Raw genomic sequence first — 96,646 nt, forward strand, 5'->3', positions numbered from 1 at the left:
TCCCGCGTGCAGTGGAGCAGGGGGCGCGTCAGCGTGTTGCTGTAGGAGGTGCCGTCGGGCCAGGCGATCTCGAAGCTGATGCTCAGCGTCGAGTCGGCGGGCGGGTAGTCGATCGTGTAGTTGAAGACGGCGTTTGCCCTGGCGGGGTCGTACTGGCCGAAGAGGGTGCCGTATTTGCCGGTGCCGGGGATGGTGTAGACGACGGTGATCTTGGACCCGGCGGGGTCGTGGTCGATGGATTCGAAATTCAGGCTGAGCCGGTCCACGGGCACGGCGACGGCCGTCTTACCGCTCCCGACGGTGTCTATGCCGCAGTGCTGGTCGATCCAGGGATCCCGCCCATCGATGCCGGCGAAGGCGGGCGACGTTCCGGCGGCGGTCAGGCCGATGAGTACGGCCAGACTCGCGATCAGCGCTCTCCAGGTTCTCCAGTCTCTCCAGGTCATCGCGGATGCTCCCTCAGATGGTCGGTGCCGACGGTGCCGTCCACTTGCGGCGGCAGAGACGCCGCCACGGGACACCCGGTTCCGGCTCCCGCCGCCAGCCGATCGCGGGTGCGGGCCAGGAACAGGCCGAGTGGGGTGCTCGGTGCGTCGGATGCTGAGGTGCCGGTGCCCAGCGCAACGGTGACCCGTCTCCAGCGGGCTGAACCGGCGGCGCCAGCGGCTGCGTGACGCCCTGCACACCGCGCTTCGCGCAGCTCAGTGCTGGCAGCAGCTCACCGAAGAGCCGACCCCGGGTTCGCTGCCGGCATCCTGGCCCTCCTCGCGCACGGCGTGAACCTGCGCTTGCGCGCCGGCGCGGACGCCCAGCAACTCCAGGCGACCGTCACGGCGGCGGTCACCGCCGTGACCCGCAGGCAGTGACCTGCCCGGCCCGCCGCGCCTTCGCCCCCTGAGTCATGCTGCCCGGACAGCAGGCGGGGCCGCCCCGGTCGCTCCGGCCGTGACCGATGGCTGAATGTGACAGAACCCGGTCGTTGCGGCCACGACCCTGGCGGCGGAAGGATCTGGGCATGCCCGAACCGCGCACCGTCGTCATCGCCGCGTTCCCCGGAGTCGAGTTGCTGGAGGTGACCGCCCCGGCGGAGGTCTTCTCCGTCGCCTCCCGCCTGGTGAAAGGCGACGCGCCCGCCTACCGGGTCGAGATCGCCGCCGCACAGGCCGGCCCGCTGCCGACCGCCGCCGGGATCAGCCTGGTCGCCGAGCGGTCGCTGGCCGAGGTGAGCCCGGGCGTCGACACCCTCCTCGTGGCCGGCGCCATGGACCACGCCGACGGCCGCTACCAGGCCGTCGTCGACCGGGACGTCGTCGGATGGCTGGCCACGGCGGCTCCGGCCGCACGGCGCGTGGGCGGAGTGTGCGCGGGCGTCCACCTGCTCGCCGAGGCTGGGCTCCTCACCGGCCTGCCGGCCACCACCCACTGGCTCACCGCCGGCCAACTGGCCGCACAACACCCGGACATCGCCGTCGACCCGGAGCCGATCTTCATCCGGGCCGGGCGGATCTGGACGTGCGCGGGCGTGACCGCCGCCATGGACCTCGCCCTCGCGATGGTGGCCGAGGACCACGGACCGGCGATCGCCCTCGACGCCGCCCGCGCCATGGTGATGTACGTCAAACGTCCCGGCGGACAGAGCCAGTTCAGCGTGCCGCTCTCCCTCCAGGCGAGCGCCGACGACCGCATCGACGAACTCCGCCGCTGGATCGACGGCCACCTCGCCGAGCGGATCCCGGTCGAGACCATGGCCGCCCGCATGAACCTGAGTGTGCGCCACTTCGCCCGGGTCTTCCGCGACTGCACCGGCCGCACCCCGGCCGGCTACCTGGAGGCGGTCCGGGTGGAGGCGGCCCGCCGCCTCCTCGAGGAGACCGCCCGCAGCCTGCCCGACATCGCCGCCGCCAGCGGACTCGGGTCGGTCGAGACCCTGCACCGGGCCTTCCGCCGCCGACTGGGCGCCACCCCGGCCGAATACCGGCGCCGGTTCCGCCCCCACGCCACCGCCCGCTGAACCTCATCACTCGCAGTCTTTCCCCTGAGGAGCACCCTGTTGTCCCGCACCAAGGTCGTCCCCATACCGGTCCTGGGCCGGCACGCCGTCAACGCCTACCTGCTGCTCGGCCGCCACCCCGTCCTCGTCGACGCCGGAACGCCCGGCAGCGGCCGGCGCATCGCCGAGCAGGTCGCCGCCCACGGCGTCGACCCGCAGGACGTCCGCCTCGTCGTCGTCACCCACGGCCACATCGACCACTTCGGCTCCGCCGCCGAACTGCGCCGCCTCACCGGCGCGCCGATCGCCGCCCACGCCGCCGACCTCGGCCCCTACCGCACCGGCCGGGTCCGCGAACCGTACCTGCCCACCGGGCCGATGGGACGGCTGATGGCACGCAACCCCAAGCTCCACGAACAGGCCGAACCCTTCGACCCCGACGTCCTCGTCCACGGTGAGACCGGCCTGGCGGACTTCGGCGTCGACGGCCGGATCATCCCCACCCCCGGCCACACCGCCGGCTCTGTCTCCGTCCTCACCGACGACGGCGACCTGGTGGCCGGCGACCTCATCGCCAACTCCTTCATGGGCCTGATACCCGGCCGCCCCGCCAACCCGCCCTTCCACGACGACCCGCTCGCCAACCTCGCCAGCCTCCGCGCGATGCTCGACCTCAAACCCACCCGGCTCCACGTCGGCCACGGCACACCGCTCGACCCCACCCGCGCCGGCCGCTGGGCGACGACGGAACAGCGCAGGCTCGAACGCCGATCCGCCCGCGGAAAGCTACGGGTCAGGCCCCAGGAACCCGACGGGGAACCGGCCCGGGCCGCCGAGCGAGCCTAGCCCCGAGCCCGCGGGCCGGCAGATCGTGCCCGCCTCCGAGACGCAGCGCCGGTGCGTACCGACGCCGGTCCGCGGCAAAGGGGGCCGGTGCAGCACGGGCGCGGCTGCACCCGTACTGCTTCACACCGCTGCTGCACGCCGATGGACGAAGCGCTGTCGCTTCCCGCCGGCTGCGGCGCGACACCGAGGCGTGCCGCACCACCGGCACTGCTGCGTCTGCTGCCCGCGTCACCGGCCCGTCGCTGCAAGCTGTGCCGCCTCTGCCCGATGCACGAAGAGCCTGCCCGGTCGCTACCAGCGGACAGCGGCATGAACGGGTTCAGGCAGTCTGGCGGCGCGCTCGGCCTCATCCCTTGGCACCGCTGCCGAACGCGCTGCCGCGCACCCCGGCGGCAGGGGCACGCTCGCGCCGCTCGCCCCGCAGACGTGGCAGGACCACAGGCCCTCCTCCCGCACGCCGCGCCCTGCTCCTGGCCGCCGGCTTGACCGGACACCTGCCCGTGCTCGGGGCCGCCGTGCGACTGCGCAGCGCGCAACACCGGCGACGGACGCGTCCGGACACCGGCCGGCGTCCCGCCCCGGGGAGACGGCGTCCACCGGTCCGCGCCGCGTTCGCCCTGCTTGTCGCCTCGGCTCCCGGCATCGAGGTCGTCGGCGAGGCCGGCACGGGCCGTAAGGCCATGGAACTGGTCCACGCCCGCCGGGCCGACCCCGTCGTCATGAACGTCCGCATGCCCGACCAGGACGGTGGCCGAGCCGCTCGGCGGCTCCCAGCGATAGCGAAGTGCTGCGTGCAGCACCCGATCCGCCGGCCCCGCGCTGACCTCGCCGAGCGCCTGGCCGACGTCATCCGTGCCTGCCGGCAGCCCGGCAACCGCGAACAGGCCGGGCGGCAGGCAGCCATCAGCACTGCGGAGCAGGGGCGCTGCGCCGGCCGGCTCGGGCGTAGTAGTGCCGGGGCGCCCGGGGGGCGGGCGTCGGGCGCGTGCCGAGCTCCGGTGCTTTGTGTTCGTCACATCCGGGCGTTTGGTCCAGTACGTAGCGGTCTGGGGGGTGTGGTCCCGGCAGAGTGGCGGTCGCGATGAGGTCCCGGTCGTCGGGGCATCACCGGACGTGAAGGAGCATGATGCGAGGCTTGAAGACTCTGGGGGCGGGCGCGTTGGTGGTGGCCCTGGCGTCGGGTGTCGGGTGGGCGGCGCAGGCGTCGGACAGCCAGGCGCCGGCCAAGCCGGAGGCGGCCCGGGCGGCGGCCGCGGTGGTCGACGGGTACCAGGTGGTGAAGCTGCCGAACGCGAATGTGCCGAACTTCCAGCGGCGGACGGTGTACTGCCCGGCCGGGAAGGTCGCCGTCGGCGGGGGCGCGGAGGCGCAGGGCGAGGACGCGATCCTCGTCGGCTCGTTCCCGACGGATGACGGACGCGGCTGGATCGGCCTCGGTCGGCAGACCCGGTACGGCGACGTCGGGATCTCGCTGTACGCGATCTGCGCCAACCGCTGATCGGCCCCTCCACTGCGCCCCGCCCTCCCCTCGAGGGCGGGGCGCAGTGCCGTCCGGGGGGCCGCTCTTCCCGGCCAGGAACACGACAGCGCCCCGCTCCGTGGTCCGAGAGGGCTGGTGCTCCGCCCGACTGTTCGGCGTCTCCCGCGGCGTCCGCCCCGGTAGCGTCGCCGCCGTGACTCCAGCAGATCTCGCGGCCGTCATCTCCGACGGCGTGCACACGGCCGTCCAGTCCGGACGCATCTCAGCAGAGGTGCCCAAGGAGATCCGCGAGGAGCGCCCCGCCACCGCAGCCACGGCGACTACTCGACCAACGTCGCCATGCAACTCGCCAAGTCCGCGAGTATCCCCACCTCATCGTCGACCGCCAGGGCCTGCCCCTGTCGATCGGCATCTCGGGTGGGATGCCGCGGACCAGCGGGATGAGGGCCTGGCTGTCGTGGAGGTTGGCGGCGGGATTTTCGATCCCTTCTTGCCGCGATCAGTCGGATTCGGTCCTGTCAGCTGCCCCCTTTGAGGGCCCGGACGCTGACCGAGTCGATCGCGCACCGCGACCAGTCCAGCTCACCTCGGGCACCGAGTTCATCCAGGACCAGGCGGTGAAGTTTGGCCCACACCCTGGCCTCGGTCCACTCGGTGAACCGGCGGAAGACCGTCACACCCGAGTCCAAAGCCTGGTGGCAGTTGATTCCAGGTGCAGCCTGAGGTGGCCACGAAGATGATGGCGGCCAGCACCTCGCGGTCCCCTTGCCGCCGGTGTCCTCCACCCTGAGGGCGGACCGGCGCCGACGGTACCACCCGCTGGAACAACACGGCGACGGCACGGGCGTACCCAGCGCCGCGCCTACGACAGTGGGGGACAGCGACAGTGTTCGCCGTCATGGCCGTGATCTTTTGGATCGTCTTCCTGGTGCTGCTGCTGGTGTGACGTCTCCCGGACGCCGCGGACCAACGCCCCACGTCACCTCCCGTGCCCGAGGCGCCGTCCCAGAGGAGGATTCGGGCCCGGTACGGCGCGGTGAAGGTGCACCTCAGCCCCCCTCCTCGACCACACCGATGACCTTTTGGAAGCCAGCGGCGAATGCCTTGCCCCCCGGATCGCTCTCCTCGCGAGCGACTTGCCGGAAGAGGCGGACGAGTTCCTGCCGGTCCTCGTCCGGCACCGGCTCCAACCGTCTACGCAACGTCCCCGTCCACGCCTCGGTGATCCGGGCAGCGTGCTCATCGTCGATGAGGTCCGCTTCGGCCAGCTCGATGCTGCCGAGCAGTGCCACGTACGCGGCCGCGAGTAGTTCGCGACGAGTCGCCGGTGTGCCGGTCACGATCAGCGGTGCCCGGGTGGCCAGGCAGAGCTCATCGGGGAGGTCGAGCAGCGACCGGTCCGCCTCCCAGGGGCCGCGGCACGCCATGTCCTGGCCGTACATCGCTTCGGCGAGCCTGCGCAGGACACGGGCGAGTTCCTGCCGGTCGTCGTCGGGCAGAAGGTACTGACCTTCCTGCACGATCCGGACGCCTCGCCCGGTGAGCCGGTCCCTGCCTTCCGCGCTGTCGCCAGCCGCCGGATCGGAATCGGTGCTGCTGGAGCGGATTGCCGCGATCAGGCCGAGCACGCCTTCCGCGAGGACGTGCTCGATGTACCACTGCCTCGGCAGCCGACCCGCGACATGCGTCCCCGGGGCGAGGTCGTTCAGCTCGACGGCGTCCTGAGTGCGGAAACCGACGAACGCGAGCACTCCTCTGATCGTCTCGTCCATGAGCGAAACGATCTGCGCACCGTGCGCGATCACTGGATCCGGGAGATCGAGCCCGTCCGGCTGCATGCGTGCGAAGACGGCCTCGGTCAGGGTCTCACCGGCGTTCCATTCGACATGGACGCCACCCGCCGGGCCATCGATGGTGTCGACGTGGACGCGAGCGCCGGCCTGCTGGCTGGCAGGGGCGCCGAGGGGTGACATGTGAGCTGGGAGCCCCGCACGCCGCAGCTCCAGGCATACCGACTCCGCCAGCGCAACCCACTCGGCGATGACCTCCTCCGCGGCGTGCGGCATGCCGTTCTGCTCGGCGTTGGCGCGTTTCTGAGGATCGATGTATGTCAAGGATTCTCCCGGGGAAACCGTCCCGCAGCGAATGGGCTTTGGATTGTCGATTCTGTCAGGGCGCGGGCAAAATCATCTGCCGCCCCAACGGACGGCAAAGGGCCTTCGAGGGAAGACCCCGTCGGGATGGGTGGTCTCGACGGGGCCCGACAACGGCTCGATCATCGGCCCAGGTCAGTTGGTTTCCTGCGCCTCCGAGTCCGGTGCGTTCAGCCGGGATCGCTTCAACCCCGTTCCGTTGGCCTGCTCGACGTAGCGCGCGAGAAGAGCCTTCGAGTATGACGCGATCTCGTCGGTGTAGGGAACGGAGTAGGTGATCGGGGTGCCCTCCTTGAGGGCCTCCTCGAGGGCGGTGGAACAGCCACCGCACGGCTGCCGTTCGGTGTACAGTGCTTCGATCTTCTTGGGATCGATATTTTTCGCCTTCAGCTTGTCAAGGATTTCCGTCTCGGAGTGACCGCTGAACTTGCTGTTGGCGATCAAGTAGTCACCTGTTTTGGGGTCGTTCCAACCAGGTACCTTCGCCACGGCCACGTTGTGATCTGCACCGTAGAACCCGTTCTCCACACGGTACCTGTATGCGAGGTGGCTCATCTCGTCGCTGTTGTAGAGGACCATCCGCAGCGGACATGCGCTGCCAAACACGGACTTGCGCGCGGAGAGCGGCGCACGCTGACTGCTGGTGCACGTCTTGACGAACTTGTCGAGAGCCTTGGAACCTATGCCGACCTTGGCCGCCTCGGACAGGCCGTCGAGGGCGCGGAGTGCCTTGAAGGCGTCCTCGAAACCGATGCCGGTCCTGGCGGCGGCATCGAGTGCCTTGACGGCGCGTGCGATCGGGGCGAGCAGGTTCTCGACCGGGGCGTAGGTGGCGATGCTCCAGGCGCAGGCGGTCTTGTCGCCGTGCCAGCAGTCCATGAGGTCTTCGGCGAAGAAGGCGAACAGGATCGATCCGGCCACGTCGCCGAAGAGGCTCTGCCATCCGGCGCGCATGATGTCCTTGCCGGAGAACTTGTGCTTCCAGCCGTCGATCTCGACGTCCTTCAGCGTCTCCCGCTGCAGGAACTGCCATGCCGACTTGGGGCAGTCATCGGCCGTGACCTCGGCCTGGCCGTTGATGCACAGGTAGAAGTCGGCTTCGTAGGTGACGACGAGGTCGTACTGCGCGTCGCAGCCCTGGAAGGCCGCTTCGGGCATGCCGGGGCAGGTGCCGATCTGCTTGCTGCTGACGATCTTGACGGTGGACTCGTCCGGGACGGCGAACACACCAGGGATGCCCGTACCGGCCCCCTGGGAGCGCTGCTTGTCCGCCGTCGCCTTCTCGGCACGGTCGGCGGCTTCCTGCGCCTCCTGCGCGTATTTCGCGGCGTCCTTGGCGGCCTGTTCGGCTTCGGTCGCGGCGGCGTCGGCGCGGGTGGCGGCGGCGCGGGCGTCCTTGGCGTCCTGTTCGGCCTGGCTGGCCGCGGAGCGGGCGGCTTGGGCGTCGAGTTCGGCGGCGTCGGCGGAGTCGCGGGCGTCCTTGGCGTAGCCCTCGGCCTTGCCGGCGGCCTTGTCGGCGGCGGCGGCGTCGTCGGCGGCCTGCTGGTCGTAGGTGATGGTGCGGGCCAGTGACGCCTGCGCGGCCGCGGCGGCCTTGGCGGCGTCGGCCGCGTAGCCCAGGGCCTCCTTGGAGTAGGTGCGGGCGTCGGCGGCGTACTTGGCGGCGTTGGCCGCGTGCTGGTAGGCCTCCTTGGCGTCGCCCTTGGCCTGGTCGGCGATGTTCTTCGCGGCGTCGGCCTCGGCGGCGGCGTTCTTGGCGTGCGCGTCGGCGACGGCCTGCTGCTGCTCCGCGATCGTCTTCGACGACTGGCCGGCCAGCACCACCAGGCCGGCGGTGGAGTCGGTGTCGACATACGGGGAGCCCAGCTCCACAGCATCATGGGCGGGCGCGGCGACCTGCTTGGCCGCCTCACCGGCGTCGACGGCCGCCTGGGCGGTGACGTGCGCGAACCCGGCCGCCTTCGCCGCGGCGGCGAGCGCGACACCCGCCTCCTTGTTCGCCGCGTCGGCCTGGGACTTGGCGTCCTTGGCGTGCTGCTCCGCCTCGTCAGCCAGCTTCACTGCCAGCTTCGCCTCGGACGCGGCGTGCTGCGAGGCCGTGATGGCGTCGGCGGCGGCGCTGGTGGCCGTCTTGACGGCCGCGTCGGCCTTCAGCTTGGCCGCCTGGGCGGCGTCCGCGTCGGAGCGGGCGCGCTTGGCGGCGGCTTCCGCGCGGGTGGCCGCGGCGTCGGCGTCGGCCGCGGCCTGGGTGGCGGCGTCGGCCTCGGAGCGGGCCCTGCCCGCCGCGGCCTCGGCGTTGTCGGCCGCCGTGTCCGCCTCGTTCGCCGCCGCCCGGGCCGCGGTGGCCGCATCACCGGAGTCAAGGGAGTCGGCGTAGGCCCTCTTCGCGTCCGCCTTGGCGCGCGCCGCGTCCGCCTTCTGTTCGGCGTCCCAGGCGTCGTCGCGCATCTCCTTGGCGTGGTCCTTGGCCTTGACCGCGTCGTCCCGCCGGTCCCCGGCGGTCTTCTCGGCGGCCTCGGCCTTGTCCTTGGCGTCCTTCGCCTTCGTCGCCTCGGACTCGGCGTTCTTGCGGTGCTCGGCGGCCTCGGCCCGGCTGGCGGCGGCGTTCTCCTTCTCCGCCTTGGCCGTCTTCTCCTCGGCCTCGGCCGCGAGCCGCTTGGCGTGCGCGTCGGCGGCGGCCGCCTTCGCATCCGCCTCGGCCTTCACCGCGACGGCCAGCTTGGCCTCCGCGGTCTCCTTGTCCTTCTTGGCGTTGTCCCGGTGCACCTTCGCCGCGTCCGCCGCGGCCTTGGCCTGCCACTCGGCCGCCTCGGCGGCCTTCTTGCGGAACTCCGCCTTCGACTGCGCCGCCTGCGCCAGCGCCCGCTGCGCGATCGTCGCGCTGTCACCGGCCGCGGCACGCGTCGCTGCCTCCGCCGTCTCACCGGCCTTCTCCAGCGCCGCCAACGCGGCAGCCGCACCCTTGGTCACCTGGTCCTTCTGCAGACCCACCAGGAGGCCACGGCCCCGCGGGGCGCCCGCCGCGTCCGCGATGCCGTACGCCGCCTGCAGCGCCGTGTCCGAGGTGGCCGCAGCCCTCTGCGCGGTCGTCAGCTGCGCCTTGACTACAGCGAGTTGCTTCTTCGCCTCCGCCTGCGCAGCAGTGATGCCGGCCTTTGCCTTGGCCACGTCGGCCGCCGCGGGGGCGCTGCCGGTGTGGGTCTTGGCCACGATCCTGAACTTCTGCGCCGTCGAGCCGTTGCACGTCGACGACACCGCGTCCTTGCCGATGTCGAACGTCGCCAGGTGCACGCATTTGCCGGTTGCCGCGTTCACCAGCGGGCCCGTGCTGCGCACGTCGAACTTCCACTGCTGCGCCTTGGCGCTGCCGCAGTCCTGGATCTGAACCTTCGTGCCGTTGGTGCTGGCGCCGTTGAGGATCTCCAGGCACTTGTTCGCATTGGTGTTGCGCAGCTGGTAGCCGTTGTCGTAGTACAGCTCCCACTTCTGGGCAACGCCGCCGTTGCAGGTGTTGACCTGGACCGGGGTGCCGTTGGCCTTGCTCGCACCCTGGACTTCGAGGCACTTGCCGGCAGCGCCCGGCACCTGGATCTCCAGTCGGCCGTCACGGATCCAGCCGAGGCCGCCCTCGGTGTAGTAGTCCAGCCACCGGGTGGAGTAGTCGGCGATCCACGACTGCCCCAGCAACTTGCCCAAGGCGAAGGTGCCGTCCTGCAGTGCCTTGTTGGCTGTGCTGCTGGCGGAGAGGATCTGGTTGCGCTGCGTGGCCTGGGCGGTGATCTCCTGCTGCCACTCGGCGGATGCCTGCGCTACCTCCTTGCCGAGCACCCGGTCGGGGTCGATCGGGTCGTGCCACGAGCACGAGGCGAACCGAGTCTTCAGGTCCTCGACCGCAATGCGGTACTCCGGGGTGTCCGGTGCCGGCGCGGTCCTGGGGAAGCCCCCGGAGGCCAGGAAGATGCGGGCGTCGTCGTCGAAGACCCGCGGGACGAAGAGCTGGTTGGGGACGATGGGGCCGGAGTTCTTCTTCCAGAGTTTCCAGGCCTCCTGCTCCTGGCTGGTGCCGCCGCTGGTGTACAGCGGGTCACCGATCGCCAGGGCCGCCTTCTTCGTCGCGTCGTCCGCCTGCGGTGACGGGTCGTAGAACGGCGACAGCAGTTCGGCCGGCTTCCAGAACGACTGATAGATCCAGGGAAGCAGACCCGTCTTGTCGAAGAAGTCCTCTTCCTCGGCGGAGCCGGGGTAATCGTCCAGACTCGTGACGGCGTTGCCCCACGACTGGCGCGTCGCCTCAGTCCTCTTCAACCAGGCGTCGGCGTCATCGCTGTCCTTCTGCCACGCCTGGGCGAACGCGCCGGTGTCATAGGTGCGGTCCGCCTTCTGATGGAGCTGTTCCGCCGGCAGCGGCAAGCTGGTAGTGGCCAGGCCGAACACATTCGGCCCACCTCTGCGCAGGCCGTCGGCCATCAGGCACTGGTCGAAGCGCAGTTGCTCGGCGGCCTTGGCGTCGAACCCATCGTAGGAGTCGGCGACCGGCCCGCTGCGCGGACCACCGGTCACGGCCGAAGCCGGCTGCACCGCTACGGTGGCGAGGAGAGCCAGCGAGACAAGCGGGACAACCGGCGCTGCTACGGCCCTCATCCATCTCCGACGTCTACCCTGATGGCGTACAGCTCTAGGTAACACGCGTATCCCTCCGCGTAAGGGGTGGCTGGTGTAGGCGCAGCCCAAGGAGGGAAACGTCGGCCCCATGCATGGGTTCCGTGTGGTGATGGCGCCCCCCGCGGACTCGCCGGACACTCCCGGACAAACAGACTGGTCAGGTCCACCCAGGAGCGAACGACACCATAGGCACGCCAGCGATTTCCGCGGCAAGAACGTTGCGTTCGCCGCAGCTACGTTGCGTAATCAATATGCATGCGATGGAGTCGCGCCGATCGTGTGTACGACTAGTGAAGGGCGCCTTGCCTACCCTTTACTGAAATCACGCTGGCGATCACCCTCTGTAATCATGAGATCAACATCACAGTCAATGTAGCGTCAAGGGAGCGGAAGGCCGGCAAGCGCTGCTTCGCTGCCGGACAGTCCCGCTGACCCTGCTTCCGCCGCAATCGGAATATCACCTTCCGCCACTACCGCCTGGACGTCCGCTCCACCGTCCGCGTCCACACCGGTGTCGGCCGCGACACCCGCACGGACTTGGCCTCCATTCACCCCCCCGTTAAGTGCTCCCCGCGCCCGCGGGGATGGTCCCGAGCACGTCGCCCGGGCACCGGGTGCGCAGCGGTGCTCCCCGCGTCCGTGGGGCTGGTCCCGTCTGATTCTGTCGGTGAGAAGCGGCCACGTGTGACGCTGAGTTCTGGGAACGCTTGGGGGCTCGCCCGCCGACACGTCGATGAGTTTTAGCAACACCTGGCGGGCTCCCGAGCCGTTCCGGACGGTCATTTTCGGATGCGGCATGCCCATGCTCCGTGGTGAGATGCGCGGCATGAGCGACTCGCTGTGTGCCCGTATCGAGCAGTACTACGCCGCCGTGCCACTGCTGTTCGCTGACGCCGAAGAGTTCGGCCCGTTGCGGCTGTTCGTGCGAAAGGAACCAGGAACCCCTTACTACGGTGGCCCGAGCCACGCTCAACCCATCGCAGAGAGCTCCGGGATCACCACCGCAGCTGACATCGCCCGGGTGCGTGCCCGGCAGCGCGAACTCGGTGTGCCGGAAGCATTCGAGTGGCTCGCCGAGGCAGCGCCAGCGCTTCGTGCCCGTGTCGAGGCCGCTGGCCTGCCGGTGGAAGAACGCCCGCTGATGGTCCTCGACCCGCACCATCCGGTTCCCCCGCAACCCCTGCCGGACGGTGTCACGCTCCGCGTGCTGACGGCCGACGACCCGGCCCTTCCCAAGGCACTCGCTCTGCCTCGCTTGGCTTTCGCCGAGCCGAGCGCCGCTGTTGGCCCGGCGGGCCCCGCGGAACTGTCGGCGGCTGCTGAGGAGCTGGCCGCGGACGACACGGTCGAGGTGGTCCGGCCCACGATCCGTGCCGGGCACAAAGCACTCATCGCTGCCCTTGCCCCAGACGGCACCCCCCTCGCTGCCGGCCACTACCACCCGGCAGGCGGCACCACGGAGATCGGCGGCGTCGGCACCCTCCCCACCGCTCGCCGTCAGGGCCTGGCCGCGGCCGTCACAGCGGCCCTGGCCATTCATGCCCGCAACCACGGGGTGCGGACCGTCTTCCTCGCCTATGCGGAGGACACCGTCGCCCGCATCTATGCGCGTTTGGGATTTCGGCCTGCGGACGTCACCCTTCTGATCGCCAACCAACCCGCACGGTCATAAGGTGCAGGTCACCGCTGGGCAGCGCGCCCCAGGTGGTGGAGGACCCGGCCGACCGGTGCGTGCAGGAACTCGGAGAGGTACCCGGCCTGCTCCCGGCTGATGGCGGCAGCGGGCAGACCGGTGGGCAGAGCGTCAGGGGTGGCGTCGGCGGGGAACTCCGGCAGTCCGGTGGCGAAGTAGCCGACGCTCGCACGCTCGAGGCCCCTCACGCGGCTGATGAGCAGCTCGGGCGCAGCTCCGTCCCATGCCCCGACGGTGTGCATCGACGACAGCGCACGGTACTGCCCCGCACCCGCAAAACCTCGTAGAAATCCGGCACGAAACCGCGTAGGCGCGCATGCCTTGGTGGGCGGCAACGGCGCGCACGTTGCTGCACGATGAACTGCGCGCTAGCAACCGCCAGGCGCTTCCCGTGCTCGTGCTCTGCGCAAAAACAGTCCCGGATCCCAAACGGATACGTCCTCGAAATCCGTACGGAAACTAGCTACCACCTGCGAATACGTCGGTGGCGCCTTCGGCTGGGCGGTGTCAGGGTGCCTGCCGGGCGCAACTCGGCGCCCCTCAAGCAAGGGGGACCCATGGACGTCATCATCGCGGCCACCATCAGCGCCGTCGGCGGCATCATTGCCACGATCATTGCCACCCGGCGCCGCGGTTCAGGAGACGATGCTCAGTGAGGTGACGTGACGCGAATCCGCAGCTCTGGGCGCGTCACGTCACCTCGTGGAGAGGCGACCAAACAGGCTGCGCCCGGCGGGCCGCAGGTGCCGGTTGGCTTCGGCGTCGAGGTACGTCCGGCGGGGGCGAAGGAACGGCATCGACATCATGGGGGCGGGTTCGGGAGCACCGGCGGGTGCGTCGACGTCCAGGCCGTCGACGAGGCGCCTGCAGTCCTCGAGGAGCTGCCGGGCAGCGTCCAGCACCGCGGTACTGCCCTCCAGTGCGATCCGCCCCAGGTGCCCCTCGAGGAGATGCAGGCGGGCGCGGGCCATCTTCTGTTCCCCGTGGCGGGCGGGCGCGGAGAGAGCGGGCCACAGAGCGGCCGTGGCGGCGATCTCGTCCGCGGCCGTGGCGAACTCGGTGTACGTCTCGGCGCGCCGCTCGTGCGTACGCCTTCACGCCGGGCCGTCGACACGGAGCCGGGGGATGACTGCGGTCGCACCGGAACGGGCCGCGAAGAAGGAGACCGAGACCAACTCGCTCACCCCGCCCGCCGCGTCCGCCGTACTTCGAGGAGCCCGTCCAGCTCCTGGAACTCTTCCTGCACCGCGAAGGCCGCCTCCCCGCCGCCCGCAAGGCCATCCGCGTCGACGGCGCCACCGTCAAGCTGGGCGCCTGGCAAGGCCCGCACCAAGCACCGCGCCGGCCAGTTCCCCGACCATCACGCACGCCTGGTGGCCGCCCTGTTCGAGGGGGGGGCTGGACGGCTGAGGACGCCATGCCGGCCGTCCTGGTGTAGGCCCGGCCCCGGCCCGGTGCTGCCACAGGGAAAGCCCATCGGGCCCGGCCCTCCACCGGAGGACCGGGCCCGTGACGGGAATGGTGGCCTGCGGCCAGTTCCTGTCAGAGGCGCGTGATGACGGTGTCGTTGGCGGTGACCTCGCCGGTCTTGATGTAGCGGGTGAGGTTGGCGACGTGGCCATCACCGGCGAGCTGCCGCTCCCTCCTGGACGAAAGTGCTTTTCTTCCCCTGCTGACCTGGGAGATCAGCTCTTTATGCTTTCGTTTGTGACGAAAGGAGTCTGGGCCCGGACACCCGGGATGCCTGTGTGCAGGACACGGCAGCGCAAGCGGAGGTCCACGAGACGGCACGGGTACGCGAGCAGCTGCTGGAGCACACCTGTGAGTGGTGTGGCGAGCCGGTCGCCCAGAGCGGCCGGGGCCGGCCGCCTCGCTATTGCTCGCCGGTGCACCGGCGCCGAGCGTGGGAACTGCGCACCGCCGAGTCCCGTGCTGACCGACCCGTGAGTCAGGGCGGCCGGACCCGCGAGCCGGTACGGGAAGTGGTGCAGCGCACCGAAACGGTGGTGCGCACCCTTCCGTATCCCGACGCCGCCGCGGCGCCTGAGCGGCGAGCCTGACACGCTTCCTGAGGACGCCATCGAGTAGATCGAGGCCCTCGCGTCATAAAAGGTCGCTGAGTGTGCTCCCCGCGCCCGCGGGGATGGTCCCAGCATGTCGAGGTCGCCTTTGTCGGCGACGGCTGAAAAGTGGACCGGTAGCGACGCTTGAAAGTTGACCCCCTCCAGGGGGTCTGGCTCGTTGAGTCAGGCCGGGAGGAGTGGTGATCAGCGTGGAGGACTGGGCGGAGATCCGCCGGCTTCACCCGGCCGAGCAGAGGGGCGATGTCGTGGTGCTGGTGCCAACGGCGGGACCACCCAGCCTGGCCGCGCCTTTGCCCGGCAGTAGCGGCTGCATCTTGACCGTCACGTATTGGCGTCGTGGGCCGCTGGTTCGAAGCCATTGTGGGAACTGCTGCCCGCCCTGCCCTCGCCTCGCAGACCGTCACAGCTCTCCTGAGTCCACTCGTGAGGGCTGCCGAGAACACCGTGGGACCGGCGGGTGCGCCGACCGCGCAAGGGACGGCGTCGCCATCGCCGACGAGGACGGCTGGGCCGGCCGCTTCCCCCCGGTTCTACTGGCTCGTCCCGCCCGAGCCCTCCGCCCGGTGGGAGCCGCACGCCCACGCCATATGCCTGGGTCGCCCCCTACGATCCTGTTCTTTCCCTGACCGGAGAGCGCCCCTATGGGGCGGTGGGGTGCAGGTGCGCTTACCACCGGCTTCTCCCTCGGGGCTGGGCTGCCTGCTCGAGGATGCGTCGGCGCGTCCACCGCCGGCGACCGCCCTTTTCCGTGAGTGCGTCGGGGGTTTCCAGCAAGGGCAGGTTGCTCTGAGACAGGCTGCTGGAGAAGGAGGACGGCGGGCAGTGCGGAGACGGCACGTGTTGCGCCGGTGTGCTTGCCGCGGCCGGGCCGGGTGGCCATCCAGTCCAGGAGGGTCTGCACGCGCCACAACTGCCGGCGGTAGGGGTTGTCGGCGGTTCCCCTCTCTTCGACGACGTCGGGCTCGGGGAAGTACCCGGGGTGATCACGGACGAAGGTGGTGACCTGCTTGGGGTTCTTGTAGCCGAGGAACCTCGACGCCTCGACGCCTCGGCGGCGTTCAGCAAGTCCTGCGCGTCACGGGCGGGCGGTGTGTGCCCGCGGAGTCGTGCCGACGGACGGTGGCGAACCATTCGGTGACCTGTGCGTGATCCCATAGGCGGGCGCGGCCGCGCATGCCGGCGATTTCAGGGAAGCCGTTTGCGGTGCGGTCGTTGTAGAGGCCGCTGATCCGGGCGGGCGTGAGGCCCTGCTCAGCCGCGATCTCGGCAGCGTCGGCCAGGCGAGGCTCACGACGCGAGGTCGTGGCAGAACCGTCCGTCCTGTGGGAGGTGAGCCGACCTGCCCGACTCACAACTCACATAATGGCGGGAGTTTTGGATGAGGTCCAGTTCACCCCTCCAGGGGCCCGTCTTCGAAGTGGATACCGGGCCGCACACACCGCCACCCCCCGTCCCTGGCGCTAACGGCTCGACGGAGCCGCGTCAGTGCGGATGTCGATAGGGTCCGGGCATGTCAGACGCGATAGCGACCGCGATCACTGCGGCGGCGGGCCTCGGCGGAGCGCTTCTCGGCTCGGTTCTCCCGCAACGCTTCAACGCCCGCGAACGCGCCGCCGAGGCCGAAATCGCCGACCGGAGAAGGTCCTTCGAGGAGCGGAGAGAGGCATACACGGCCATGAACCGTGCCTCCGAGCAATTCCACACGCTCCTCAAGGACGCCCTACACCGCGTCCATGACGGCGTCTATGGCGAGGAGGACCGCACCCGTCTTGAGGATTCCCGCAGGGAGTACCGCGACCGCTACGCGGCAGCCCAAATGATCGTCCCCTTGCGGATCATGGAGGCCTCGCGAGAACTCAACAAGGTGCTCGCTGAGGTCGACGCGGCGGCCAAGCGCATTGACCGCGGCCTCGCGCGTGACGGCGAGAGTGCAGAGCACCTGCTCGTCGAGATAAAGCAGGCGGAGCCCCGGCTGGTAGCGATGCGGACCCTGATGAGGGAAGACCTGGGGATCCGGGACTAGAGATCGCCTTCATAGTTCAGATCCAGAGCAGGATTGAGGCGATGGTGACGGCGGCCTCGAAGGACCCGCAGGCCTTGTCGTAGCGGGTGGCCAGGCCGCGCCATTGTTTGCGGCGGTTGAAGCAGCGTTCGACGATGTTGCGGAGGCGGTAGACGGCCCTGTCGAAGCCGGGCGGTCGGCCGCCGGCGGGTCCACGTCGTCGGCGGCCGGCGGCTTGGTCCCTGCGTTCGGGGATCGTGTGGCGGATGCCGCGTCTGCGCAGGTAGGTGCGGATCTCGCGAGAGCTGTACCCCTTGTCGGCGATCACGTGGTCCGGTGTGGTGCGGGGACGGCCGGGACCGGTGCGAGGGACGTGGATCTCGGTCATGACCTGCTCGAACCGAGTGCAGTCGTTGGTGTTGCCGCCAGTGAGAACGAATCCGAGTGGGCGGCCGCGTCCGTCGCAGGCGAGGTGGATTGTGGAGCTCAGAGTCCACCACGGGATCGGCCGAGGGCATGATTACCCGCTACGCCCCGATCGCCAGTCCCCTTTTGCCGCCCGCGGCGTGTTGGTGTGCCCGCACGATTGTGGAGTCGACCGACACCAGCCAGTCGATGTCGCCGACCGCGTCCTTCTCCGCCTGGATCGCCCGCAGCATGCGACCGGCCGTCCCGTACAGGGCCCACGTGTGGAAGCGCGTGTACAGCGTCTGCCCCGAGCCGTGGCGCTCCGGCACGCCCCGCCAGGCCGACCCGGTCCGCAGCTTCCACACGATCTCGTTCAACACCACCCGGTCATCCATCCGGGGCCGCCCAAGACCAGCAGGCGGGAGGAGTCGGGACAGCACTTCCCACTGCGCATCCGAAAGCTCATGCCGACGCACCACACACGACGTGATCTCTCATCAGATGATCCACTTTGAAGACGGACCCTGGGCGCTCCCAGCGGGTGCAGTTCGGGGTAGCTGGGGTGTTCGGACATCAGGAGGGCCCTGCGTCCTTTTCCGGACCAAGAGATCGCCCTTGGCTGTACATGCCGCAGGGCCGGGGCGGCTTCGCGGTCTCTCTCCCCCCGCGCCGTTGCCGATTGCGGGCTGAAATGTCTTCATTTGTGGTCGTGCAGGAAAGTAGGGATCTCGTCGCGGGTCGGGTAGTTCGGCAGAGGTGCTGGCTTGCCCTGAAGGAACGCAGTGATGACGGCGACGGCCCGGTCGTTGTTGTCGTCCAGGCCGTTCCACATGTGGTGTCCGACTCCGGGCATGTACTGCGTGCGCTGAATGGCGAGGTCATTGGCAAGGACGGTGGTCTCCCATTGACGAAGCTGGGAGGAGCACTCAGCGATCATCAGCATCGCGGGAGTCCGGGAGCGCCTCAGCTTCGAGGCGATGGAGGGGGAGTCCTTGACCGTCTGCTGGATGCGGAGGCTGGCGGCGGGGCTGAAGGAGAAGTTCTGTGCAGTGTCCTCGGCGGGGATGCGGTGCGCGTCGCGAGCGCAGTAGGCGGACGCGGTGTCGCTGCCGAGGTCTGCGGCGGTGAAGGCATTGTCGCCTTCGGCCTGTCCGATCAGTCCGGTGTCGGGGGTGAGGAGTCCGAGTCGCATAAGGCCGAACGCCACGGCGTACCGGGGGACGTGCGTCGATCGCGGTCCGGTCATGGCCGGCGCGAGGCCCCGTGCGGATTTTCGGCCCTTGTGCCCGGAGGTGCGTGCGGTGGGGCCGTCCATGGGGCCGGGCTCAGCGATGATCGCCCGGTGCAAGCGTGCGGCGATGCTCGGGTCGGCCAGGGCTCGGGTGAGCACGGCCCCGCCTGACGAGAATCCGAGGATGTCGACCTTGCCCTTGTTCAGGCGGTCGACGAAGGCTGCGAGGTCGCGGACCGGCCTGGAGATCGTGTACTGGCTCATAGGGAGCAGGTCGCTTCGTCCGCCACCGGCCTGTTCGTAGGCGTAGACGTCGTAGCCCTGGCGTGCCAGGAGTTGCAGGAACCGGTGGTCGAGCACCGAGATGCCGCGGACCGGTCCGCCGTTGAGGTACACGAGCGGGATCGGATGCCGGGTGCCGGGGTTCGCGGGCGGGTAGTGGTACACCGCTACCCGGCTGCCTGTGGCCAGGCTCCAATGCTGCGTGGTCACGAACGGCAGGGCGGGCGGGTATCGCCGGGCCGTCGGCACGGTCGGGATACAGACCGACGCCGTCAATGCTGCTGCGACAACCACCGGCAGGAACGGCACGAGGCGCGCCGGCCAAGTGCGGCGCCGCCCCAGCCACATCGCCAGGACAGCTCCGACTCCAAGGGTCGTCAACCATGCGGCGAGCCCCGAGCCTGCTCCATCTGTGAGGGCGATCAGTGCGAGAAAGACGACGACCAGCGTCGTGACGGCGGCCAGGGCCAGCAGTAAGCGTCCGGTGAAGCGGACGAGACGTATGACGGACGTGGGCACGGCGGACCTCCGACAGTTTCAGAACGCTGTTTCAAAACGACGTTATCAGAGGGGGTAGGCTGCTGGCCGTGGGTAGGCCGAGAACAAACGACGAGGCCGTCAAAGAGCGGCTTGTGGAGTGCGCGACCGAGATGCTCGCCACCCGTCCGCGGGAGTCGCTCACGGTCCGCGCTGTGGCGGCTGCCGCCGAGGCGTCGACGACGGCGGTGTACTCCCTGTTCGGCGGGAAGGATGGGCTGATCGGTGCGGTGCGCGACAGAGCCGTCGCCGGCCTGTTCCAGGACGTGTCGGCGGTGCAGAGCTCCGCGGACCCGCTCGCCGACCTCTACGCGCTGGCCGTCGCCTACCGTCGCTGGGGGCGAGGACACAGCCACCTGTACACGGTGCTGTTCGGTGGCGTGCAGTCCTTCGACCCGTCGGGGGAGGTCGGTGCCAGTGACCCGATCCGTCCGCTCCTCGCGGCGATCGATCGCGCCGTGACAGCGTCCGTCCTCGTCGGCGAGGCAACGTCGATCGCACTGTCGATCTGGGCCACCCTCCACGGGCTGGTGACTCTTGAACTGGCTGGGGCCTTCGACGCCGCGACGGCCGAGGCCGCATTCCGCTCGGCGATTCACGCCACGTTGCGCGGATGGACGACCCCGGCTGTGTTCGGCAGCCTTCGCCAAGCAGAACTCGCTCATTGACAGGATCAAGAGCCGGTTATGGGGGCCCTCCGGTCCCACTGACCCCCCTGCCGACTCCCTGCCATGTCTGAAATGGGGTAAAATGTCAGGTTGAGTGTTGAGGGGAGGTGGGGTGGGTGGTGTCGGAGGTGGAGTTGTTCGCGGCGGTGGATGCGCTGCTTGAGGAGGGGGAGCCGGTGTTGCCGCCTTTGGGGGAGCGTGCGCGTTTGCGTGAGGCGGCCGGGGTCAGTCAGGCGGGTCTGGCGCGGGTGATGAGGTCGACGACGCAGACGGTGAAGAACTGGGAGAACGGCCGGTCGGAGCCTCGGGGGCCGCGGTTGTCGGCGTACCGGCGGCTGTTGCAGGGCTGGGCGGTGAAGTACCCCGCTCCCGCCGGACGCGGGTCTGCCGTTGCTGCGGCCGTGCCGGGCATGCAGACGCTCACGGGCCCCGCCGGCTCGGTGAACGAACAGGCACCCCAACGCAAGACCGGCCCCATGTCTACGTCCGCGCGTCCGCCCGCGACACCCGTCGTGACGGATCCGCGGTTCGAGAACGGTCCGCTTGTCGTGCTGGACGGTGACGGTGCCGCCTATGGCAGTGGTGGCGTCGTGCTCGGCTGCCCGGCGACCACGATCCAGGCATTGTTGGAGTGGGCGGTGGCCGAGTCCGGGCTCGGTGCACCGCGTCTTCACCGCTACGGCCGCGACACCGATCCACTGATGGTGCTCACCGCGTCCGCGGCCGTGAACCTCGGGCTGCCCGAGCACCTGGAGCGTCACGGCAAACACCCAAGGCGCCTGCCCGGGGACCATCCGGTGGTTCAAGAGCTGGCTAAGTCGGGCTGGCACCTCACACGCCGCGGCTTCGGCCCATGGACGAAGGTCTACCGCACGGCCGCAAGCGGACGGCAGGGCGTCCGTATCGCGGTCCTGCCGTGGAACGCCTTCGACGAGCGCTCCTGGCCGGGCGTCCCCGGGATGGACCCGGCCGGTATGGCCCGCACTCTCGGCGTCTACGTCCAGCGGGTGATCACCCCGCGGGGTTCGCCGGCCCTGGCGGGCCTTGACCTGATGACCGCGTTGCGCCCACCCATCCGCCCGGTACGAGACGAGAGCACCGGGAACTGGGTGCCCGCCCCTCACCCGGGATCGCTCGGCACGGAGCCGATGGACCCACCGCCCCCGGAAGCCGGCCCCGAGCACCCCGTGGTCGTCGCCTCCGGCTGGACGGCCGGGTTCCTGGAGGAGGAGCCGCTCCAGTGGGTCCGCGACACAGGCCTCGTGACCGACGAGGAACGCCGCTGTCCCTACGCGGTGGGATTGACGGTGAACATGGCCTTCTGCGCGGCCGCCGACCGCCTCATCGTGGGCCTCTCGGAGCCCGTGCACGTCACGAAGCCGCCCTTCGACCCCAAGATGCCAGGCTCGTGGCTGGTCGACCTTTCCCACGTGGAGGTGGATCCCCGTCTGCCCAGCCCGTTCACCCCGACCGGCCGGCGCCCCCGAGCCCCGGCCTGGTATGAGACGCACACCGTCGCCTACGCCCAGGAACTCGGCTACGACGTCCAGCCCGTCCAGGCGTTTGTGCGTGAGGAGAGGGGGCCGTATCTGCAGCCGTGGCACGACCGCCTCCAGACCGCCTACCTCGACACTCTGGCCGACCTCGGGGTCACCCGGGACCTTTCCGACGCCGAGTTCCTCGCGGCGATGGACCGGGCGCAGGTGCCCTCCGACCCGGCGCTGGCCGCCGTTCTCACGGCCATCGAGGCCACCGTCGAAGGAGGCATCGGCAAGCTGCGCGAACGCCCCCACCTCAAGCGCTATCAGGAGGGCGAGCGGTGGCCGGCCCTCGAGCGTCCCACGTGGCGGCCGGACATCCGCGCCGCGGTCGTCTCCAGAGCCCGCATCACCATGCACCGCAGACTGATGGCCATGGCGGCGATGACCGGCAGGTGTCCGCTGGCGGTGTGGTCCGACTGCGTCGTCTACCCCAGCCCCGGCCCCTCATTGATGGAGATCCTGCCCTACAGCGCCTCCGGCAAGCCCCAGCCCGCCGGCTTCCGCCTGGGACCCGCACCCGGCATGGCCAGGCCGAAGGGAGCCCAGCCGATGCCGTGGGCGCTCGATCTCATGGAGCAGGGACACAACCCCGCCCGCCGCATCGAGGACGGCGCCCCCCTGCACGACTAGGGCCCACCTTTGCCCCCGCATTACCCCTGCCATGCAAGCCTTCGGGAATGCGGTTGCAGCGGTGAGGGGGACAGTTCGTGCGCGCTGCTTTCGGCGGAGCGGGCAGGAGGTGAGGGGACGGTCGGTGGCGTCCGGGTCTTCCTCGGGGCGCCGGGTCTACTCGGCCGCTGCCTCCAGGGTGGCGTGCCAGAGCGGGCTGTCGACGTAGTGGTTGTCGTACAGCTCGGAGGAGTCCTTGATCTCCTGGGGGCTCGCCTCGCCGCGCATGACGCGGCCGAGCAGGCGCAGGTAGTCGAAGCGCGGCATGCCGGGCGTGAAGGTGAACAGCACGTCGGCCGTGGAGCCGGGGGCCGCGGCGAAGGCGTGCGGGGTGTGCGGCGGGACAAGCAGGAAGTCGCCCTCGTTCAGCGTCTTCACCTCGTCGTCCACCAAGACCTGGAGCGCGCCGCCGATCACGTAGAAGAGCTCCGAGGCCCGCGTGTGGAAGTGCGCCGGGGCCCCGACCGCGCCCTTCGCGAACGCCGAACGGTAACTGGTGATCGGGCTGCCGTCGGTGCCGCAGTCGGCCAGCAGCGTCATCGTGCTGCTCGGGTCACTGGTCGTCTCCGCCTCGGCGGCACGGGTCAGGACGGGCTTCAGCATGTTGGTGCTCATGGTGGTATCTCCCCTGTTCAGCGGCCGTTCCGGTGTTCCCTCCCGGCCGTGCGTCCACAACTCTACGATTGGAAAAGGCCCATGAAATGGTTCATTCCTGATGGTTGATCATGGGTCAATCAGCCGACGCCGGAGGGGCCCTGGCCGTCGGAACCGGCTCCCTCACGTGGCCGCGGCCTGTTCCTGGTTCGCAACCAGGGGGCGGACCTTGGTCAGCATGAGGCGCAGGAACTGCTCGGGGTGGCGGAAGGAGGCGAAGTGGCTCGCGTCCTCGATCAGCGCGAACTCCTTGTGCGGGGCCTGCACGTCGTCGAAGAACCGCTTGGCCCGCTCGGTGGGGGTGAGGACGTCCCGGTCGCCCTGGAAGATGAAGAACGGCATGTCGAAGGCAGTGCCGTCGGCCCAGTCATCGAAGCCGGCAGTGGCGGGCAGGACCTGCTCGGAGAGTCTCATGCCCTTGCCGAGGGCGCCGAGCTCGGCGAGCGAGTGCAGCGGGGAGAACCAGAGCGACTTCATGACCACGGACTTCATGGTGGAGAAGGTCAGCGGGTCGCTGGTGGCCGCGATCTTGGCGTAGGCGCCGAACTGCTCGGCGGTCCAGGTCCGCGTGTCGGCGCCCGTCTCCTGGAGGGCGGCGAGTTCCTTGCGCTTGCCGGCGGTGTGCAGCCGGCCGAGCAGCGCGCGGTGGGCGGTGTCGTCGCGGCCGGCGTCGTGGATGTTCTGGTCGGTGCCGACGTAGGCGGAGTACAGGTCGGGGTATTGGCGGGCCAGGCGCAGTCCGAAGGTGCTGCCGAAGGAGTTGGCCACCAGGACGACCCGGTCGACGCCCAGTCTGGCGCGCACGTGGTGGGTGACGTCCACGGCGTCCTCGTACATCCGGGCGAAGCTCAGCTCGCCCTGGCGGTCGGCGCCGGAGCGGCGAAGGGTCTTTCCGGTGCCGCGCATGTCCCAGCGGACGATGGTGAAGTGCTTCTCCCAGGCTCGGGTCCGCGGTCCGTAGATGGCGTTGGAGGCGCCGGGTCCGCCGTGGATCTCCAGCACGACCGGGTTGTCGCGGTCGTCGCCGCGGACCGAGATCCACTGCTCGACGCCGCCGATGCGCACGAACCCCTGCTCGTCGATGCCGCTGGGCGTGTCGATCCGCATCAGCCGTGCGCCCGCGGCCTGCTTGAGCCGGCGGTGGCCGAGGGCTCCGGCGACGGGCGCGGCGAGAGCGGCGGCGGATGCGATGAGAACGGCACTGATCACGGTTACCCCCCAGAACTGTGTATCGGATACGCAATTGAGTGTATGTTATACACAGTTATGACGGAGCGTCAATCACCAGCCGGAACACACCAAGGAGGGCATGGCTGTGAGCAAGGCGAGCAGGGAGAAGAAGCGCGACCCGAAGGCGAGCCTGACGCTGCTGTGGGGAGAGCAGGAGCAGCCGCGGCGCGGCCCGAAGCCCTCACTGACCGCCGAACGCATCGTCGCCGGTGCCGTCGCGATCGCCGACGCGGAAGGCCTGGACGCGGTCTCCATGCAGCGCGTCGCCGCCGACCTGGGCGTCACCACCATGGCGCTGTACCGGTACTTCCCCGGTAAGGCCGAACTGACCGACCTGATGGTGGACTCCGCCCTCGGCGTCCCCTCCGAAGCCGTCGCCGAAGCGCACGGCTGGCGCGCAGGGCTCACCGAGTGGGCCCGTCAGTGCTGGGCGCTCTACCGCCGCCACCCCTGGATCCTGACCGCCACCGCCATGCGCCGACAGCTCATGGGCCCCAACCAGCTCGCCTGGCTCGACGCTGCGCTGAACGCCCTCGCCCCGGCCGGGCTCACGGCCGCGCAGCAGCACGACACCGTCCTGCTGATCATCGGCCACATCCGCAGCCTCGCCCAGCAGCTCGTCCATGCGGACGAGGAAGGCAACGAGGAGTGGAACCGGCTTGCCGGCGAAGTACTGGAGCGCCACGGACACCGCTTCCCCGCGCTCGCCGCGGCCATCGCCGCCGGCGCCTTCGACCCCCACGGCGGCGACCCACTCGACTTCGGCCTCGACCGCATCCTCGACGGCATCGCCCACCTGATCGACCACCCCTGAATGGCCGGGCCGACGCCTGCCGCACCCCCCCACAGACCACCACGCCCACCAGGCGGCACCCGCAACCGCCCCTGCCCGTCCCCGTTGTGGCCGTGCCCGACCAGCGCGGCCGGCCGGCCCCCGCAGTCCACGAAGGCAACGCCCACGCCAGATGCGCCGCAGGCGTCCGGCACCAGCCGGCCAGCTGCTGCTGCGCCGCCTCCTCCAGCAGCACCTCGCCGTCGGGGCGCGCACGCTTTCGGCGGTGCAGCGGGCTGCCCACCGCCACGCTCCCGCCAGGTCGGTGGCGTGCAGCCGGTAGGCGGCCGCCACCCGGTGCAGGAAGGAGTGTCCGGCTGCCTCCGGATCGGGGACAGTAGCGTCGTGTCCCCAACAGCGCTCCGCAGGCAACGCGGAAGCTGCGCGGGCCGCTCCTCATCTGGGCCGCAGACGCGCTGCTCAGGCGAGCGAGACGAAATCAGTTCCTCCGGGGTGGCGTGCCGGCCCCGGAGGTCTCTGACTATCCACCGACACGTCCGACGCCATGGTCGGTGGACACAACCGAATACCTTGCGTGCCAGAGTGGCGCCGGGAGCGGTCGGCGAGAAGTGCGTCGGGCCGGTGCCGCCGGCCGGCACAGCCTATGCGTGGCGGAGCTCCGGCACCGTGGTCATCCGGTAGCGAGCCAGCTCACCACCGTCCTCAGCGGGCACGGTCTCGAACCTGTCGAAGCCGGCCTTTTCCAGGACGCGGACGGAGGCCGGGTTCGACAGTGCGACGCCGGCGACCACGGCGTGGACCCCGGGCGCGCCGAGGGCGAACGCGGCGAGTGCCGTGGCGGCCTCGGTGGCGTAGCCGCGGCCCTGATGGGAGGCGACGACGCCGTAGCCGAGCTCGAGAACGCCGTCGGAGGGCGGCCAGAACAGGCCGATCGAACCGACGACGAGGCCGGTGCGCCGTTCGGTGATCAGCCGGTGGCCGTATACGCCGAGCCAGTCAGGGTTCGTTTCGAGAAGCCCTGCGATGACGCGGTCGCCGTCGGCGGGAAAGTCCGCGGCCCAGTGGGCCGGCCGGCGGTCGACTCCGGCGAGGACGGCACCGACGGCCTCGGCCGTCCACGTGGTCAGCACCAGCCGCTCGGTGGTGAGTTCAGTGAGGTCGTTCGAGAGTGCGAAACGCACGCTTGTCTCCAGATCGTTCGGAACGACCGGGCCGCGTCGCGTCAGCGCGCGGACCGGAAAAGGGCATGACGAGGAAGGCCGGTGACGGCCATATTCATCAACCTCCCTGATCCGGAACCGTGTTCGCGCGCGTTGGGCACGCCGTCGCGACCGTAGCAGAAGTCGTCGACCGCACCCCCACCGAGGCAGGCTGTGCGGATGGCAACCGCTCTCTCCGAGTGCCGGGTCACTTCCTGCGAGCCGTCACCAGGGCGAAGGAGAGGTATTCGCCTGCGTCCTCGGTGATCATGTCGATCACGGCCTGCTGTGCCGCCGCGCCGTCGGGGCGCTGCTCCGCGCAGGCCCGGCTCCACAGCAGCCAGTCGCGCCAGGCATCCCCTTGGAGGCGTGCGGACGTGACATCGACGAGCCCGGTGATCTCCCACTGAAAGCGCCACCACTCGGCGGTGTGCCAGGCGATGGCCTCCCAGCCGACCACACGCTCGACGTGGGCGGGGATCGCGCCGAGTTCGCGGACCTCCTGCGTCATGGCGGGCGTGGCGATGCCCAGTTGGCCCCCCGGGCGCAGGAAGCGCGTCAGGTAGGGCAGGTAACCGTCCGCCGTGCCGAAGTACTCGAAGGCGTCGATGCTCACGATCGCGTCGAAGCTCTCCGGTTCGAACGGCAGGACGTGCGCCTCCGCCCGTACCGCCTCGACCCGGTCGGCGACTCCGGCCTCGGCGAAGACGGCGGCCGCGTCCTCGGCAGGAATCCACCAGTCGGCGGCCACGACGTGGACCCCGTACTCGCGGGCGAGGAACACTGACGTGGCGCCCTTGCCGGAGCCCAGATCGAGGACCCTCATGCCAGGGCGCAGGTCGAAGTTCTGGGACAGGTCCTCCAAGAGCCACAACGGGTTGGGGCCCATGTCGAGGCCGACCAGCCAAGCGGGGTCGTAGCGGGAGGAACGGGGGTAGCGGTCCGGCCGTACAAGATCATTCAACGCGGTCACGGTCACGCACTCAAGCCGACTTCAAGGGCGTACACAAGCCCTTTGTGACGGGTGGGGCCCGTCTGGATGTGACCGGGGTCCGCCCGCGGGGCGGCCAGGTCAGTGCGGCCGCGCCGTGATTCCGGCCCGCGCGGGTGGGTCGGGTCCACCGTGCTCCAACCCTCCCCGCACCGCGCGTCGCCAAGCGCGCCGACGAAGTAGCGACACGAGCAGGCGAGTTGGGAGGGGTGCCCGCTGTGGCACCTTCGGCGTCGCCGTGCACGACCACGCATTCGAGGAGGTGAGTTCGATCAACACTGTGACAGTCCGGGACTCCCTCCCCCCTCCTTCGCATGGCCTAGCTGAGGAGCCCGCACCAGGTCCCGAAAGGCTCCAAACGCCCATGCACTTCATTTCCACGTCGTCGTCCGACGGCGTCACCGAGCAGCACTTCACCCTCGGCGAGGTCCCCGGCATCCTGTGGATGCCCGACGGCGGCTTCGGCACTCTGCCGCTGATCCTGCTCGGCCACGGCGGCGGGCAGCACAAGGCCGCCCCCGGGGTGGTAGCCCGCGCCCGCCACTACGCCTCCGAGGGGTTCGCGGTCGTCGCGATCGACGCTCCGCACCACGGTGAACGGCCGCGGGACGAGGAGTTCGACCGGGTCCTGGCCGGGCTTCGAGCCGACATGGAGTCCTCGCCGTACAAGTACCGTCGGAAAGACGCCAAACCGGTCCGGCTCCCTTGGGCGGCTTGGAGATCGCCGGTATGGTCCGGTTCCTGTTAGCAACAGGTAGGACCGTGGACACGGTCGCTCCGGCCGGCCTCCGCCCGAACGGCGTAGCGAGGAGCGGGGGATGGTGGCCGCCGAGGGGGCGCTGTGGTGGTCGAGCAAGGGTGGCCGTGCTCGTTGCGGTGGCGGTGCAAGGTCGACGCCTTACCGACGGTGGTGTTCATTGCAAGCGTTCGGTGAGGCTCTGCTGAAGTTCCGCCGTGCGGCGCACCTGACGCAGGAGGAGCTGGCCGAGGCGGCCGGGCTGACCGCACGGTCCATCAGGGACCTGGAGCGGGGCCGTCGCGACCGGCCCCAACGGCGCACCGTGCAGATGCTGGTCGCTGCGTTGGGGCTGGAGGGCGCCGACGCCGCCGCCCTGCTCACGGCCGGGCGCTCCGGCCCGCCTGCTCCTTCGGCTACCAGCGGTGAGGAGACGAGGGCTGCTCTTGCCGAGCGGACCGATCAGTTGGCGGTGCTGGCGCGCGCGGCGCGGGCGGCGCGTGCCGGTCAGGGCACAGTGGTGCTGGTGCGGGCGGACGCGGGTATGGGGAAGACCTCCCTGCTGAACGCCTGGGCGGCCGATGAGCAAGAGCAAGGCCTACGGGTGGTGCGGGCCAGTGGCGCAGAGCTGGAGCAGGACTTCGCCTTCTCGGTCGTCCGGCAGCTGGCCGAGCCGTTGTTGGCGCGCACCGATGACGCGGGGCGGGAACGGTTGCTCTCGGGACCCGCCGAACCGGCGTCGCACGCCTTGCGCGTGGAGGGCACCGGTGGGGGAGAGGAAGGGCTGTCAGCGGAGTCGACGCTGAGTGTCCTGCACAGTTTGTACTGGCTCATGGTGCATGTCACCGACGACGGGCCGCTCGCGTTGGTGATCGACGACGTTCACTGGGCGGACGGGCCTTCGGTGCGCTGGCTGGAGTATGTGGTGCGGCGGCTGCGCAGCCTGCCGTTGATGGTGGTGCTGGCGGCACGTGCGGGCACCGGGTCAGAGGCCCAGCCGTTGCTGCAACGCATCGCCGCACAGCCGCACTGCAGGAAGATCGGGCTGCCTGCGCTCACTGCCGACAGCGTCGCGTCAATGGTGCGGACGGCTCTGGGGCACGACGCCGATCCGCAGTTCGTCTCCGCCTGCACGGCGGCGACGCAGGGAAACCCGCTGCTGCTACGCGAGTTGCTGCGTACCCTGGCCGACCACGCGGTCACCCCCAGCGCCGAACACGCTGCCCGGGTCGCCGAGTTCCAGGGTCAGATCCTGGCCGTAACCGTGGTGGAGCGGCTCAGCAGCCAGCCGGAGGCGGTCCGGCAACTGGCCCGGTCTCTCGTGGTGCTCGAAGACGGGGTCGCCTGGCACATCGCGGCCGAACTCGCGGGACTGGCCGAGGCGGAGGCCAAGGAGCAGGGTCACCGCTTGCAGAGGATCGGCGTCCTGGCACCGGGTGACGTGCCGCGGTTCGACCATCCCCTGATCCGCCGGGCGATCACCGACGCCGTGATGGGACCCGTCGAGCTGGCCACCGGACACGCGAGGGCAGCAGAGTTGCTCAAGCGCGAGGGGGCGGCGGGGGACAGGGTGGCCACCCATCTCCTGCTGGCTGAACCCAGCGGTGAGCAGTGGAGGGTGGACACACTACGGGAGGCGGCCCGCCTCACACGCAGCCGGGGAGCCCCGGCGGCCACCGCCACTTACCTCCGCCGGGCACTGCGGGAACCCATGACCGTCGCACAACAAGGTCCTCTGCTGCTGGAACTGGGCGCCGCTGAAGCACTGGTCGACGATACGGCGGCCATGCACCACCTGACGCAGGCTCTCTCGACGCTGACGGATCCCTACGCGCGGGCACAGGCCGCCCACGTGCTCGCCGGTGTCCTGTTCGTCGGCGGGCACGAGCACGCACGTGCCGTCGACGTGCTCGCGCGAGCCGTCGAAGAGCTGCACCAGGCGGATGACGGCACCGGGCTCGGCCGAGAGGTGTCGTGGTATCTGCAGGCGCAGATGCTGCTGATCGGCTACGAGGACATGTCCACACTGGCGGTGGCCCGCAGGCACGCCGAGAAACTACGGGCATACGACCTGCCCGGTGACACACCCGGAGAGTGCGCGGTTTTGGCGGCGCTGTCGGCCGCGGCCGTCACGGGGGACGCAAGCGCCGCGGTCACCAACGACCTTCTCGACCGGGCGCTGCGAGGCGGGATCGCCGTCAGGGACGGCGCCGAAATGCTCGTCAGTCTTGCCGGTATGGGATACGTGACCACTGACCGCCTGGACGACGCGGCGGCGCGGTTCGCCCAGGTGGCAAGCCTGGGGGAGCGGTGGGGCTCCTTCCGGCTCGTTTCCGCGGCCATGATGTGGCAGTTGACCGTCCGCACCCGCCGTGGCCGACAGGTCGGGCTCACTCCGGACTTCGGACACCCTGGTCAAGAGGCCGCCGGGGGGCTCGAACGCAGAGTCGGGCTCGGCATGACGGCTCTGGTGGGTGAATCGCTGATCGAGCGGTGTGAATGGGCCTTGGCGACCGAAGCGCTGGCCTCGGAAGCGGAAAGCGGGCACGCGGGGTGGCTCTGGCAGGGGCCGACGCTTCTGGTGCGCAGCCGCCTGCTGGCGGAACGGGGCGAACACAGTGCCGCCCTCGCCGTCCTGCTGGACTACGGGGCTCAGGAGAGATACGCGCACGTCACGAATCCCGCCATGATGCCCTGGCGGTCGCAGGCCGCGACCTGTCTGCTGGCGCTCGGACGGCAACGGGAGGCGCGTGAGCTCGCCACCGAGGAAGTCGAGCTGGCTCACCGGTGGGGCACCGATCGAGCGATCGGGACGGCGCTGCGCTGTCTGGGCGTGGTGACGGGAGGCCGGGAAGGACTGGCTCTGCTGGAAGAAGCCGTGACCACGCTGGAACGTCCACCGGCACGCTTGGAGCTGGCCCGTACGTGGTTCGAACTGGGAGCCGGCCTGACGCGGACCGGTGAGAGCGATCGCGGACGCCGGGCACTGACCGAGGCACTGGAGCTCGCCGACACCTGCGGCAGTGTCCTTCTGGCCGGTCGGGTGCGCCGGGCGTTGAATGCAGCGGGGATCTGGCCCCGCCCTTCGCCCCCCATGACTCCCGCCCTGTCGGTGACCGAGCACCAGATGCTGGAGATGGTGCGAAGCGGCCACAGTGACCGCAGGATCGCCCAATCGCTGCTGCTGACCGACCACGAGGCGACGGAACTGCTGGCTCGTTTGCGCCGTACCTCGGGGGTGATCAGCCGCGTGGAAACAACGGCTCTGTCGAAGGCCAGGACCTTCGCGCCGACCAATGGGGCAGGTCCCGAGGCGTTCCGCGCCCTCTGAGGCCGGAACGCAGCGTGCCGTCCCCCGCCGGCGGACGTTCCGAGCATCGGGCTCCCCCTTCGGCCTCGGCTGCGCTGACACGGTCTCGGGCTGCGCGTTCACGGGCCGAATGCTGCTCGGACCGCGGTCAAGGTACGCGCCCGCGCACAGCACACCACCCGGGCAGTGTGTGCGCCAGGAAAAACTCAGGGAAATCTGACCGGAAGAACAGTGAGAAGGAAATCCGGAAGGAATTGGGAAGGAATGCCGGAAGGGAATAGGGGAAAGTGCTGTGGCGCGGAATTTCTCCCACGCGCCGTTGTTATGCACATGTCGCACGGGTAGTGTTCATGGCGCGGCAGCTCGGTGAGGCGCTTTTACGGGGCACTTGTTTCCGCCCTTTCCATAAAGGGCCGGTACATGAGCAAGCCGAAAGTCAGCCCGCGGGCCCTGCCATCCGCAGTGCCCTCCCTTCCAGCCATGGAGCTGAATCATGTCGATCAACAGAACCATGTCCGCGCGTCGCGCCATCGCCACCGTCGTGGCCTCACTCGGCCTGGGAACCGCGCTGCTCGGCACGACGCTCGCCCCCACCGCCGGGGCCGCGGAGGCGACGGCGTCGTCCGTCGCCAGGTCGTCCATGGGCATCCCGGGCGCCGTCATCATCGAGAGCGCCGCCTTCCCGGGAAAGATCCTGTGCAGCACCCCGGCCGACGATTCGCTGCTACTGAAGACCGTGAACACCCGGGACCGCTACTGCCAGTGGTTGGTGACGAAGGGGTCGGATGACGAGGACAACGTCTACACCCTGTACAACCCGGCCAAGGATCAGGTCATGGCCTACACCGGCGGTAACGAGGGAGCCGTGGTCATGGCCGACTACGACCCCTCGCAGAGGGCACAGGAATGGAGCTGGGGCGGGCGGGAGGACTGGGGCGGCCGTGCCCTGCAGTCCTTCATGGACAAGGGACAGAACGTCGACGCCAAGTCCCGCGACGGGGAGGGGCCCACCTCCGAGGCCATCCACACCCGGGGCTGGCGGCACGGCCACCAGCGTGAACTGACCTGGAACACCGTCACTCTGTGACAGCCGCCCGATCCCCTGCACGGCGGACGAGAGTCCGCAGTGCAGGGGGCGGTGCAGTGACGGTCCGGGCCGGCCGGGCTGCGGATGGGCCGCCCTGCCCCTGCCGGAGCCTTCGACCACCCGCTGGACCCCTTGGCCCTCCTTGCCCCCGCTGCGGCTCTGAACGCCCCTGCGTGGCGGCGGCAGCGCCGCCACCGGCGATCAGTCCGAGCGCTGTGCGACGTTCCATGGAATGGACCTCATATTCGATCGGTGGAGGGAAGAGGCGCGACGGTCGGTGGTGTCGTGACCGAGGCACGGTTCCAGGAGACCGTTTCTGCGCCGGGCGTGACAGGTCGGGTTTGTGGGGGGTGCAAGCTCAACCCCCCAACTGCACAGGGGCGTTCGCCGCAACCATGGCGCGGCAAGGACTCCGTCCCACGGCCGACGCGGTGGGTGAGCGGGCAGGTCAACGGCCCCGTGCAAGCTGCGGCGGCGCCTCGCCCGTGACTACGACCACCGGCCGCGCACCGCGGCCTCCCGCGTGCACTGGGCGTCCACGTCCCCCTCCGCCTCCCTCTCGGGGAGGTACGCCTACGGCCCGGACCCCACCCGACGTGGCACGCCGGGTGGGGTGCGTGAGGTGTGGCTCGAGCCTGTCGAACAGGACTGGGCTCGGCTTCTGAGCCCCTCCGGCGAGCGGTGCCGGGTCAGTTCTTGACGAGGACCTTGAGGCTCTTGCGGTCGGCCATGTCCTGGTAGCCGGCCGGGACGCCGTCGAGGTTCGTGGTGGTGTCGAAGACCTTCCCGGGCTCGATGGTGCCGTTGAGGATGTCGGGCATCAGTTCCTCGATGTAGGCGCGGACCGGTGCGGGTCCGCCGGCCAGGCGGATGTTGTGGCGGAACAGGCTGCCGAAGCCGATCGGTGCCTCCTCGTACTGGGGTACGCCGACGCGGCTGATGACGCCGCCGGGGCGGACGATCCCGGTGGCCTGCTGGTAGGCGGGCATGTTGCCGACGCACTCCAGGACTACGTGTGTGCCGTGCCCGCCGGTCAGCTCCCTTACCTGAGCGATTCCTTCGTCGCCGCGGGCGGAGACGACCTCGGTGGCGCCGAACTCGCGGCCGAGGTCGGTGCGCGCCTGGTGACGGCCCATCAGGATGATCTGTTCGGCACCCAGCCGCTTGGCGGACAGCACCCCCAGCAGGCCGACCGCGCCGTCCCCGATCACGGTCACGCGGGTGCGCTCGTTCACGCCACCCGCCACGGCGGCGTGGTAGCCGGTGCCGAAGACGTCCGAGAGCGTCAGCAGGGACGGGATGAGGGCGGAGTCGGGGGCGACGGGGAGTTTGACGAGAGTGCCGTCGGCGAGCGGGACGCGGACCGCTTCGGCCTGGCCGCCTTCCTCGGCTTCACCGTCCCAGAAGTTGGCCTGGGCGTGGGCGCAGGAGGTGTGCAGGCCCTCGCGGCAGAACTCGCAGGTGTTGTCGGAGATGGCGAACGGGGCGACGACCAGGTCGCCGCGCTTGACGGTGGTCACTTCCGAGCCGGTGTCCTCGACGATGCCGATGAACTCATGGCCCATCCGGGCGGGGCCGTCTTCGGGCTTCATCGAGGCGTAGGGCCACAGGTCGCTGCCGCAGACGCAGGAGGCGGTGATGCGGACGAGGGCGTCGGTGGGGTGCTTGATGACGGGGTCGGGGACGTTCTCGACGCGGACGTCGCCGGCGCTGTACATGAGGGTTGCGCGCATGGGGGTGGTGCTCCGTTTCCAGGTGGTGCGTGAGGGGGGGTGGGGATCAGTCGCCGGTGGCGAGCAGGATCTTGCCGATGGTCTTGCGGTTTTCCAGCAGGCGGTGTGCCTCGGCGGCGTCCGCCAGCGGGAGGACGCGGGAGATGCGGGGTGTCAGCCAGCCGTGCTCGATGCCCTCCATCACCGCGCCGGCGCGGTGGAGCATCTCCTTGCGGGTTTCCATGAAGTGCCACAGGTCGCCGCCGGACAGCGACAGCGAGCGTTCCATGAGCACGTTGGGTGAGATGGGTTCGGCGGGGCCGCTGGCCGCCCCGAAGATCACGATGTGTCCGCGCAGGGCGGCGGCCTTCAGGTTTCCCGCGAAGGTGGTCGCTGCGACGCCGTCGATGATGAGGTCGGCGCCGTGCCCGTCGGTCAGGCGCAGCGTCTCTTCGGCGAAGTCCTGCTCGGTGTAGAGGATGACGTCGTGGGCGCCCGCTTCGCGGACCGCCTGCGCCTTCTCCTGTGTCGACACCGTGCCGATGACGCGGGCCCCGAGGTGGCGGGCCCACTGGACCAGGAACAGGCCCACGCCGCCGGCGGCGGCGTGGACGAGGACCACGTCGCCTTCGGAGGGCTTGCGGAACTCGTGGATCAGGTAGTGGGCGGTCATGCCCTGGAGGGGGAAGGCGGCGCCCTGCTCGAAGGGCACGTCGTCGGGCAGCGGGATCAGGCTGTCGGCCGGTACGAGGGTGGCTTCGGCGTAGGCGCCGATCTGCTGGGCGTAGGCGACGCGGTCGCCCGGCTGGACGTTGCTCACGCCGGGGCCGACGGCCTCCACCACACCGGCGCCTTCCAGGCCGGGGGTGAAGGGCAGTGGCCCGGGCTTGAGGCCGCGGCGCATGTAGATGTCCACGAAGTTGACGCCCGCCGCGGCCAGGCGGACCAGGACCTGGCCGGGTCCGGGAGCCTTCAGGTGGACGTCGTGAGCGGTGAGGGTGTCCGGGCCGCCATGAGCCTGGACGACCATCGCGCGGACGTCTGTCGTACGGGGAGAGTCAGCCATCGCGGCAGTCCTCCTAAGCGTGCTGTCGGGGGTGTGAGCTGGTCGTGATCACTCTCGTCGGTTTGATTTGGTCCAGCCGTATTTGCGGGGTCTGTCTTCGTGCCCTTTGCCGTGCGGGTGTCCGCAGTGGCCTAGGCGGCTGCTGCCGTGCAGCGGCGCTGGAGGAGCGCGATGAGGATGGTGGGGATCAGGGTGAGGGCGGCGATGACGGTGCCGACGATGGCCGGGCCGGTGGTGCCGAGCGAGGAGTCGAGGGTGTGGCCGGCGATCCCGGAGCCGATGGCGGTGCCAAGGTTGAACGCCGAGACGGTCAGGGCGGAGGCCAGGACGGGTGCCTGCTTCGCGAAGCGGACGGCCAGGGCCATCAGTACCGGGTTGGCGCCCAGGCCGAAGAAGCCGAGCAGGGTGACCAGGATGATGGTGGGTACGGCGTAGCCGGCCAGCAGGGAGATCGCCAGGAGCAGGAGGGTGGCTCCGGCGGCGGCCACGATCGTGACCGTGTGCGGGCGGCGGTCACCGAGGCGGCCTCCGACCAGCGAGCCGGCCAGGGCGCCCAGGCCGAAGCCGACCAGCACCAGCGGCACTATGCCGGACGCGATCCCGGACCGGTCGGTCAGCAGCGGCGCAATGTAGGAGTACGCGGCCAGGACGCCGCCGGTCGTGGTGGCGCAGGCCGCCAGCACCAGCCACACGCGGCCCGAGCGCAGCGCGGTCAGCTCGGAGCGCACCGACACCGTCTGCTGGGCCGGTCCGTCGTGTGCGACGGTACGGGCGATCAGCACGATGGCCGCGGCGGAGAGAGCGGCCAGCGCCCAGAAGGGTCCGCGCCAGCCAATGAGCTGTCCGGCGAACGCGCCCACCGGCACGCCGACGACGTTCGCGAGCATCGCACCGGCCCCCACGAGGCCGAGGGCGCGCGAGCTCGCGGCGGGGCCCGCGGCGTTCGCGGCGGCCACGTTGGCCACCGCCCAGAACGCTCCGGTGGCGATCGCGGTCAGGAACCGTGCCGCCAGCAGCACGGTGAAGTCCGAGCTGAGGGCGACGATGACGTGCCCAACAGCGAAGACGGCCAGGGCGAGCATCAGGGTGAGCCGCTTGGGCAGCCGCAGGGTGAGCATCGCCATCAGCGGCGCCCCGATGATCATCCCGACCGCGAAGACGGTGATCATCAGGCCGGTCCGGGCCACACTCACGCCCAGGTCGCCCGCGATCTCGGGCAGCAGTCCGGCCACGACGAACTCGGTCGTGCCCATCAGGAACGTGCCAAGCGCCAGAATGTAGACGACGAGCCGCAGACGGGCCGGTCCTGCCTGCCCAGACGGTTCGGTCCGGACCTCGGCGGGAGCCTGGAGGGTTCCTCCTCGCGTACTCACGGTGCATCTCCATGGGGTTGTGATCGGGGTGCGTCATCCAGGAAACCGGCCGCCCCACCCTTGAGGAAGGTCGCGTTTATGGGGGGTACAAGCTCAACCTCCCTCCCCGGGTGAGCGTGGCTACCGTGGAGTACATGGATGACCAGCACGATCACCGCACCGAGATCCGGGACTTTCTCGCCAGCCGCCGCGCCAAGATCACCCCGGAGCAGGCCGGGCTGCCCACCAGCGGCCGGCGCCGGGTTCCCGGGCTGCGGCGCGAGGAGGTCGCCGTCCTGGCGGGGGTGAGTACCGAGTGGTACACCCGGCTGGAGAAGGGCCACATCAGCGGCGTCTCCGAGGACGTCCTCGCCGCGGTCGCCCAGGCGTTGCAGCTCGACGAGGACGAGCGCACCTACCTGTTCGACCTGGCCCGCGCCGCACGCCCCGCCCGCCGCACGCCGTCGCGCCGCCGGGACGTCGCCGTACCGCCCCGCATCCAGTGGCTGCTGGACTCCATCACGATGTCGGCCGCCTTCGTACGCAACGGCCGCCTGGACGTCATCGCCCACAACGCGCTCGGCCGCGCCCTGCACGCGCCGATGTTCGACAGCCCCACCACCGACAAAAGCGGCCGTCCCAACTTCGCCCGCTACCACTTCCTCGACGACACCTCCCACGACTTCTTCGTCGACTGGGAGGCCGGTGCCGCCGCCACCGTCGCACTGCTGCGCGCCGAGGCCGGACGTGAACCGCACGACCGAACCCTGCGTGAACTGATCGGTGAGCTGTCCACCCTCAGCCGTGACTTCCGCACCCTGTGGGCGGCGCACGATGTCCGCATCCGCCACGACGGCGTCAAACGGCTTCAGCACCCCGAGGTCGGCGAGCTGGAGCTCACCTACCAGTCGGTGGACCTGCCCGTGTCCCAGCGGGCCGTGCACGACCTGAGCCTCTACACCGCCGAACCGGGCAGCACCTTCGAGGATCACCTCAAGCTGCTGGCCAGCCTGGCCGCTACCGCGCACCGCGCCGCGAACACCGACACGCCCCAGACTGATCAACTGCACTGACCGGCAGGAGGCGCCACGCCCGGCACCACCGGGCACGCCTGGTGGTGCCGACGCGCAGTGTCGCATCAGGCGCCACGTCGGGCGGTGGCCATCCGGGTCGCGGCCAGAGCGGCGAGGAGGGCGACGGCGGCGGCCAGGGCGAGACTGATCCGCAGGCCGTGCCCGAAGCCGGCCGGGGCGGAGATCAGGGCGCCGAAGACGGCCACGGACAGGGCGCCGCCGACCTGGCGGCTGGTGTTGAAGACGCCGCTGGCGCCCGGTCGTGGTGACCAGGAGCAGCGCGGGAACAGTGTCGCCTCACCCCAGGCGCGGGCGGCATGTCCGGGGTGAGGCGACAGAGTGCCGGTGAGGTGCGGTTTCAGGGGCGGAGGGGGCCGGACCAATTCACAGCCCCGCTAAGGAGTCACCATGCCCACCCCCGACGCAACGGCCATCGCGAATCTGCGGAAGGCTCACCGCGCCGCCTACCTTGACGTCATGCTCGAAGGGGACACCGCAGCTCTCGGCGACCTGCTCGCGGACCGAGCGGGACAGCACGGTGACGTCGGCACCCATGGCCTTGGCCATCTTCACGCCGAGGTGGCCGAGACCGCCGAGGCCGACGACCGCGACCTTGGTGCCGGGACCGTGGGTGAGGCGGGACCTGGCCGTGTGATCAGGTCCCGCCGAGCGAGCTCTGCCGAGAGCTCTTCCGGGGCGGCGGCGAATGCGTATGCCTTGGCACGGGTTTGGGTTGACCGGCACTGCGTCAGTACACCGACGATGTCGAAGCCGGCCGCGTGCTGTACTTCGTCACCGCCCTGGCCAGAGCTGGAACCCTCGCGCAAAGGCCCCTTCCTCCTGCTTGTGGCCGATCCGCCACAAGCAGGAGGAAGGGCGGTTGAGCGGTGGGTCGCTCGCCTGGGTTGTCAGCCCGCCCTGCCGGTCGCTCAGGCGCCGCAGGGGGTGTCGTTGTTGCGAAGGCTGTGGGTGGTGTCGTTGAGCTGGTAGGAGCGCAGGTCGCCGATGGTGCCGCCCTCGCGTCCGACACAGACATTCCGGCCGACGTAGTTGTCCTTTGGTCGATCGCCCGGCCCCTGCGACGCGGCTCCTCGCGCTAGAGCACCCTTACAAGGGCGTTCTTTCAGTGCCTACATCCAGATCAGGTGCGCAACGACTGTTGCCGACTCAACCCGCGGTGAAGGTGAAGGCCTGGCTGGAGGATCCGGTGCAGTCGGTCTGCACGGCTTCGGCGCCGTCTGTGACCGGAGGGAGGAATCCCACGCACAGGCCGCTGTGCAGTGGCCGGAGCCGGTATCCGTCGCCGGAAAACCCTGGTCGAACGCGCCACCCGCTACGTCACGCTCCTGCACCTGCCCGACGATCAACTGCCGAGGCCGTCCTTGCCGCACTGACAGCCACGGTCCAGACTCTGCCTACTCAGCTGATGCGGTCCCTGACCCGGGACCAAGGCTTGGAGATGGCCCGGCACAACGAGTTCACCCTGGCCACCGACATTCCGGTCTACTTCTGCGACCCTGCCAGCCCCTGGCAGCGCGGCTCGAACGAGAACACGAACGGCCTGCTGCGGCAGTACTTCCCGAAGGGGACCAACCTGTCCATCCACAGTCCCGAGCACCTGACCGCCGTCGCCGACCAGCTCGACCGCCGCCCACGCAAAACGCTCGGCTGGGAAACCCCAGCCGAGCGCCTGCATAAACTGCTCGCCGCCTGATCAACACGACAACGTGTTGCAACGACCGCTAGAAACCGCCGAGTAGCGGTTCGTGCGAACCGGGATCTGGCCGTAGCGGTCGACCCGCGGGGTGAACAGCCGCCCGGTTTCGAACGGCTCCTTGGGCAGCGGCATCAGCAGCGGCTGTTCGAGCGCGAAGTCCTCGGCGATGGTCCTGGACCTGGAGCCGATCCTGCGGGCGTCGTCACTCATCGACAAGTGCCTTCACAACTGCTCGCCAAAGCCAATCCCGGCGTCTGCGGGAGCGATAGCCGGGCATACGGGCTTCACCCCCTGGTGAGAGGAGCTCGTCATGCTTGGCGTAGTTGCGGCGGTGTTGTTCTTCTTTGCGTTTTTGATCAACGCGGCTGATATCAGTACCAACGATGCGTTTTCTTCGACGAACGTCATGCTGCTGGGGCTGACCGCTCTGGCTTTGCATGTGGCCGGAATCGGTGCCGGCTGGGCCCGCAGACGCTGACCCATGCCTGTGGCCTCCGGTGACAGTTCGCCACCGGGAGCCAAAGAGCTACGGGATGCCTCGGTCCTTCTGCCACTGGCGCGGGCCGGGCTGGGGGCCACTCCTGCCGGACGTCCGGGGCGGCCTGCGGCGGACCGCTGCTTCCCGTCGGGTTGTGGTTGGGGATCCCTTGAGCCCCAACCACAACCCGACGGCGCCCGGTACGCTGGCCAGCAACGCCGGTCACGGTGATGACCAAAGACTGCAGAAACCCCCAGCAGTGTCGGGAGCTCGTGCCAGGCGTGAGCGGTGCTGTCGGTTGCCGTTGTTGTCGCCCGGCGACCTACCAGTGTGGATGTTCTGTCCCTCCGCGGTTACGCGGACGGTGGCCCTCTCCACTGACGGTGTGTCGGCCCCATGCCAGAGGCACCGCCCCGTCCTGACGGACGATCCAGCGGCCGGACTTTTCGTGGAGCGCGGCCCAAGAGCCAGTCTCGGCGTCGAACATCCTCGTTCTGCTCCTTCAGCTGCAGGGACAGGCCTGCGCAGTCGGTACGGCGAACTGTGTGATGAAGCGGATCGTCGCGCCGTACGTCGGCGCCGATGCTAGTTTCGCGTTCCTTGCCTGCAGAGAGGTCGGGAAGCAGGCCAAGCGGGGGGCGCCAGGTGGTGCCGGGCGAGCATGAAACTCACGTGTCCGCCCAGCACGGGACCAGATGCTGTGCCGTCGTCGTTGATCCTTGCGGGCGCATGCGTTCAGCCAGCCGCTGATGGTCTGTTCCAGCCAGGCCGTCGGCACTGTACGCACGGCGCAGGTTCGCGGTATGACCGGGACACGAAGCGGATCGACATCACTTCGGGTTCTTGCCGGGCATAGCTTCAGCGCACCCACCTCTGATTACAAACACCGCTCGCGGACACCGCACTCGCCGCGGTAGGGCTGAAACGGGCCCTGGAAGGTTAAGGAATGGGATAAGTTTCCGGTTAAGCGATTCGAGTCTACGGCGCGGGTGTGATCCACACAGGCGTCCGCTGCCTGTGCGTAGCCGAGTCCTCGACCCCTTGCGCGTGCCAGCCGGTGAAGCGGCCATGGACGTCGGTGAGGCCGGGTGCGAAGCAGCCGCTCAGGCCCGCGAGCGGCACCGACCAAGCCGCATTCCGCTGGAGCGCGAAACGCACCCAGACAGCGCATCGAAGGCCCCGCCCCGGTCGAGAGTCCTGCGAAGCGGTGCTCCCGGGGGAAGAGCTACCAACCCACCGAAAGAGGGCTTGAGGAGCGTGGTACCAACTAGGTACCATCGGCTCATGCCATCACTGAACGTGTCCTTCTCTGATGAGGAAATGGAAGGCGTCCGCGCCGCCGCCGCCGCCGAGGGCAAGAGCCTCAAGCAGTACCTGCACGACCTTGGCGTACGCGAGATGCACCGCAAGCGGTTCGTCGCCGGCGCCACCGCCTGGGCCGACAGGCTGCGCGGGGAGTTCGACGAGGCCTTCCCCGAGGAGATTCCGCCCTCTCAGCGTGGCGACGAGGCTGCGGCTGCCTGATGGTTGTGCACATCGACGTCTCTTGGCTGCTCGACGTCCAGGAAGCCGCCCTCGGACACGAAGACGTGACCGTAACCGACTACTCCGCGCTAGTAGCGGCCGTCGCCCGGCACAAGACCCGGATGCCGACGCTCGAGACCTCCGACCCGGATGCCGCCTGGCGCGCGGCCGCACTCCTACACACGCTCGTGCGCCTGGAGCCGCTCCCCCACCGCAACAGCCTCTTCGCCGCCTTCGTGACTGCCCAGTACATGGATCAGTCCGACGAAGGCATCGACCCCCCATACGGCGCCCTGTCCGACCTCGTCAAAAAGGTCCGGGACACCCGGCTGAGCGTCTACGCCGTCGCCGAGACCCTGCGGTCCTGGCGCATCTGATCCAGGCTCGTCAGGCGGCGGGCCCGCCCCGCTGCACGCGGCACTGCGGCTCCACCAGGTAGGCGTTCAGGAGTGGGGCTGGACGGCGAGCTGGTGGCGTGGGAGTCCGGCCGGCTGCGTACGAGCGGCTCCAGCAACGCCTCGCCCGCCGTGGGGCCGGTGCGGTGGAGGCGGCGTGCCCGTGGCCGGCGCCGCCCTGCTCAAGCGGCACGGCACGGGTGGACCTGCCGGGTCCCGCCCGGCGTGCGATCGAGCGGGACGAGAACGCCGCCGGCCATCCGCACCTGGTCGCGCCGAGGGCACACCCCCGTGGTCCGCGTCCGGGGCCGCTCGCGCCGCCGCTTATCGGTGGCCGCCCTGGCCTGCTACAAGGCCGGCAAACGATCGCCGCTGATCTACCGGCCTGCCCGGACGCCCGGCCAGACGGACGCCTGCGGCCTGATCCAGACCGCGCACCGGCAGCTCGGCGGCCCTGTCGTGCTGGTCTCAGACCCGACCATCAACCCAGTCAAGGGCATCCTGCCTCCGGTACCAGCCACCGTGACGACATCACGTATGAAGGTCAGTAACACCCCCCCTGCAATCAGCCGCTGTCGTGGCACTCGCGTTCGGTGGGGGACTGGCAGGCCTGGCACAGTTCGTACCGCCCCTGGAAAGTGATCACGCTTCCCCAGCCGTTGCACACCTCGCAGCCGTCAGCCAAAGCGGCGTTGGCGCGGGGGTTGGACTCGGGAGCGGCCATCGTTCCGTAGGTCATTGAGATTCTCCTGGCGTCGGGACTCTCCCGGTGATGCCCCCCTTTGGCTACATAACGCCCATTTTATTCCGTTTCATGCCTACTTGTGCCCAGTTGTGTAGATTTTATGACCGCTTTACCTGTAGTGGCAGCCGGACTCGCCTGCGGCGGGGGAATCGATCCCTGAAGTGGTGCCGTGGCGGGGTGGTCGGACGACGGTCGAGGGGGCGTGCGCAAGCAGGGTCATGCCACTCTCGCGCCAGAACGGACGGGGACTCACGGGGAGCCGAGGTACACAGAGGTGATTTCCCACGGGCTCTGCCCAAGCTAGGAAATCCGCAGGTCACACCCACGATCACCCAACCTCGCTCCTTTAAAGCGAGTGTCGCGGGTTCGAATCCTGCCAGGGGCACAGACAGAAGGGGGCCAGCTCGGGAGGGTTTCCCTCCCAGGCTGGCCCTTAGCCGTTTCAGGCGCCGTGCCACGCGCGTGCCACTACGTCTGCCTCCCCGCCCTGGGCGCCCCACCGGCACGGGGGCGAGAAGCTGCATAGCAGGTCACTCTCTACAGCCCGGCCCGCCCCAGTCGGCGTCTTCCGCGTGGCTGGGTGTGGGGTGGCGCACTGATCTGCGGGTTCTCAGGTATGGAGCCGGGTGGTCAGGTGGTGTCATCTTCGCTGAGCGGTGTTCAGGTTCAGTGATCGTTGGTATCGGCGGTGTCGCGGCGAGCTGTCTGCGTGTCACTGCGGGCATGACGTCGGCCTTGCCCAGCGCCGTTACCGCCCGTTGGCAGCCCCGCACCGCGCGGCAGCCAACGCCAGGCCGCCACCCGCACCGGGATCACCAACGAGACCCGCGCCCCGGGTTCGGCTTCACTGCCGCACCCCGTTGGCTGTGCCCGGTCTGCCGTCTTCCCGTCGGTCGGCGGCCCTGGGACGGGCCTTCGTTTGCCGGACGGTTGTGGGGGAGTGCGGGGGTCGGACGGCTGGTGCGAGGGCTGGTGCCTACTGCCAGGCCGTGTGCCGGGGCACGCGTCAGGACGCGGAGCAGGCCGTCGCCTCGGTATGCGGGAGCAGGGGCGCGCGGGTGATGGTGGTGGTCGCCCGCGTCACAGGCGATGGCGCAGGTGATGGTGCACCGCACGGCCGCCCAGGCGTTGTGCAAGCGTTTGCCTGGCGCTCTGGGAACAGGTGCGCCCACCTGCGGTCGCCGCGGCGCGCTAGGACCTGCCGTGCCCAGGCGAAAACGCGCAGCAGCCTGTGCATGATCGCTTAGATCAGGGGGCTGGCGAAGTGCAGGCCGATGCAGCTGGGCCCGTCGCCTGTGCGTCGGGGTGCGTTTGGTGCGGCAGTGGGCCGAGCGCCGGGGTAGACACCAGGGCTTCGCCGCTACAACCGCCCAGCTCCTGGCATCCCGCATCCATGAGCCTTTATGCGTCGGGCCGGCCTGGTGGGCGTAGGGACTCGCGAGCGTCTCGTGTGGGGTCTTGTACGGGGGCTTGCTCCTCCAGTGAGCCGGGGGCGGCTCGTTCCGGGGCGGCGGGGCTGTTGGCGCTTTGCGGTGGCGGTGGCGGACTGTGGTCGTCGGGGGTGCCGGCTCCGGCCGGTGGTAGGCGCAGGGTGAGCAGGGCGGTGTCGTCTTCGTGGGGGGCAAGGCGTTGCAGGAGTTGGTCGCAGAAGTCGTCGATGGTTCGGGCGTGTGGTGGCGGGCGAGGAGGGAGGCGTGGTGGCGGAGTCTGGCCATGCCGGCGTCGATGGGGCGTTCCCGGCTCTCGACGAGCCCGTCGGGGTAGAAGAGGACGGTGGCCTCCGGGGGGAGGTCTTCGAGCGCGTCCGGCCAGGTCAGGCCCAGGTGCAGGGTGGAGCTCATCCCGGTAGTGCCCGGTCCGTCCCGGTAAGGGCAGTTTTCTGGTTCTGCCGTATCGGCCACACGCACCCCAACTCAGCACCCGGCATGCCTCAAGGGCACCGCGCAGAACCTCGTACGCGGTGGTGTGCGGGGAGGTCCTCGACCCGCGTCCTGATTGGGCGGGCTGGTGGACGGCGACCTGGCGGGTCGAGGGGGACGAGGTCGTCTGTGCTGTACGTGGTCTGGCCGTGTTCCCCTGGGGGCGGGCTCGCCCCGTGCCCTTCTTCTGGGCATGGCGGGAAGGAGGGGGTATGGACGATTTCGAGGTGGACGAGGTGGTCCAGCGGGCGCTGGACCGGCTGACTCTTCTGGCGGAGACCACCACCGCCATGACCAGCACGCTCGATTCCTACGCTGCGGTTGGTCGGGTGTGCCGCATCCTGGTGCCTCAGCTGGCCGACTGGTGCGCGGTCGACCTGCTCGACGACGACGGCCGTCCCCGCCGGGTCAGCGTCGTCCACCGCGATCCCGGCATCCTGCCGGTCGGCGGCCTGACCGGCCTGCTGCCCGACGTCCCGGAAGATCCGGTCGGCCCGCTCTCACGCGCGCTCAGGGGCGCCGGCCCCCTGCTGCTGACCGCGGCCGACATCCTCAGCCCCGGCAAGGCTGCCGACCCGCTGGACGCCCGTCAGCTCGAGCTGTTCGATCAACTCGGCACCGACACCGCCGTGGTCGCCCCCGTACGCGCCCGCCGCCAGGTCCTCGGCGCCCTGACCATCGGCCGCTCTGCCCACCGCGCCCCCCTCACCTGCGACGACCTGGCCATGGTGGAGGACCTGACCCACCGCATTGCCCTGGGCGTCGACAACGCCCGGCTGCACCGCGAGACCCAGCACATCGCCGAACGCCTCCAGCGCTCCCTGCTGCCCACCCTTCCCCAGACCGGCCTGCTGCAGATGGCCGCCCGCTACGCACCCGCCGCCACCACCGCCGAAGTCGGCGGCGACTGGTACGACAGCTTCCCCCTGCCCAACGGCAGCACCACCATGATCATGGGCGACGTCACCGGCCACGACCTGCGAGCAGCGATCACCATGAGCCAGCTGCGCAACATGCTCCGAGGGATCGGCTGCGACCGCCAAGAGCCCCCCGGGAAGATCCTGCACCGCCTCGACCTTGCCCACAACGCCCTCTATCCGCAGGCCACAGCCACCTGCCTGTACGCCCTCCTCGACCAGGACGACGGCGGAGACTGGACGATCACCTACTCCAGCGCCGGGCACCCACCGCCCCTGCTGGTCACCCACGAAGGCGACACCCGCTACCTCAAGGGCGGCCGCGGCCTCCTCCTCGGCGTCGACCCCACCCTCTCGCGCCATCACGCCACCGAAACTCTGCCCGCCCGCTCCACCGTACTCATGTACACCGACGGGCTCATCGAACGCCGCGGCGAAGACCTCCATCACGGCATGACCCGCCTACGACAGCACGCCGCCGCCCTCGCCCGCGAAGACCTCGACACGTTCTGCGACGAACTCCTCGCCGGCATGGCCGCCGACCACGCCGACGACATCGCCCTCCTCGTCGCCCGCACGCCCGCCCCGTCACAGCAATTCAAGTGACCCTGTAACCGGAGAAGGTCGTCGTTCCTCTTCCAAGCCGCGGTCCTGCCAGACGAGCCACCAGCCGGAATCCGTCCCCCTGGGCTCGCCCGCCCAGCCAGGACGCGGATTTGGAACCGGCCCGGACACGCTCAGGGCCTGGGCACAGGCCCGTCGTCGGCGGACACGATCCTGGTCGAGCATCAGGATCTTCCCCATCCGGCGCGATCGGAAGACGGCTGCATCGAGCATGCCCGCCCCCTTCCAGGTGAGGAAGGAGGGGGCGTAGGTCTCTTCGTCTTCGGGTCTAGTCGTCTTCGATGGGGCGCAGGGCGCCGGGGTCGCCGAACACGATCATGGTGTCGCCGGCCTGCACGGCGGTCTCGGGATCGGGGTTGGGTTCCAGGGCGCCGTCGGCGCGGCGGATCAGCAGGGGCAGCGCTCCCCCGCAGGCCTGTCGCAGGGGCCGGCCCACGAGGCGGGAGTCGGCATCGAAGCGGATCTCCTCGATCCGGACGTCGGAGCTGCCGGCCCGGGTGAACTCCAGGAAGTCCACCACGTGCGGGCGGACCGCCAGCAGAGCCATCCGCCGGCCGCTCGTGATGTAGGGAGAGACCACGCTGCTCGCGCCGGCGTGGGTGAGGCGTTCGGCCGACGCCGCCTCCGAGGCGCGCGAGACGATGGCGAGCGAGGGGTTGAGGGAGTGGGCGATCAGGGTGATGTAGACGTTCTCGGCGTCCGAGTCGACCGCGCAGACCAGGCCGCGGGCGTACGTGATGCCCGCGCGGCGCAGCACCTGCTCGGAGGCGGCGTTGCCGATCAGGTAGGGCGCGCTCACGCTGCAGCTGCTCTTCCAGGGCGGTTTTGTTCTCGATGACGACGAAGGGGACGCCCTCGGCTTCGAACTCGCGGGCCACGGCCTGGCCGACGCGCCCGTAGGCGCAGACGATGAAGTGGTCGCGCAGCGTGTCGATGCGGTGCTGCATGCGCCGCTTCCTTCCCGCGGGCCCGAACCGCCCCTCCACCAGTGCTGTCCCGATCAGCCCCAGGGCCGCGACGAAGACCGCGACCCCCACCACCGCCAGCGCGGCGGTGAAGGGCTTGCCGGCCTCGGTGAGCCGGTCGGAGCCGGAGAACCCTTCCGTGGTCAGCGTCATCACCGTCATGTAGACGGCGTCGGGCAGCGAGAACCCGAGCAGCGCATACCCGCCGACGCCAGCTACGAGCAGCGCCAGGAGGGCGAACGCCGCCAGGAGCACCCGCCGGCCTGTGCGTGGCGGCCACACAGCACCTCCTGACCCTTCACCTTTGTCTTCAGTGTCCCCTCCGGGTATCGGGGAGCAACACGGAAGCGGTGCGGCGCCGTGGGGGCGGGCGGGGTACGCCGGATGCGCGGTGGACGTACCGGGTGGACGCGAAGGGAGCGAAGGGGGGCGAAGGGGCCTGTTCAGTGCAGGATGCTGACGGCCCGCGCGATCACGAGGAGTGAGGTCAGGAGCGCGGAGATGCTCTGGATGGCCATCAGGGCCTTGGCGCGGGTCGACAGCGGCATGGTGTCGGTCGGGCTGAAGGCGGTGGAGTTGGTGGTGGACACGTACAGGTAGTCCATCAGGGTGGGGACCCAGTCCGAGGTGGCACTCGCGCCGTCGGCGACTTCCTGGACGGCGTCGTCGTTCTCATCCTGGGAGAAACGGAAGTCCGCCAGGGGCAGGGCGGAGCGGGGCGCCTGGGTGCGGCTGACCGGACCGCCCCGATCCAGCTCCCAGTAGGCCAGCCCGAAGACGATGATGTTGGTGAGCCAGACCTGCAGCGCGGCCACCAGCAGGGACCGGCCGTCCTTCACCCCGGCGTACACCAGTTCGTGGATCAGGATGGCCAGCGCCACGAGGTTGCTGACCGCGATGACGCCCACGAGCGTCAGCGACAGCACGCGGAACGTCTTCGTCTGCCGGGTCAGCCGTTTGGGGTTGATGGCGACGAGCGGGATGAGCAGCAGGCATTCCAGGGCGGGCAGGACGTACCGGGGAGCGATCAGCAGCCGCTGCGGCAGCACCAGGTACAGGGCGATCGCGGCGAGGGTCGCGACCACCGCCGGAAGCCGTGCCTCTCCCCTGCGCTCATGCCTCGGATGCCGGGCACTGGCTTCCGCCCGCGTATGTGCCATCCCACCCGGCCTTCCGGTCGTTGCCGCAACGGACCGTGACAACGGCACCTCGCACACCTTCTGCCGTGCCGGGCGCCGCGCACTCCCAGCATGTACCCCGAAGCACGCGGGCCGTGCCTGCGCGGGAAGGACACCGCCCGGCCGGGTGCCTGCCGGCCACGCGAGCCGACTTTCGCTGCCCGGGGGTGCGTCTTTCAGACGACGCGTCATGGACGTCGGGCCCGGTGCCGTAGACCGTCGGCGGACGGCGGTGGTGGGGCGGGCCCGGGCAGGGTGGGCCGTATGCAGAAGCTGGATGAGCGTGAGCAAAGGGATCGGGGGCTCACCCGGGCCCGGTTCCTCGCCGGCGTGGCCGGCGCGGGGGTGGCCGCGGGACCATCGAAGTCGCCACGGACGAAGGCCCGCGCAACGACTTCAAGTAGCCGCGCAGCTCGACCCGAAGATCCTCAGCCTCCGGTCCCGGTCCCACTCAGGTGACTGGGACCGGGGCTCTCCACTTTCGAACGCCCGTGCAAGCCGGCCCCGCCTCTCAGCGCCTGGCGGCTTCCGGCCAAGGCTCGCGCCGGAGCTCGGCCACCCTCGCTGCTCGCTCAGGGGGCGCGAGCGGGCCGGCGTAGTTTCTGGACGCGCGCCTGCACGGTCCATGTGCCGCGCGCTGCCCGAGCGCTTGCGCTGCTTGGCGCCGCCGAGGTCACGATGCAAAGGGCGGGCGGTCAGGCGTCAAGGTCGACTTCGGGGTGCGTGAACCGCACAGCCTTGCCCAGCGACCGGGCGTAGGCGATTTCGGCTCGGGTGCTGTCTCCGATGTAGTCGCCAACTACGAGCACCTCATCAGCGAGCCGGATCTTCGCCCGGTGCAGACCGTCGAGTCGAGCCTTCAGCGCCTCGGCCTCGACAGGAGCGGACCAAGGTTCGTGCGGCGACTTCATGTCAGTGCCCGGTTTGACGACAATCTTTCCGGCTTTGGTCTCCCGCAGATCGGCCTCGTTCATCTCGGTCATGAAGCGGGTGGAGCCGCAGATCACGACGATATGCGGGAGGCTCAACAGCTTCTTCGCATCGGCGAGCTTCTTCTCGGCGGTGAGCAGTTGCGGGTATGACACTGGTTCCTCCTGGTGGTGTGGTCCAAGGGGTGCCTGCGGAGACGAGAACGAGGGTGCCCAAGATCGGTCCTCGAAGTCGCGGGGGCCAGAGCGTGTCTCTTTGATGGGTTGGTCAGTTGATCGGATGTGTCTGTCCGATTAGTGATCACTGATGCGATGTGGGACCTGATCGAGCCGCTCAATGCCGGCCGATCCGGTCCGGGGACGGCGCTGGGCCGATCACCGCGGCACGCTCGAGGCCATCGCGTGGAAGTACCGCACCAACTCGCCCTGGCGGGACCTCCCCGACGAGCTCTAGGCCATGCTCCTGCGTGGAAAGGGTTTATGCTCGCCGGCGACGCGGGGGAGTGAACGGCATCCCGGGAACCCGGGATGCCCCTTCCTTCCTGCCGGTACCAGGATTCTCCCAAGGTGACTGAGCAAGACGCTGTAAATCTAGGGGGACCCATGACCCAGCTGCCCGACGTCGAAGTCACAGCCGCCCGCCCGCAGAACAACACGGCTCGCCTGTCCAGACTCGCCGCCGGCGTTTCGGTGATTCTCGCCGCGTGCGTTTCCTTGACATTCGTGCTTGTGCTGCTGACGCGGTCGGCCCAGCGGCCGGAGTGGCACCCGTGGGTCTTGGCCCTCAGCGATCCTTTGATGATTGCCGCCTTCGCGGCACCAGGCGCAGTCGTAGCCGTCCGTCGGTCCCACAACCCCGTCGGGTGGCTCCTGTTGGCGACAGGTTGCGGCATGGCCGTGGACAACCTGGCACGGGCGTACGGCCTCTATGCTCTCCAACACCACCTGCCCGGCGCTCTTTTGGCGGTCTGGATGTCGACCTGGGCATTCGTCCTGGTCAGCTATCCGATCTTCTTCCTCCTCCTACTCTTTCCCAACGGCCGTCAGCCTTCGACGACCTGGCGGGCCGCGGCGTGGTACACCGGCATGTGCGCGGCCATCGCTTTCCTGGTGGCAGCCTTCATGCCTGGTCCGCCCAGTGACGGCTACTTTCCCTCGAGTGACAACCCACTCGGCGTGTCGGCCTTGTCGTTCATGCGCGACCTCACGGGACTGGTGACGATTCCGCTTACCCTGATCCCTTTCCTGCTGTCGGCAGCATCACTGATCTACCGTTTCCGAACCAGCCGACGGCCGGTGCGTGAGCAGCTGAAGTGGGTCGCCCTATCCCTGTGGGCGGCCGTGGCCCTCATCGGCGCAACCCTCACCGTCCACGGACCGCTAGCAAGCATCGCCACGGGCATGGCCACAGTGATCTTCAGCACCGGCGTGATGATCGCTATCGTGAGGCACCATCTCTTCGACATCGACCGGCTCCTGAGCCGCTCGCTGCTCTACACCGCTCTCACCGCAAGCGCGATCGGTTTGTACGCCGGAATAGTCAGCCTCCTCGGCCTCTTCATCCAAGGCTCCGTGCACGGGACGGCATCGCTGCTGGCGACGGGTCTGGTAGCCGTAGCGCTTCAGCCGCTGCACCGCAGCCTGCAACGCCTCATCAGCCGACTCATCTACGGGCTGAGGGACGATCCCTATACGGCACTTGCCACCCTAGGGAGGCAAATGGAGGAAAGCACCGCGCCCGAGCAGATCCTGCCGATGGCCGCGGTGACGCTGGGTGAAGCCCTACGTCTTTCCTATGTGGCAATCCACCTGCACAGCGACACGGACGGCCCGACCTTGTCGACAGCTCGATGGGGAGCAGAGGCCCGTGATCCGCTCCGACTGCCACTCATCCACCAGGGCGTAGAAGTGGGGTCCTTGGTTGTCGGCGCTCGCTCTCCCGAAGAGCCTTTTACGGCAGCCGATCTGCGGCTGCTGAGGGATGCCGCCCGGCACATCGCACAGGCAGCAGCCGGAGTCCAGCTGACACTGGCCCTTCTGCGCTCGAGGCAGCAACTGATTGCCACCCGCGCTCAGGAACGCCGCCGCCTGGGCCGGCAACTGCATGACGGAGTCAACTCGGCGCTCAGCGAGGTCGTATGGGGCCTGCAGGCCGCACGCAAATGGCACCGCACCGATCCGGAGAGGGCAGACGCGTTGCTGGATGCCGGGATCACCCGAGCCCGCCAAGGCATTGAAACCGTCCGCGGCATGTCGCGGGGACTGCGCTCCCCCCTGGACGGTATCGGCCTGCTGGAAGCCATCCGCATCCAGATCGAGCGGTTCCCCCTGCCCGTAACAGCCGACCTCCCTGACGAACTGCCCGAACTTCCCGCTGCGGTGGAAGAAGCCGCCTACTGGATCGTGGTCGAGGCCATGACCAACGTTCTGCGGCATGCCCAGGCGTCACGCTGCGAACTCCGCCTGAGCATTGACGAAGACGCGCTGACGGTCGAAGTCGCCGACGACGGCCGTGGCCTGCCCACGCCCCTACGCCTCGGAGTCGGCGTGGGCTCCATGCGCGAGCGCGCCGCCGAAATCGGAGGCACCTTCCAGATCCGCCATCGCCCCGATAACGGTACCGAAGTTGTTGCCTACCTGCCGCTCACCCTTCCGGGCATCGACACCGGGGGCCGCCGAACTCCGAGGAGCCGACCGTGAATCAACCAACCCGCACCGGTGCGGACCCACGCGTACGCGTCCTGGTCGCAGACGACGAGCCATTCGCCCGTTTCGCCCTGCGCATGCTCCTGGAAGCCGATCCCCGCATATGTGTGGTGGCAGATGCTTCCACCGGCCGAGAGGCGGTGCAACGCACAGCGGAGTACCACCCCGACGTGGTCATCATGGATCTGCGCATGCCCGAGAAGGACGGCGGACCCATCATTGACCGGGCAGGCATCACTGCGACGAAGGAAATCGTCCGCATGCGGCCCCAGACCCGAGTACTCGTGCACTCCAGCTATGACACAGACCCGCTCGTGGCAGCCGCGATGCGCGCCGGCGCGGCCGGGTACTTACGGAAAGCGGACAAGCGGGAGGAGCAGCTGGCCATGCTGGTCCTCGTCGTCGCCAGCGGTGCAGCAGTTTTCAACTGGAGCAACGAACGCATGCGTCACCTGTTCGACACCGCCTACAACGCGCAGCGTCAATCAGCCCTCCCACAACTCACACCCCGCGAGCGAGACGTCCTCAACCTCGCCGCAACCGCAGAGGAACCATCCAACCGAGTCATCGCCCGCAAGCTGGGCATCGGCGAAGGCAGAGTTGCCACCTATCTCTCCGAAGCCAAAGTGAAACTCGGGGCAGTCGACCGCAAGGACCTCATTGCCCAGGCCCGCAACGCCGGCCTGGGCATAGAACTCTGACTCTCGGCCACCCGGAACTCCCATGTCATGACGACGGAAGTGCAGCAGGCGCACTGTTCTTCCAGACAAGGCCGTCCGGCGGCACCCACAAAGGGCGCCGATGAGGGCGATCGGCTCGGGGGAAGGTGCCCTCGGGCGCATGCATGGGGAGGAAACACAATGGGCGAGGAGCAGCGTCAGCCCGCAACCCGGACCAAGAGGCCACCGCACCCGCGCCGCTGGAGCAGGGCAGTGCGCCTGTGGACGCCAACGGTGACAACCTGGCTCGCAACAGCGGCAGCGGCTTACCACAGCTGGCGTGGCTGAACCGATTGGACCGACCGGCCGACGGAGGCCCTCGCTGGTCTGAGGGGAGAGGTGCGGCGGCCGTGCCCCGGCTGGCCGTGGCACCTCTGCCCGAACACGGCCTATCCATCTCACCCCGTACCGAGCAGGTTCACGCGCCCGGCGCGGGTGTTTGAGCCGAATACGAGTGCGAAAAGCCACGTCCACATGGCTTTCGCTGCGCGGGATTCCGTTTCCCACGCCGGCAATCACTCATGGGGAGTTTCCAGCCGGTCCCTGGAATCGCTGCGACTGTTGGAAGCCGGCCGTGGATGCGGGCTCGGCGGGGCGGTGGCCGCACAGCGGAGGACGGCGTCGGGGGTACAGCGCGCCTGTGCCGCGCCGCTTGGACGTGCGGGCCACTCAGCGGAAACCGGTCGTACCGACCGCCGAGGAGTCCATGACTCCACGAAGGAGGGGAGATATCTCGGATTCCTGGGAGGGTCTTCCCTTGCGGCCGGGATCGCGGCTCGTCGACGGTGAAGGAACCGATGGCTACTGAGTGTCCAGGGGGAACGATGCAGGAGCTATCCATGAATCAGCGGGCTGAACGTAGTGCCCCAAGGGGCGCATCAGCCACGGTGAGGACACGGCTCGCATGTGCACTGTGGGCGCTCATCGCAGTGATCGCCGGCCTGACCCTTGTCTTCGTGATGCTGACGCGGTCGGCGCCACGGCCCGATTGGCATCCGTGGATCATTGCTGCGCTGGAGCCCGTGGCGTGCCTCGCCTACGCTTTTCCAGGATTCGTGATCACGAGGCGCCGGCCCCGCAACCCGATCGGATGGCTGCTGCTGGTCTCCGGATTCGGCGCGGCCCTCGATGCACTGGCGCACGCGTATGCGCTCCACGCGATTCCGCGGGATCTGCCGGGGGCCACCCTCGCGGCTTGGTCCTCGAACTGGGCATTCGTCGTCGATCTGTTCCCTTTGTATTTCCTGTTGCTGTTCTTCCCGGACGGCCGGCTGCCGTCAGTGCGGTGGCGGATTGCGGCTTGGTTCGTCGGCGGGTGCGGTGTTTGGGCGCTGCTGTTCTCGGCTTTTGTCCCGGGACCAATTGACCGCCAGTACTTCCCCACAGTAACCAATCCCTTTGGAAGTTCGCTGGTGCCGTTTGCAGACCCAGCAAACGAAGGCGTGTTGTCGATCCTCTTTGTCGCGTGCCCCTTCTTCCTTGCGGCGGCCTCCCTGATCCGACGGTACGTCACCAGGAGCGGCACGCCGCGCCAGCAGATCAAGTGGGTGGCGTTTGCGGCGCTGGTGGACCTGCTCATGGTGCTGATGATCACGCCGTTCCACAAAGAGGCCCTGGGGACGGCCGCGATGGACTTGGCCAGTGTTGTGCTGAGCACCGCGATAGCGGTCGCGATCACGCGGCACCGTCTCTTCGACATCGACCGGCTCCTCAGCCGTTCACTCCTCTACACGGCACTCACCGCCGGCGCGATCGGCCTCTACACCGCCTCCGTAAGCATCCTTGGGGTCGTCATACAAGGCACGGTCCCCGCGACGGCGGCGCTGCTTGCGACGGCCACAGTCGCCGTCGCCCTCCAACCCATGCACCGAGTCCTGCAACGCATCATCAGCCGCTTCATCTACGGGCTGAGAGACGACCCCTATGCGGCACTGGCGGGGCTGGGACGACAACTGGAGGCGACCACCGGACCAGAAGCCGTACTGCCCCAGGCGGCAGCAACAGTGGGCCAGGCGCTGCGTCTGCCCTACGTGGCGGTCGAGCTGAACGGTCACGATACCGACACGCTGCCTGTGGCCCGCTACGGTAGCGAAGTGCCCGACGTATTGCGCCTTCCGCTGGTCTGTCAGGGCGAGGAAGTCGGCGCTCTGGTATTGGGCGCGCGCACGCCCGGTGAACCGTTCACCGCAGCGGATCTACGACTGCTGCGCGACGTGGCCCGGCACATCGCACAGGCCGCGGCTGGGGTCAGGCTGACACTGGCACTGCTGCGCTCGAGGCAGCAACTCATCGCCACCCGTGCCCAGGAGCGTCGCCGCATAGGACGCGAGCTCCATGACGGCGTCAACTCAGTATTGAGTGAGGTGGTATGGGGCTTGCAGGCTGCCCGCAAGTGGCTGCGCACCGAACCGGGCAAGGCCGACGAGCTGCTGTCCGCCGGGCTCACTCGCATCCACGAGGGCATTGAGACGGTGCGCCACATATCCCGGGGACTGCGCTCACCTATCGACGGAGTCGGCCTGTTGGACGCCCTCCGGGACTACATCGAGCGATGTCCCATGTTCGTGGACGCCGACCTTCCCGAAGAACTTCCTAAACTGCCGGCCGCAGTAGAAGAGGCTGCGTACTGGATCGCGGTGGAAGCTCTGACCAATGTACTGCGACACGCCCACGCTTCCTGCTGCCGCGTGCGCCTGGATGTCACGGACGATTCGCTGAGAGTCACGGTTACAGACAACGGTCGCGGTCTCCCGGTGCCTCTGCGTCTCGGAGTCGGTCTCGGGTCCATGCGCGAGCGAGCAGCAGAGATCGGTGGAACCTGCCAGGTGGACAGCAGTGCGGAAGGCGGAAGCGAAGTGGCCGTGCAGCTGCCGCGAGTACTGCCTGGGGTAGAACTCGACGACCCGGCTTGACCTTCAAGGGAGCGGTTATAGATCAGAACAGCGTCGGTTGCCGCCCGCGCGCCGGCATGGTGGGGCCCAGGGGCTGGTGGTCCCCAGTGCCAGATACCGGCGGCCAGGGAGAGGCGTCATTGGGCTACTGCGGGCGAAGACGAAGGCATTCTGAACGATCAAAAGGCGGACGGATGGTCTTTGAGGCGGGCCCTGAGGGAGTTCTTCGTATTGGACCAGTCAGGGCCGGCCGGTGATGCTGTGGAGCGCGGAGTCCCGGATCCAACTGTCACCGCCTGCCCTGTCCCGGCGCGGGCGGCGGCGTCGGTTCCCCGTCCGATTCGGCGAGTTTGCGGGCTTCCAAGGCGACCGCATCGGCGGTCAGGACCCCCGCCCGGTGGGCGGTTGCCAGCCCGGCCACGACCTGCTCGTGGCATGCGCCGGGCCAGCAACAGTACTTCGGATCAACGCTGGGGTGTCGGCGAGGTCGCCGTGGGCGGTATTCGCTGCCGACCACCACTTGTCGTGAACAGGGGTGAAACGGCCCGCGGAACGGGCCTGCTCCAGCGCGGTCGACCCGGGGAAGGCACCCGGCTTGCGCAGCAGCGCTTCCAGATAGTGGTCCAGGACCAGGCGGGAGCCGTTCCGGCCGCCGAGACGCTCGTGCCGGGTGACCACGTTGCGGCCGTCATAGACGATCAGGTCGTTGGCGTGTAGCAGCACTCGCAGCTGGCGGCCGATGAAGCGGACCGGCACCGAGTAGACATTACCGAGTAGACATTGTCGCGGACGCTGATCCGGCTGAACCGGTCGACCCTCGGGGTGAACCGGCGTCCCGTCTCGAACGGCTCGGTCGGCAAGGGCGCCAGCAGGTGCTGTTCGGCCGCGAAGTAGTCGCCGATGGTGCGGCCTCGCAGCCGTCGTGCTTCGTCATCCTGGTCCCACTGGTCGACCAGCTCGTTCAGCTCGGTGAGCGAGGCGACCTCAGGAACGGGAACGAAGTGGTTGCGGCGGAAGTAGCCGATCTGCCCTCGACACCAATCTTCTCGTGGGCGCCCTCGATACCAGGCCGGCAGTGCAACGCCTCGACGCCCCAGTGCGAGCGGAACGCCCTCCAACGGTCCACCTCCATCCGGCCCTGGTAGAAGCCCAGCACCCGCTCGACCGTGGCCCGCAGGTTGTCGTAGCGGATGTGCCTGCGCGGAAATGCCGCCCAGGACCAGAAACGCGTGCACGTGACAGCACCTCGTCACACCTCATGCCGGCGACGACCTTGGCGCGGGACGCGGAAGTTCTGCACGGCGTCGACTGCCTGTGCGGAAACCGCTCATTTCGGGGCCGCGACTGGACGTGCGGAGGCCACCACCGGTCAGAGGGACGGGCAGGGGTCTCAAGGCCTATCAGCGGGTACCTACCTCATCCGTGCGGCGCCAGGCGTTGTGAGCGCGTCGGCCTAGGCTTTCCGGTGGCGCCCGGCCGTCACGCTGCTGGCGGGCCTTGCCTGGGACCCTCTGCTGTGAGGCTGGCTGGTCTGGGATGCTTCAACGCGATGACCGCCGCCACTCCGCCGCACAGGCCGCCCACCGCGGAAGCTGCGCCGGTCGCCGCGGAGATGACATCCGTTGTGGTGTGTTGATCGGCGGGCGCGGCGTGAGTGAGGAGATCCCGCACATCCGTCTGCGAAGCGCAGTTCTCCGCTGGCTTTATGGCTGGGCTCAGCGAACTGCCTGCCACTTCGTGCCCCAGCAGCCCGACCCAGAGCAGGACACCGCCAGCGGCCAAAGCGAGAGCAGAGACGATTGCCAACCACACGGCCCGCCGCCTGTTTGATCGTCTCGGATTCATGACTTGAGCCCTCACACAGTCAGACTCGTTGGTGCCGTCAGTTTCAGTGTGGGAGCTACGGCTGGAGGCAGCGATTCGGGCTGGACCCGCCGAGTGCACCGGAGGGCCGAAACCCGAAACTTCGCAGGTCACGCCCAATATCGGACGCGAAACCGGTTTCGGGTTGGGGTGAAACCTCAGGCTCTTCCCCAAAACGGCGCGCGAGCCCCTACTCGCCGTCCTCGACGGCCGGGAGATCGGCGTAGTGCAGGCCCTTGGCCCCGCCGCAGCAGTCCCGAATGGTCAGCTGCCGGATCGACACTTTGAAGGGCTTCAGCGCCGCACTGAGCGCCGTCGAGGCGGCTGCCGCGTCCATCTCCGTCCACGGCTTGTACAGGCCACGGCTGAGTGTCGCCGGTTCCCCTGGTTGGCCGACGATCCGACTCACCCACCGACCGGGTCGGGCCGCTACCGGTGCGCCGGCGAGTCACCCGGAGGACGCCACGGCGAGCACATGGTGATTGTGTCCTCGATGGACGCCGAAGGCCGCGCCGAGGGGTGTGCTCGCCCGTGACGGGCTGCTCAGCGGGCCGTAATGCAAGCAGGTCCGCATGCCCGCGGGCGCCCGCGACACCGGGTACCGCTACCGTGACCGGTACCTGTGGCTGACGGAGGACCGGGACACCGCCTAGGTCCGCACGTCCTCCGGAGTGGAGGCCTGGCCCCGGGCGGCGCGGGAGGTCGCCTGCAAGTGACCGGTCACCGGCTCCGGTGCAGTGCGACCAGCAACTGCCAGACCTGGTCCGCGACTTCCTCCGGCGCGGCCCGCAGCAGCCCGTGCAGCCAGTCCGCGAGGACACCCGCGAAGGTCGCCGCCACCGCCGACGCGACCAGCGGGGCGTCAGCCGCGCCGGCCAGTTCGCGCTCCTCGAGGCTGCGGGCCCGCAGGTCCCGGTGCAGCACCCGGCCGAGCGGCCCGCCGCCGCCCGGCGCGAGCAGCGACCGGTACAGGGCCGCGTGCGGGGACAGACCGGTGAAGAACTCCCGCAGCGCGGGCGGGGCGTGGACCGGATCGGGCCGCCCCCGCCAGGCGTGCAGCGCGTCCACCGCCTGCCGTACGACGTCCGCGCACGCGTCGATCGCCAGCGCCTCGATGCCGTCGTAGTGCACATAGAACGTGGCCCGGCCCACCCCGGCCCGGCGCACCAGCGCGGCCACGGCGACCTCCGCCGGCGGTCGCTCGGCGCACTCGGCGAGCAGGGCGGCGCGCAGCCTGGCGCGGGTGCGCGCCGCCCTCGGGTCCTCGTGTGGCGCCCCGCTCATCGTGCGGCGATGACGGCGGCCAGCGCGAGCGCGCCGGGCAGCGCCTGGGCGAACAGGATGCGGCGATTGGCCGTGGCGGCGCCGAACACGCCCGCCACCACCACACAGGACAGGAAGAACATCTGCACCCGGAAGCCGGTCGGGTCGGCGGCGAGAAGCCCCCACACCAGTCCGGCCGCGAGGAAGCCGTTGTAGAGGCCCTGGTTGGCGGCCAGCGGAGCGGTCACCCGGGCCGTCTCCGGGTCGAACCCGTGCAGCCCCCGCCCTGGCTTCCGCTGCCACAGGAACATCTCCAGCACCAGGATGTACATGTGCAACACGGCCACCAGGCCGACCAGCACGTTCGCCACGATCTCCATGAGCAGCGAACCCTCCCCTTCTTGGACAGGTGTCCAGGATAGCTGGACACCTGTCCAAGAAATTACCGGGTCCCGTCGGTCGACGGGCACAGCACCCACGGCGGCGCGCTCATCTCAAGCCGGTACGCCCAGGCCCACATCTCCTCCGCGGCCTGGGCCATGAGCGGATTCTCGACCGACGGGTCGAAGGGCATGGGGTAGTCGGGAAGCCTGAGCGGGGCCCGGGCCGGTGAAGCGGTCACCGGCTCGCAGGCGCGGAACTGTTCCGCGACCCGGGCCGCTGATGTCCCCAGTCCGCTGGGCCGCCACGGTGATGTGCTCTGCATGGATCTCCCTCGCACACTGCTCTGCCTGCACCCACGTACTCGGCTTCACCGGTCACCGAGCCGGCCGACGGCCAGCCGGGTCAGTGACGTCTACCGACCGTCCGAGTGTCTCGGCCCGGTGGCGGGCGGATGTTGTTCCTCATCGGAAAACGCTCGTAAGAGGACACCGCACCCTGACCACAGGTCCCTGGCACCGCGGTTGCCGAGGCGATGCGGCCGCGCGTGCGGGGGAGCGGGGGGAACCAGGCCGGCGCCCGGCAACCTGTGCCTATGCCCCGTGGCCCGCGGAAGTAACTCACGCTTTGTGGGCTTGTCGGCGGAAGGTAAGGGCACCTGGTGGCCAGGAGGTTGATAACGATGGTTCCCCTGCTTCTGGTTCTTCTGCTGGCTCTGATCCTCTTCGGTGCGGGTTTCGCACTGAAGGCGCTGTGGTGGATCGCGGTGATCGTGCTCGTCGTGTGGCTGCTGGGCTTCGTCGTCCGCACCGCGGACAGCGGTGGCCGCAAGGGCCGCTGGTACCGCTGGTAGTCGATAGACGCCAGGCGCGATGAGCGCGCCACGCTGCGCGAGGTGATGGGGCCCGGCCGTACACGGCCGGGCCCCACTCGCGTAAGGAGACCTCCTGTGCGGGTGGTTGGGAGGGATCGGGCGTATCGGGCGCATCGCAGGGTACGTGAGTGATGCACCGGCCCCGCAGGCCCAGCAGTGGAACCCTGCTCCTCCTGCCTGCGGGGCTGCTGCGCCCCAGCGGCCGACAGCTCCCTGTTCAGTCCTGACAGCTCGATTTTTCCGACCGCCACGGGCCCGCGGCAGAGGCTGCTCGGGCGGCACCCGCTCAGGTAGCCTGCCGTCTCCCGGCCGCGGAACATGCACGAGGACGATGAGGTGATGGGGCATGCGCTCGTCGTCATGGGGCGCCGAACTGCTGAGCGGGCTCAGGCCGTTGTCCCGGGTGGTGCTGTCGGTCTGCCTGTGCGGTCTCGCAGTGCCGTTGTGGTTCGCCGCGCAGAACACGTACCGGTTCGTCGAGGGCCACCACACGAAGACGGAAGGGTACGTGCACTGCGAGTCGGGCGGCCCGTGCCACGGCGCGTGGCGCCTGCCCGGCGGGCAGCGCGGGAACGGTGAGATACGCGGTCTCCCCTTCGCCGCCGACGAGGAACTCCTGACGGACCTACCGCTGTACGCGGGCCGGGACTGGGCCGTCGCCGACCGCTCCGCCCTGCTGGCAAGCGCGGCCTGGGAATACGCCGGCACGGGGATCGGCGCGGCCCTCACCTTGTCGATCGCCTGGAACCGGTCCTACAGCAGCGGCTCGCGCGATGACGTGTGTCGCCGGCGCCGTCGCCGCGGCCACGCCTCCACCGCCGCAGCCGGTCACGAGCATGACCGGGGGAGAACATGAGCCGACCACTGCTGTTCCTCCATGCCGCGGCAGCGGGCTGCGGCACCGCGGCGTCCTCCTGCTCGGCACCCGTGCTCTCGGAGGCGGGACAGAGCTTGCCGAGCCTCCCGCTCCGGCGGCCGCGGCTCGGTGCCTGGCCCACGCCGACGCGCCGCGCCGTCTGACAGCCGCCGGCGAGATCGACCCGAACCAGCCCCTGGACGCTGCTGCGCGGCGCGCTGGAGAACTTCGCCACCGGCCTGGGGCTCCTCGACGGCGCCGGGCGCAGTGAGCGCCGACGTCGCGCCCTGTCGCTGTGGAACGAGGACATGCGCTCCCGGCAGCCGCACGAGACGGACACCGGCCACCTCCCGTCCGGCGGCGGCCTGACCGGTGCGCAGCGCCGGACCGAGATCCGCGCCCTCGCCGACCAGCTCGGCCCTGGCCCCGCTGACCGCACCCAGGACCAGGACCCATACCGACGGTCGCCTTGTCGGTCCCACGGTCTCCGTGTGGGTACTGGGCCGGTGGGTAGCCGGTGAGCGTGACCGCATCCGCCATCGCCGTCCTCGACATCGACGGGACACTCATCGACTCCAACTACCACCACGCCCTTGCCTGGTACCGGGCACTGCGCTCGGTGGGCGAGATCTATCCGGTGTGGCGGCTGCACCGGCTGATCGGGATGGGCGGGGATCAGGTGGTCACCGCTGTCGGTGGCGAGGAACTGGAGCGCCGGGTGGGCGACCGGGCCAGGGAGCAGCAGGGCAGGGAGGTCGACGAGCTGCTGGAGGAGATGGCGCCGTTGCCCGGTGCTCGCGATCTCCTCGTGGCGGTCAAAGAGCGCGGTCACCGGCTGGTGCTGGCCAGCTCTGCTCAGCAGCGTCACGTGGAGGTCTTTTTGGACATGCTGGACGCCCGTGACGTCGTCGACGACTGGACCACCAGCGCCGATGTGGAGTCCTCCAAGCCGGCGCCGGATCTGCTGCACGTGGCGCTGAAGAAGTTGGGAGCGCCGCCCGACGCGGCGAGTGTGATGGTCGGCGACTCGGTGTGGGACGTCGAGGCGGCCAAGAGAGCGGGGATGCCGGCGATCGTCGTCCGTTCCGGCGGGTTCGGGGACGACGAGCTGCGGAAGGCCGGCGCCATCGCCCTCTACGACACCCCCGGCGACCTCGCGAAGGCACTGGACGACACCCCACTCGCCTGACGCCCCCACCGTCGTCGCCGGGCCCGCCCGGTTGCGGTGCCCGATACCGGCCGCGCGGTGAAAAGCATCTACCGTCCCACCCCCAAGGGAGTACCGCCACCGATGACCGCCAATGAGGCAGACTCTGCCGCCGAGGCGAAGAGCACCCGCCCCGAGGCTCCCGCCGAGGCCGCGAGCGACGCCCCCACCGGCAACCCCTTCCAGCCGCACCCCACCCTCCCCGAGGGGATGGGCGATCTCGACCGACGCGCGATCGACACCGTGCGCGTGCTGGCGATGGATGCCGTACAGAAGACCGGCAACGGCCACCCCGGCACCGCGATGAGCATGGCCCCCACCGCCTACCTGCTGTTCCAGAAGTGGCTGCGCCACGACCCGGGCGATCCGCACTGGGTCGGCCGTGACCGCTTCGTGCTGTCGATGGGGCACTCGAGCCTCACCTTGTACATCCAGCTCTTCCTCTCCGGCTACGGCCTGGACCTGGCCGACCTTCAGGCGCTGCGCACCTGGGGCTCTGCGACCCCGGGCCATCCCGAGGTCAACCACACACCGGGGGTGGAGACGACGACCGGCCCGCTCGGCCAGGGCGTCGGCAACGCCGTCGGCATGGCGATGGCCGCCCGCCGCGAGCGCGGTCTGCTGGACCCCGACGCCCCCGAGGGCGAGAGCGTCTTCGATCACACGATCTGGGCGTTCGCCTCCGACGGCGACCTGGAGGAGGGCGTCAGCGGCGAGGCGTCATCGCTGGCCGGCACTCAGGAGCTGGGCAATCTGGTCCTGGTCTACGACGCCAACCGGATCTCGATCGAGGACGACACCGACGTCGCGTTCACCGAGGACGTCGGCAAGCGGTACGAGGCGTACGGCTGGCACGTGCAGCACGTCGACGACGGCGAGGACCTGGCCGCGGTCGACCGCGCGCTGGCCGCTGCCCGGGCCGAGACCGGCCGCCCGTCGCTGATCGTGCTGCACACGATCATCGGCTGGCCCGCGCCGAACAAGCAGAACACCGGCGCGGCCCACGGATCCGCGTTGGGCGAGGACGAGGTCCGGGCGACCAAGGAGATCCTCGGCTTCGACCCCGACAAGACTTTCGAGGTCGACCCGGAGGTGCTCGAGCACGCCCGCCGGGTCGCCGGGCGCGGCGCGCAGGGGCACGCGACGTGGCAGCGGCGCTTCGACGCGTGGCGGGCCGGCAACCCCGACGGTGCCGCGCTGCTCGAGAGGCTGTCCACCCGCCGGCTGCCGCAGGGGTGGGCGGACGGCCTGCCGGTCTGGGACGCCGATCCGAAGGGCGTGGCGACCCGGAAGGCTTCCGGCGAGGTCCTCGCCGCCCTGTACCCGGTCCTGCCGGAGCTGTGGGGTGGTTCCGCCGACCTGGCGGAGAGCAACAACACCGCGGTCAAGGGGGAGGCTTCGTTCCTGCCCGAGAGCCGGCAGACCAAGATGTGGTCGGGCGGCCCGTACGGGCGCACGCTGCACTTCGGTGTCCGCGAGCACGCCATGGGCGCGATCATGAACGGCATCGCGCTGCACGGCGGGACCCGCGTGTACGGCGGCACGTTCCTCACCTTCTCCGACTACATGCGCGGTGCGGTGCGGCTGGCCGCGCTCATGCAGCTCCCGGTCACCTACGTGTGGACGCACGACTCCATCGGGCTGGGCGAGGACGGCCCCACCCACCAGCCCATCGAGCACTACGCGGCGCTGCGGGCCATCCCCGGCCTGGACTTCGTCCGCCCGGCCGACGCCAACGAGACCGCGGTGGCCTGGCGCACCATCCTCGAGCACAACGACCGCCCGGCCGGACTCGCCCTGTCCCGGCAGAACCTGCCCGTCCTGGACCGCACACGGTTCGCGTCGGCCGAGGGCGTAGCCCGGGGCGGCTACGTGCTGGCCGAAGCCTCCGGCGGCAGTCCCGAGGTCATTCTGATGGGCACCGGAAGCGAGGTGCAGATCGCCGTCGCCGCCCGGGAGACGCTGGAGGCCGACGGCATCCCGACGAGGGTCGTGTCACTGCCGTGCTGGGAGTGGTTCGCGGCCCAGGACCGGGCCTACCGCGAGCAGGTGCTGCCGCCCGCGGTGCGCGCCCGGGTGAGCGTCGAGGCCGGCGTGCCCATGGGCTGGCGGGAGTTCGTCGGCGACGCCGGCCGCATCGTCGGCCTCGACCACTACGGCGCCAGCGCGGCCTACACCGTGCTGTACGAGCAGTTCGGGCTCACCGCGGACGCGGTCGTCGCCGCGGCCCGGGAAAGCCTTGCCGCCGCCGAGGCACCGCCGCTGGCCCCCGTCGGCCCGGACAGCGCCGGCGCCCTGCAGGCCCCCACCGGCGATCGCTGACCCGCCTGCCCCGCCCGGGCGGTCGACGGTCTCGGACGTCGGGATGTTCGGCGAGGGCGCGACCCACGGCGGCCCGCGTCCGCGCTGCTCGTCGTCACCCAGCGCCGGCTCACCACCGGCGCGACCGGCGGCGCCGTCAAGTGAGGGCGCGGCCGGTCACCGCTCCGCCGGCGCTCACCAGCGGAGCCCGGTGAAGTCGACCGGGCGGGGGCGCAGCAGACGGGTGCGGTCCGCCAGGGCGTGCAGCCGCCGGGACATCTCGTCGGCCGGCAGGCGGCGCCGGTCCCCGTGGCCCGGCAGCACCCACTCGAACCGCAGCCGCCCTGCCGTCCTGGCCAGGGACGCGGCCAGCGCCTCGATGCCAGATCACGCTCTCGGCGACTTCCCGGTCAGCGGTCGTACGCGACCAGAAGAAGCTGTCGCCGCTGAAGCAGTACCGGTCGTCGGCGAGGTAGAGGACGCTGCCCCGGGTGTGCCCGGGGAGGGGGTGGGCGGTGACGCCCTCGGCGATGTCCAGCGGTTCGAGGCCGCGGATCACCTGGTCGGCGTCCGGGGCGGCGTCGAGGTCGTCCTCGTGGATCCAGAGCCAGGCGCCGAAGTGGTCGGCGTAGCGGCGGCCGTGTGCGGCGTGGTCGCGGTGGGTGAGCAGCACGTCGGTGACGGGGCCCGAGGCCGTCCAGCGCTCGGCCAAGGCGCGGCTTCAGCGGGGCGTGTCGATCATCATGCTGGTGCCGGAGGGCCGCGGGAGCAGGTAGGAGTTGGCGCCCGCGGTGTGGGGCGAGTTGTGCCCACAGATCAGCACCCCGTCGTCCAGGTGCATCGGGAACGGGTTCAGCGACTGGTCCGCCCGGCCGGTCAGGGGCCGGATCGAGCGGGTGGGGCAGGCGAAGACGGCCGCGTGTAAGCGCCGGTTCTCCGCGTCGTCGGCGGGCGGGCGCAGGACGACGGATTTCCCGTCGGCCTCGCCGATCAGCCCGGGTGCGAACTGCCGGGCCACATCGCAATTCGTGCAGCGGTCGTCCACGTACCATCCGTCCACGGCCGGACTCCTTCCACGGGGATGCGGCCTCGGCGGAGGCCTCCCCACCAGGGGTACCCCGCCCCCCGCCGCACCGGTAGGCCCCGCCGACCTTGTGTTTCCGGCGCCGGGCCGCTCTCACCAGGGGGTTCCCGCTGGGACGCGAAGCGGCCGAGTCCTTGCCAAGACCGCCGCGCCGTGCCGTGCCGTGGCCGGTGCCGTCGCCGGGCGGGCCGCCCTGGTCGTGGAGTTGCTGTCGTCGGGGCGTTCTGGCCCGTCGCGATCCCGGATGGCGTGCTGCTGCTGTCGGGCCGTTGGGCTGGCATCGGCCGCCGGTTCGCCGCTGTCGGGGTGCTCGGTCGCCGCTTGGGCCGCGGGTTGTCATGCCGTTCGGTAGGGGCGGCCGTTCCGGTGCGTCGGGCCTCACCCCGTCGGGCCGTTGCCGGGCCGCCCCGCCGGGGCCCTGCCCGTCGGCCGTTCGCCTCGTTGGACCGTCGCTGTGCTGCCGCCCGTGGACCCACGGGCTGGGAGGTCGAGGGTCGGCAGCTCACGGCGTCGACCCCGGACCGGGTTCGATCACCGGGCGCGTTCGATCAAGCGGTTCGCGTTCGTGTTGCCGCCGCGCCACCGGGTGCGGGCCGCCCAGGCCGCTCCGCCGAGGGCGAAGCCGTAGACGGAGACCAGGCCGTGGCCGTTGTCCTGGGCGAGCCACATCGCCAGGCCCAGCACCGGGACGCCGATCGCCAGGGCGAGTTCTTTGGGGAGGCGGGTGCGCGTCAGGAAGGCCAGGGCGAGAGTGGCGCCGAGGAAGTAGGTGGCGCCGGAGCTGCCGGCGAAGTTCCGGGGGTCGGTGCTGGGACCGTCGGCGAAACCGAGCAGAGAGTCGATCCGGCCGGGCAGCACGATGCCGGCGACGAAGAAGCCGAGGGTCAGCGGGCCGCCCCAGTACCACTGGGCGAGCGCGGCGACGACGGCGAGGGTGACGAGGTTCCACAGGGCGCCGAAGACGCCGCCGTTCTGCAGGAACACCGAGGTGAACTCGCGCCACCAGCCGGACCGGGTGGGGTCGGCGTCCAGCGCGGGCATGGCGCCGGACCAGACCATCTGGAGCAGCACGCCGCCGACGGCGATCGCGGTCAGGATGACAGCCGCCCACGGGATCGGGCGCCCGCGCACGGTGTCTCGGCCGACCACCCCGAGACCGCAGTTGACCATCATGATCATCAGTGCAGCCGTGGTCACGTTGAAGACGATCGCCCCCATGCCAGCCACCCCCCGGTTCCAGCGTTTCCAACGCCGTTCGAAATCTGACGGCGCAAAACTAGCACTTTTCGAACAGTGTTGGAAAACGCTGTACGGTGAGCTCATGAAGCTCACCAAAGAGCGCATCGTCGACGCGGGCATGGCCGTCTTCGCCGAGGTCGGCTACCAGCACCTGTCCATGCGTCAAGTCGCCGACCGTCTCGACGCCCACGCCGGCAGCCTCTACTACCACGTACGTGGCAAAGAGGAACTGCTCGCCCTGATGGCCGACCGGGTCTGCCGCCGTGCCTACGACGCGTGTACCGCCGTCCTGGCCGCCCTTCCGCCCGACGCCCCCTGGCAGGACCGCGTCGAAGCCCAGGTCACCACCCTGCGCACGGAGCTCAAGCAGCACCCCGGGGGCGCCCAGCTCCTCGCCGAGAGTCCCGGCATGCTCAGCACCGGTGCGTTCTCCCTGATGGAACGCCTGCTGCGGACCCTGCTGGACGGCGGACTGCCCGCCGCGCACTGCGGCATCGCCGCCGACACCCTGCTCAGCCACGTCACCGGCTTCGTCCTCCAGGAACAGAACCAGCCGACCGCGCCACCGACCGTCACCGCCGGCCTCCATGCCGACCTGTGCGAGCAATTCCCGCTGGTCATGGGCGGCCTGATTCCGCGGCTGAGCCATGACGAGAAGTTCACCCGGAGCATCCGCCTGCTCTGCACGGGCTTCGCGGCGCTCAACCAGCCGTAGAGGCCGGGCGGCGGCCGTCAACTGGTGAGAGACCGATGGGTGGTACCGGCTGCTCCCGGCCGCCGCCGTCACCCGCTCCGACCTTGATGGAACAGCCACAGGAGTGCGAACGACGACGGGGCCGCATCTGTCTCCTCCGGGGAGCCGAGGCGGCCGGTGGAACGATCACCGCACCCCGATCAACGGAATCCTGTTCCAGATCCGCACCGGTGTCCCGTGGCGTGACCTCCAGAACGCCACGGCTCTTGGTAAACCGTCCACGAACGGCACCGGCGTTGGTCGGCGGACGGCACGGTCACAGGCCCGGCGTCGGCCCCCACCCTGAGGACGCTTCACCTCGGCCGGCGGCACCACACGCCGGAACAGCACCCGCACGGCCTGCTCGCCGACGTCGTGCCGCTCGGCCGCCGCTTCGGTCCCGCTGGTCTGCCGGTCAACTCCGCCTGCCCGCGATGCCAACGCTGCCGTGGTGGGGGCATCCCGTGCCCGGCCCCTCAACGCAGACAGCAGCACGCACACGGCCTCGTCCAACGTGAAGGAGGCCGCAGCGGTCGGTATTGGCTTCAGGCGCTCAAGGGCGGCCCCCGGACGGCCGATGGCGGTGGCATGGAGACACGTCCTGTCACGCGTCGTGCTGTGTCCTGCCGCATGCTCGGGGCGGCCGCCGGGCTGCTCGCTGTCCCCTGGGCGGTGGTGCCCGGCCGCCGGGCCGGAGCGGCCACTTCCGACACCTGTCGCCTGGCGGGGGAGGGGGAAGAAGCATGCCTGCGTGTGTTGTTCGGATCCGAGAACCGAGTGTTCCGCGCAGACGAGCGGGTGGCAGCGGTGACGTTCAACGCGGCCTGGAACGACGCGGGCCTCGACGTCATCCTGGGGGAGCTCGCCCGCCGGCACACGCCTGCCACGTTCTTCCTGACCGGCGACTTCGCCGACCGGTACCCCGAGGTGGTGAGGCGGGTCGCGGCTGCGGGGCATGGGCTGGGCAACCACTCCTACAGTCACCCCTACTTCGAGGATCTGACCGCGGACGGCAGGCGCCGTGAGGTCCAGGCGGCGGACCGGGCTCTGCGTGCGGCCGGCGCGGGCGGAGCACTGACCCCGTTCTTCCGCTTTCCCTACAGCGAGACCAGTCCAGCCCAGATCAGGGAGGTCAACGAGCTGGGCTTCGCTGACATCGAGTTCACCACCGACACCAACGGGTGGATGGGCACCGAGGGCGGCATGAGCGTGGACCGCGCGGTGCGCAGGGCGCTGGATGCCCTGTGCCCAGGGGCGATCGTGCAGATGCACGTCGGTACGACCGAGGGCCAGAGCGAGGTGATCGACGCCAAGGCGCTGCCACGGATCCTCGGCGCGATCGCCGCCCGCGGCTACCGTGTCATCGACCTTCGCACCCTCCTCGCTGGGGTGTCTCTCTAGCGCTTGCCTGCTTCGCCTTCGTGGCGGTCGAGTTCGGACAGCAGGCGCCGCAGCGATGTCCTGGTGGTGTGGATCTCCTCGTCGGGGATGGCCGCGAAGAGGGTGCGGTGCAGTTGTTCGGCTCTGGCGGTGACGCGGGCGAGTGACTCCCTGCCGCGGGGCGTGAGGGTGAGGAGGGGGGAGCCGCGGTGGTCCGGGTTGGACTCGTAGGTGGCGAGGCGCTGGGCGACGAGGTCGTTGGCGACACGCTGAACGTTCTGACGGCTGACGCCGAGCCGCCGCGCGGCCTGGGGCACGGTGAGCGGGTCCTCTGAGGCTGCGCTGAGGACCTGCCATCGGGCCTGGGTGAGGCCTTCCGCGGCGGCGGTCTGCTCGCCGAGCCGGCGCAGGGCGCCGGCTGCCTCGAAGACGTCGGCAATCTACCGGAACGTGCATATGGGACAGCGTGCGCGGCTGTTCGCCCTCGCCACCGAACTCGGCACCGCGGACATCACCCACAGCGGCGCCGCCACCGAGCAGGCGCAACGCTGCCTGGCCATGACCCAGGAACTGCGCGAGCACGCCGACCACGAGGACACCTTCATCCACCAGCTCCTGCGGGAGCGGGCCCCCGAAGCGGCCGACGCTCTGGACGCCGAGCACATACGCCTCGACGCCGCCTTCACCACCCTCGACGAGCGGGCACGATCGCTGCCCGACACCCCCGCCGAGGACCTGCTGGAGGCCCAGCATGCGCGCGCCTACCTCGCACACCTTCACCTCGAGGAGACGGTCGCCATGCCGGCGCTGTGGCAGCACGCCGCAGACACCGAGCTGGGCGCCGTCCTCACTGCCTTTCGTGCCTCCCGCACCCCCGAGGAGGCTCTTATCGACCTTCGCCGGATGCTCCCCGCACTGCCGCCCGCAGTGCGGGCAGTGATCGCACGGGCGGTCGTCGAGGCGGCACCGGGCCAGGAGGCCGGCCTCCTGGCCGAGGCCACCACCACCCTCAGTCCCAGCCAGCGCCAGCGGCTGTACGACGACCTTGGCGTGCCGGAGACCTGGGCCCTCCAGACCCAGCCCTGACATGCCCACGGGTGCGGTCCCTCCAGTCCCACCAGCGCCGACACCTGGCGCGCGCTCGGCCACGCACGGGTCCCTGTCAGTTCGCCGGAGTAGGCGGGAGAGGGCCGGCGAGCACGCACCGGGCCCGTGCCGGGCAGCGACACCGCGGAGCTCACGGCCCAGTTCTCCGCCGGCAGGGGGGAGCGCCGCCGGGCCTCGGCTTTGCCCGCCGGTGCGGGCGGTATGCCGCTTGGACCGGCCAGCGGCCAGGCATGTGCGTACGGTCGGGGTACGGCTTATGTACGGCTCTGGTGCGGTGCGGGGGTCGGTCGAGGGTGCGGCGCGTATGGGGGGCGCGGACGCCATGGCAGGGGCAGGGGGCGCGGACGCCATGGCAGGGGCGCCGCAGCGCTAGATCCCGCTAGATCCCGCCCGGTCCCGGCCCGCCCCCGATGGGCGAGTCCTGGTACGCCGGGAGCCGCACGGCCTCCCACAGCGCTGGCGGGCGACGGCATCAGGGGACGAGGAGCTGGGAGGGTCCTGGCCGCCGTCCGCCGAGGGCAGCCGGTGCCCGTGCCGTGCCGCCGGTACGTCAAGCAGCTCCTCGCTCATCCCGTCGGCTCGTTCAGGCGTTGGAGCAGTTTCAGCAGCGTCCTCCGCTCCCCCTCCTCCAGCCCGGCGAAGCACTCCGCCAGCACCCGGTCCGCCACCTCGTGCCCGGCCGCGAGCACTCGCTCCCCGGCTTCCGTCAGGTGGTGCTCGATGCGGCGGCCGCGGCCCGGGCGCCGGTCGACCAGGCCTTGAGACGTGAGCCGACCCGCCAGCGTGCCGAAGGCCTGTTCGGTCTGGAAGGTGGCCGCGGCCAGCTCGCGGGCCGATGCACCCGGCGTCAGGCTGATCGCGCGGAGTGCGTCCCACTGGGCGAGCGTGGTGCCGACCTCGGTCAACGCGCCGTCGAGCGACCGGTGTTGGCGGTACTGGGTCTGCTTCACCGCCCGGCCGAGAATGTGGAGCTGAACGTGCAGGTCATCGCGCATGGGCCAAGCCTACCCCGCAGACTAAGCTAGCTTATATAAAGATGTTTAGTTACTGTGGCGCCATGACTACCGACATCAAGCCCTCAGACCACGCCCGCCGACCCGTCCTCGTCCTGCACGGCGGCGGAGGCCCCGCCACCGTCGCAGGGCTGGCCCAGCACTTCTCCTCGGCCGAGGCGCCCACCCTCGCCCCCGTCCACCCCGGCTGGGACGGCACGCCGCGTCCCGACTGGTGCACGGGCATCGACGACCTCGCCCTCACCTACCTGCACCTCCTGGAGGACAGCGACCTGACCGACGTGGTGGTCGTGGGCTCCTCCCTCGGGGGATGGGTCGCCGCCGAGATGGCCGTACGGGACAACGCCCGGCGCATCGGCCGGCTCGTGCTGATCGACGCCGTCGGCATCGACGTCCCATCCGAGCCGATCACCGACTTCTTCGCGCTCGACCCGCGCGCCGCCGCCGAACACTCCTGGCACGAGCCCGACCGCTTCTACGCCGACCCCGCCACCCTCCCCGCCGAGGAACTCGCGCGCCGCCAGGGGAACATGGCCACCATGCGCCTGCTCGCCGGCGACCCGTACATGCACGATCCCAAGCTGATGCGACGCCTGGGGCGGGTACGGCAGCCCGCGCTGCTCGTGTGGGGGGAGAGCGACCGGATCGTCACGCCGGAGTACGGGGCGGCGTACGCGAAGGTCTTCGGGAACGGACGCCTGGAGGTCGTGCCCGAGGCAGGTCACCTCCCGCACATCGAGCAGCCGGACGCCACCTTCGCCCTGATCGACGCCTGGCTGCGGGCCTAGACGGCGTTGGTCGTGGCGGTCACCTTCCTGGTGGCCTCGGCACCGCTGTACGTCGGTGGCTACCACGGTTGCGCTCTTGTCGGAGCAGTCATCGCCGTGTGCCTCTGGCAGCGCCGGGACCGGCCTCCTTGCAGAGGGGCCGATCCGGCCACCACCACACGGCCCCGTCTGCCTCTCTTGGTGCACGGTCCCGGCGGGGTATGGTCCGCATCCCCTGGCCCGCACCGCCCCCCGCCGCGAAGCTGGCCGCCTGGCACCGCACGCTCGACGGACCGCCCTCGCCGCCGGGCTGCGCGCGCTGCGCCTGACCCTCAGCTCCTACTGCGCCCTCTGCCCGCCGGCACCGCGGCGGCCGCCGACCGCGCCGAGGTCTTGGCGCTGCCGGAGAAACTGCACGCCCCATCGGCCAGTTGGGGTTGAGGCGCTCTTGCCGACCGGTTCTACGCTGGATGCATGGCCACCGATCCCTTACTCAGACATGGCCCCGACTCGACGGATCTGGTCCTGCGCGGCGGCTCGCCGGCCGGGCCGGCGCGGATCGCGCTGAGTTCGGCGGGACCGGCGCTGTTCACTCCGCTCGCCCTGGTCGTGCCGACCCTGCTCGTCGCCTTCTGGATGGCGTTGGCCGGGGCGCGGGCGTCGACCGTCTTCGTGGTGGTGGGGGTGATCGTCGGGCTGGAGTACCTGCTCGGTTGGTCGGCGGTGGCCTTTTCCCGAGCCCGCCGCATCCTGCGGGTGGAGTTCGCGCCCGCCGGGGTGCCCGCGTCCCTGCGGTTGGTCCGGACTGCCGGGCCGGACGACTGGCTGCCCGTCGACACCCTGCGCGAGGTGCGGCTGACGCACGAGGTGGTGGAGCCGTACGAGGGGGACCGCAAGCCGGCCGTCTCCACGCTCGTGCTGGAACTCGTCCTGCGGGGCGGCCGGGAGCGGCTCGTCCAGCTCCCGTTCGGCGGCGACCCGCAGCGGCTCGCCGACGCGCTGGAGGCCCTGCTCGGTCCGGCCGGGGTCGTGGTGGAGCTGCGCTCCGAGCACAGCACGCGCCCTCGGCCGCTGTCCAACTCCAACTGGACCTCCGGTGGTTCGGCTTCAGTCGGCTCGGCCGGCGGCTGACCCCAGGCTGTCCGTGGCGCTCCCCGGCCGAGGAGCGGCGCGGGATCCGGGCAGTGATCCCGCAGCCCGTCGACCAGGCCGCGAACCCGCAAGCGGCGCGGCCGGCTCGGTGGCCGTCCGCCGGCCTTCGACCCCGAGGCCTACAAACACCGCAACACCGTCGAGCGGTGCATCAACAGGCTCAAGCAGTGGCGCGGCCCAGCCACTCGCTACGACAAGAGCGCCACCATCTACCTCGCCGGACTCCACATCGCTGCCATCTTCATCTGGTCAGCAAGATGATCCGAAAGAAACTGCCCAGGTGAACCGGATGATGAGCAACCACTTCACCACGACGCAGTGCGCGGACATGGCGTCCGACGCCGCACCCCCGAGCACCTTTGGCTGGGCCGGCATCCGGCGCGGTGGGCCAGGGCAGGGCTGTCAGCGTTTGACGCGGTTGCGGACGGCGAGGACGGCCAGGCCCATCAGGACGGGTTCGGTCAGGCGGGAGACGTCGGGCCGCTGGGGCGCGGCTTCGGTGGCGGGTTGTCGTGCCGTTCGGTCGGGGCGGCGGCGTGGGTCGGGCCGCACGCGCCTCACCCGTCGGCAGCGTCAGGCGCTGGCGCGCACCGCGTGCTCTGGCTTCATCGCCGGCGCCACCCGTGCCTCGTCACGTGGCTCCATGGCCGCTCTGCCCGTCCGCCGTCCGGTCGCCGGTTGTCGCCCGCCGTCTGGTGCTGCCGCCGCCCGCCCGGTCGTCGGCAGCCGCCGTGCTGTCGTGCCGCCGTCCCGCTGCCGGGCCGTGGTCCCGCCGCCTGCCGGCGGCCACCCGCCCGTGCTCCGGCCGTCCGCCGCTGCGGGCCGCTGTGCGCCGCCGTGCCGCTGTGGGCTGGCTGGCAGGCGGCCGTGGTCCCGCTGCCGCGGGCCGTCCGCCGCCGCTCGGCCTCTGCTGCCCTGGGTCCGTCTCGTGCTGCTGCCTTGTCGGCGCCGTCGCGCTCTGCCCGGCCGCGGCCCGGTCGCCGGTTGTCGCTCGCCGTCTGGTGCCCGTCGACTTCTACGGCCTTACCCAGATCCGCATGACCGCCCAGCCGAGGGTGAAGAACCCGCTGGGGTCCTCCCCGCCGGCGCGGGAGTGCCGCGGGCCTCGGCCCGATGATCTTCACTGCCAGGATCATCACGTTGGTGCGTCGCCCGGCCTCAGGGCCGCCCGAAAGGTGCGAACTCGTGCGGTGCGGGGGTGCGTCAGGGTTCAGGTGGGTGTGGTGAGTCGTGTGAGTGCCGCGTCGTACCGTGCCTGAACTTCTGGGTTCGCCGATGCCCGCAGGAGGGCGGTGAGTGCCCGTAGCGCGCCGTCGTCGTAGCCGGCCGATTCCGCTTCCCGGGCGGCGAGGTCGAGCTGGGTGATGCCCTCGGCCTGTTTTCCGAGTCCGAGCAGTGCTTCTCCCTTGATGACGAGCAGCAGGATGTGGGGGATGTCGGTTGTCCCGGGTCGGCGCTCGAAGGCCAGGGCGTGGGTCGCAGTGGCGAGGGCTTGGTGCCAGTGTCCGGCGTCGGCCTGATGGCGGGCGAGGTGCTGTGTGGCGAGGCGTTCCATCCTGCGGTCGCCGATCTGGCGGGCCAGGTCGGCCGCGCGTTCGCAGCAATGGGCGGCCTCTTCGAGGCCGCCCAGGGAAGCTTGGGCCATGGCCAGCACGATCAGGGCGTTGGCCTCGGCGAACGCGTCGCCGGCGCGGGCGGCGAGTGCGGACGCGGCCTCGAGGTGGACGAGTGCTTCCGGGGTGCGGTCTTCCTCGGTCAGGACCCAGCCGAGGATGTTGAGCACCCGGGCCTCGCCGTGCTCGTCGGCGTCGGCGCGCGTGGCCGTGAGGGCGGTCTGCAGGAGCGGGGCCCAGCCGTCGCGCACGCGCCACACGATCAGCGGCCACATCGTCATGACGATGCGCCAGGTCCTGTCGTGCAGTTGGGCGGCGTCGGCCGCGGCGACCGCTTGGGTGAGGTTGTCGCGCTCGGCGGCGTACCAGGCCACGGCGGCGGAGCGATCGTCGAACCTTCGCACCGCAGCGGGCGGGAGAAAGTCGGACGGGAGCGGGAAGCAGTCCTCAGAGCCGGGTTCGGCCGCCGCCACGGCCCCGGTGGCCGTGGCGATGTAGTGGTCGAGAACGCGCTTGAGGGCGTCGGGGTGGGCGTCCAGGCCGCGGGCGTAGAGCCGCACGAGGTCGTGCATCGCCCACCGGCCGGGCGCCGTTTCGGTGAGCAGGTGCGCGGCCGTCAGATGCTCCAGGGCGCTCTCGACGGCCGCCGGATCCGTGCCCGCCAGGGCGGCCGCCGCGTACCGGTCGACGTGTGTGCCCGGGTGACGGCCGAGATGGGCGAACACCCCGGAGATGTGCGCCGGAAGCTGCTGCAGTGTCAGGTGCAGTGCGGCGCGGACACCGGTGTCCTCCAGGTCGAGCAGGCTCAGGCGGCGTGTTCGGTCTGACAGTTCGGCGGCCATCGAGTCCAGTGACCAGTCGGGCCGGCCGGCGAGGCGGGCGGCCACCACCCGCAGGGCCAGCGGCAGCCCGCCGCACAGCTCGGCCAGGCGGAGCGCGGCCGCCGGCTCGGCGTGCACCCGGTGCGTGCCGAGGACCCGGGCCAGGAGAGCGGTGCCGTCCGGGGGAGCGAGGACGTCGACGGCGACGGGCCGGGCGGAGTCGCTGACGATCAGCCCTGGCAGCCGGTGCCTGCTGGTGACGACGGTGACGCAGCGGTCACCGCCAGGCAGGAGCGGCCTGACCTGTTCGGAGTCGCGGGCGTTGTCGAGGACGACCAGCAGCCGGCGGTCGGCGGCCAACGACCGAAACAGTGCGGCCGCGCCGTTCTCCGACTCCGGTATCCGCTCAAGCGGCACGCCCAAGGCCGCCAAGAACTCGCGCAGCACCTCGACGGCGGCCGGCTCGCCCATGTCGCTGAAGCCGCGCAGGTCGGCATAGAGGCGCCCGTCGGTGAGTCCGGCGGGGTCGCCGTGGGCCCAGCGCAGGACCAGGGCGGTCTTCCCCACCCCGGCGGGCCCGACGACCAAGCAGACCGGGGCCTCGCCCGCGGTGGCCCGGGCCAGGGCTGCGAGCTCCGACGCCCGGCCGTGGAAGCCGCGCGGTGCGCGCGGCAGCAGGTCAGGTGCACGCGTGGTCATGGCGGCCGCCGGCTCGGCGGCGGACAGCCGGTCGGCGTCCGCCGACCGGCAGGGGCGGGGCCGGCCAAGGCTCGCGGCCTCCTCCAGCTCGCCGGCCCCAGCCGCATCCAGGCCCAGCGCCTCCGCCAGCGCCCGCACCGTACGACGCTGGGGGCCCCGGGTCCGCCCGCGCTCCATGTCGGCCAGTGCCCGCACGCTCACCCCGGCCTCGTGGGACAGCGCCTCCTGGCTCAGTCCGGCGTTCACCCGCAAGGCCCGCAACCGCTGCCCGAAGTTCCGGCCCGACAACGTGCCGTCGTGCACCGTGGATTTCCCCGATCGTCCCGCTCGTCCGGCTGAGAGCCCCCGGCAGAAGTATCGCCGACCGTACTTCTGCCGGGGGAACCGCCTGGGCGAGGACAACCGGAAGTGGTCGACTGAAGGCCGACACGGAGTGCCTGTTCACGGGCCTGCGCGGGTCCGGCCGTCCCGGCGGACGCAACCGCGGGGCACAGGGCGCACGGGCCGGGATCCCCTCCGTCGTCGACCGACCGGCATCACCATCCGGGCCGGCGGCACCGCGCCGCGGCCCGCACCACACACGGGGGGCCTCTCCATGAACACGCTGCACCGCTCCACGCTGCTCGCCGTCGCGGGCACGGCTCTCGCCCTGTCGCTCACCGCCTGCCAGAGCGACTCCGGCAGCACGTCCTCGTCCCGGCCGGCCACCTCGGCCACGGTGGCGTCGTCCCCGGCGGCCGGCGCGACGACGGCCGCCAAGGACACGGTCGCCTCCGAGAGGCCCGGGCCGGCCGCCTCCGCGCGCTCGGCGGGGGCGAAGGGCTCCACCGGTGCCTCCTCGACCGGCGCCACCGGCTCCACCGGTGGACGCGGGACGGCCTCCACTCCGCTCTGCACCGCGCGGGACGTCCGCGTCACCGCCGCCACGCAGGACGGCCCGCCCTACACCCACATCGTCCTCACGGCGCGCAACACCTCCGGGCACTCCTGCCGGCTGACGGGCTTCCCGCACATCCAGTTCCTGGAGAGCCACAAGCAGGACGTCCCGGCCGTCGCCAAGAGCAAGCCGGTCACGCCGGTCGTGCTCACGGCCGGGGCCCCGGCCTACGCCCTGGTGAAGCTGTCGGACGGCGGGGCCGACGAGGACAACGAGCCCGTGTCGGCGTTCTCCGTGCAGGTGGAGGGCGACTCCACGGTCATCGCCGTCACCGCGCCCGGCAGCGGCGGCATCGCCGTCGACCCGGCCAAGGCCCTCACCGGCTACTGGACCCCGGAACTCCGCAACGGCGCGGACGACTTCTGAGTCCCGTCGGCCGAACCGGCGCAGGAGTCCTGGCTCGCACCCGCGCCGGTGCGCCCGCGGCCGACGGTCCGCGGGCGGCCGCCGTGACCGCCCCGAGCCACCGGCCGCCGTGTCCGAGCCGAGCCACCGGCCGGGCATTCGGCGCATGCGAGGAAGCCAACGGTCCGCCGGTGTCCGCCCCGCTCCACCGGGTCGGTGACCGGCCCGGACCCGGGGCCTCGCACCCTCGACGCCATGCCGAGGGCTGGGCGACGCCAGAGGCGTACTCCGAGCCGTCGAGCAGGCGAACGCCGATTAAGGGAGCCGGCAACCACCACGTCGACGTCGGCCTGTCGCCGGTGCTGCTCCGGCGAACCAGCCGTCCTCGAACCGCGGCTCGGACCCGTGCGAGGCTGCTCTCAGACTCAGGTATGGGCGCCGGCCATCGCCCCGGACGTCCTCGACTTCGGCACGCTTCAGGCCGCGGTGGCCCGGCACGCCGACAAGGTGATGGACCGGCCCGTGTACGCGCAGATCCACCACCGTGCGGCCGCGCTCATGCACCAGCTGATCCGCGTGCCGGCGCTGGAGTACGCCAACGAACTCTTCGGCGCGATTGTCGCGGCCGCGTATCTGTCGGCGTCCGGCGCGATGGTGACGGTGGATCACAAGCAGGCCGCGGACCTGGCAGAGCGGATCGCACGGGACGGGCTTGATGTGCGGGAAGTCGCGGACGAAATCAAGGGATGGACCTCCCGGCCGCAAGGCTGAGACGTACCTACGGAACTTGCCATGGCGGCAGATGGAGTGCTCCCGGTCGCGGGGATGGGTTCCTACCGTGCCGTCGGCCCCAACATGAACGGCCGCTGCTCCCCGCGCCCGCGGGGATGGTCCCCAGACCGTCACGCAGTCCACCAGTACCCAGACGTGCTCCCCGCGCCCGCGGGGATGGTTCCGAAGTGGGCCCGTTGGCGCAGTCGGCCAGAGGATTTCTGCGCCGCCGCGGCTGCTGGTCCGCGGGTTGCAGGGTGTGGGTGTGCGGCCGACCGGCTGCACACCAGCACAATGCTCCTCGCTGGCCTGTGGTTTCCACGGCGGGGTGCCCCGAGCGCTGGAACGGGTAACCGTCGGCTGTTCGGGCACACGAGACGTCATGCACGGACTACATGCGCGTCCCACCAGCAGCAGTCTCACCGGCCAGGTCTCCACAGCTGAGACCTCGCCGCCCGGTCACGACGGCGCCAAGCACTCACGCCGAGGCCGGCGCACCGGCCGCCTGCGGCGCCGCGTCCTCGCTTACCGGGCAATCGATTTCCTGTCCACGCACATCCCGGACGACCCCGGCCCGGGCGACGAATGCCTGCTCCTCGTGCACACCCGCCAGGTCGTCGGCCAGGTCCGGTACCGGATCTGCACTGACTGCGCCCAGGGTCTCATCACCGCTGTCGTCATCGACGAGCGCTTCCACAGCACCGGCCTGGGCACCCGTGCGCTGTCGCATCTGCGGTCCCGCCACCCGGGACTGAACTGGCGCAGCACGCTGCGCAAGCGCACCACCCGTGATCTCCTGCGCCGGATGCGTATTCCCACAACCACTTCTGCCACGCCCTGCCCCCACGCTCACCAGGCACTCCCTGCCCCGGCCGGCCCGATACCCGCCAGCGGCTGACCTCAACGCCGGCGGAACAGCGCACCTGCCAGCTCAGCGGCGCAGCGCACCTGCCGGCGCAGTAGGCCATGGACGGTTAGCCGTCGTCGCGCCACTCGGCGAACCGCTACATCACCGCGCCGCGCGGCGGCGCCGGCATGGGTGAGAGGTGGCAGGGCATCCGAGGTGAAGGGTGGGCTGACCGCGCTCTCGGTGCCGCCCGTCGACGTCAAGAGCCTCTTAGGAGTGAGAAGGTGAAGGGCTTCCGCAGCTTCATCCTGCGCGGCAACGTGGTCGACCTGGCCGTCGGCATCGTCATCGGGGCAGCGTTCACCGCGGTGGTGAACGGCTTCGTCAGCGCCTTCCTGACACCACTCGTCGGGCTGGCCACCGGCGCGACCGGCGACATGAGCCGCAAGACCTTCACGGTAGGCGCCACCACGTTCCCCTACGGCGCCTTCGTCAACGCGGCGATCAGCTTCCTCCTCCTCGCCAGCGCCCTGTACTTCCTGGTCGTGCTCCCGATCAACAAGCTCCACGAACGCCTCGCCCCGCACCAAGACGTCCAGGCCCCCAAACGGGACTGCCCCGAATGCCTCAGCCCCGTACCCGCCCAGGCCCGACGCTGCGCCTCCTGCACCGTCTCCCTGCCCGCCGTACCCGCTCAGGCCGGGGAGACAACCCAGCGCGCCGGGTGACCCCGGCCTCCATGGCCCGGCCTGGGTTGCCGGGCCCGTCGCGGGCACGTTCAGGCTGGCTGTCGGGCGCGTCGCCGCCCTCTCGCCAGGGCAGGCCGCGACCGGCTCGGTTGAGCAGCATCAGCCAGATCGCGGCGATCGCCAGGGAGGCGGGGGCCAGGCGGGCGGCGTGCAGACCGGGTGAGAGCTGGGTGCCCATCACGACGACGGCCAGGACGACCACGACGAGCGTGCCCTCCAGGACGAGTTGGAGGTTGGCAGCCAGGCGGGGTCAACGGGGCACGTGGCCGTACACCGGCCGCGTCCAGGATCGCCAGGACGACGGTCTGGATGGCGATGCCGCCGAGGATGTTGCCGACGGCGACATCGAGCTGGCCGGCCAGGGCGGCGCTGACGGTGATGGCGATCTCCGGGAGGTTGGTGGCGATCGCCAGGAGTATCAGCCCGCCCAGCGCGCTGCCCAGGTGAAGGCGCTCGGCGAGCACGTCCGTGTTGTCGGACAGCTTGATACCCGCGTACCAGATGACGGCCGCGGCACGGTACCTGTCGGCCTTCGCGCCTGGCTGGTGCATCACACTAGGTGACCCGCGTGGGCTACGGTTCGACGGTCCTGGCTCGCCGCCAGCACGTCCGGAAGCGGCAGAGAAAGCGCCTGGGCCAGTTCCGCGAGCTCTTCGGCCGTCGGGCGGATCGGTCCGACGGCTCCGTCTTCGACGAACGCTTTGATGCGAGGGACACGGATGCCGGTCGCATAGGCGAGCGCCTCGGCACTCAGGCGCTGGCCCCGCATGGCGTCTGCGAGTAACTCGGTCAGGTCCACTGGTCAACCTCCTTCAGCCGGCATGGCCACGGTGTACCCCGGATGTGCCCGCGCCTTCTACTTGGCTGGGCACACGTGTCCCGTATGCCCGGCCTGTGCCGTGGCATGAGCGAGCAATGGCTGCGCGTCTAGGTCGTGTCTCCCAACTTGGGCGGGGCATCAGGGGCTTCGTCGATTCTCGTAGACTCATGACGTGGCATTCATGAGCACCCCGCACTGCTGCTTCCTGTGATCGGAAGGCGCTGAGGGCGATGCCGGACGGCGTCGCCCTCCTTGGTGTGCCTGCTGCGTGAACCACGTTCCCAACGCTGCCCGCTCCTTCCTGAGGCAGTGACACTCTGCGCGCGCGTGCAGGCACGGACTCTTCCCTTCACCCTTGCCAGGAGTGCCTTGTGCCCGTGTCGCTTCCCCCTGCCCTTGAGCTGTCCCTCGACCTGCTGCGTTGCCCAACGTGCCGCACGCGCCCCCTGCACCCAGACCGCGGCGCACTGCGCTGCCCGGTGGGCCACACCTTCGACATCGCCCGCCACGGCTACGCCAGCCTGCTGACGGGCACCCGCGCCACCAGCGGCGACGACGCGGCCATGGTCCAGGCCCGGGCTCGGTTCCTTTCCGCCGGCACCTACGCGCCCATCCGCGAAGTCGGGGCTCGCCTGGCGGCCGACGCCGTGTCTGAGCAGGCCACAGTTGTGGACGCAGGGTGCGGCACGGGCTACTACCTGGCCGGCGTACTCGACCAGCTGTCCGGCGCCCGCGGTCTGGGCCTGGACACATCAGTACGCGCACTTCGCTCGGCAGCCCGAGCCCACGAGCGAGGCGCCGCGGTGGCCTGGGACGTCTTCCGTCCCCTCCCACTGGTAGATGGGGCGGCTGATGCCGTGCTGAACGTGTTCGCCCCGCGCAACCCGGCCGAGTTCCACCGCGTGCTGCGCCCGACCGGTCGGTTGATCGTGGTCCGTCCCACCGGGCGGCACCTGGCGGAGCTGCGCGGCCGGTTGCCTGCGATGGTCACGATCGACCCAGCCAAGGAACATCGCCTGCACCGGGCGCTGGACCCCTTCTTCGAGGCATCCGTCACCGAACAGGTGGAGTACCCCGCGACCCTGTCCAGGCTGGATGCCCTGGACCTGGTAGCGATGACGCCGAGCGCACGTCACGTGAGCCGCGCAGACCTGAATGATGGCCGCTTCCTGCCAGATCAGGTCACCGTCTCCGTGCTGGCCACCGCCTACCAGCCTCGGTGACCACGAGCGGGCGCATGCGCCTGCTGACCGACGAGCAGTGGGCGCGCCTGGCGCCCTGTCTTCCCCGCAACGCAGGGGAGACAGGGCGCCCGTTCGCCGACCACCGTCGCATCATCGAAGGGATCATCTACCGGTACCACACCGGAATCCCCTGGAGGGATCTACCCCGCGAAGAGTTCGGTCCCTGGCAGACGGTATGGAAGCGTCATCGCAGGTGGGCGGCTGACGGCACCTGGGACACGGTTCTGGCGCAACTGACCGCCCAGGCGGATGCCCTCCGCCGTCGCCCCCTTCGGCGGTGACCAGTGATGCTCACGCTCCTCGTCGGCCTCGCGTTCGGCGGGGCCGCGGTCTACGCGGCCTACCGAGACCAGAAGCTGGGGGCAGCCATAGTCGTCGGCCTCACCGTGGTGACCGTCTTCTTCCTCCTGATGGAGAAGAACCCATCATCGGCCACACCACAGACGGTGGCCCCGTCGACACCCGTGACGACGCCGACGCCCCCCGCGCAGTCGAGACCCCCGTTCCGTAGGAGGCCCTGTCCATGCGCGTGCCCGTTCCACGGGCACGCGCGGCAGCCGTGGCTCGTGCAGCCCGCGGCGATCGGCGACATCGTCACCCGGGCCGGGCAACGCGCGGAGATCGAGATCTGCTTCACCGGCCATCCGCGTCGGCCGCTCCGTCTGCGAGCGGTGACGGGCTACTCGGTCGGATCCTCCTCGGCGTGACACACCGTTGTCTTCACAAGCTGCTCCAGCTCGTATCGGTTGGCCCCGGTCTCGTCGGCGTGGGCGGTGATCGCGGCCTGCACCGCCTCTGTCGCTTCACGACAGCGGCGCCACTGCACGTCGTAGTCCTCACCGGGAGAGGCCCGCCAACCGCGGCCGATGTCTCCTGCAGCGCCGCCCAGTACAGCATCCTGTGCTGAGGTGAGCGTGAAGGCCGTCACCAACGCTGCGACTGAGCGAGACGACCGCATCCGCCAAGCCATCGCCGAAGCGTCCCCTTGGCGAGACGCTGCTGAAGACGCTCGAACGCCAACCGGCCGGCCTTCCACAGGAGCAGCTCGCCGTCGACCCCGGTCCCTCGGGAAGTTGTGCGAGTGCGGCCGCCCGGTTCTCGGGGAACGTTGCCGTCATGTCCGTGCTCTGCCGGGAGCGCAGCAGCACCTGCCTGTCCGCGTGTACGGCGAGCTGGACACGGTAGCTGTCCCCTTGGCTCTCAGGCCGCCAGGGCCTCGCGCAGTGCGCGTGCATCGGTCTCCTGGTGATGGTGAGCGGGGGTGCGGTGGTACAGGTCGAGCGCGCGGCGGCGGACGAGTCCGCAGCGGTAGGCCGCCGGGAGGTCGGACAGGACGGCGACGGTGCGCTGGCACGCTTCCTGCGTGTGGCCGTCGTGGTGGACGCAGGAGGCCGCGTCGATGGCCAGCAGGGCACGGGTCATGGTGCTGGTCGGCGCGGACAGCTCCCGTGCCCGCTGCTGGCTCTCCGGACCCGTCGGGTGTCGCCGAGCGCGGTGAGCGCGTGGACAGGGGGCCGTGGTGCTCTGCTCGCCGTGGGTGAGCCAGGTGGCGGCCCGCGCGCCGGCGTCGAGGTGCTCCATGTACCTGTCGGCGTCCGCGAGCGCGTTGACGGGCCTGGTCGGGTTGCTGGGAGGGCGTAGGGGCGGGCGGTGACGGCGGCCGCCAGCGTCGCCGCGGCGGTCGGCTGTGGCCCGGCGATCTGGCGGGCCTCGTCCTTGGACTGTGTGGACGAGATGCTCCGTCCGATCGCTCGGCTCGCCGAGGACATCGAACGGATCCTGCGCACCCGCGTCTAGGCCAACCTGCACGCCTCCTGGAAGGCGACCGAGGGGTTCGGCGTCCACTCTCGCAGGACGCCCGAGATAAGGTCCGCGAACTCTTCCAGGAGGTACGTCCAGCCCGCTGAACGGCAGCGGATGGCGGCGGCCCGACTGGCGCGGCGTACGGCGCACAAGACCGGGGCGTGGATCGGACTTTAAAATGCTCGAAAGGCGGCACAAACCCACTGTGAAGCGCCACGCGTTTCTCATCCAGCGACCACCGCTTACGTCAATGCAAAGGATAGCCTCCGATGGGACGACTATCCGCGGGAATCAGACCTGAGTCCGGGAGATCGTGCGTGACCACCCCACCTCCAGGCCGCGTCAATACATTTACCGCATAACTGAAGTTATAAATCGTACTTCTCAGAAGGCCGATTTCTGCAGTAAGGATCAGACACTGAGGCGCCCCCTCAATGCCGGTCAAGTGCTGGTGCTCAAGGGCTACAGACGCCGTGTCGACGGCGAAGATGTTTGCCTCCTCCTCCGCCTCAGCAACGGCTCCAAGGGCCGCCATGACGGTGGTATTGACGATCGCCCCGTTCTGTTTCGAACCCACAGGCACATCTGGGTAAAACCTTACAGATTTACCCGTTTCGACTGGAAGATAAGCCTTGAGTCGATTATGCTCTAGAATAGATCCACCTTCCATCATTACGCCAATCCACCCTGTATAAGTTTCGAGCCGGAGCGGGTTCCTTCCGTCGCCTACTTCGTCGACCCAGGCGACCATGTAGCCAGTGGACCTAACCATGTTGAATGGGATGCCGTAAGTAGCCATGAAAAACCTTCGTGGCGCAGGTACGAGGTCACTGAATTATGGGCAGCGATCACGTGTTGTTGCGATCCGTGATAGTCCGAAAGTGGCGAAGGTGTTACAGGTGGACGCGCTCCTGGCCGCTCACCACCCCGGTCTCGACCCAAATGGTGCCTGCGCGGGTGCGATGTGTCGGGTTGGTGTCGGTGGGTGGGTGTCAGTGACGGCACGTCAGGACTGGGTGTCTTCGCTGGTGGGGTGCTGAGGAGGGGCGTGGTCACTGTCGTGGGGCGGTTTTTTGTAGCGGTGTGGCTGTCATGGGGCGGTACACCCCACTCCGCTCCACTGTCTTGAGAACGGAGCTTCTGATCCTTCCGGGGGCTGCGCGGCGGCACGGTGGTCGGTGACGGTCTTGCGCGGGTGGAAGGGTTCTGGGGTGGGGGAGCCGGGCGCGTGGGGTGAGGTTACGGCGGGGCTGAAGGTGTCCAGGCCGGTGCTGGTTGCGCGGCTGCTGGAGCTCGATGCGGCCGGGGCGCTGACGACGGCGCACGTGCGTGCGGGCGCCCAGGTCGGCGGGGTGAATGCGCGCACGGTGCGGCGCTGGTTGGAGGCTGCGCGGACGGAGGGCCGCATGGAGCCGAGGCCGCGGGCCCGGCTGGAGCTGTCCGACCAGGCGTGGGAGGTGCTGGCTCAGGCGGGCGGGAACGTTGCGGCGCTGCACCGGCATCTGAAGGCGGCCGGGGGCGAGGTGCCCGCTGGCGTCGTTGCACCGGGTGGTGCGCCGGGACCTTCAGGCCGGCAGGGTCCTGCCGGACCGTGCGGTGGTGCGGCGGGAGCGGGATCAGCAGCAAACGCGGCAGGCACTGGCTGACCTCGCCCTGGCCGGACCGAGTGAGGCAGGCGCGGCGAAAGTGGCTGCGCGCCGGCTGCCGCGTCTCGCACCAGAGGCGAGCAGCGGCTTGCCGGTGGGGGAGAGCGGCGCGCTGGCGGGTGTGGCGTTGCCGGCGGGCGCGCAGCTGGTGCGGACGTCGTCGGTGCGGGCGGTGGCCGAGGCGGTCGGGCAGGCGATGGCGACGCAGGGTGCGGTGTGTGTGTTCGGCGACCCCGGGCCGGGGCAAGACCGCGGCCGTGCGGATGGCGCTTGGCGAAGTGCCCCCGGGCTGGAAGGTGACGTGGGTGCCGGTACCGGTGCGCCCGTCGGTGGCCGGCATGCGGCGTGCGGTATTCGACGCGCTGGCGCTGGCGGGCCGCTTCCCGCACACGTCGGCGCTGGCCGACGCCGCGGTCACGGGGGCCTTGAGTGAGGCGCGGGTGCTGGTGGTCGATGAGGCACAGCGCCTGCCTGTGCCGTGCCTGGAGTACCTGCAGAGCCTGTGGGACCACCCCGGCACCCGGATCACGCTGGTGCTGTGCGGCCCCGGACCTGACGTGGATCGACCGGTCGTGCGCGCACGGCACGTTCCGCACGTGGGCCGCTTTGACCGCGCACCTGCAGAACGCGCTGCTCACCACCGCTGACGCAGTCGTCGACCGGGCTTTGCTGAGGCGGCTGTTCCAGCGGGTCGCGCCGCCGCTGTGACCGGAGCGCTCCTGCAAGAGACGGGAGGGCGATCGCATGCTCCCGGCCAGCGGCAAGCACACGACGTCCCATCCGCGTGAGGGGAGCTGACATGAAGGACGGCGGCGCCATCCGCCCGGACGGCGGACTGCCTGCGGCGTCGAGGACGGCGCTGCGTGGGCCGGCTGTGCGGCGGCTGCTCGCACTGCGGGCAGCCAAGAAGCTGACAGCAGGCCATGTGCGGTTGGCCGCGGACGCGCTGGGGTGTCGGAGCGCACGGTGTGGCGGTGGCTGGCCGCCGCTCAGAGCGATGAGAGAGCGGCCGCCGACCCCGGCGCACGCTCCCGGGTCGATGCAAGGTTCACCGTCACGCCCGAGGTCCGTGGACTGTTGGCGCTGTGGAAGGGGAACGTGCGGGCGGTTCACCGCGAACTGGTCCTGCGTGCTGTCAGGCAGTCTCCGCCTGCAGACGCATCGTCGCTGACGACGCTGCACCGGGCGATCCGTCGTGATCTGAGCCCGGGGGAGCGGGCCGGTCTTGCGGGTGGGGAGCGGGCGGCGCGTAAGCATGATGTGTTCCTGGCCCGGCCGCGCCCCTGGCGTAACCAGGTGTGGGAGACCGACCACATGCAGGCCCCGGTGCTGGTCGATGTCGACGGCCATGCTCGCAGGCCGTGGATCACCTGGTTCACCGACTGCGCGACGAACGCGATCACCGGCGTCGCGGTCACGCCGGTGCGTCCGTCGCGGGAGTCGGTGCTGGCCGCCCTGCGCTCCGCGGTCCTGCGCGATGAGCCTTACGGCCCGTTCGGCGGTTTGCCGGAGAGGGTGCGGGTGGATCGCGGCAAGGACTTCTTGTCCCGGACGGTGACCGCCGCTTTCGATCTCCTGGATGTGACGGTGGAGGACCTGCCCGCCTATACCCCGCACCTCAAGGGCACGGTGGAGGGGCTGAACCGGGCGGTGGAGGGCATGTTCCTGGCCGCGTTGCCCGGCTACGCCCGTCAGCCGCGCCCCGGCAGACGCCCTTCCCGGCCGAAGGACGAGGTGCTGCTCGGCTTTGAGGACTTCACCGCCCGGCTGCTGGACTGGACACAGTGGTGGAACACCGAGCACCGTCCCGAACCGCTGCGTGGAAAGACTCCGCTTCAGGCGTGGCAGGAGGACCCCACTCCACTGCGGGACGTGCCGGCCGCGGATCTGTGGACGTTCACCCTGGAGGACGCCGGTATCCGCACGCTGACCACCCGCGGCGTCCGCTTCCGCAGACGCGACTACGTGGGCGCGTGGATGACCGGACAGGCCGGGATCCGGGTCCGTATCCGTTTCATGCCCCACCACGACCACCGCATCGAGGTCTACCACGCGGCCACCGGCCGTTACCTGGGGCCGGCGGATCTGGCCGATCAGGCCACCGAGGAACAGGTCAGCGCGGTACGGCGGGCACGGGCCGCCCGCAGCCGCCGTCTGAAGAAGGACCTCAAAGCTTCCCAGCGACAGCGCTACGCCGCTGCCACCCGGGCCGAGCCTCCTCGGCAGCTCGGCGCGCTGACCGGTGCACAGGCCGACGCCGAACTCGCCCAGAGTGCCGACGCTGGCCTGTCGCAGCTCGCGCTGCCCGACGTCGTCCCGCCCGCCGCACCCCCGGCCGACTGGCGCACCCCAGCTTCCCTGGCTGCGCTGACCACGCCGGCCCGGTCTGCCCCGTGCCCGTCCGGCCGCGACTCCACCGCTACGGCCCCGGACGGACGGGCCGCACGTCCCACCACAAAAGAAGACGGAGACCCCTCGTGACTGCGGCCACCTACCAGTACGTCGACCTGCCCGACGCGTCCGTGGTCACCACCCGGGCTCTGCTCACTGCCCGGGACAACATCGCCGACACGGTCGCTGCCCGCGCGATGATGTGCATCCACGGCGGCGCCGGCTTCGGCAAGACCCTCGCCGTCAACACCTGCCTGCGCGAACTCGAACCCGGCGAGGATGTTCGAAAGATCACCTTCCGGGCCCGTCCCACCGCCCGAGCGGTGCGCTACGAACTGTTCACCGCCCTCGACCTGGCCGGTGAACCACCGCGCCACCCGAGCGAGTTCGACCGCCTGCTGAAGATGGCTCTGGCCGAACGCCCCCGCACCTTCCTCGTCGACGAGGCCCAGTGGCTCAACGGTGAGGCGTTCGAGTACTTCCGCTACCTGGGGGACGAACCCTCAACCCAGCTCGCGATCATCTTCGTCGGCGGGGAAGGCTGCCACACCGTGCTGCGCCGCGAACCGATGCTCTCCTCCCGGATCTTCATCTGGCAGCACTTCACCCGCCTCACCCCCGGCGAGGTCCTCGAAGCCATCCCGCTGTTCCACCCCATCTGGGCCGACACCGACCCCGACGACATCACCTTCGCCGACAGCCACGCCGCACACGGCAACTTCCGCGCCTGGGCCCAGCTGACCGCCCACACCCGCACCGCCCTGGCGCACCGGCCGCCCCCGCGTCGACCAGGAGCTGCTGCGCTGGGCCTTCAGCCGCCTCGCCTGACCCCCACCGTCCATGCCTCCTGCCCGGCCGCTGCCGTCCGTCACCGTGGTTCTCGACCGCCACGACGACGTGCTGCACACCCACACCGCTCTGGCCGCCCACCATCCGCCGTCCGGCCGGATCACCCTGCACCCTGGCCCGGGCACCACCAGCGAAACCGGCCTCGCCCACGACCTTCTCGCAGCCCTAGGCAAACCACCCCTGCTCCCGGGCCGCTTTCCCGGCGGCCGCCAGCCCGCATGGGAAGCCGCCACGGCCTGGATGACCGCCCTGCCCGTCACCCGACTGACCGTCCTGCGCGCTCATCGCCTCACCGCCCGCCGCACGACGCGCCTCCTGCAGCTACACGTCCGCACCGGCATCCACCTGACCCTGGTCTGCCACCGCCCTCACCTTCCCGCCGCCCTGCACCAAGCCCTGCGGACGGCCGACTACTCCCTCACCGCCGACATCGAGGCCGCCCGCCGCCACTACTACGGCACCCCTGTCGCCGAACCCCCGCCCCCAGACGAACCCGCCGCGCCGGCCAGCCGGTGGCTCACCCTGCCCACACTGGACCGCCTCGTCTCCTACGACAGCCCCAGACCCTGTGCCGACCCGTGCACGCCGCCCCCGATCATCTGGCGGCACCGCATACCGCCTGCGCCTCTCACCGCGCCCACCGCCCAGCGGGTCGCTCACCGGCTTCACGCGGCGACCGCTCACCCTCGTCTGGCCGCGGCCGTCGCCGCCGCGCTGTTCACTGGCGCCTCCCTCCAGCAACTTGCCACCGCCCGCCCCCACGACTACGACACTGCTGCGGCCACGCTCGCCCTGCATGACCGCGCCCGCTACACCGATGGCTGCGCCGCCTACCCCGTACCGCCCTGGGCAGGCGTCTTCTTGCGGGCCGCGGCCTGCTTCACCCGGCTCCTCTCCGGCGGGGACCAAGAGCTGCTCGCCGCGCCAGGTGACCGCGGACACTTGCTGCGAGTGGCGGAGACGGCCAGGCTGCGCCCGCCCCAGCCGCCCACAGCCCGCCGCAAAGGCCCGGTCGGGCGTGCGGAGTGGGACTGGCGCGAGCGGCAGGAAGCCGAGAGGTACGAAGCGATTCCGGCCGACCGAGCCAGGCGGTCGCGACGCTGACCACCCTGCCGTGCTCGCTCGATGGGCCAGGCTCAGCCGATCGAGAAGTCGACGAACTCGACGTCCCTGAAAGTCACGTGCAGGCCGTGGGCCCGGCGGCCCCACTCGCGAAAGTAGGCGTGTCCCAGCGCGCGGGCGAGTATCGCCGTCTGCTGCTGCTCGCCCGCGCCGGCATCCCGAGCGGCGAACAGCTCCCGGGCTACCTCTCCCGGCAGGTCCTGGGTGATCCACCGCACCCGCGGATCATCCGAGGACCCCGCAGGAGCCGCGAACCCAAGTCGCGCACGGGTATGGAAGATGAAGCCCTCCGCCTCTGCCTGGGCACGCCGACGAGCCCGTACCCGGGGCTGCCACCGAGCCAGAACCGCTTCGTCGATCGCCCGGACCTGCAGCGGATCCGGCGGACGACGTGCCTCCGCTCTCTTCGACACCCACCGCTGCACAGTGCGCTGCGAGACCCCCAGCATCGTGGCCACCTTCCGGGTGGAACCCCGGTTCCTCGCCAGGAGGAACCGCAGGCGGGCTTCGGTGCTTGAGGGGATGGGCCGGGTGTGTAACGCGCGCTCCAGGCCCTGCTGAATCTGTCCCATATCAGCCTCTCCAAGTGGCCAGCCGACAGGGCCCCCCGCAGTCAGTAGCGTCAGTTCTCCCACGCCGGCCGGCCGTGCCGGCCAGTTCCGGCATTTTCGCGACAGCACGGGCTGGGGCAGGCTACGAGGCCCCGGGGGAGCACGAACTACAGCAGTGCGGACAGGGACGGACATCGCTGAACGGGCCGGAGAGAGGCACTCGCCGAACCACCGACGCCTGCTGAGCCGCGCCGGACGCCGGCCACCGCGCGGCCCGGCTTTCGGTCGTCCCCTGCCTTTCCCTCGATGCCCGACTCACTCCCGGGGCCGCCGAGGGTGGCGGTGCGGGCGGCGTAGTGAAGGCGGCCCGCCTCGTGGTAACTGCTGAGCGGCCGTGGGGCCGGTGGCAATGCCGACGATCGCCTTGTTTGTCTCGCGGTCCTGTACTTCTGCCACCCTCACCGACGGCGTGTAGGGGGCGCCCAGCATGTTGAAGACTACTTCCGACCGGCGTACCACGTCAGCCACTTGCGCCGCTGACCGTGGCGGAAGGGAAGCACCTGCTGCCGCGCGGTGGCGGGCGCATCATGTGGTCGCTCCGCGTCGCTGCGGTCCGCACGGAGCTGAGGGGCGCGTCGTCGGGGACTCGTCCCTGACCCCGAGTGCTGCCGGAACGGCCGCGGCGGCTACCTCTGCCAAGAGGTAGCCGCCGCATCGCTGAAGTTCTCACCCACTCCCTCTCATGGAGAGAGTTCAGGGATCACCAATAAGGTTCGCTCAAATACGCCTTCCACCGTCCGCGACTTGGTCTGGGTTGGAAAGGAACTGCTCGATCTCCCCGAATAGATCGTCCAGTTCAGCTTCCGCCATTTGCTCACGGCTGCAGAAACGCCGCAAGAGTCTTACCTGAGGGACAGTGAAGTGTTCGCGAAACAGCCTTCTAGATGTGGCCGCATCGTCTGGAACATCACTCACCCCCAACTCCTCTTCGAGGATCTCGACATAGTCTTTCGCGTCCTCGTCGCCGCTGGCAGCAGCCCTTCGCCACCAACCGTAAGCTGCTTTTAGATCGCCGAAAGCCTCGGCGATTTCGGCGACTCGTCGTTCTTCGGCGGGCTCTAGCTGGTTTTTCGTGTCTTTGTTGAGCAGCTTGAAAAGCTCGCACAGTCGATCCCGCTGACGCCGGTCGCGCAGCAGGTCGCGCACCCGAAGCGGGTTCTCAACCGTCACGAGGCAGGCCCCGGCCGGGGGCCGGCCCGAAGGCCGGCCCCCCTGGTTGAGGGTGAGGCGAGAGACCTCACCCAACCGGTTTTCCTCGCGCAATGCCTGGTCAAAGAGCTCCAGCAGGACCAGGCGGCCGAACGCTTCGCGCTCCTCATCGAACATCCAACTGCTCATGCTGACACCTCCTCGGATGACGCAACCATTGCCTTCTCCAACCGCCGACGGGCCGCCCCGAGATACCTCCGGACGGTATCCACTTCGACGTCCATCTCCTTCGCCACTTCCTCCAGCGGAAGTTCCCTCACAATAGCGAGGTCGACAACCTTCCGTTGAGCCCTGGGCAACTCGGTGATGAACTTGTAAATCTCGGCTCGGAGTTCAGCAACGAGCACTGACTCCGGGATTCCGATCGATGAAGTCCCCTCGGGGAGAACCTCCGGAGGAACCGGGATAATGGGGATCTTCTTGTTATTCCTGAATTCGTCAACGATTACGTGTGACAGAACCTTCCGACTGTACTGCACTAGTCGACTGTCACTGATGAGACCCAGGTCCGGAAATCTTTTGAATACTTTTTCCATGGTGATCTGGACCGCATCTTCAGCGAAGTTCCGGTCAGATGCTTTCGCCATGGCTGCCGACATGAGAGGACGTCTCAGAGTCGTGAACCTGTCGTTCGGATCACTATTAAAAGTGGGCGAGTACGCTTCGTCGGTCACGGTGACCTCCGACCACACATCGCCCACGGCGGCGTACCGTGGCAGGCGGTGTATACACCGGCTTCCCACGGGATCCCAGGCCAAGCCATCAGGCTCGGCTCCCTTCTGTGAGGTGTCTTCAGCGGTGAAGGCAGCGCCTTCACCCACCTACACGCTGGAAGGGCCTGAATCCGGATGCCCGCGGACGGACTTTTTCCAAGTTTCTTGAAACCGCAGGTCAGTCCACCCGCCGGTCAGACGCATCTGTGGGACGGACGCCGTCACTGTGACGGCGTCCGTCCCACAGATGCCCGCATAAGCGGCCTCCAGCGCGGTCGCCTCCGGCGTCAGGTCCAGAAGGAACTGCACGCCGCACGCCGCCGCGCTGGAGGCCCAACGCTTGGCGGGCACTACAACTTCAAGAACGCCAGGAGCGCCACGAAGGCGGCCACGCCGAGGGTGATGGCCGGGATGAGGGCCGGACTGGAGATCGCGAGGTAAGCGGCGAAGGCCGCACCCATCACCGCGATCGCGATGGGCGTGCGCTCGTTGCTGGGCACTGGACTGCCTCCAAGGCATCGTGGGCGAACATGCGTTGGAGGGCCCGGAACTGTTGCCCTCCCCCCACTTACACGGCGCAGGACCCCGGAGCCGGATGCCGGAATGCTAACCAGATCACAAGCGCGACTGGGTACTTCGCCAGCATCACCGACGCCGCATTCGGCGCCGACAGCACCTGCACTTCAGTTGCCTTGCTCAGCTTCGACCGGAGCACGACAGCGCTCTGTGGTGGTGAGGGTTTGCCACCACCTGCACCACCGGCTGCGCGGCGCCGACCACTCAGGCGTAGGGCCGGGAGCATGACGCTCCGCTCCCGGCCCTACGCCCGCCGACAGCGGCATGCCCATTCGATGCCCAGTTCCCGTCGCGCCTGCAGCCGCTCCGCGCTGAGGCTTCACGACCACCGGCTCCTCCTGGCCGTCGACCGTGATCTCTTCGGCGTGTCCGCGCGGCACCGGCCGGCCCGCACCCTCTCGCTCCGTGAGGCCGCCAGGCCCCGCTGGAAGGCCTGCTGCGCTTTGCTCGACGGGCGCCCGCTTCTCTTTGCCGCGTGAGCCATCGTCCGATGTCGTCGCCCTCGAACACCACCCCGGGGTCGATGGTCGGCAGGACGCAGTCGGCGTCGACGAGGTCGGAGAGGACGCGGTAGTGCCGCTGCCAGTCGAGCGGCCAGGGGCAGTTCCAGTCCGGGTCGATCCCCCGCCAGCTGTGCCGCGCGCTCTGCGGCCCGCAGGCTCCAGTCCCTCATCGGTCTGTCCCATCGGCGAACGTCAGCTGCGCCCGGAAGTCCGCTGCATCCTGCTCGCTCGGATGGAAGACCTTGCCCAGCGCTGGCTACCAAAGCCTGGCTGTGATCTGCCGGTGTCGGGAGAGCCGCTGGGGAGAAGCCGCACTGTATTGCTTCTGCCGGTCGTGACGGCCCTTTGTACACAATCCGCCCGCTAAATGTGCGCTTCATGGCACAGCCGCTGCGCCTGGGCGGTCGCGCTTGGTGGCGGTCATGTCCATCGCATGCCGATGGCGGAGAGCTGCTCGACCCGCTCCGGGGACAGGGACGCGGCTCTGGAGCGCTGGTTCCCGACCCATGCCCCGAGCTTGATCTCTCGTTCCTCCTGCTCACCGCCGTTCTTGCCGTCGCGACTGTCGTCCCCGCTGGCGCCAACGATCCGCTCGATGTGCTTCCTGGGTACTCGGAGGTGTCCTTCGCGCTCGTAGTACTGCTTGGCGGCGGCGAGGTGCATCGCCCATTTGTCGGCCTGACTCATGCGCGGCTTGGGTTTCTCGTCGTCAGTGGCGGGTGTGATGCCAAGGACGTGCTCCAGCATCCACTGCTGCACGCCTGTGAGCTTGTCCCAGCCGAGCCGTTGTGCTCGGACCCATCGGCCGAGGTCTTCGCCCTGGCGTACGACGTCGCCCGGCGACGTGGGCAGCGCACGGCCGGCCTCCAGGTGGAGCCGGACGAGGTGGAAGGCGCGCTGCCATTCGATGGGCCATGCTGGGCACCAGGCGGGGTCGATGTCGTCGAGCTGCTCGCGTCGTTCCTGCGGCATCGCGCCGACGGCCGACTTCATGGGCAGGCCTTCGGCACGGCGCTGCTCGTTCTCCTGCGCCCGCCGGGCGGCAGCCCTGGCATTCTTCAACCAGATGCCGACCTTGTATCCCTGGTGGGTGGCGTCGGTCGGGGCCAAGAGGTGCCCGTTCTGCTCGGCCCATCCGCGCGCGGCTGCCAGGCCCTCTTCCCATGCGACGTCGTAGTGCGACCAGACCATGCCGAGCTTCTCCAGCTGCTCGACGCGGTCCTGGTCCATGTCTCCGCGGGCGTAGAAGCGGCGCGCGTCGCCAGTCCACTGTCCCAGCGGGAATCCGGCGAGAGTGGCCGGCCAGCCCTCGGCTTCCGCTTCCCCACCTGTCGGCACGCGGTAGGTGAACGGGACCTTCAGGTCCCCGTGCAGCCGGTGGTAGATGACGGCGGCCTCCACGCCACGCCGCCAGTGTGCGTGCTCGGGGTTGAGGACGCGGAGGTTGATGAACGCGGCCAGCTGTGCGGGGTCGCGCGGGGTGGAGAACTTCAGCAGTTCCCTGGCCGGGACCGACAGTCGCTCGCTTCGGTCGCCCGCGGCTTCCTCACCCCCGCCGCTGCCCAGATGGGTCTGTACGCCTCTGACACGGCTCCGCGCTTGCGGCTCGGCCAGAGCTTCCACGACGCGGGCGTCGTGAGCCCGCAGCGCTTCCAAAAGCCTGGCCAGGCCGCCGAAAGCCCGGGAGGTGAGCATGTTGTCGACGGTCTCTCCGGGCCCGAGCAGGACGGGCACCACGAGGGAGGCGACCTTGCCCTCACCGGGCTGGATCCGTAGCGCGCGGCCGACGGCTTGGACGAGGTCGGGCATGGAGCCGCGGACGTCGGCGAAGTAGACGGAGTCGCATTCCCGGGTGTCGACGCCCTCGCCCAGCACCTTCACCGACCCCAGGAAGCTCTTCTCCACGACGGTGCCGTCCCCGGCGATGCCGGTGGCGAACTCGCCAAGCACACGGCGCCGGTGATCGACCCGGTGCTCCCCGCACAGCCAGTCGGCCCAGACCGTGCGTGGGTACAGCCCAGGATCGGCCGTGTGCAGCTGCTGGGCGACGTCTGGGAGGCCGGCCGCGAACGCCTCGGCCTCCTTCACCTGGTGGTGGAAGACCAGCGTCCTGCGGAAGCCTTCCTCCGCCGAGGCCTTCACCAGCGCCGTCTGCAAGGCTGCGAGCCGCGCCCCGCGCACCTCGTCCGAGCGCGCCTCAGCACCCAGCAGCTGCGCCGCCTGAAGGTGGGTATCGGTGATGTCCAGGCACACCACCTGATACGGCGCGCAGATACCCCGGTCGATCGCCTCCGACAGCGTCAGCGTGTAGCAGCGCGCACCGAACGGACCCTCCGGGTCGTCCTCCATCGAAGCGGCCAGCTCACCCGGCGCGCCCGGTGCAGTCTCAAAGTCCTCGTCCAGCTGCCACAGCCTCGGGGTGGCGGTCATGTAGAGGCGGCGCAGGGCGGGGATGCGGGTGTTGTCGTGGACGACCGCCCACGGCTTCCCGATCCGGCCCGAAACCCTGTGCGCCTCGTCCACGACGATCAGCGACCACCCCGGAAGGCCGGCGGCGTGCGCGCGTTCCAGGGTGCCGAGCCCGAGCGAGGCGTACGTGGCGAACACGGTGACCCTGTCGAGCGGTCGCACCCAGTCGACCAGCTCGCCCACGTCCGTGGTGTTCGGGAAGCCCGCCTCCGCACCCCGCAGGGACGAGACCCCGATCATCGGCCCCGTGCGCCCGCCTGCACGCCATGCGGCCTCCGTCTGCGCCAGCAGATCCAGCGAGGGCACGAGCACCAGGACACGGCCCGCACGCAGCTCCTCCGCGCTCCGGGTGGCCACCAGGGTCTTGCCCGATCCGGTCGCCATGACCACCTGCGTCCGTAGACCCCGCTCGGGCACTGTAGATCTTGCAGGCAATTCGAGTGCCCGGAGTACCGCGTCCACGGCTTCTCGCTGATGAGGACGGAGTGCCTTCACCGTCATCTCTGTCCACCCTCTCCCACCACCCGGACAACACCGGCACTCAATGAACTAGCCTCAAACAGCGAGGGTTGAACCACAGTGTCCTCACCGCGACACCGGATCCACGCCCTGGCACGGGACACAGCGCACCACTTCCGAGCGGGCCACACACCCCACGGCTCTGGAGCCATCCAAGTCCAGAGTCTATCGGAGCTTCAAAATGAAGCAGACCTCCCTGAGATTCGACACGGAAACCGCGGGTACTCCGCACTCATCACAGCCCACCCGTCCGAGGAGAGTCATGACAGCGGAAACCGAGAACAACAAAGGCAACCGGTTCTGCAAGGCCTGCGGCACGCCCGCCGAAGACGGGCAACTGTGCAGCCACTGCGGCGCCGTCCTGGACCTCCCCGACGGTGCAGGACTGGTCGAAGACCAAGGCGCAGCTGTACGACGCGACTTCGAGGGGCGCACCCAGCAGCAAGAGCAAAAGTGAACGAATCAGCAGAAGCAAACCCGGTCTGCTGAACCGCGTGCCCCGGGGTACACGGGCCGGCATGGCATCCATGACTGATCGCATCATGTCTCTGCGGGCCGTGCGGCAGCTGCGCCGGGTCCGCGCCTTCTACGCGGTGGGCGCCCTGATGTGGGCGACATCGACGGCCTGGACCGGCTGGCAGTCTCCCGGGAGCAGGCAGATGTGGGTCTCCGTCCTCCTTCTAGTTATCTTCACCGGCCTCCTGCTCACGGCTTCCCTGTGGCTCCAGCGCCTTCAGGGCACGGGTTCGGCCGTCCCTGCGCATCACGCCGCGCCACGGCGGGCGGCCGGGCCGCACCACGCGCATGCCTGACTCACCGCGAGCGTGGCCCGGGCGTCCCGGCGTCTGCGGGAGCGATAGCCGGGCATACGGGTTTACCCCCTTGTGAGAGGAGCTCGTGATGCTTGGCATAGTCGCTGCGGTGTTGTTCTTCTTTGCGTTTTTGATCAACGCGGCTGATATCAGTACCAACGATGCGTTTTCTTCGACGAACGTCATGCTGCTGGGGCTGAC

The 96,646-nt window shown here is 69.9% G+C and carries 82 protein-coding genes, 1 tRNA gene and 17 pseudogenes; 52 read left to right on the forward strand and 48 right to left on the reverse strand.

All coding sequences use genetic code 11. The features are described 5' to 3' along the window. Positions 1-446: hypothetical protein (locus FHS34_RS37675; RefSeq protein ID WP_184974177.1), on the reverse strand; the 446-nt coding region annotated here is incomplete at its 3' end. Between the two features lie 258 nt (positions 447-704). On the opposite strand from FHS34_RS37675, the gene FHS34_RS37680 reads away from it, so the two are divergent. The 5 genes and pseudogenes from FHS34_RS37680 to FHS34_RS42040 form a co-directional block, all read left to right on the forward strand. Continuing rightward, positions 705-866 (forward strand): hypothetical protein, encoded by a 162-nt coding sequence (locus tag FHS34_RS37680; RefSeq protein WP_184974179.1) that lies wholly within the window; start codon positions 705-707, stop codon positions 864-866. Between the two features lie 149 nt (positions 867-1,015). Next, complete coding sequence (locus FHS34_RS37685; protein WP_184974180.1) at positions 1,016-2,011, forward strand: GlxA family transcriptional regulator; 996 nt, start codon at positions 1,016-1,018, stop codon at positions 2,009-2,011. Between the two features lie 39 nt (positions 2,012-2,050). Beyond that, on the forward strand, positions 2,051-2,836 hold the full coding sequence (locus FHS34_RS37690; protein WP_184974181.1) for an MBL fold metallo-hydrolase: 786 nt from the start codon (positions 2,051-2,053) through the stop codon (positions 2,834-2,836). 1,126 nt (positions 2,837-3,962) lie between these two features. Then, entirely contained in the window at positions 3,963-4,334 is a 372-nt protein-coding gene (locus FHS34_RS37695; protein ID WP_184974277.1) for a hypothetical protein, read from the forward strand. A gap of 309 nt (positions 4,335-4,643) precedes the next feature. Next, positions 4,644-4,760 (forward strand): annotated as a pseudogene (locus tag FHS34_RS42040) (hypothetical protein); the annotation flags it as partial. Between the two features lie 74 nt (positions 4,761-4,834). On the opposite strand, the gene FHS34_RS44255 reads toward FHS34_RS42040, so the two are convergent. The 4 genes from FHS34_RS44255 to FHS34_RS37715 form a co-directional block, all read right to left on the reverse strand. Then, on the reverse strand, positions 4,835-4,993 hold the full coding sequence (locus FHS34_RS44255) for a hypothetical protein (RefSeq protein ID WP_372478659.1): 159 nt from the start codon (positions 4,991-4,993) through the stop codon (positions 4,835-4,837). Beyond that, positions 4,917-5,216, reverse strand: a complete 300-nt coding sequence (locus FHS34_RS44260) for a transposase (RefSeq protein ID WP_372478658.1) — start codon at positions 5,214-5,216, stop codon at positions 4,917-4,919. Before FHS34_RS44260 ends, FHS34_RS44255 begins: the two co-directional genes overlap by 77 nt. Positions 5,217-5,365: 149 nt before the next feature. Further along, entirely contained in the window at positions 5,366-6,430 is a 1,065-nt protein-coding gene (locus tag FHS34_RS37710) for a hypothetical protein (protein WP_184974182.1), read from the reverse strand. A gap of 174 nt (positions 6,431-6,604) precedes the next feature. Next, positions 6,605-11,029 (reverse strand): ricin-type beta-trefoil lectin domain protein, encoded by a 4,425-nt coding sequence (locus FHS34_RS37715; protein WP_313149767.1) that lies wholly within the window; start codon positions 11,027-11,029, stop codon positions 6,605-6,607. A gap of 561 nt (positions 11,030-11,590) precedes the next feature. On the opposite strand from FHS34_RS37715, the pseudogene FHS34_RS43005 reads away from it, so the two are divergent. Both FHS34_RS43005 and FHS34_RS37720 read left to right on the forward strand, forming a co-directional pair. Then, positions 11,591-11,671: pseudogene (locus FHS34_RS43005) on the forward strand (lamin tail domain-containing protein); the annotation flags it as partial. A 277-nt stretch (positions 11,672-11,948) separates the two neighbouring features. Next, positions 11,949-12,803 carry a GNAT family N-acetyltransferase gene (locus tag FHS34_RS37720; RefSeq protein ID WP_372478644.1) on the forward strand — a complete coding sequence of 285 codons (855 nt, stop codon included), beginning with the start codon at positions 11,949-11,951 and terminating at the stop codon, positions 12,801-12,803. 8 nt (positions 12,804-12,811) lie between these two features. Here FHS34_RS37720 and FHS34_RS37725 read toward each other — a convergent pair whose 3' ends face one another. Continuing rightward, positions 12,812-13,066: a hypothetical protein gene (locus FHS34_RS37725; RefSeq protein ID WP_184974185.1), complete on the reverse strand. Its 255-nt coding sequence runs from the start codon at positions 13,064-13,066 to the stop codon at positions 12,812-12,814. A gap of 453 nt (positions 13,067-13,519) precedes the next feature. Continuing rightward, positions 13,520-13,795 carry a hypothetical protein gene (locus tag FHS34_RS37730; RefSeq protein ID WP_184974186.1) on the reverse strand — a complete coding sequence of 92 codons (276 nt, stop codon included), beginning with the start codon at positions 13,793-13,795 and terminating at the stop codon, positions 13,520-13,522. A 1,346-nt stretch (positions 13,796-15,141) separates the two neighbouring features. Between FHS34_RS37730 and FHS34_RS44390 the strand changes: the two are divergent. Further along, positions 15,142-15,323: pseudogene (locus FHS34_RS44390) on the forward strand (restriction endonuclease); the annotation flags it as partial. 1,095 nt (positions 15,324-16,418) lie between these two features. Next, on the forward strand, positions 16,419-16,931 hold the full coding sequence (locus FHS34_RS37735) for a hypothetical protein (protein ID WP_184974187.1): 513 nt from the start codon (positions 16,419-16,421) through the stop codon (positions 16,929-16,931). 16 nt (positions 16,932-16,947) lie between these two features. Here the strand turns inward: FHS34_RS37735 and FHS34_RS37740 are convergent. Further along, positions 16,948-17,794 (reverse strand): annotated as a pseudogene (locus FHS34_RS37740) (IS5 family transposase). A 221-nt stretch (positions 17,795-18,015) separates the two neighbouring features. Continuing rightward, positions 18,016-19,350 (reverse strand): alpha/beta fold hydrolase, encoded by a 1,335-nt coding sequence (locus tag FHS34_RS37745; protein WP_184974188.1) that lies wholly within the window; start codon positions 19,348-19,350, stop codon positions 18,016-18,018. A 68-nt stretch (positions 19,351-19,418) separates the two neighbouring features. Here FHS34_RS37745 and FHS34_RS37750 point away from each other — a divergent pair, with 68 nt between their 5' ends. After that, positions 19,419-20,036: a TetR/AcrR family transcriptional regulator gene (locus FHS34_RS37750; protein ID WP_184974189.1), complete on the forward strand. Its 618-nt coding sequence runs from the start codon at positions 19,419-19,421 to the stop codon at positions 20,034-20,036. A 116-nt stretch (positions 20,037-20,152) separates the two neighbouring features. After that, positions 20,153-22,207, forward strand: a complete 2,055-nt coding sequence (gene tap / locus FHS34_RS37755; protein ID WP_184974190.1) for a telomere-associated protein Tap — start codon at positions 20,153-20,155, stop codon at positions 22,205-22,207. A 156-nt stretch (positions 22,208-22,363) separates the two neighbouring features. On the opposite strand, the gene FHS34_RS37760 is transcribed toward tap, so the two are convergent. After that, on the reverse strand, positions 22,364-22,861 hold the full coding sequence (locus FHS34_RS37760; RefSeq protein ID WP_184974191.1) for a cupin domain-containing protein: 498 nt from the start codon (positions 22,859-22,861) through the stop codon (positions 22,364-22,366). Positions 22,862-23,023: 162 nt separating this feature from the next. Then, positions 23,024-24,109, reverse strand: coding sequence for an alpha/beta fold hydrolase (locus tag FHS34_RS37765; RefSeq protein ID WP_184974192.1), 1,086 nt, complete (start codon positions 24,107-24,109; stop codon positions 23,024-23,026). A 100-nt stretch (positions 24,110-24,209) separates the two neighbouring features. Here FHS34_RS37765 and FHS34_RS37770 point away from each other — a divergent pair, with 100 nt between their 5' ends. Further along, the gene (locus tag FHS34_RS37770; RefSeq protein WP_184974193.1) at positions 24,210-24,944 is read left to right on the forward strand and encodes a TetR/AcrR family transcriptional regulator; all 735 of its coding nucleotides are present in this window, start codon (positions 24,210-24,212) and stop codon (positions 24,942-24,944) included. Positions 24,945-25,564: 620 nt separating this feature from the next. On the opposite strand, the gene FHS34_RS37775 is transcribed toward FHS34_RS37770, so the two are convergent. Further along, positions 25,565-26,104 (reverse strand): GNAT family N-acetyltransferase, encoded by a 540-nt coding sequence (locus FHS34_RS37775; protein ID WP_184974195.1) that lies wholly within the window; start codon positions 26,102-26,104, stop codon positions 25,565-25,567. Positions 26,105-26,330: 226 nt separating this feature from the next. Beyond that, positions 26,331-27,095 (reverse strand): SAM-dependent methyltransferase, encoded by a 765-nt coding sequence (locus FHS34_RS37780; RefSeq protein ID WP_184974197.1) that lies wholly within the window; start codon positions 27,093-27,095, stop codon positions 26,331-26,333. 382 nt (positions 27,096-27,477) lie between these two features. Between FHS34_RS37780 and FHS34_RS37785 the strand changes: the two genes are divergently transcribed. The 3 genes from FHS34_RS37785 to FHS34_RS37795 all read left to right on the forward strand — a co-directional run bounded on the left by FHS34_RS37785 (position 27,478) and on the right by FHS34_RS37795 (position 32,246). Then, positions 27,478-27,861, forward strand: coding sequence for an alpha/beta hydrolase family protein (locus tag FHS34_RS37785; protein WP_184974199.1), 384 nt, complete (start codon positions 27,478-27,480; stop codon positions 27,859-27,861). 70 nt (positions 27,862-27,931) lie between these two features. Next, on the forward strand, positions 27,932-31,180 hold the full coding sequence (locus FHS34_RS37790; RefSeq protein WP_184974201.1) for an ATP-binding protein: 3,249 nt from the start codon (positions 27,932-27,934) through the stop codon (positions 31,178-31,180). A 472-nt stretch (positions 31,181-31,652) separates the two neighbouring features. Continuing rightward, the gene (locus FHS34_RS37795; RefSeq protein WP_184974203.1) at positions 31,653-32,246 is read left to right on the forward strand and encodes a hypothetical protein; all 594 of its coding nucleotides are present in this window, start codon (positions 31,653-31,655) and stop codon (positions 32,244-32,246) included. Between the two features lie 689 nt (positions 32,247-32,935). Here FHS34_RS37795 and FHS34_RS37800 read toward each other — a convergent pair. The 3 genes from FHS34_RS37800 to FHS34_RS37810 form a co-directional block, all read right to left on the reverse strand. Beyond that, entirely contained in the window at positions 32,936-33,979 is a 1,044-nt protein-coding gene (locus FHS34_RS37800; RefSeq protein ID WP_184974205.1) for a zinc-dependent alcohol dehydrogenase family protein, read from the reverse strand. Between the two features lie 46 nt (positions 33,980-34,025). After that, a complete protein-coding gene (locus tag FHS34_RS37805) occupies positions 34,026-35,024 on the reverse strand; it encodes a quinone oxidoreductase family protein (protein WP_221509988.1) in 999 nt (332 codons plus the stop codon). Positions 35,025-35,155: 131 nt separating this feature from the next. Continuing rightward, positions 35,156-36,397, reverse strand: a complete 1,242-nt coding sequence (locus tag FHS34_RS37810; RefSeq protein WP_225817840.1) for an MFS transporter — start codon at positions 36,395-36,397, stop codon at positions 35,156-35,158. A 134-nt stretch (positions 36,398-36,531) separates the two neighbouring features. Here FHS34_RS37810 and FHS34_RS37815 point away from each other — a divergent pair, with 134 nt between their 5' ends. After that, positions 36,532-37,449, forward strand: a complete 918-nt coding sequence (locus FHS34_RS37815) for a helix-turn-helix transcriptional regulator (RefSeq protein WP_184974207.1) — start codon at positions 36,532-36,534, stop codon at positions 37,447-37,449. Positions 37,450-37,514: 65 nt separating this feature from the next. Here FHS34_RS37815 and FHS34_RS43015 read toward each other — a convergent pair whose 3' ends face one another. Then, positions 37,515-37,832 (reverse strand): hypothetical protein, encoded by a 318-nt coding sequence (locus FHS34_RS43015; protein WP_225817838.1) that lies wholly within the window; start codon positions 37,830-37,832, stop codon positions 37,515-37,517. A gap of 127 nt (positions 37,833-37,959) precedes the next feature. Then, positions 37,960-38,100, reverse strand: a pseudogene (locus FHS34_RS37825) (alcohol dehydrogenase); the annotation flags it as partial. 659 nt (positions 38,101-38,759) lie between these two features. Here FHS34_RS37825 and FHS34_RS37830 point away from each other — a divergent pair. After that, positions 38,760-39,163: pseudogene (locus FHS34_RS37830) on the forward strand (IS30 family transposase); the annotation flags it as partial. On the opposite strand, the gene FHS34_RS37835 reads toward FHS34_RS37830, so the two are convergent. Further along, entirely contained in the window at positions 39,164-39,376 is a 213-nt protein-coding gene (locus FHS34_RS37835) for a hypothetical protein (protein WP_225817835.1), read from the reverse strand. It abuts the pseudogene before it with no gap. A gap of 100 nt (positions 39,377-39,476) precedes the next feature. Here FHS34_RS37835 and FHS34_RS37840 point away from each other — a divergent pair, with 100 nt between their 5' ends. The 4 genes and pseudogenes from FHS34_RS37840 to FHS34_RS43020 all read left to right on the forward strand — a co-directional run. Beyond that, the gene (locus FHS34_RS37840; RefSeq protein ID WP_184974209.1) at positions 39,477-39,644 is read left to right on the forward strand and encodes a hypothetical protein; all 168 of its coding nucleotides are present in this window, start codon (positions 39,477-39,479) and stop codon (positions 39,642-39,644) included. A gap of 1,284 nt (positions 39,645-40,928) precedes the next feature. After that, positions 40,929-41,168 carry a hypothetical protein gene (locus FHS34_RS37845; protein WP_184974211.1) on the forward strand — a complete coding sequence of 80 codons (240 nt, stop codon included), beginning with the start codon at positions 40,929-40,931 and terminating at the stop codon, positions 41,166-41,168. Next, positions 41,168-41,545: a toxin Doc gene (locus FHS34_RS37850; RefSeq protein WP_184974213.1), complete on the forward strand. Its 378-nt coding sequence runs from the start codon at positions 41,168-41,170 to the stop codon at positions 41,543-41,545. The genes FHS34_RS37845 and FHS34_RS37850 overlap by 1 nt, the downstream gene beginning before the upstream one ends. A gap of 210 nt (positions 41,546-41,755) precedes the next feature. Then, positions 41,756-42,037, forward strand: a pseudogene (locus FHS34_RS43020) (IS630 family transposase); the annotation flags it as partial. Positions 42,038-42,128: 91 nt separating this feature from the next. Here the strand turns inward: FHS34_RS43020 and FHS34_RS37855 are convergent. Then, entirely contained in the window at positions 42,129-42,302 is a 174-nt protein-coding gene (locus tag FHS34_RS37855) for a hypothetical protein (RefSeq protein ID WP_184974297.1), read from the reverse strand. 299 nt (positions 42,303-42,601) lie between these two features. On the opposite strand from FHS34_RS37855, the gene FHS34_RS37860 reads away from it, so the two are divergent. Beyond that, positions 42,602-42,693 (forward strand) — tRNA-Ser (locus FHS34_RS37860). Between the two features lie 1,016 nt (positions 42,694-43,709). On the opposite strand, the pseudogene FHS34_RS43025 reads toward FHS34_RS37860, so the two are convergent. After that, positions 43,710-44,152: pseudogene (locus FHS34_RS43025) on the reverse strand (SpoIIE family protein phosphatase); the annotation flags it as partial. Positions 44,153-44,439: 287 nt separating this feature from the next. On the opposite strand from FHS34_RS43025, the gene FHS34_RS37865 reads away from it, so the two are divergent. Continuing rightward, positions 44,440-45,750, forward strand: a complete 1,311-nt coding sequence (locus FHS34_RS37865; RefSeq protein WP_184974215.1) for a PP2C family protein-serine/threonine phosphatase — start codon at positions 44,440-44,442, stop codon at positions 45,748-45,750. 286 nt (positions 45,751-46,036) lie between these two features. On the opposite strand, the gene FHS34_RS44265 is transcribed toward FHS34_RS37865, so the two are convergent. The 4 genes and pseudogenes from FHS34_RS44265 to FHS34_RS37885 form a co-directional block, all read right to left on the reverse strand. Beyond that, the gene (locus FHS34_RS44265; RefSeq protein WP_225817847.1) at positions 46,037-46,315 is read right to left on the reverse strand and encodes a TrkA C-terminal domain-containing protein; all 279 of its coding nucleotides are present in this window, start codon (positions 46,313-46,315) and stop codon (positions 46,037-46,039) included. Positions 46,316-46,396: 81 nt separating this feature from the next. Further along, positions 46,397-47,015 (reverse strand): annotated as a pseudogene (locus tag FHS34_RS44270) (potassium channel family protein); the annotation flags it as partial. Positions 47,016-47,176: 161 nt separating this feature from the next. Beyond that, positions 47,177-47,818, reverse strand: coding sequence for a hypothetical protein (locus tag FHS34_RS37880; protein WP_220378399.1), 642 nt, complete (start codon positions 47,816-47,818; stop codon positions 47,177-47,179). Between the two features lie 788 nt (positions 47,819-48,606). After that, positions 48,607-48,996: a hypothetical protein gene (locus FHS34_RS37885; protein WP_184974219.1), complete on the reverse strand. Its 390-nt coding sequence runs from the start codon at positions 48,994-48,996 to the stop codon at positions 48,607-48,609. Between the two features lie 126 nt (positions 48,997-49,122). Between FHS34_RS37885 and FHS34_RS44275 the strand changes: the two are divergent. The 4 genes and pseudogenes from FHS34_RS44275 to FHS34_RS43920 form a co-directional block, all read left to right on the forward strand. Continuing rightward, positions 49,123-49,288: pseudogene (locus tag FHS34_RS44275) on the forward strand (transposase); the annotation flags it as partial. Positions 49,289-49,443: 155 nt separating this feature from the next. Further along, positions 49,444-51,540 carry a sensor histidine kinase gene (locus tag FHS34_RS37895; protein ID WP_184974221.1) on the forward strand — a complete coding sequence of 699 codons (2,097 nt, stop codon included), beginning with the start codon at positions 49,444-49,446 and terminating at the stop codon, positions 51,538-51,540. Continuing rightward, on the forward strand, positions 51,537-52,247 hold the full coding sequence (locus FHS34_RS37900) for a response regulator transcription factor (protein WP_184974223.1): 711 nt from the start codon (positions 51,537-51,539) through the stop codon (positions 52,245-52,247). Before FHS34_RS37895 ends, FHS34_RS37900 begins: the two co-directional genes overlap by 4 nt. 947 nt (positions 52,248-53,194) lie before the next feature. Further along, the gene (locus tag FHS34_RS43920) at positions 53,195-55,177 is read left to right on the forward strand and encodes a histidine kinase (RefSeq protein WP_184974225.1); all 1,983 of its coding nucleotides are present in this window, start codon (positions 53,195-53,197) and stop codon (positions 55,175-55,177) included. Positions 55,178-55,537: 360 nt separating this feature from the next. Here FHS34_RS43920 and FHS34_RS37910 read toward each other — a convergent pair whose 3' ends face one another. From FHS34_RS37910 to FHS34_RS37930, 5 genes are all read right to left on the reverse strand, one after another. Next, the gene (locus tag FHS34_RS37910; protein WP_184974227.1) at positions 55,538-55,912 is read right to left on the reverse strand and encodes a hypothetical protein; all 375 of its coding nucleotides are present in this window, start codon (positions 55,910-55,912) and stop codon (positions 55,538-55,540) included. Positions 55,913-57,209: 1,297 nt separating this feature from the next. Continuing rightward, positions 57,210-57,428 carry a hypothetical protein gene (locus FHS34_RS37915; protein WP_184974299.1) on the reverse strand — a complete coding sequence of 73 codons (219 nt, stop codon included), beginning with the start codon at positions 57,426-57,428 and terminating at the stop codon, positions 57,210-57,212. Between the two features lie 311 nt (positions 57,429-57,739). Beyond that, positions 57,740-58,303: a TetR/AcrR family transcriptional regulator gene (locus FHS34_RS37920; RefSeq protein ID WP_184974229.1), complete on the reverse strand. Its 564-nt coding sequence runs from the start codon at positions 58,301-58,303 to the stop codon at positions 57,740-57,742. Beyond that, on the reverse strand, positions 58,300-58,662 hold the full coding sequence (locus FHS34_RS37925) for a DUF1304 domain-containing protein (RefSeq protein WP_184974231.1): 363 nt from the start codon (positions 58,660-58,662) through the stop codon (positions 58,300-58,302). Before FHS34_RS37925 ends, FHS34_RS37920 begins: the two co-directional genes overlap by 4 nt. A 62-nt stretch (positions 58,663-58,724) precedes the next feature. Next, complete coding sequence (locus FHS34_RS37930; RefSeq protein ID WP_184974233.1) at positions 58,725-58,988, reverse strand: hypothetical protein; 264 nt, start codon at positions 58,986-58,988, stop codon at positions 58,725-58,727. Positions 58,989-59,345: 357 nt separating this feature from the next. Between FHS34_RS37930 and FHS34_RS37935 the strand changes: the two genes are divergently transcribed. The 4 genes from FHS34_RS37935 to tkt all read left to right on the forward strand — a co-directional run bounded on the left by FHS34_RS37935 (position 59,346) and on the right by tkt (position 63,922). Beyond that, a complete protein-coding gene (locus FHS34_RS37935) occupies positions 59,346-59,516 on the forward strand; it encodes a DUF5670 family protein (RefSeq protein ID WP_011113206.1) in 171 nt (56 codons plus the stop codon). A gap of 367 nt (positions 59,517-59,883) precedes the next feature. Further along, positions 59,884-60,393 (forward strand): hypothetical protein, encoded by a 510-nt coding sequence (locus FHS34_RS37940; RefSeq protein ID WP_184974235.1) that lies wholly within the window; start codon positions 59,884-59,886, stop codon positions 60,391-60,393. A 523-nt stretch (positions 60,394-60,916) separates the two neighbouring features. After that, a complete protein-coding gene (locus FHS34_RS37945) occupies positions 60,917-61,582 on the forward strand; it encodes an HAD family hydrolase (RefSeq protein ID WP_184974237.1) in 666 nt (221 codons plus the stop codon). A gap of 102 nt (positions 61,583-61,684) precedes the next feature. Further along, positions 61,685-63,922 carry a transketolase gene (tkt, locus tag FHS34_RS37950; RefSeq protein WP_184974238.1) on the forward strand — a complete coding sequence of 746 codons (2,238 nt, stop codon included), beginning with the start codon at positions 61,685-61,687 and terminating at the stop codon, positions 63,920-63,922. A 174-nt stretch (positions 63,923-64,096) separates the two neighbouring features. Here tkt and FHS34_RS37955 read toward each other — a convergent pair. Further along, a pseudogene (locus FHS34_RS37955) lies at positions 64,097-64,961 on the reverse strand (4Fe-4S domain-containing protein). Positions 64,962-65,516: 555 nt separating this feature from the next. Further along, on the reverse strand, positions 65,517-66,203 hold the full coding sequence (locus FHS34_RS37960; protein WP_184974240.1) for a hypothetical protein: 687 nt from the start codon (positions 66,201-66,203) through the stop codon (positions 65,517-65,519). 103 nt (positions 66,204-66,306) lie between these two features. Here FHS34_RS37960 and FHS34_RS37965 point away from each other — a divergent pair, with 103 nt between their 5' ends. From FHS34_RS37965 to FHS34_RS37975, 3 genes and pseudogenes are all read left to right on the forward strand, one after another. Further along, positions 66,307-66,939, forward strand: a complete 633-nt coding sequence (locus FHS34_RS37965; protein ID WP_184974242.1) for a TetR/AcrR family transcriptional regulator — start codon at positions 66,307-66,309, stop codon at positions 66,937-66,939. Between the two features lie 103 nt (positions 66,940-67,042). Beyond that, a pseudogene (locus FHS34_RS37970) lies at positions 67,043-67,188 on the forward strand (transposase); the annotation flags it as partial. Positions 67,189-67,632: 444 nt separating this feature from the next. Beyond that, a complete protein-coding gene (locus FHS34_RS37975) occupies positions 67,633-68,358 on the forward strand; it encodes a polysaccharide deacetylase family protein (RefSeq protein ID WP_225817845.1) in 726 nt (241 codons plus the stop codon). On the opposite strand, the gene FHS34_RS37980 is transcribed toward FHS34_RS37975, so the two are convergent. Next, complete coding sequence (locus FHS34_RS37980) at positions 68,355-68,777, reverse strand: MarR family winged helix-turn-helix transcriptional regulator (RefSeq protein WP_184974285.1); 423 nt, start codon at positions 68,775-68,777, stop codon at positions 68,355-68,357. The genes FHS34_RS37975 and FHS34_RS37980 overlap by 4 nt on opposite strands. Positions 68,778-68,793: 16 nt before the next feature. Between FHS34_RS37980 and FHS34_RS37985 the strand changes: the two genes are divergently transcribed. Further along, entirely contained in the window at positions 68,794-69,423 is a 630-nt protein-coding gene (locus FHS34_RS37985) for a hemerythrin domain-containing protein (protein ID WP_184974244.1), read from the forward strand. Positions 69,424-70,010: 587 nt separating this feature from the next. On the opposite strand, the gene FHS34_RS37990 is transcribed toward FHS34_RS37985, so the two are convergent. Beyond that, positions 70,011-70,439, reverse strand: coding sequence for a MarR family winged helix-turn-helix transcriptional regulator (locus tag FHS34_RS37990; RefSeq protein ID WP_372478642.1), 429 nt, complete (start codon positions 70,437-70,439; stop codon positions 70,011-70,013). A 62-nt stretch (positions 70,440-70,501) separates the two neighbouring features. Here FHS34_RS37990 and FHS34_RS37995 point away from each other — a divergent pair, with 62 nt between their 5' ends. The 3 genes and pseudogenes from FHS34_RS37995 to FHS34_RS43040 all read left to right on the forward strand — a co-directional run. After that, entirely contained in the window at positions 70,502-71,245 is a 744-nt protein-coding gene (locus FHS34_RS37995; RefSeq protein ID WP_184974246.1) for an alpha/beta fold hydrolase, read from the forward strand. Between the two features lie 453 nt (positions 71,246-71,698). Next, positions 71,699-72,355, forward strand: coding sequence for a hypothetical protein (locus tag FHS34_RS38000; RefSeq protein WP_184974249.1), 657 nt, complete (start codon positions 71,699-71,701; stop codon positions 72,353-72,355). A 35-nt stretch (positions 72,356-72,390) separates the two neighbouring features. Beyond that, positions 72,391-72,637: pseudogene (locus FHS34_RS43040) on the forward strand (IS5/IS1182 family transposase); the annotation flags it as partial. 141 nt (positions 72,638-72,778) lie between these two features. Here the strand turns inward: FHS34_RS43040 and FHS34_RS38010 are convergent. Continuing rightward, on the reverse strand, positions 72,779-72,928 hold the full coding sequence (locus tag FHS34_RS38010; protein WP_184974301.1) for a hypothetical protein: 150 nt from the start codon (positions 72,926-72,928) through the stop codon (positions 72,779-72,781). Positions 72,929-73,586: 658 nt separating this feature from the next. Continuing rightward, positions 73,587-75,812: an ATP-binding protein gene (locus FHS34_RS38015; RefSeq protein WP_225817830.1), complete on the reverse strand. Its 2,226-nt coding sequence runs from the start codon at positions 75,810-75,812 to the stop codon at positions 73,587-73,589. Positions 75,813-76,104: 292 nt separating this feature from the next. On the opposite strand from FHS34_RS38015, the gene FHS34_RS38020 reads away from it, so the two are divergent. From FHS34_RS38020 to mscL, 4 genes are all read left to right on the forward strand, one after another. Beyond that, on the forward strand, positions 76,105-76,812 hold the full coding sequence (locus FHS34_RS38020; protein ID WP_184974251.1) for a DUF4232 domain-containing protein: 708 nt from the start codon (positions 76,105-76,107) through the stop codon (positions 76,810-76,812). A 501-nt stretch (positions 76,813-77,313) separates the two neighbouring features. After that, on the forward strand, positions 77,314-77,562 hold the full coding sequence (locus FHS34_RS38025; protein ID WP_225817828.1) for a hypothetical protein: 249 nt from the start codon (positions 77,314-77,316) through the stop codon (positions 77,560-77,562). Between the two features lie 382 nt (positions 77,563-77,944). Continuing rightward, entirely contained in the window at positions 77,945-78,460 is a 516-nt protein-coding gene (locus FHS34_RS38030) for a hypothetical protein (protein ID WP_184974255.1), read from the forward strand. A gap of 233 nt (positions 78,461-78,693) precedes the next feature. Further along, positions 78,694-79,137 carry a large conductance mechanosensitive channel protein MscL gene (mscL, locus tag FHS34_RS38035; RefSeq protein ID WP_184974257.1) on the forward strand — a complete coding sequence of 148 codons (444 nt, stop codon included), beginning with the start codon at positions 78,694-78,696 and terminating at the stop codon, positions 79,135-79,137. 50 nt (positions 79,138-79,187) lie between these two features. Here the strand turns inward: mscL and FHS34_RS44280 are convergent, their stop codons facing one another. Together FHS34_RS44280 and FHS34_RS38045 are read right to left on the reverse strand one after the other, a co-directional pair. Then, on the reverse strand, positions 79,188-79,709 hold the full coding sequence (locus tag FHS34_RS44280) for a calcium:cation antiporter family protein (protein ID WP_221509989.1): 522 nt from the start codon (positions 79,707-79,709) through the stop codon (positions 79,188-79,190). Then, positions 79,709-79,957, reverse strand: coding sequence for an XRE family transcriptional regulator (locus FHS34_RS38045; protein WP_225817826.1), 249 nt, complete (start codon positions 79,955-79,957; stop codon positions 79,709-79,711). Before FHS34_RS38045 ends, FHS34_RS44280 begins: the two co-directional genes overlap by 1 nt. A gap of 392 nt (positions 79,958-80,349) precedes the next feature. On the opposite strand from FHS34_RS38045, the gene FHS34_RS38050 reads away from it, so the two are divergent. From FHS34_RS38050 to FHS34_RS38060, 3 genes and pseudogenes are all read left to right on the forward strand, one after another. Next, positions 80,350-81,201, forward strand: coding sequence for a putative RNA methyltransferase (locus FHS34_RS38050; protein WP_184974259.1), 852 nt, complete (start codon positions 80,350-80,352; stop codon positions 81,199-81,201). Next, positions 81,198-81,476, forward strand: a pseudogene (locus FHS34_RS38055) (transposase); the annotation flags it as partial. The gene FHS34_RS38050 and the pseudogene FHS34_RS38055, both read left to right, overlap by 4 nt. Positions 81,477-81,509: 33 nt before the next feature. Further along, positions 81,510-81,929, forward strand: coding sequence for a hypothetical protein (locus FHS34_RS38060; protein ID WP_184974303.1), 420 nt, complete (start codon positions 81,510-81,512; stop codon positions 81,927-81,929). Here FHS34_RS38060 and FHS34_RS38065 read toward each other — a convergent pair. Then, positions 81,902-82,153 carry a hypothetical protein gene (locus tag FHS34_RS38065; protein ID WP_184974304.1) on the reverse strand — a complete coding sequence of 84 codons (252 nt, stop codon included), beginning with the start codon at positions 82,151-82,153 and terminating at the stop codon, positions 81,902-81,904. The genes FHS34_RS38060 and FHS34_RS38065 overlap by 28 nt on opposite strands. Before the next feature lie 269 nt (positions 82,154-82,422). Beyond that, positions 82,423-82,803, reverse strand: coding sequence for a hypothetical protein (locus tag FHS34_RS43050; protein ID WP_225817824.1), 381 nt, complete (start codon positions 82,801-82,803; stop codon positions 82,423-82,425). 69 nt (positions 82,804-82,872) lie between these two features. Here FHS34_RS43050 and FHS34_RS38075 point away from each other — a divergent pair, with 69 nt between their 5' ends. After that, positions 82,873-83,019, forward strand: a complete 147-nt coding sequence (locus FHS34_RS38075; protein WP_184974261.1) for a hypothetical protein — start codon at positions 82,873-82,875, stop codon at positions 83,017-83,019. A 253-nt stretch (positions 83,020-83,272) separates the two neighbouring features. Here FHS34_RS38075 and FHS34_RS38080 read toward each other — a convergent pair whose 3' ends face one another. Beyond that, complete coding sequence (locus tag FHS34_RS38080) at positions 83,273-83,824, reverse strand: hypothetical protein (protein ID WP_184974262.1); 552 nt, start codon at positions 83,822-83,824, stop codon at positions 83,273-83,275. 1,110 nt (positions 83,825-84,934) lie between these two features. Between FHS34_RS38080 and FHS34_RS43055 the strand changes: the two genes are divergently transcribed. The 3 genes and pseudogenes from FHS34_RS43055 to FHS34_RS43065 form a co-directional block, all read left to right on the forward strand. Continuing rightward, positions 84,935-85,318, forward strand: coding sequence for an ATP-binding protein (locus FHS34_RS43055; protein WP_245002565.1), 384 nt, complete (start codon positions 84,935-84,937; stop codon positions 85,316-85,318). 227 nt (positions 85,319-85,545) lie between these two features. Beyond that, positions 85,546-87,152: pseudogene (locus tag FHS34_RS43060) on the forward strand (transposase). 110 nt (positions 87,153-87,262) lie between these two features. After that, positions 87,263-87,559: pseudogene (locus tag FHS34_RS43065) on the forward strand (ATP-binding protein); the annotation flags it as partial. Positions 87,560-87,565: 6 nt separating this feature from the next. Here FHS34_RS43065 and FHS34_RS43070 read toward each other — a convergent pair. Beyond that, entirely contained in the window at positions 87,566-87,766 is a 201-nt protein-coding gene (locus FHS34_RS43070) for a hypothetical protein (RefSeq protein WP_225817818.1), read from the reverse strand. 136 nt (positions 87,767-87,902) lie between these two features. On the opposite strand from FHS34_RS43070, the gene FHS34_RS38100 reads away from it, so the two are divergent. After that, on the forward strand, positions 87,903-89,015 hold the full coding sequence (locus FHS34_RS38100; RefSeq protein ID WP_221509990.1) for a hypothetical protein: 1,113 nt from the start codon (positions 87,903-87,905) through the stop codon (positions 89,013-89,015). 32 nt (positions 89,016-89,047) lie between these two features. On the opposite strand, the gene tpg is transcribed toward FHS34_RS38100, so the two are convergent. The 6 genes and pseudogenes from tpg to FHS34_RS38125 form a co-directional block, all read right to left on the reverse strand. Continuing rightward, entirely contained in the window at positions 89,048-89,779 is a 732-nt protein-coding gene (gene tpg / locus FHS34_RS44285; RefSeq protein WP_376773156.1) for a telomere-protecting terminal protein Tpg, read from the reverse strand. Between the two features lie 582 nt (positions 89,780-90,361). Further along, a complete protein-coding gene (locus FHS34_RS38110) occupies positions 90,362-90,982 on the reverse strand; it encodes a hypothetical protein (protein WP_184974266.1) in 621 nt (206 codons plus the stop codon). Beyond that, on the reverse strand, positions 90,979-91,527 hold the full coding sequence (locus tag FHS34_RS38115; protein ID WP_184974268.1) for a sigma-70 family RNA polymerase sigma factor: 549 nt from the start codon (positions 91,525-91,527) through the stop codon (positions 90,979-90,981). The genes FHS34_RS38110 and FHS34_RS38115 overlap by 4 nt, the downstream gene beginning before the upstream one ends. Positions 91,528-91,916: 389 nt before the next feature. Next, positions 91,917-92,066, reverse strand: a complete 150-nt coding sequence (locus tag FHS34_RS38120) for a hypothetical protein (RefSeq protein ID WP_184974270.1) — start codon at positions 92,064-92,066, stop codon at positions 91,917-91,919. A 320-nt stretch (positions 92,067-92,386) separates the two neighbouring features. Then, positions 92,387-92,797 (reverse strand): annotated as a pseudogene (locus tag FHS34_RS43075) (DEAD/DEAH box helicase); the annotation flags it as partial. Positions 92,798-93,065: 268 nt separating this feature from the next. Further along, the gene (locus tag FHS34_RS38125; RefSeq protein ID WP_184974272.1) at positions 93,066-95,615 is read right to left on the reverse strand and encodes a DEAD/DEAH box helicase; all 2,550 of its coding nucleotides are present in this window, start codon (positions 95,613-95,615) and stop codon (positions 93,066-93,068) included. A gap of 280 nt (positions 95,616-95,895) precedes the next feature. Between FHS34_RS38125 and FHS34_RS38130 the strand changes: the two genes are divergently transcribed. Together FHS34_RS38130 and FHS34_RS38135 are read left to right on the forward strand one after the other, a co-directional pair. Further along, positions 95,896-96,090 (forward strand): zinc ribbon domain-containing protein, encoded by a 195-nt coding sequence (locus FHS34_RS38130; protein ID WP_184974274.1) that lies wholly within the window; start codon positions 95,896-95,898, stop codon positions 96,088-96,090. Between the two features lie 61 nt (positions 96,091-96,151). Next, positions 96,152-96,445 (forward strand): hypothetical protein, encoded by a 294-nt coding sequence (locus FHS34_RS38135; RefSeq protein ID WP_184974275.1) that lies wholly within the window; start codon positions 96,152-96,154, stop codon positions 96,443-96,445. Positions 96,446-96,646: the final 201 nt, after the last annotated feature.

The organism is Streptomyces echinatus, from assembly GCF_014203595.1.
GTDB classification, from domain to species: Bacteria; Actinomycetota; Actinomycetes; order Streptomycetales; family Streptomycetaceae; genus Streptomyces; species Streptomyces echinatus.

Excerpts from the sequence above, each read along its gene's own strand:
- FHS34_RS43055 (WP_245002565.1), top strand. The coding sequence starts at position 84,935 with ATGGCGCTTGGCGAAGTGCCCCCGGGCTGGAAGGTGACGTGGGTGCCG.
- FHS34_RS37855 (WP_184974297.1), bottom strand. The coding sequence starts at position 42,302 with ATGACCTACGGAACGATGGCCGCTCCCGAGTCCAACCCCCGCGCCAAC.
- FHS34_RS37685 (WP_184974180.1), top strand. The coding sequence starts at position 1,016 with ATGCCCGAACCGCGCACCGTCGTCATCGCCGCGTTCCCCGGAGTCGAG.
- FHS34_RS38020 (WP_184974251.1), top strand. The coding sequence starts at position 76,105 with ATGAACACGCTGCACCGCTCCACGCTGCTCGCCGTCGCGGGCACGGCT.
- FHS34_RS38080 (WP_184974262.1), bottom strand. The coding sequence starts at position 83,824 with ATGGCTACTTACGGCATCCCATTCAACATGGTTAGGTCCACTGGCTAC.
- FHS34_RS37935 (WP_011113206.1), top strand. The coding sequence starts at position 59,346 with ATGGTTCCCCTGCTTCTGGTTCTTCTGCTGGCTCTGATCCTCTTCGGT.
- FHS34_RS37720 (WP_372478644.1), top strand. The coding sequence starts at position 11,949 with ATGCGCGGCATGAGCGACTCGCTGTGTGCCCGTATCGAGCAGTACTAC.
- FHS34_RS44265 (WP_225817847.1), bottom strand. The coding sequence starts at position 46,315 with ATGGCTCTGCTGGCGGTCCGCCCGCACGTGGTGGACTTCCTGGAGTTC.
- FHS34_RS37725 (WP_184974185.1), bottom strand. The coding sequence starts at position 13,066 with ATGCACACCGTCGGGGCATGGGACGGAGCTGCGCCCGAGCTGCTCATC.
- FHS34_RS37770 (WP_184974193.1), top strand. The coding sequence starts at position 24,210 with ATGGCTGTGAGCAAGGCGAGCAGGGAGAAGAAGCGCGACCCGAAGGCG.
- FHS34_RS38000 (WP_184974249.1), top strand. The coding sequence starts at position 71,699 with ATGGCCACCGATCCCTTACTCAGACATGGCCCCGACTCGACGGATCTG.
- FHS34_RS37800 (WP_184974205.1), bottom strand. The coding sequence starts at position 33,979 with ATGCGCGCAACCCTCATGTACAGCGCCGGCGACGTCCGCGTCGAGAAC.
- FHS34_RS37865 (WP_184974215.1), top strand. The coding sequence starts at position 44,440 with ATGGACGATTTCGAGGTGGACGAGGTGGTCCAGCGGGCGCTGGACCGG.
- FHS34_RS37850 (WP_184974213.1), top strand. The coding sequence starts at position 41,168 with ATGGTTGTGCACATCGACGTCTCTTGGCTGCTCGACGTCCAGGAAGCC.
- tkt (WP_184974238.1), top strand. The coding sequence starts at position 61,685 with ATGACCGCCAATGAGGCAGACTCTGCCGCCGAGGCGAAGAGCACCCGC.
- FHS34_RS37790 (WP_184974201.1), top strand. The coding sequence starts at position 27,932 with ATGGTGGCCGCCGAGGGGGCGCTGTGGTGGTCGAGCAAGGGTGGCCGT.
- FHS34_RS37925 (WP_184974231.1), bottom strand. The coding sequence starts at position 58,662 with ATGGAGATCGTGGCGAACGTGCTGGTCGGCCTGGTGGCCGTGTTGCAC.
- FHS34_RS44280 (WP_221509989.1), bottom strand. The coding sequence starts at position 79,709 with ATGCACCAGCCAGGCGCGAAGGCCGACAGGTACCGTGCCGCGGCCGTC.
- FHS34_RS37815 (WP_184974207.1), top strand. The coding sequence starts at position 36,532 with ATGGATGACCAGCACGATCACCGCACCGAGATCCGGGACTTTCTCGCC.
- FHS34_RS38125 (WP_184974272.1), bottom strand. The coding sequence starts at position 95,615 with ATGACGGTGAAGGCACTCCGTCCTCATCAGCGAGAAGCCGTGGACGCG.
- FHS34_RS38135 (WP_184974275.1), top strand. The coding sequence starts at position 96,152 with ATGGCATCCATGACTGATCGCATCATGTCTCTGCGGGCCGTGCGGCAG.
- FHS34_RS37845 (WP_184974211.1), top strand. The coding sequence starts at position 40,929 with ATGCCATCACTGAACGTGTCCTTCTCTGATGAGGAAATGGAAGGCGTC.
- FHS34_RS38060 (WP_184974303.1), top strand. The coding sequence starts at position 81,510 with ATGCTCACGCTCCTCGTCGGCCTCGCGTTCGGCGGGGCCGCGGTCTAC.
- FHS34_RS37730 (WP_184974186.1), bottom strand. The coding sequence starts at position 13,795 with ATGGCCCGCGCCCGCCTGCATCTCCTCGAGGGGCACCTGGGGCGGATC.
- FHS34_RS37840 (WP_184974209.1), top strand. The coding sequence starts at position 39,477 with ATGCTTGGCGTAGTTGCGGCGGTGTTGTTCTTCTTTGCGTTTTTGATC.
- FHS34_RS37920 (WP_184974229.1), bottom strand. The coding sequence starts at position 58,303 with ATGAGCGGGGCGCCACACGAGGACCCGAGGGCGGCGCGCACCCGCGCC.
- FHS34_RS37785 (WP_184974199.1), top strand. The coding sequence starts at position 27,478 with ATGCACTTCATTTCCACGTCGTCGTCCGACGGCGTCACCGAGCAGCAC.
- FHS34_RS44260 (WP_372478658.1), bottom strand. The coding sequence starts at position 5,216 with ATGACGGCGAACACTGTCGCTGTCCCCCACTGTCGTAGGCGCGGCGCT.
- FHS34_RS37940 (WP_184974235.1), top strand. The coding sequence starts at position 59,884 with ATGCGCTCGTCGTCATGGGGCGCCGAACTGCTGAGCGGGCTCAGGCCG.
- FHS34_RS37965 (WP_184974242.1), top strand. The coding sequence starts at position 66,307 with ATGAAGCTCACCAAAGAGCGCATCGTCGACGCGGGCATGGCCGTCTTC.
- FHS34_RS43050 (WP_225817824.1), bottom strand. The coding sequence starts at position 82,803 with ATGGAGCACCTCGACGCCGGCGCGCGGGCCGCCACCTGGCTCACCCAC.
- FHS34_RS37960 (WP_184974240.1), bottom strand. The coding sequence starts at position 66,203 with ATGGGGGCGATCGTCTTCAACGTGACCACGGCTGCACTGATGATCATG.
- FHS34_RS37990 (WP_372478642.1), bottom strand. The coding sequence starts at position 70,439 with ATGCGCGATGACCTGCACGTTCAGCTCCACATTCTCGGCCGGGCGGTG.
- FHS34_RS37695 (WP_184974277.1), top strand. The coding sequence starts at position 3,963 with ATGCGAGGCTTGAAGACTCTGGGGGCGGGCGCGTTGGTGGTGGCCCTG.
- FHS34_RS37760 (WP_184974191.1), bottom strand. The coding sequence starts at position 22,861 with ATGAGCACCAACATGCTGAAGCCCGTCCTGACCCGTGCCGCCGAGGCG.
- FHS34_RS38130 (WP_184974274.1), top strand. The coding sequence starts at position 95,896 with ATGACAGCGGAAACCGAGAACAACAAAGGCAACCGGTTCTGCAAGGCC.
- FHS34_RS37985 (WP_184974244.1), top strand. The coding sequence starts at position 68,794 with ATGGGACAGCGTGCGCGGCTGTTCGCCCTCGCCACCGAACTCGGCACC.
- FHS34_RS38110 (WP_184974266.1), bottom strand. The coding sequence starts at position 90,982 with ATGAGCAGTTGGATGTTCGATGAGGAGCGCGAAGCGTTCGGCCGCCTG.
- FHS34_RS37735 (WP_184974187.1), top strand. The coding sequence starts at position 16,419 with ATGTCAGACGCGATAGCGACCGCGATCACTGCGGCGGCGGGCCTCGGC.
- FHS34_RS38030 (WP_184974255.1), top strand. The coding sequence starts at position 77,945 with ATGCACGGACTACATGCGCGTCCCACCAGCAGCAGTCTCACCGGCCAG.
- FHS34_RS37795 (WP_184974203.1), top strand. The coding sequence starts at position 31,653 with ATGTCGATCAACAGAACCATGTCCGCGCGTCGCGCCATCGCCACCGTC.
- FHS34_RS37805 (WP_221509988.1), bottom strand. The coding sequence starts at position 35,024 with ATGGCTGACTCTCCCCGTACGACAGACGTCCGCGCGATGGTCGTCCAG.
- FHS34_RS37930 (WP_184974233.1), bottom strand. The coding sequence starts at position 58,988 with ATGCAGAGCACATCACCGTGGCGGCCCAGCGGACTGGGGACATCAGCG.
- FHS34_RS37835 (WP_225817835.1), bottom strand. The coding sequence starts at position 39,376 with ATGAGTGACGACGCCCGCAGGATCGGCTCCAGGTCCAGGACCATCGCC.
- tpg (WP_376773156.1), bottom strand. The coding sequence starts at position 89,779 with ATGTCCGTCCCTGTCCGCACTGCTGTAGTTCGTGCTCCCCCGGGGCCT.
- FHS34_RS38100 (WP_221509990.1), top strand. The coding sequence starts at position 87,903 with ATGCCTCCTGCCCGGCCGCTGCCGTCCGTCACCGTGGTTCTCGACCGC.
- FHS34_RS37895 (WP_184974221.1), top strand. The coding sequence starts at position 49,444 with ATGACCCAGCTGCCCGACGTCGAAGTCACAGCCGCCCGCCCGCAGAAC.
- FHS34_RS37995 (WP_184974246.1), top strand. The coding sequence starts at position 70,502 with ATGACTACCGACATCAAGCCCTCAGACCACGCCCGCCGACCCGTCCTC.